99 protein-coding genes, 1 tRNA gene and 6 pseudogenes are annotated in these 102,140 nt (G+C 61.2%); 62 read left to right on the top strand and 44 right to left on the bottom strand.

The features are described from left to right. Positions 1-100 precede the first annotated feature (100 nt). Positions 101-298 (top strand): hypothetical protein, encoded by a 198-nt coding sequence (locus HMPREF2886_RS18480; protein ID WP_003090804.1) that lies wholly within the window; start codon positions 101-103, stop codon positions 296-298. Positions 299-362: 64 nt separating this feature from the next. On the opposite strand, the gene HMPREF2886_RS18485 is transcribed toward HMPREF2886_RS18480, so the two are convergent. Beyond that, a complete protein-coding gene (locus tag HMPREF2886_RS18485) occupies positions 363-692 on the bottom strand; it encodes an ElaB/YgaM/YqjD family protein (RefSeq protein WP_003090802.1) in 330 nt (109 codons plus the stop codon). A gap of 109 nt (positions 693-801) precedes the next feature. Beyond that, positions 802-1,176, bottom strand: coding sequence for a DUF5064 family protein (locus tag HMPREF2886_RS18490; protein WP_003090800.1), 375 nt, complete (start codon positions 1,174-1,176; stop codon positions 802-804). A gap of 135 nt (positions 1,177-1,311) precedes the next feature. On the opposite strand from HMPREF2886_RS18490, the gene HMPREF2886_RS18495 reads away from it, so the two are divergent. Together HMPREF2886_RS18495 and HMPREF2886_RS18500 are read left to right on the top strand one after the other, a co-directional pair. Further along, positions 1,312-1,755: a YqaA family protein gene (locus tag HMPREF2886_RS18495; protein WP_003114414.1), complete on the top strand. Its 444-nt coding sequence runs from the start codon at positions 1,312-1,314 to the stop codon at positions 1,753-1,755. Between the two features lie 155 nt (positions 1,756-1,910). Further along, positions 1,911-2,228, top strand: coding sequence for a hypothetical protein (locus HMPREF2886_RS18500; protein WP_042170241.1), 318 nt, complete (start codon positions 1,911-1,913; stop codon positions 2,226-2,228). Here the strand turns inward: HMPREF2886_RS18500 and HMPREF2886_RS18505 are convergent. Next, on the bottom strand, positions 2,218-3,117 hold the full coding sequence (locus HMPREF2886_RS18505; RefSeq protein WP_070748021.1) for a YihY/virulence factor BrkB family protein: 900 nt from the start codon (positions 3,115-3,117) through the stop codon (positions 2,218-2,220). The two genes, HMPREF2886_RS18500 and HMPREF2886_RS18505, sit on opposite strands and share 11 nt — an antisense overlap. Before the next feature lie 223 nt (positions 3,118-3,340). Here HMPREF2886_RS18505 and HMPREF2886_RS18510 point away from each other — a divergent pair, with 223 nt between their 5' ends. Further along, positions 3,341-3,574 carry a DUF3509 domain-containing protein gene (locus tag HMPREF2886_RS18510; RefSeq protein WP_033973319.1) on the top strand — a complete coding sequence of 78 codons (234 nt, stop codon included), beginning with the start codon at positions 3,341-3,343 and terminating at the stop codon, positions 3,572-3,574. Positions 3,575-3,639: 65 nt separating this feature from the next. Further along, positions 3,640-3,870, top strand: a complete 231-nt coding sequence (locus HMPREF2886_RS18515) for a hypothetical protein (RefSeq protein ID WP_003090795.1) — start codon at positions 3,640-3,642, stop codon at positions 3,868-3,870. Here HMPREF2886_RS18515 and HMPREF2886_RS18520 read toward each other — a convergent pair. Then, entirely contained in the window at positions 3,845-4,363 is a 519-nt protein-coding gene (locus tag HMPREF2886_RS18520; protein WP_033973318.1) for a thermonuclease family protein, read from the bottom strand. The two genes, HMPREF2886_RS18515 and HMPREF2886_RS18520, sit on opposite strands and share 26 nt — an antisense overlap. Positions 4,364-4,381: 18 nt before the next feature. After that, positions 4,382-4,864, bottom strand: a pseudogene (locus HMPREF2886_RS18525) (endonuclease); the annotation flags it as partial. A gap of 93 nt (positions 4,865-4,957) precedes the next feature. Here HMPREF2886_RS18525 and HMPREF2886_RS33485 point away from each other — a divergent pair. From HMPREF2886_RS33485 to HMPREF2886_RS18610, 20 genes are all read left to right on the top strand, one after another. Then, entirely contained in the window at positions 4,958-6,097 is a 1,140-nt protein-coding gene (locus HMPREF2886_RS33485; protein WP_023083406.1) for a tyrosine-type recombinase/integrase, read from the top strand. 2 nt (positions 6,098-6,099) lie between these two features. Then, positions 6,100-7,761 carry a hypothetical protein gene (locus tag HMPREF2886_RS34295; protein WP_071534604.1) on the top strand — a complete coding sequence of 554 codons (1,662 nt, stop codon included), beginning with the start codon at positions 6,100-6,102 and terminating at the stop codon, positions 7,759-7,761. Between the two features lie 251 nt (positions 7,762-8,012). Further along, positions 8,013-9,635, top strand: a complete 1,623-nt coding sequence (locus HMPREF2886_RS33490) for a tyrosine-type recombinase/integrase (RefSeq protein ID WP_177344457.1) — start codon at positions 8,013-8,015, stop codon at positions 9,633-9,635. Then, on the top strand, positions 9,628-10,035 hold the full coding sequence (locus HMPREF2886_RS34300) for a hypothetical protein (protein WP_034082648.1): 408 nt from the start codon (positions 9,628-9,630) through the stop codon (positions 10,033-10,035). The genes HMPREF2886_RS33490 and HMPREF2886_RS34300 overlap by 8 nt, the downstream gene beginning before the upstream one ends. Positions 10,036-10,421: 386 nt before the next feature. Then, a complete protein-coding gene (locus HMPREF2886_RS18535) occupies positions 10,422-11,528 on the top strand; it encodes an endonuclease/exonuclease/phosphatase family protein (protein WP_023083408.1) in 1,107 nt (368 codons plus the stop codon). A 477-nt stretch (positions 11,529-12,005) separates the two neighbouring features. Next, positions 12,006-13,004 carry an ATP-grasp domain-containing protein gene (locus HMPREF2886_RS18540; protein ID WP_031634352.1) on the top strand — a complete coding sequence of 333 codons (999 nt, stop codon included), beginning with the start codon at positions 12,006-12,008 and terminating at the stop codon, positions 13,002-13,004. Positions 13,005-13,079: 75 nt separating this feature from the next. Then, positions 13,080-14,219 (top strand): trypsin-like peptidase domain-containing protein, encoded by a 1,140-nt coding sequence (locus HMPREF2886_RS18545; protein WP_023083410.1) that lies wholly within the window; start codon positions 13,080-13,082, stop codon positions 14,217-14,219. Between the two features lie 68 nt (positions 14,220-14,287). Beyond that, a complete protein-coding gene (locus tag HMPREF2886_RS18550) occupies positions 14,288-15,415 on the top strand; it encodes a phosphoribosyltransferase domain-containing protein (RefSeq protein ID WP_023083411.1) in 1,128 nt (375 codons plus the stop codon). Next, the gene (locus tag HMPREF2886_RS18555) at positions 15,405-16,163 is read left to right on the top strand and encodes an HAD family hydrolase (protein ID WP_003090785.1); all 759 of its coding nucleotides are present in this window, start codon (positions 15,405-15,407) and stop codon (positions 16,161-16,163) included. Before HMPREF2886_RS18550 ends, HMPREF2886_RS18555 begins: the two co-directional genes overlap by 11 nt. Next, complete coding sequence (locus HMPREF2886_RS18560) at positions 16,156-17,250, top strand: cysteine protease StiP family protein (RefSeq protein ID WP_003090784.1); 1,095 nt, start codon at positions 16,156-16,158, stop codon at positions 17,248-17,250. Before HMPREF2886_RS18555 ends, HMPREF2886_RS18560 begins: the two co-directional genes overlap by 8 nt. Then, on the top strand, positions 17,250-18,197 hold the full coding sequence (locus HMPREF2886_RS18565) for an HpcH/HpaI aldolase/citrate lyase family protein (RefSeq protein WP_023083412.1): 948 nt from the start codon (positions 17,250-17,252) through the stop codon (positions 18,195-18,197). The genes HMPREF2886_RS18560 and HMPREF2886_RS18565 overlap by 1 nt, the downstream gene beginning before the upstream one ends. Continuing rightward, positions 18,197-18,925, top strand: coding sequence for an HAD family hydrolase (locus tag HMPREF2886_RS18570; protein ID WP_023083413.1), 729 nt, complete (start codon positions 18,197-18,199; stop codon positions 18,923-18,925). The genes HMPREF2886_RS18565 and HMPREF2886_RS18570 overlap by 1 nt, the downstream gene beginning before the upstream one ends. A gap of 2 nt (positions 18,926-18,927) precedes the next feature. Next, a complete protein-coding gene (locus HMPREF2886_RS18575; protein ID WP_023083414.1) occupies positions 18,928-19,521 on the top strand; it encodes a TerD family protein in 594 nt (197 codons plus the stop codon). Then, positions 19,518-20,708, top strand: a complete 1,191-nt coding sequence (locus HMPREF2886_RS18580; protein WP_023083415.1) for a TerD family protein — start codon at positions 19,518-19,520, stop codon at positions 20,706-20,708. The genes HMPREF2886_RS18575 and HMPREF2886_RS18580 overlap by 4 nt, the downstream gene beginning before the upstream one ends. Positions 20,709-20,755: 47 nt before the next feature. Continuing rightward, on the top strand, positions 20,756-21,205 hold the full coding sequence (locus HMPREF2886_RS18585; RefSeq protein ID WP_010792504.1) for a tellurite resistance TerB family protein: 450 nt from the start codon (positions 20,756-20,758) through the stop codon (positions 21,203-21,205). Between the two features lie 12 nt (positions 21,206-21,217). Continuing rightward, on the top strand, positions 21,218-22,252 hold the full coding sequence (locus HMPREF2886_RS18590; protein WP_003090778.1) for a TerC/Alx family metal homeostasis membrane protein: 1,035 nt from the start codon (positions 21,218-21,220) through the stop codon (positions 22,250-22,252). A 28-nt stretch (positions 22,253-22,280) separates the two neighbouring features. Beyond that, on the top strand, positions 22,281-22,859 hold the full coding sequence (locus tag HMPREF2886_RS18595) for a TerD family protein (protein WP_003090777.1): 579 nt from the start codon (positions 22,281-22,283) through the stop codon (positions 22,857-22,859). 35 nt (positions 22,860-22,894) lie between these two features. Next, positions 22,895-23,473, top strand: coding sequence for a TerD family protein (locus HMPREF2886_RS18600; protein WP_003090776.1), 579 nt, complete (start codon positions 22,895-22,897; stop codon positions 23,471-23,473). Positions 23,474-23,849: 376 nt separating this feature from the next. Further along, positions 23,850-25,181: a hypothetical protein gene (locus HMPREF2886_RS18605; protein WP_023083416.1), complete on the top strand. Its 1,332-nt coding sequence runs from the start codon at positions 23,850-23,852 to the stop codon at positions 25,179-25,181. Positions 25,182-25,293: 112 nt separating this feature from the next. Beyond that, complete coding sequence (locus HMPREF2886_RS18610; protein WP_023083417.1) at positions 25,294-26,487, top strand: DUF4236 domain-containing protein; 1,194 nt, start codon at positions 25,294-25,296, stop codon at positions 26,485-26,487. Positions 26,488-26,596: 109 nt separating this feature from the next. On the opposite strand, the gene HMPREF2886_RS18615 is transcribed toward HMPREF2886_RS18610, so the two are convergent. Next, a complete protein-coding gene (locus tag HMPREF2886_RS18615) occupies positions 26,597-27,856 on the bottom strand; it encodes a VWA domain-containing protein (protein ID WP_023083418.1) in 1,260 nt (419 codons plus the stop codon). 441 nt (positions 27,857-28,297) lie between these two features. Here HMPREF2886_RS18615 and HMPREF2886_RS18620 point away from each other — a divergent pair, with 441 nt between their 5' ends. The 4 genes from HMPREF2886_RS18620 (at position 28,298) to HMPREF2886_RS18635 (ending at position 33,681) form a co-directional block, all read left to right on the top strand. Further along, positions 28,298-29,383 carry a sugar diacid recognition domain-containing protein gene (locus HMPREF2886_RS18620; RefSeq protein WP_070748072.1) on the top strand — a complete coding sequence of 362 codons (1,086 nt, stop codon included), beginning with the start codon at positions 28,298-28,300 and terminating at the stop codon, positions 29,381-29,383. Between the two features lie 127 nt (positions 29,384-29,510). Next, positions 29,511-30,656 (top strand): glycerate kinase, encoded by a 1,146-nt coding sequence (locus HMPREF2886_RS18625; RefSeq protein WP_023083420.1) that lies wholly within the window; start codon positions 29,511-29,513, stop codon positions 30,654-30,656. 322 nt (positions 30,657-30,978) lie between these two features. Further along, complete coding sequence (locus tag HMPREF2886_RS18630) at positions 30,979-32,184, top strand: hypothetical protein (RefSeq protein ID WP_023083421.1); 1,206 nt, start codon at positions 30,979-30,981, stop codon at positions 32,182-32,184. A gap of 246 nt (positions 32,185-32,430) precedes the next feature. Further along, complete coding sequence (locus HMPREF2886_RS18635) at positions 32,431-33,681, top strand: TerD family protein (RefSeq protein WP_023083422.1); 1,251 nt, start codon at positions 32,431-32,433, stop codon at positions 33,679-33,681. 149 nt (positions 33,682-33,830) lie between these two features. On the opposite strand, the gene HMPREF2886_RS33495 is transcribed toward HMPREF2886_RS18635, so the two are convergent. From HMPREF2886_RS33495 to HMPREF2886_RS18650, 5 genes are all read right to left on the bottom strand, one after another. After that, on the bottom strand, positions 33,831-34,442 hold the full coding sequence (locus HMPREF2886_RS33495) for a DUF6088 family protein (protein ID WP_023083423.1): 612 nt from the start codon (positions 34,440-34,442) through the stop codon (positions 33,831-33,833). Between the two features lie 14 nt (positions 34,443-34,456). After that, positions 34,457-34,720 (bottom strand): BPSL0761 family protein, encoded by a 264-nt coding sequence (locus tag HMPREF2886_RS35200; protein WP_071535710.1) that lies wholly within the window; start codon positions 34,718-34,720, stop codon positions 34,457-34,459. Positions 34,721-34,840: 120 nt separating this feature from the next. Beyond that, positions 34,841-35,143 carry a hypothetical protein gene (locus tag HMPREF2886_RS18640; RefSeq protein WP_023083424.1) on the bottom strand — a complete coding sequence of 101 codons (303 nt, stop codon included), beginning with the start codon at positions 35,141-35,143 and terminating at the stop codon, positions 34,841-34,843. A gap of 90 nt (positions 35,144-35,233) precedes the next feature. Then, on the bottom strand, positions 35,234-36,634 hold the full coding sequence (locus HMPREF2886_RS18645; protein ID WP_031634356.1) for a DEAD/DEAH box helicase: 1,401 nt from the start codon (positions 36,632-36,634) through the stop codon (positions 35,234-35,236). Continuing rightward, complete coding sequence (locus tag HMPREF2886_RS18650; RefSeq protein ID WP_003090691.1) at positions 36,634-37,221, bottom strand: hypothetical protein; 588 nt, start codon at positions 37,219-37,221, stop codon at positions 36,634-36,636. The genes HMPREF2886_RS18645 and HMPREF2886_RS18650 overlap by 1 nt, the downstream gene beginning before the upstream one ends. A gap of 101 nt (positions 37,222-37,322) precedes the next feature. Here HMPREF2886_RS18650 and HMPREF2886_RS18655 point away from each other — a divergent pair, with 101 nt between their 5' ends. Together HMPREF2886_RS18655 and HMPREF2886_RS18660 are read left to right on the top strand one after the other, a co-directional pair. Continuing rightward, a complete protein-coding gene (locus tag HMPREF2886_RS18655) occupies positions 37,323-37,550 on the top strand; it encodes a helix-turn-helix domain-containing protein (RefSeq protein ID WP_003119937.1) in 228 nt (75 codons plus the stop codon). A gap of 47 nt (positions 37,551-37,597) precedes the next feature. Beyond that, positions 37,598-37,750: pseudogene (locus tag HMPREF2886_RS18660) on the top strand (IS5/IS1182 family transposase); the annotation flags it as partial. Positions 37,751-37,905: 155 nt separating this feature from the next. Here the strand turns inward: HMPREF2886_RS18660 and HMPREF2886_RS18665 are convergent. Further along, positions 37,906-38,142, bottom strand: a pseudogene (locus tag HMPREF2886_RS18665) (deoxyribonuclease); the annotation flags it as partial. A gap of 157 nt (positions 38,143-38,299) precedes the next feature. On the opposite strand from HMPREF2886_RS18665, the gene HMPREF2886_RS18670 reads away from it, so the two are divergent. From HMPREF2886_RS18670 to HMPREF2886_RS18685, 4 genes are all read left to right on the top strand, one after another. Further along, positions 38,300-38,521, top strand: a complete 222-nt coding sequence (locus tag HMPREF2886_RS18670; RefSeq protein WP_003114412.1) for a ParD-like family protein — start codon at positions 38,300-38,302, stop codon at positions 38,519-38,521. Further along, positions 38,518-39,300: a type I methionyl aminopeptidase gene (gene map / locus HMPREF2886_RS18675; protein ID WP_070748023.1), complete on the top strand. Its 783-nt coding sequence runs from the start codon at positions 38,518-38,520 to the stop codon at positions 39,298-39,300. Before HMPREF2886_RS18670 ends, map begins: the two co-directional genes overlap by 4 nt. A gap of 53 nt (positions 39,301-39,353) precedes the next feature. Then, on the top strand, positions 39,354-39,587 hold the full coding sequence (locus tag HMPREF2886_RS18680; RefSeq protein WP_003090686.1) for a hypothetical protein: 234 nt from the start codon (positions 39,354-39,356) through the stop codon (positions 39,585-39,587). Positions 39,588-39,785: 198 nt separating this feature from the next. Further along, a complete protein-coding gene (locus HMPREF2886_RS18685) occupies positions 39,786-40,073 on the top strand; it encodes a DUF3509 domain-containing protein (protein ID WP_003090684.1) in 288 nt (95 codons plus the stop codon). A gap of 326 nt (positions 40,074-40,399) precedes the next feature. On the opposite strand, the gene HMPREF2886_RS18690 is transcribed toward HMPREF2886_RS18685, so the two are convergent. Then, the gene (locus tag HMPREF2886_RS18690) at positions 40,400-40,576 is read right to left on the bottom strand and encodes a hypothetical protein (RefSeq protein WP_033973315.1); all 177 of its coding nucleotides are present in this window, start codon (positions 40,574-40,576) and stop codon (positions 40,400-40,402) included. A gap of 84 nt (positions 40,577-40,660) precedes the next feature. Next, positions 40,661-40,987, bottom strand: a complete 327-nt coding sequence (locus tag HMPREF2886_RS18695; RefSeq protein WP_070748025.1) for a hypothetical protein — start codon at positions 40,985-40,987, stop codon at positions 40,661-40,663. Positions 40,988-41,178: 191 nt separating this feature from the next. On the opposite strand from HMPREF2886_RS18695, the gene HMPREF2886_RS18700 reads away from it, so the two are divergent. From HMPREF2886_RS18700 to HMPREF2886_RS34305, 11 genes are all read left to right on the top strand, one after another. After that, a complete protein-coding gene (locus HMPREF2886_RS18700; RefSeq protein ID WP_070748027.1) occupies positions 41,179-42,042 on the top strand; it encodes an alpha/beta fold hydrolase in 864 nt (287 codons plus the stop codon). Between the two features lie 249 nt (positions 42,043-42,291). Then, the gene (gene thrS, locus HMPREF2886_RS18705) at positions 42,292-44,214 is read left to right on the top strand and encodes a threonine--tRNA ligase (protein WP_003090677.1); all 1,923 of its coding nucleotides are present in this window, start codon (positions 42,292-42,294) and stop codon (positions 44,212-44,214) included. Next, positions 44,214-44,765, top strand: coding sequence for a translation initiation factor IF-3 (gene infC, locus HMPREF2886_RS18710; RefSeq protein ID WP_003119938.1), 552 nt, complete (start codon positions 44,214-44,216; stop codon positions 44,763-44,765). The genes thrS and infC overlap by 1 nt, the downstream gene beginning before the upstream one ends. A 61-nt stretch (positions 44,766-44,826) precedes the next feature. Then, positions 44,827-45,021 carry a 50S ribosomal protein L35 gene (rpmI, locus tag HMPREF2886_RS18715; protein ID WP_003090673.1) on the top strand — a complete coding sequence of 65 codons (195 nt, stop codon included), beginning with the start codon at positions 44,827-44,829 and terminating at the stop codon, positions 45,019-45,021. Positions 45,022-45,044: 23 nt separating this feature from the next. Continuing rightward, positions 45,045-45,401 carry a 50S ribosomal protein L20 gene (gene rplT / locus HMPREF2886_RS18720; protein WP_003099086.1) on the top strand — a complete coding sequence of 119 codons (357 nt, stop codon included), beginning with the start codon at positions 45,045-45,047 and terminating at the stop codon, positions 45,399-45,401. Between the two features lie 97 nt (positions 45,402-45,498). Next, the gene (gene pheS / locus HMPREF2886_RS18725) at positions 45,499-46,515 is read left to right on the top strand and encodes a phenylalanine--tRNA ligase subunit alpha (RefSeq protein WP_003090666.1); all 1,017 of its coding nucleotides are present in this window, start codon (positions 45,499-45,501) and stop codon (positions 46,513-46,515) included. A gap of 34 nt (positions 46,516-46,549) precedes the next feature. Continuing rightward, positions 46,550-48,928 (top strand): phenylalanine--tRNA ligase subunit beta, encoded by a 2,379-nt coding sequence (pheT, locus tag HMPREF2886_RS18730; protein ID WP_070748029.1) that lies wholly within the window; start codon positions 46,550-46,552, stop codon positions 48,926-48,928. Between the two features lie 3 nt (positions 48,929-48,931). Beyond that, positions 48,932-49,234: an integration host factor subunit alpha gene (ihfA, locus tag HMPREF2886_RS18735; protein ID WP_003090661.1), complete on the top strand. Its 303-nt coding sequence runs from the start codon at positions 48,932-48,934 to the stop codon at positions 49,232-49,234. After that, positions 49,215-49,571 carry a MerR family transcriptional regulator gene (locus tag HMPREF2886_RS18740; protein ID WP_003090655.1) on the top strand — a complete coding sequence of 119 codons (357 nt, stop codon included), beginning with the start codon at positions 49,215-49,217 and terminating at the stop codon, positions 49,569-49,571. Before ihfA ends, HMPREF2886_RS18740 begins: the two co-directional genes overlap by 20 nt. An 88-nt stretch (positions 49,572-49,659) precedes the next feature. Beyond that, a tRNA-Pro gene (locus HMPREF2886_RS18745) sits at positions 49,660-49,736 on the top strand. Beyond that, positions 49,711-50,046 carry a hypothetical protein gene (locus tag HMPREF2886_RS34305; protein ID WP_128688712.1) on the top strand — a complete coding sequence of 112 codons (336 nt, stop codon included), beginning with the start codon at positions 49,711-49,713 and terminating at the stop codon, positions 50,044-50,046. The genes HMPREF2886_RS18745 and HMPREF2886_RS34305 overlap by 26 nt, the downstream gene beginning before the upstream one ends. A 64-nt stretch (positions 50,047-50,110) precedes the next feature. Here the strand turns inward: HMPREF2886_RS34305 and HMPREF2886_RS18750 are convergent. Beyond that, a pseudogene (locus tag HMPREF2886_RS18750) lies at positions 50,111-50,845 on the bottom strand (tyrosine-type recombinase/integrase); the annotation flags it as partial. Positions 50,846-50,899: 54 nt separating this feature from the next. Here HMPREF2886_RS18750 and HMPREF2886_RS18760 point away from each other — a divergent pair. Next, positions 50,900-52,022 (top strand): IS3 family transposase gene (locus HMPREF2886_RS18760; protein WP_218189073.1). Its coding sequence is split into 2 segments (ribosomal slippage): positions 50,900-51,141 and positions 51,140-52,022, totalling 1,125 coding nucleotides; the frame shifts between segments, so codons are not numbered across the junction. A gap of 35 nt (positions 52,023-52,057) precedes the next feature. On the opposite strand, the pseudogene HMPREF2886_RS35040 reads toward HMPREF2886_RS18760, so the two are convergent. The 13 genes and pseudogenes from HMPREF2886_RS35040 to HMPREF2886_RS18820 all read right to left on the bottom strand — a co-directional run. Further along, positions 52,058-52,195: pseudogene (locus HMPREF2886_RS35040) on the bottom strand (DNA-binding protein); the annotation flags it as partial. A 585-nt stretch (positions 52,196-52,780) separates the two neighbouring features. Beyond that, on the bottom strand, positions 52,781-53,794 hold the full coding sequence (locus tag HMPREF2886_RS33510) for a ComEC/Rec2 family competence protein (protein WP_168172025.1): 1,014 nt from the start codon (positions 53,792-53,794) through the stop codon (positions 52,781-52,783). Continuing rightward, a complete protein-coding gene (locus HMPREF2886_RS34320; protein WP_128688710.1) occupies positions 53,794-54,477 on the bottom strand; it encodes a hypothetical protein in 684 nt (227 codons plus the stop codon). The genes HMPREF2886_RS33510 and HMPREF2886_RS34320 overlap by 1 nt, the downstream gene beginning before the upstream one ends. Position 54,478: 1 nt before the next feature. Beyond that, positions 54,479-56,542, bottom strand: coding sequence for a sensor histidine kinase (locus HMPREF2886_RS18775; RefSeq protein ID WP_128688709.1), 2,064 nt, complete (start codon positions 56,540-56,542; stop codon positions 54,479-54,481). 12 nt (positions 56,543-56,554) lie between these two features. Beyond that, the gene (locus HMPREF2886_RS33515) at positions 56,555-57,865 is read right to left on the bottom strand and encodes an N-6 DNA methylase (protein WP_083318577.1); all 1,311 of its coding nucleotides are present in this window, start codon (positions 57,863-57,865) and stop codon (positions 56,555-56,557) included. Between the two features lie 1,549 nt (positions 57,866-59,414). Continuing rightward, the gene (locus HMPREF2886_RS18785) at positions 59,415-60,764 is read right to left on the bottom strand and encodes a coiled-coil domain-containing protein (protein WP_070748041.1); all 1,350 of its coding nucleotides are present in this window, start codon (positions 60,762-60,764) and stop codon (positions 59,415-59,417) included. Beyond that, positions 60,761-67,057, bottom strand: coding sequence for an AAA domain-containing protein (locus HMPREF2886_RS18790; protein ID WP_070748043.1), 6,297 nt, complete (start codon positions 67,055-67,057; stop codon positions 60,761-60,763). Before HMPREF2886_RS18790 ends, HMPREF2886_RS18785 begins: the two co-directional genes overlap by 4 nt. Positions 67,058-67,071: 14 nt before the next feature. Then, entirely contained in the window at positions 67,072-67,710 is a 639-nt protein-coding gene (locus tag HMPREF2886_RS18795; RefSeq protein ID WP_003090610.1) for a 4Fe-4S single cluster domain-containing protein, read from the bottom strand. A gap of 1 nt (position 67,711) precedes the next feature. Continuing rightward, a complete protein-coding gene (locus tag HMPREF2886_RS18800) occupies positions 67,712-69,595 on the bottom strand; it encodes an AAA family ATPase (RefSeq protein WP_083318578.1) in 1,884 nt (627 codons plus the stop codon). 76 nt (positions 69,596-69,671) lie between these two features. Next, positions 69,672-70,211, bottom strand: a complete 540-nt coding sequence (locus tag HMPREF2886_RS18805; protein ID WP_070748048.1) for a hypothetical protein — start codon at positions 70,209-70,211, stop codon at positions 69,672-69,674. Positions 70,212-70,285: 74 nt separating this feature from the next. Next, positions 70,286-70,564 carry a hypothetical protein gene (locus tag HMPREF2886_RS18810; protein WP_033968105.1) on the bottom strand — a complete coding sequence of 93 codons (279 nt, stop codon included), beginning with the start codon at positions 70,562-70,564 and terminating at the stop codon, positions 70,286-70,288. Between the two features lie 29 nt (positions 70,565-70,593). Further along, positions 70,594-70,986, bottom strand: a complete 393-nt coding sequence (locus HMPREF2886_RS18815; protein WP_003114392.1) for a GFA family protein — start codon at positions 70,984-70,986, stop codon at positions 70,594-70,596. Between the two features lie 31 nt (positions 70,987-71,017). Continuing rightward, a complete protein-coding gene (locus HMPREF2886_RS18820) occupies positions 71,018-71,497 on the bottom strand; it encodes a VOC family protein (protein ID WP_003114391.1) in 480 nt (159 codons plus the stop codon). A gap of 192 nt (positions 71,498-71,689) precedes the next feature. Here HMPREF2886_RS18820 and HMPREF2886_RS18825 point away from each other — a divergent pair, with 192 nt between their 5' ends. After that, positions 71,690-72,328: a DUF6348 family protein gene (locus HMPREF2886_RS18825; protein ID WP_070748050.1), complete on the top strand. Its 639-nt coding sequence runs from the start codon at positions 71,690-71,692 to the stop codon at positions 72,326-72,328. Between the two features lie 212 nt (positions 72,329-72,540). Here HMPREF2886_RS18825 and HMPREF2886_RS18830 read toward each other — a convergent pair whose 3' ends face one another. Further along, on the bottom strand, positions 72,541-73,227 hold the full coding sequence (locus HMPREF2886_RS18830) for a type 1 glutamine amidotransferase domain-containing protein (protein ID WP_070748053.1): 687 nt from the start codon (positions 73,225-73,227) through the stop codon (positions 72,541-72,543). A 100-nt stretch (positions 73,228-73,327) separates the two neighbouring features. Continuing rightward, positions 73,328-73,816: a MerR family transcriptional regulator gene (locus tag HMPREF2886_RS18835; RefSeq protein WP_057389181.1), complete on the bottom strand. Its 489-nt coding sequence runs from the start codon at positions 73,814-73,816 to the stop codon at positions 73,328-73,330. A 241-nt stretch (positions 73,817-74,057) separates the two neighbouring features. Between HMPREF2886_RS18835 and HMPREF2886_RS18840 the strand changes: the two genes are divergently transcribed. Beyond that, positions 74,058-74,888, top strand: a complete 831-nt coding sequence (locus HMPREF2886_RS18840) for an alpha/beta fold hydrolase (protein ID WP_070748064.1) — start codon at positions 74,058-74,060, stop codon at positions 74,886-74,888. A 127-nt stretch (positions 74,889-75,015) separates the two neighbouring features. Then, positions 75,016-76,251, top strand: a complete 1,236-nt coding sequence (locus HMPREF2886_RS18845) for an NADH:flavin oxidoreductase/NADH oxidase family protein (protein WP_033968031.1) — start codon at positions 75,016-75,018, stop codon at positions 76,249-76,251. Positions 76,252-76,265: 14 nt separating this feature from the next. Here the strand turns inward: HMPREF2886_RS18845 and fdxA are convergent, their stop codons facing one another. Next, entirely contained in the window at positions 76,266-76,604 is a 339-nt protein-coding gene (gene fdxA, locus HMPREF2886_RS18850; RefSeq protein WP_033968032.1) for a ferredoxin FdxA, read from the bottom strand. A gap of 16 nt (positions 76,605-76,620) precedes the next feature. After that, the gene (locus HMPREF2886_RS18855; RefSeq protein WP_057389182.1) at positions 76,621-78,930 is read right to left on the bottom strand and encodes a molybdopterin oxidoreductase family protein; all 2,310 of its coding nucleotides are present in this window, start codon (positions 78,928-78,930) and stop codon (positions 76,621-76,623) included. 353 nt (positions 78,931-79,283) lie between these two features. Between HMPREF2886_RS18855 and HMPREF2886_RS18860 the strand changes: the two genes are divergently transcribed. Then, positions 79,284-79,763 (top strand): winged helix-turn-helix transcriptional regulator, encoded by a 480-nt coding sequence (locus HMPREF2886_RS18860; RefSeq protein ID WP_070748066.1) that lies wholly within the window; start codon positions 79,284-79,286, stop codon positions 79,761-79,763. Positions 79,764-79,810: 47 nt separating this feature from the next. Here HMPREF2886_RS18860 and HMPREF2886_RS18865 read toward each other — a convergent pair whose 3' ends face one another. The 4 genes from HMPREF2886_RS18865 to cysK all read right to left on the bottom strand — a co-directional run bounded on the left by HMPREF2886_RS18865 (position 79,811) and on the right by cysK (position 84,032). Beyond that, positions 79,811-80,674: a DMT family transporter gene (locus tag HMPREF2886_RS18865; protein ID WP_003131044.1), complete on the bottom strand. Its 864-nt coding sequence runs from the start codon at positions 80,672-80,674 to the stop codon at positions 79,811-79,813. A gap of 420 nt (positions 80,675-81,094) precedes the next feature. Continuing rightward, complete coding sequence (locus HMPREF2886_RS18870) at positions 81,095-82,186, bottom strand: polyamine ABC transporter substrate-binding protein (protein WP_039026843.1); 1,092 nt, start codon at positions 82,184-82,186, stop codon at positions 81,095-81,097. Between the two features lie 198 nt (positions 82,187-82,384). Beyond that, complete coding sequence (locus HMPREF2886_RS18875) at positions 82,385-82,999, bottom strand: LysE family translocator (protein ID WP_033975391.1); 615 nt, start codon at positions 82,997-82,999, stop codon at positions 82,385-82,387. Between the two features lie 58 nt (positions 83,000-83,057). Beyond that, on the bottom strand, positions 83,058-84,032 hold the full coding sequence (gene cysK, locus HMPREF2886_RS18880) for a cysteine synthase A (protein WP_033975392.1): 975 nt from the start codon (positions 84,030-84,032) through the stop codon (positions 83,058-83,060). Positions 84,033-84,152: 120 nt separating this feature from the next. Between cysK and HMPREF2886_RS18885 the strand changes: the two genes are divergently transcribed. From HMPREF2886_RS18885 to HMPREF2886_RS18905, 5 genes are all read left to right on the top strand, one after another. After that, positions 84,153-85,238, top strand: a complete 1,086-nt coding sequence (locus HMPREF2886_RS18885) for a DUF748 domain-containing protein (protein WP_058017613.1) — start codon at positions 84,153-84,155, stop codon at positions 85,236-85,238. A 162-nt stretch (positions 85,239-85,400) separates the two neighbouring features. Beyond that, positions 85,401-86,246 (top strand): AAA family ATPase, encoded by an 846-nt coding sequence (locus HMPREF2886_RS18890; RefSeq protein ID WP_003090571.1) that lies wholly within the window; start codon positions 85,401-85,403, stop codon positions 86,244-86,246. A 64-nt stretch (positions 86,247-86,310) separates the two neighbouring features. Then, positions 86,311-86,706: a GFA family protein gene (locus tag HMPREF2886_RS18895; RefSeq protein ID WP_003101529.1), complete on the top strand. Its 396-nt coding sequence runs from the start codon at positions 86,311-86,313 to the stop codon at positions 86,704-86,706. Positions 86,707-86,754: 48 nt separating this feature from the next. Beyond that, positions 86,755-87,936, top strand: coding sequence for a vWA domain-containing protein (locus HMPREF2886_RS18900; RefSeq protein WP_033968041.1), 1,182 nt, complete (start codon positions 86,755-86,757; stop codon positions 87,934-87,936). A gap of 113 nt (positions 87,937-88,049) precedes the next feature. Beyond that, positions 88,050-89,069, top strand: a complete 1,020-nt coding sequence (locus HMPREF2886_RS18905) for an AraC family transcriptional regulator (RefSeq protein WP_003101519.1) — start codon at positions 88,050-88,052, stop codon at positions 89,067-89,069. A gap of 8 nt (positions 89,070-89,077) precedes the next feature. Here HMPREF2886_RS18905 and HMPREF2886_RS35045 read toward each other — a convergent pair. The 6 genes and pseudogenes from HMPREF2886_RS35045 to HMPREF2886_RS18930 all read right to left on the bottom strand — a co-directional run. Further along, a pseudogene (locus tag HMPREF2886_RS35045) lies at positions 89,078-89,230 on the bottom strand (DUF6434 domain-containing protein); the annotation flags it as partial. A gap of 131 nt (positions 89,231-89,361) precedes the next feature. Continuing rightward, on the bottom strand, positions 89,362-89,595 hold the full coding sequence (gene tsi2 / locus HMPREF2886_RS18910; RefSeq protein ID WP_033968044.1) for a type IV secretion system immunity protein Tsi2: 234 nt from the start codon (positions 89,593-89,595) through the stop codon (positions 89,362-89,364). A gap of 9 nt (positions 89,596-89,604) precedes the next feature. After that, positions 89,605-90,081 carry a type VI secretion system effector Tse2 gene (gene tse2, locus HMPREF2886_RS18915; RefSeq protein WP_033968046.1) on the bottom strand — a complete coding sequence of 159 codons (477 nt, stop codon included), beginning with the start codon at positions 90,079-90,081 and terminating at the stop codon, positions 89,605-89,607. Positions 90,082-90,227: 146 nt separating this feature from the next. Further along, on the bottom strand, positions 90,228-91,817 hold the full coding sequence (locus tag HMPREF2886_RS18920) for an MFS transporter (RefSeq protein ID WP_023081367.1): 1,590 nt from the start codon (positions 91,815-91,817) through the stop codon (positions 90,228-90,230). 2 nt (positions 91,818-91,819) lie between these two features. Then, a complete protein-coding gene (locus HMPREF2886_RS18925) occupies positions 91,820-93,127 on the bottom strand; it encodes an OprD family porin (protein WP_033968048.1) in 1,308 nt (435 codons plus the stop codon). A gap of 48 nt (positions 93,128-93,175) precedes the next feature. Then, positions 93,176-95,014, bottom strand: a complete 1,839-nt coding sequence (locus HMPREF2886_RS18930; RefSeq protein WP_003101513.1) for an amidohydrolase — start codon at positions 95,012-95,014, stop codon at positions 93,176-93,178. Positions 95,015-95,622: 608 nt separating this feature from the next. Here HMPREF2886_RS18930 and HMPREF2886_RS18935 point away from each other — a divergent pair. The 5 genes from HMPREF2886_RS18935 (at position 95,623) to HMPREF2886_RS18955 (ending at position 99,329) form a co-directional block, all read left to right on the top strand. Beyond that, positions 95,623-96,303 (top strand): hydrolase, encoded by a 681-nt coding sequence (locus HMPREF2886_RS18935; protein WP_003090561.1) that lies wholly within the window; start codon positions 95,623-95,625, stop codon positions 96,301-96,303. A 56-nt stretch (positions 96,304-96,359) separates the two neighbouring features. Next, entirely contained in the window at positions 96,360-96,641 is a 282-nt protein-coding gene (locus tag HMPREF2886_RS18940; RefSeq protein WP_003101509.1) for a XapX domain-containing protein, read from the top strand. A gap of 170 nt (positions 96,642-96,811) precedes the next feature. Further along, on the top strand, positions 96,812-97,705 hold the full coding sequence (locus tag HMPREF2886_RS18945) for a helix-turn-helix domain-containing protein (protein ID WP_023089235.1): 894 nt from the start codon (positions 96,812-96,814) through the stop codon (positions 97,703-97,705). A gap of 113 nt (positions 97,706-97,818) precedes the next feature. Continuing rightward, on the top strand, positions 97,819-98,922 hold the full coding sequence (locus HMPREF2886_RS18950) for a DUF1615 domain-containing protein (RefSeq protein WP_039026839.1): 1,104 nt from the start codon (positions 97,819-97,821) through the stop codon (positions 98,920-98,922). Positions 98,923-99,002: 80 nt separating this feature from the next. Continuing rightward, positions 99,003-99,329 carry a thioredoxin family protein gene (locus tag HMPREF2886_RS18955; RefSeq protein WP_009313971.1) on the top strand — a complete coding sequence of 109 codons (327 nt, stop codon included), beginning with the start codon at positions 99,003-99,005 and terminating at the stop codon, positions 99,327-99,329. Positions 99,330-99,356: 27 nt separating this feature from the next. On the opposite strand, the gene HMPREF2886_RS18960 is transcribed toward HMPREF2886_RS18955, so the two are convergent. Then, on the bottom strand, positions 99,357-99,857 hold the full coding sequence (locus HMPREF2886_RS18960; protein ID WP_033975397.1) for an acyl-CoA thioesterase: 501 nt from the start codon (positions 99,855-99,857) through the stop codon (positions 99,357-99,359). Between the two features lie 169 nt (positions 99,858-100,026). Next, entirely contained in the window at positions 100,027-100,551 is a 525-nt protein-coding gene (locus tag HMPREF2886_RS18965) for an RrF2 family transcriptional regulator (RefSeq protein ID WP_003090553.1), read from the bottom strand. Positions 100,552-100,809: 258 nt separating this feature from the next. Between HMPREF2886_RS18965 and HMPREF2886_RS18970 the strand changes: the two genes are divergently transcribed. Then, entirely contained in the window at positions 100,810-102,015 is a 1,206-nt protein-coding gene (locus HMPREF2886_RS18970) for an NAD(P)/FAD-dependent oxidoreductase (RefSeq protein WP_033968060.1), read from the top strand. Positions 102,016-102,140: the final 125 nt, after the last annotated feature.

Genomic DNA, 102,140 nt, shown 5'->3' on the forward strand with positions numbered 1-102,140 from the left:
AATTTTGTCGCAGATGAAAAAGACTGTTGTGCGCGGCGCGCTTCATGGCGAAGGGGCGGGCACTTATTATTAGCAAGCTAATGATAACCGGAGTCAGCCTATGTCCAGAATCGAAGTCGCCGTGCTGGTGGGGACGTCCGTTCCCGAATCGCTGCGCAGCAAGGGATTGCTGGCCTGTTGGATCCTGATGGTGGATGGCGCCATGTGGGCCGGCCCCTTCACCAGCCGTGACGAGGCGGAAGCCTTGAAGGGAACCTGGGAGCTGAGTTGGCCGCTGGAGGCGGCAATCTCCGCCTGAACCAAGACCCCTGCATTGCGAAAAGCCCGCCGAGAGCGGGCTTTCTGTCGTCTGCTGAAACGCCCTAGCGGCGGCCCACCAGCAAGCCGAGGAGGAAGCCGGCGCCGGCCGAGACGGCGATGGTCTGCCAGGGATGGTCCTCGACGTATTCCTCGGTCGCTTCGGCGGCCGCCTGGCTGCGTTGCACCACGCCGCGGCGGGTGCGCTCGATGGCGTCGCGACCACGATGCAGCACGGAATTGATCTGTTCGCGCAGGTTCGCCCCCTCCTTGCCGGCCAGGCTGCCGGTGCCGCTCATCAACTGGTCCACCTCGGCGATCAGGTCCTGCAGTTCGGCCATGGCCTGGTCCTGGATAGCCTGCTTGGCGCGAGCGGAGCGGGTTTTCAGAGTCATGTCGGTCTCCTTGACGAGGATGGTTACCTAGGTATGGAGTCGCCCGCTTCGCTGAAAGTTGCACGGCATGGCCTGCGTCGGGGCTTCCTTAGCGTGCGGGAGAGCCGTTTCAGGATGCCCCGGCCTCGCCGCGCAGGTAGCGGTCGAGGTCGATCGCTTCGCCGCTCTTGAGTTTCAGGCGTCGGCGCAGGTCGTCGAACATTGCGTCGTACTCGCGGCGCTGGCGCACGATCGGTCCCTGCCGCAAGCGCAGGCCGTGGCGCCGGGCCAGGCGACTGGCACGGCTGGCGAAGTGCACGGCGGCGTCGCGCGGCAGTTCGAAGCTTTCGCTGAAAGGCTGGCCGTCGATCCGGCCCTCCATGTCGAAGTGTACGGCCACGGGGCGGGCCTCGGCCTCCAGGACCCGGTAGCGTAGGTGGATGTCGAATGCCTGGCGGTCGACTTCGCTGGCCGAGGCGAGATGCAGATGGCCGGGAATGAACATGGCCTGCCTCCTTTTCGGATAACCGGGGAAATGCCCTTGCCTGCCAGGGTATGCTTCGCCGGCCTCGGGACGGCTGTCCCAGGTCAGTTTTTTCCGGATTGGAGTGGGGATGCGAATGGCGCTGGGAGCGTTCGGGTGTTGACTGACTGGGCCGCGTACGCCGGGCTGTTCCTCTCGGCGTTCGGTTCGGCGACCCTGCTGCCGTTGCAGTCGGAAACCGTGCTGGCCGCCTTGCTGCTGCGCGGCGGCCAGTCGGTCGCGTGGCTGCTGGCGCTGGCCATCGTCGGCAATGTGCTGGGTTCCTGGGTCAACTGGTGGCTGGGTCGCTACCTCGAGCATTTCCGCGGTCGCCGCTGGTTCCCCGTGGGCGAGGTGCAGTTGCTCAGGGCGCAGCGACACTATCGCCGCTACGGCCGCTGGACCCTGCTGCTCAGTTGGGTGCCGGTCATCGGCGATCCGCTGACGCTGGTGGCCGGCATCATGCGCGAGCCCTGCTGGAGTTTCCTGCTGATCGTCGGCCTGGCCAAGACGCTCCGCTACCTGGTCCTGGCTGCGCTGGTGCTGGGCTGGGCCGGCTGAGCGCTTCGTCGGCGAGCGCAGAACTATTTTTCGCGGGGCAATGTCCATTGCTGCGAGGTGTAACTGCCGCCTCATCGCCCCCGGGGCCTTTAGTTGCCGCTGTGGTCCCGGGGGCTTCTCTTTTCCTGCCTGTTTCCGGCGATGCGAGGTGCGCAATGACGAGGGTGGTTGCGGGATCGCTGGTCTGCCTGCTGCTCGGTTCGGCGCCGGCCTGGGCTTCCACGGCCGAGGCGTGGCAGGCGCACGACGCCATGGTGCGTGCCGCCTGCCTGAAAGCCAGCGGCTTGCGCCAGGTACGCGCGGTGGGGCAGGTACTGCCCTTCGACGATGAGGTGGGCTATTCGGCGCTGCTCCTGCAGGGCCGCTATCCGCAGCCGCACATGCAGGGTCGCCAGGGCCGCGAGCTGTGTCTGTACCGGCGCGCCACCGGCAAGGCCAGCGTCAGCGAGGCCGACGCCTTGCTCAGGCCTTGAGTTCGGGGTCGTCGTTGTCGGGAAGTTCGCGCTCGCCAGGATCCTTGCCGTCTTCCGAATGGTGTTCGATCACCGCGTTCAGCTCGGCGCCGAACAGCACCACTGCCGCCGACAGGTAGAAGTACAGCAGGAGGATGATGATCGCCCCGATGCTGCCGTACATGGCGTTGTAGTTGGCGAAGTTCTTCACGTAGAAGCCATAGGCGAGGGACGCGGCGATCCAGGCGATCACCGAGAGCACCGAGCCGGGAGTGATGAAGCGGAAACGCTGCTCGACATCCGGCACCAGGTAGTAGAACAGCGCCACCGCGAGCATCAGCAGGAACACCGCAAGAGGCCAGCGCAGCCAGGTCCAGATCGTCACCAGGTACTGTTCCAGGCCGACCAGGCTGGCGATCCAGGCGATCACCTGCGGCCCGGTGACCATCAGGCCGGCCGCCACCAGCAACAACAGGGCGATGCCGAGGGTGTAGAGGATCGACAGGGAGAAGCGCTTCCATACCGGGCGGCTCTCCTTCACGTCGTAGGCGGCGTTGAGCGCGATCATCATCGAGCGGATGCCCGCCGAGGAGGTCCACAGCGCCACCGCGATACCGATCGACAGCAGGCCGCCTTTCTGCTGCTGCAACTGGTCGATCACCGGGTTGACCTGGTCCATCGCCTCCGGCGGCAGCAGCAACGCCGCCTGCTCGCGCAGCCAGGCGAAGAACTCCGGCAGGTGCAGGTAGCCGACGAGGGTGATCAGCACCAGCAGGAACGGAAACAGCGAGAACAGCATCTGGTAGGCGAGGGCCGAGGCGTAGGTCGGCATGTCGTCCTCGAGGAACTCGTTCACGGTGCGCTTGACCAGGCCGAACAGGCCTATTTCCCGATAAGCCGTACGGAACATTCCATCTCCTTGCTGTGTGCGTGCCGATGACGATCGACCACCGATGGCCGCTTTGCCGCCAGGCATTTTCCGTTGGGTGAAACTCGTCGCGTCCTTTCTGGGACGCCACGGCGGGCGAATTGGTTCGTCTCCGGCGTCATCATTCGGTCGCATCCGTTAGCCAGACTGCGCCTGCCCGCCGCGCGGCGGGCCTCCGTCCAACTTCTCAGAAATGGAGCGCACCATGTCTGTCGACCTGAAGAAAATCGCCGCTGCCTTTCCCGAGTTCCAGTTGTCCAGCAAGAGCCGCCACGACGGCGCGCTGTTGTTGCAGTTGCAGGCCGCCGACGGCCGCTACGTGGCTCGCACCATACCCTCGCCGCAGCTCGGTGCGCCGCCGGAGACCGAATGGCTGATCCGCAGCATCCGCCGGGAACTGGCCGCGCCGGGCATGGAAATGGCGATGGCGGCACGCTGAGTTTTTTCGTCGCGGGAACCGATGATGCGATAATTCCGCCTTTCCACACAGTTGACGGTAAGGCAATGAAGCGCGAGAAGGTTCGGGACAGGCAGGCGGCAGGGAAGATCTCGGCGACCCATATCATCGCCAATCCCACCCTGGCCAGGGAATGGATCGTGTTCTTCAAGAAGGACGGCGGGCGCAGCTATTTCCTGGTCGACGAGAGCGACGAGGTGATGTCGTTCCGCCGGCTCGACGACGCGGTCAAGGAGCTGCGCGGGCTGGGCATCAAGTTCGCGGAGATCCATCTCTAGGAGCGGCGTCGCGCGGTCCCCACTGGCCAGCCTTGCGCGCCCGCGCTTCTTCCTCGGCGAATCGGTACTGGCCGCGCGCCTCGGCCGTCTGGCCGCTGTCCGGCGCGTCGCGCCAGCTGGCCAGGCCAATGGTCAGCAGGGCCAGCCCGGCATCCAGGGTATGCCCGCAGGTGGGGCAGTCGGCCGGGGTGACCCAGGCCGCGCCGAGGATGCGGAAGCGCGCGTCGCGGCCTTGCTCGCGGATGGTCGCCGGTTTGCCGAGCAGCATGTCTTCCAGGGCTTCCCGGGCGCGCCGACGCCAGGGCTCGGCGGCCGGTAGCTCGACGGCGTCGAGCTGGATGCGCAGCGCCTTGTTCGCGCCGGGCAGGCGGCAGCCCAGGCTGGCGTCGTCGTGTATCGCCACCACCGTGCAGTCGAAGCGGCGCTCCCCGGCGTCGGCGGCGAACGCCAGGGCGGCGCAGAGCGGCAGCAGGGCGAGGGTGCGGAAGATCATGGGCTACTCCGGCGGAGGTCAACGTCGACGCGAGGATAGGTTGCTGCAGGTCGCCAGGTCTACCGGGCCGACATAGGGATTGCCCCAGCCCATCACGCAACCGACCATGTGGTTGCGCTGGCGCTCCCAGGTCTGTGGCGGGTACTGCTTGTGCCAGGCGTTGTAGAGCTGGCGATCCTGCTTCGACAGGCGCAGGCCGTAGCGGTCGCTCATGTAGAAGTAGGTGCGGGCGATCATCCCGCGGATCTGCGGGCGCGGCATCGCCTTGCGCGCCTTGAAGTCCACCACCATCGGGCAGGCGCCGTATTGCTGGGGTTTCTGCGGCAGCCAGCCGAAGCCGAAGTTGCTGCGGTCGCCGTTGACCTCGCCGATGCTCGGCACCAGGTTGTGCAGGTCGGCCTCGGCGCGCTGGTAGGTGCTGTCGTGCCTCGCGCAGTTGCTTCGCCCGCCGTTCTGCCAGCAGCGCCGCTGGTGTCCGATCACCCAGGCCGGGACGATGTGAAATGTGCCCTTTAAATAGTTACACATTTCCTTGTCGTAGGAGTCTGGGGCGTCTACCGTGACTCATATTGCAAGCTTTATGGGGCGGGTGAGATGGAGTTGGTCTTCGCAGATGAGGGGTTCAAAATAAACGGGGTTAGCTACCCTGGATTTCCTATCATCCTAACAGCAGAACTACGGTCAATTCCCGAGGTAAGCGCCTTCTTGATTTACCGCTGCCTTCACAGGGGGCGAGTTGAAAGTAAACATACATGGGCCTCATACGGGCAAGCCCTTTACGACTATTTAGGTTTTCTAAATGCTGCCAATCGAGACTGGAGAGATGTTGGTTTTTTTGAGCTGGGCTCGAGCCCACTGGCTGCATACCGTGACTGGTCGATGCGTAGTTGCGGGCTTAGCGAAAACACCATAAATCTTAGACTGCGAGTTGTTTGCTCTTTCTATAACTATGCAAGGCGCCAAGGTTGGATAGAGAGGGTTCCATATGATGTTGAAACAGTAAGGGTCGCAGTCCATTCTGTATTTTTGGCTCATGTGGATGTAACTGGAGGGTATGTCGCTTCTCCCGATATACTAGTGAAGGGGAAGAGAACAGCAATAAAAGTTTTAACTAAAGAGCAGGTTAGAATTTTTTTAAATTCCGTAAGTTGTTCTACTCAAAAGCTTATTGCACGACTAGCCCTAAGCAGTGGGTTGAGGAAGGAAGAGCTCCTTACATTTCCAAGCTCCTATATATTTGATCCCGCTCAAATATCTAAAGGCAGTTCTCACTTTAGAGTTTTCTGTAGTCCAAAGGATATGGAGCTCAAGGGGAATAAGGCGCGGGAGATTGACATCCCTCGCTCGCTTATGGCCGCGCTCTGGCAGTACAAAATTCATGAGCGTAATCGGAGTATGCAGACCTCATGTGTAGAGTCAATTCCGTTGTTTCTATCTAGGTATGGTGTGCCTTACAGTCCTAAAGGCCAGAGTCTAAACCATATGTGGAAAGATCTGGGGCTTCCTTTCACAGTCACTCCTCATATGCTCCGCCATACCTATGCGACGCATACACTCCATGACATGCGCAGGCGTAAGAGTGTTATAGATCCGTTGCTATATGTGCGGGATAGGCTCGGCCACTCCAGTGTGGCTACTACGCAGAGGTACTTGCACTTAATTTCTATGATCGAAGATGATGTTATGGGAGAGTATCAAGAATTTATTGATTCTGTCTGCGTTGGAAGAATATGAATATGGCGCGCAAAGATTTTTCTTCTGCTGCTCTGGTGATAGATAAAGGCTCATCTAACCACATCATTGCGGATCATCTGTCAAAGACCATTAATTTTGTTCCGGAGAGTTATGTTATTAACTTTCCGGAAAGTCCGTTGACAGTGCGGAAATTGGATTTCGGGCGATATTATGGTGTAGGGTGTGATGAGGTTACCTATTATTGCCATAAAGTCATCGAAGTGTTGCTCGGGTCTGCTATAGCTTCGCAAGGTAAGACTAAGTCCGTGGCGAGTATTATTACTTATGCAAAGCGCGTTTCGAGAAGCTTTTTATGCTATTGCTCATTTATGTCAATGGCTATGAAGGGTGAGATAGGTTTGCGACATATTGATAGGGGGTTTGTTGCATCTTTTATTAGATATCTCGAGGCCTCTGGTGCTGGATATACAACTCAGAAAAATATTTACACCTGTTGTAAGTCAGTGCTTGGCGAGTTGGTAAGGTGTGGGTTACTTTCAAGTGATATATTTCCTCCTAATCCTTACCCGCACTCCAATAGGAGGAAAAGTAGTGAAAAAGCTTTTTCAAAGAAAGAGTTTACACAAGTTATTAATGCTTTGAAAAGAGAGGTGATTGCAGTAAAGGAGGCGTCTGGTCCTATTTTGGCGGAGGGCTTGGCCTTTTGTGCGGTTGCAATAGTAGCTCGTACTGGATTGAATCTTACGCCTTTAATCGAACTTTCCATGGGTTGTTTGCTTCCTCATCCGCTTAGGCGTGATCGTAGTATTTTGATTACTTATAAGCGCCGCGCTCATAAAGTGAACTATCAGTCAGTTAGTAGTGGCGCTGTGTCAACGCTGGATGATGAAGTAGATACCCTGAGTGTGGTGCTGCCCGATATTTCCGCTATTATAAAAATGGTCGCAGAAAGGAATGACTCTATAAGGAGTAGGGGGGAGTGGAAAGATAGGCTATTCGTTCGTGAGCGCCCCTTAAAGAATCCTGATGAAAGAACTCCTGCACCTATAACTATTAATACTATTAATCGAGCTTTGGAGGCGCTGGTAGTTCGTCATGAGTTGATTTCTGATAATGGTGATAGACTGGTTGTTAATGTGTCTAGATTAAGGAAGACCTTTGCCAATAAAATATGGGAGCTCTCAGGTAATGATCCTTTTTTAACTGCAATGTTGGCTGGAAATACTCCAAAAGTCCTCCTGGATAGTTATTTGGAAGCGCCGGCTGATGCTGAGAAAAATTGGGCGTTGATGGGGGAGGTTCGTAATAAAGAACTTCTCGAAAATGATCATGCCGATCTTGGTATTATTCCGGTAAAAGAGGTAAATACTGCTGTGGCCCGTTGCAAGGATACCGTTAACGGGCACAGGGCTCCCAAGAATGGGAGTCATTGTGTGGAGTTCTTAAACTGCTTTCGCTGCAGCTCTTTCGTAGTGACTGCGGATGACCTGCATAGATTATTAAGCTTCTATTGGTTGTTGGTTCGTGAGCGCGGGCGAATCGGTGCAAAAAATTGGGTGAGGTTATATAGGCATATAATTAAAATTATTGACGAAAAAATCTTGCCTAAATTTGATAAGTCCACTGTTGTGGCTGCTAGGGAAAAAGCTAGGCAGAATCCTCATCCATTTTGGAAAGATCCTGAAATTTTGGGGTTGGCATAATGATTTTGGCTAAGGGTGTTAGCTATTATCAACAAGAAGCACTGAGAAAGGCTCGTGAAGGTCACACGCACCTGCCTATAGCAGTCACCGCTACACGGCTAGGGGACGGGACATACAAAGTCTTAAGTTACCTCGCGGATGACGTTTGGCGATTCCCAAACGCGATTTTTCCACCTGGGACTGCTGACCACGATAAATGCATTCGGTTCGGTAAGATTCCAGAGCGTTGGCGCTCAGTTCTGAAAATAGTTATGCTTGAATACTATTTAAACGGCATAGAGGGCCGGGTGCGACCAGTCGGATCTTCGTTAATTTCTTTTTTCAAAAACGTATCATTATTTTTGAAGTTTGCTGGTGCTTATGTCGAGTGCTTGTCTGAAATTTCAGAATTTCTGTGTATGCAGTATGTTAATTATTTAAAAAATAGTAGCAGTAGATCTGGTGATAAGTTTTCTAAGTCCTATCTTTGTACGCGATTGAGCTCGGTGCACACACTGCATCTGCTCAGTAAAGTTACTACTACTCCCATGGTGCACCCTTGGCCTGAAAGTAGCGCGACTGAGTTGTCAGGCGCAAATCGTGCTCACTGGGCCCAATCAAAGACCTTGCCAATTCCAGATAACAAGCTCGCGGAAATTTTTCGTGCGGCTGTATCACGTCTAGAGCGCGCAGACGAGACATTAGCGCTTGCGGAAATGGTTTCCGAATGGCAAGCCCAATATTCCTATTCTGGCACTGTAAACGCAAAACTTGCGGCTACGGGATACCGGGGTGGCATTTTAGGGTTGAGACTTGAGAAAAATCTCCTGCTAGATGCCTGCAGTATCGTCATTCTTCTAACGAGCGGTATAAGAGTTTCAGAGCTCATGAGCTTAAAAATAGGCGCTCACTACGTACGTGATGGGGAAGATGGTACTAAGTTTTACTGGATGTCTGGAGTATCCACAAAGACCAAAGAGGGTAAGGTAGATTGGCTAGTCACAAAGCTTACCCATGAAGCGCTAGATGTTGCGGGGAAGGTCACCGCAGAGATTCGTGCCGAGCTAAATGATAGATACAGTTTGGCTAAGTCGGCAAGTAATCTGATAGAGATGCATGATTATGAAGCGCATCTCGATTCTTTGTTCCTTGGGTGGGGAGGGCATGCACATAAACTCCAAGTTTTTGCTGCACAAACCATTAGGGCAAGATTAAAGCGGTTTATGCTGGCTCATAATATTGACTGGGAGGTCGCACCACACCAATTTAGAAGGACGTTCGCTCGATATGTGGCTCGCAGTCAACTCGGTGATGTTCGTTATCTTCGTGATCATTTCAAACATTGGACGCTGGATATGACTGCGATATATGCAGAGGATCAAGTTAGAGATAAAGAGCTGTTTGATGAAATCTATGTTGCAATGCGTCACGAAAAGATGCTGGTGCTTGAAAGTGTTTTTGAAGAAGATGCATTGGTTTCTGGTGGTTTGGCAGAGACCATTCGTATTTTTCGATCCTCTGATGAGGCGATTCGGACGTACAAAAGCCGCCGTGAAATGGTTCAGTTTGTATCGGAGGTTGTGCATCTGAGAAGTACTGGTATTGCATGGTGTACTGCAGATAGTACGGGCTGCTCCGGTGGCAGTGTATTGGATAAAACTCGATGCGGTGATTGCTCGAAAAGTCTTATCGATGAATCGCGGCTGCCACATTGGGTAGGCATATATGGTCAAATGTTGGAGCTTAAAGCTATCGCTAATGACTGTGGTCCAGGTGCGGGTGCACGAATTGACAGCGATATTCGACGGTGTGAAGTCGTCCTTCAAGAGCTTGGAGCTGATATTGAGGAGCTTAAGCTCGGTGTTTTACTTGAAGGGGGGCTTCGTCATGCATAAAGAAGATCGAATATCGGGAACCGAAAAAAAGTTGCTAGATGCTTTAAAGCGAATCCAGCACGGACGTACGAGGATAGTAGAATCTAGTAGAAAGTTGTCTATTGCCTCGGTTGCCGAAGAGGCAGGTATGAGTCGTGCAACAATCCATAATCGCTATCCCCGTGTTGCCGAAGAAATTCGTACTGCTCTCGGTCAGGGGCATCGAGAAAAGATTGTCAAAGGACTGGAGGCTCAGCGAGAGATGCGCGATATAATCAAGGCGCTCCGTATAGAAATTAATGGATTGAAAGCTATGAAGGTTAAACTCGTGTCTATCAACGAAAGTCTCGAAGCAGAACTGAGGATGCTTCGAGCTATTGTCGACTCAAAAAATGTCAAAGCGTTGAAGTCCAGAGGTTGAGTGTGACTATTTCAGGGCGAGCTATGGCAGTGGCTTAGTCCGGTTATGCCAGAGTTCTAGCATCAAAATTCCCTAGTCAAAATCATAATGAAGTGCCCCTTCGTAAGCAGCTGTTAGAGATTTTGTTTGGCATGGATGCAGTTGTTTGCGAAGAACCTCTTCCGCCGATTCTGTTGGAAAAGTTGGTTTTTGAGATGGCAGCTTTGGACGGTTAAAAAATACATTAGATTTCGGTGCCTCTACGAAAAAATAAGTTTTGAGCGAACCAGATTTCAACGTCGCTCATGCTCTTTCATGGGGCAGAATCATGACGGTTTTTTTCAACAGAATCGGCCGGTAGCTGAAAATTCAGTTACGTTTGATGCCCAAACAAAAGGAGTAAACGGGTGAAAGGGTTTTTCAATGGCGCATTGCTTTTGGGCACTGTTCTGGTCAGTTCTCTGAGCTCGGCAGCGGATCTGACTCTGATGTCTTGGAACGCCATGAGGTTGGGACAGGGTGGGGAGAAGAGCTTTCCAGCACTCGCCGAGGTGGCAGGGAAAGCAGATCTGGTAGCCATTCAGGAAGTGATGAATGAGGAAGGACTGACAAAGTTGGAGGCGGAGCTTGAGAAACGGACCGGGGAGCAATGGTCGACGTTGGTCAGCCATGCGGTGGGCTCCCGCTCCTACAAAGAACTCTATGCTTTCCTCATGCGTGAGAGCGTTGTCGTATACGAAGACGGGGCAGTCGTGTACATGGATCGAGGCGATCGCTTTATTAGGGAGCCCTTATCGGCCCGATTTAAATCGAAACGAGATGGTACGTTATTTGCTGTGGCCAGCATTCACGTGTTGTACGGGAAAGGTCCCCAAGACCGTGAGCCGGAGGTCAGGGAATTGGAGAGCTACTGGGCGTGGCTGGAAAGCATCTACCCAGAAACCCCGGTCATGCTGGTAGGTGACTTCAATATGCCTCCCTCTCACCCCGCATTTTCCGGCCTCTCACAGCACGCAACGCCCCTCATTACAAAGGGCGCAACCACGCTTTCCGCACGCGAAGGGCTCTACGCCAATCTTTACGACAACATCTGGGTATCCAGGACGCATCGTCTGAAGCTGGATAACGCGGGCATCATGGACTACCCCCGGATGATCGGCTGGAGCCATGAGAAAAGCCGGAAGCACGTGAGTGATCACGCTCCCGTATTCGTCACCCTGGGAAATGCGAAGCTGCGCCAGGGGGTTGTAACGGTCCGACCGGAGGCAGAAAGGAGTCGAGTTGCGGGGGGCGGAATGAAGCAGATTTTCCCGTCTCAAGCTCAGAAGAGCACTGCAGCCATCGCCTCCAACATAGACGATGCCGACCATATCCGCGGAAATGCTAACTCCCGCATTTTCCACTGGCCGGGCTGCCCGAGCTACGACAAAGTATCACCAAAGAACCGAGTGGAGTTCAGCAGTGTCCAGGAGGCAGAAGCCGCAGGGTACCGGTTGGCCGGCAATTGTCGCTGATAGATCTAATGCACCGACCAAAGGTTGGTGTCACAGCCTCATCGCAGTGAGGCAGTCGCACGCATCAATGTGACCTAGGGCAGCTTCGGCTGCCCATTATCCGATTAGGAGTTGGGCCGTGCCTGTGCGAGCACCTTGTAGTGACCACCAGCAACCGGATGGGTGCATTCAAGTTCCCTTTAGTAACCAATACCGTTTCTCTTTCAACTGGGTCCAGGAACGAGTCCGTTGAGAGTTGCGATCAGGCTCTGTTTCTCCGATAACTTCAGCACTCTACTGAACACCAAACCTTGCGTGCACGAGGTTCTGAAAGACGCTCAAGATGCGGCCAGAGTGATATTTAGATCTTGGCGATACACTCCAGTAGAATGCTGGATGCCGGTTGATACACGCCGAGCCCCCGTTATCGCCCCTTCCACCATAAACATGGCTGATCGCCTTTTTTGCCCGGCCGCAGCCACCCTGAGGATGCATATCTTGATTTGGTTTCTTGAGGGACAGTCCAGCCAGCGGGACATCATTCTGGGAGCGCGTGAAGCCCTCCCGCCGGAAGTGAGGATTTTTGCTTCACATCGCCAAGACAGGCCCGAAATCACCGGAAGCGCCGATGTAAGCTTCCTTGAACCGAAGGACAACCAGGAACGAATCGACTGGGTGATCGAGACCGCCCTAAGGCATGGGATTAAAGTCATCCTAGCCGGCCGCGTGGGGAGTGTCTTTGAGGCTCAGCGCCATCGATTCGAGGTCGCTGGCCTGGTTTTGGTTACCGGCGGCTCGAGCATGGGTACGTTCGAGTTGGTAGATGACAAGAGCAAATTCACGGCGGAAGCAGAGCGTGCTGGCCTTGCGTGTGTCCCGGCGATCACGGCACGTAATGCGAAGGAACTCATCGATGCCTACGAGTCCCTTCGTGTTCACGGCGACGTCTGTGTCAAACCAGCGGTAGGTATATATGGTCAGGGGTTCTGGCGCTTCAAGTCTGAAGTGGATTCGTTTCGTTGCTTCGCCAACCCCGCTTCTCGGGAAGTCCAGTTCGAGACATACCTTAATGCCTACCGGGCTGGAGCGGATCGTTCCGCCATGCTGGTGATGCCGTACATGACAGGAAGCGAGTGCTCGATCGACATGGTTTGCGAATCCGGCCGCCCCGTGGCATTTGTTGGTCGCCGGAAAGAAGGGCTGCACCAGACCTTCGAGAATGCCTCGCCGGCGGTGGAGCTCGCTCTGAAGGCTGCCGCTCACTTCCAGTGCGATGGCCTGGTCAATGTCCAAACGCGGGATGATTTAGACGGTGTCCCACATCTGCTCGAGATCAATCCGCGGTACTCCGGTGGCATCGGCTACACCCGACATACGGGAGTGAACCTGCCAGGTATCTTCGCCACTAGAAGGCTTGGTCTGGCTGAGCCGGTGAGTGATTGGATACCGAACATCAGGGTGAAAGCCATAACCGTTGCGGTGCCAGTAGCAACTTGATATGTAGTCAGACTTCAAGTTTGATACCATTTCGTCGCATTTAGTAAGGTTCGGGACTCAAGGAGCAAAGCAGGGATGATGGTGATGGCGCCTGGCGCAAACACCGCTTTGGGAGCGGCGCAATGTTCCTGGACGCTGGAGTGCGGCAATCCCTCGGCATTCGGGGACTATGCCGCTGTCGCTCTGCTTCCGCTGGACGATAAGCGTCACCCAAAAGGGGAAGCAGCACTTTTCCAGGTTTCCCAGGCCTGGATGCAGTGGAGCGGTGGGCAAGAGAAAATCTGCTGCAACTTGAATCTCGGCCAACTCCCGACCGGTGCCGACAGGGTGCTCTTGGTCGTGTACACCTTCTCGGCAATGGGCCCAGTAAGCGACCTGCGATTACTCCGCTTGCAGATCGACTCTCAGATCGAGTTCAACTTGAACCTGTCCGACAATGGTGAATCAGCGATCATTGTCGGTGAGTTCTATTGCCGCAATCACCAGTGGAAATTCCGTGCTCTGGCCGAGGGGTCGGCCTATGGCCTAGCAGCTCTTGGACGTCGCATCGGCCTGAAGATCGACGATGCTCACCCGCACCGCCGCTCCAGTTCCTCAGAACAGAGCCGACCAGCATCCGGAGCGACAGGCACCGGCTTTGCTGTGACTTCCACCCATATTCTCACCTGCGCGCATGTCATTGAGGACATGAAAGAGATCCACATCGCTTCGTTCGAAGGACGCCATCGTGCCGAGGCAGTGGTTGTAGATCAACGCAATGATTTGGCACTCCTTAGAGTGCAGGGAGCGCCAGCCTTTAAGCCGGTGGCTTTCCGGGATGGAGTTGGGTGTGACCTTGGCGAGCCTGTGGTGGCCCTCGGGTTCCCACTTGCTGGTCTGGCCGGAGGGGGAGTGCACGTCACCCAAGGTGGCGTTTCAGCACTCTTTGGCCTGCACAATGACTCCAGCCTGCTCCAATTCACTGCACCAATTCAGCCGGGATCAAGTGGTAGCCCCCTCTTTGACGCAGCTGGATCAGTAGTAGGGATGGTGACTTCCACGATCCCTGACGCACAGAACATGAACTTCGCGGTCAAGGCCGGGCTTGCCCTGGCGTTTCTTGATGCCTGTGGTATCGAGCCAGCTCGTACACCAACAGGAAAGACTTTCTCGACATCTCAAATGGCCCGTGAAGCTCAGCAATCGCTATGGAAAATCGAGGCGCGTAATCCATAGGGAAACAATTGCTTGAATCTCGGGACTAGGCGTTAGGGTCAGCCCTCGTGCCAAACAAGGAAGCATTCATGGAAAATATCATAGTACCAACGTCCGTACGCGCCCAACTCAAGCGAGGGCTCCTCGAGGTCAAAGTCGAAGACACCGTTCTCCCTCCAGCTGACCTGTTCGGTTTCGCAGAGCGCCGGAATCCCAAGCGAGCATTCCTTTTCGTGTCGAAAGTGCTGGGCCGCCATATACCCGTGCGCCCCTCGGTTATGGCTGCCAGCTTCGAGAGCCTAGCCGCCGAAATCCCGCCTGATCTCCCCGGTCCGGTGCTGGTCATTGGCATGGCCGAAACGGCGGTTGGCCTCGGTGCCGGTGTGCACCGCGCCTTCAGTGCCACCCGCTCTGACAGTGTGTACCTCATCAGCACTCGCCACCCCCTTGGTACTGACCTCTTCGCTCGATTCGAGGAAGAGCATAGCCATGCGAGTGCACACCTGATCCACATGCCCGTCGATCCCGAAATCAGGGAAGCGATGCTTCAGGCGCGGTCGCTGGTGCTGGTGGACGATGAGGCTTCTACTGGGAAGACCTTCGTCAATCTGCACCGCGCCTTGGTAGAGGCCGGACTGAGCAAGATCGAACGTATCGTCACGTGCGTCCTCACGGACTGGTCTGCTGGCGCTGTGCGCAAAACCATCGGGGAATCAGCCACTGCAGTTTCGCTGATGCAGGGTTCCTACCAGTTCCATGAAAACCCAGCTGCCCCGCTACCCGAAATGCCCGACGTGGGAGCAGTTTCCATCGGCGAGTGGCCTCTTTCGGCTGACAAGGACTGGGGGCGTTTGGGCGTTCGTCGTGTGGACGACACGCTTGCCCCCGACATCCGGGTTCACCCTAACGAGAAAGTCATCGTGGTGGGTACAAGTGAGTTCGTTTGGCGTCCCTTCCTGCTGGCTGAGCGACTGGAACGTGCTGGTGTGGACGTGCACTTCAGTTCTACCACCCGCTCTCCAATCGCCCTGGGCCACGCCATCGAGCACGCCCTGTCGTTCTCAGATAACTACGGTCTTGGCATCCCGAACTTCCTCTACAACGTGAAGCCGGGGCAGTTTGACCGAGTCCTGATCTGCTCCGAGACTCCCGAGCAGGCTGCTCCTGCAGAGCTGGTTGCTGCCCTGAATGCCGAGGTGATTTTCGATGGGCACTAATCGTCCCCTGGTATTCGTCGACCTCGACGACACCCTGTTCCAGACCTCTCGCAAGATGGTCGAAGGTACGCCGCGTACTACCGCGACGCTGGACGTACACGGCCAACCCAATGGGTACATGAACCCGATCCAGCACTCCTTCATCAGTTGGCTGCTGGCTTCTGCCGATGTAGTGCCTGTCACTGCGCGTGACGTTGAGGCCTACAGCCGCGTCAAGCTCCCCTTCACCGAGGGGGCTATCTGCTCGCATGGTGGTGTGATGCTCCACTCTGACGGCTCACTGGATCAGGACTGGCATGGCCAGATGGCAGAATCCCTTTGGGCCTTCCAGGATCGACTGCCAGCGTTGAGCGAAGCAACCTTGCGGATCGGGAAGGACATGGGCTATTCGCTCCGCGGTTGGGTTGTGGAAGAAGAAGGTCTGCGCCACTACGTGGTGACCAAACAGAACGAATCTGATGACGCTGTCCTCTCCAAGGTTCTGGCCGAGGTTCAAGCCCGAGGCATGCTGGAAGGCATGCACATTCACGCCAACGGCAACAACCTCGCTTTCCTGCCCAAGGGGCTGGCCAAGCGATTGGCAGTTCAAGAATGGCTGCGCCGTGACGCCAAGATCAATGGAGATCGCCCAGTCCTTGGCTTCGGCGACAGCATTACTGACCTAGGATTCATGGGCCTTTGCCACATGTGGGCTACACCCGCTCGCAGCCAATTGGCCAAGGCCGTGGAGGAGATGATCATTGAGTAATCTCCTTGCCACCCTGAATACCGTCGGCAGCGGAAGCTACGCGCCGGAAGACGTCCATTTCCTTCTGCGGTCGGTGCAAATGAATGTCACCGATGTCGAGGAGAAGGAGCGCCTGATTCAGACCAATCAGAAGCACTATTCGGAGATGATCAGCCAAGAACACGCGCCTACCGACGTTCACAAGTCCTTGTACGCTCGCGCGCTAGTGCTGAACGGTGCTCGCATGGCTGAAGATGTTCAATCTCTGGCTTTGGCGTTGAGTGCCGTCTGCACCGGCTCCAGCATCGCACTGGTTTCCTTCGTGCGCGCCGGCCTTCCCCTTGGCGTCCTGCTCCGTCGGGCACTGGTCGAGATGGGCCGTGACGCCCACCACTATGGCGTAAGCATTATCCGTGATCGTGGGATCGATACAGTGGCCCTCGAAGCGATCATCCAGTTGCACGGTGCTGAGAACATTGTCTTCGTGGATGGCTGGACCGGCAAGGGAGCAATCTCTGGCGAGCTCAAGCGGACGCTAGGTGCCGACAAGCGTTTCCCGGAAGAGCCCCGACTCGTTGTGCTAGCCGACCCCTGCGGCCGCGCATGGCTCGCCGCCTCCGCAGAGGACTGGGTTATCCCGTCCGGAATCTTGGGCGCAACCGTTTCCGGCTTGGTGTCTCGCTCCATCTGGCCGACTCAAGGTGGGCTTCATGGTTGCGTGGTCTACGACCACTTGAGTGAACACGACGTTACTCGTGAATTCATCGACAAGATCGAGGCTGAGCGCCAAGCGCTGAGTAGCGTCCAAACCGCATCGCCCTGGACGCACGAGCAGAGCCTGAAGCTCCAGGCCGCGGCCGAAAACGTGGTTACCTCCCTGGCTACCCGCTTTGGCATCAGCAACCTGAATCGCGTGAAACCAGGTATTGCCGAGGCTACCCGAGCAGTCCTGCGCCGAGTGCCCGATCACGTGCTGGTGCGAGATCGTAATGACGGCGACGTGCAACTCCTACTGCATCTCACCGAGCGCGCAGGGGTAACGGTGGAGGAGACCGGCGAGGCTCTTGGACCTTATCGTGCGGTAACCATCATCCGGAGTACGAACTGATGAAGGCGATTTCTCCATTCGCCCTCGGGGCGACTCTGTACATGCCGGCAACCCGCGATGACATCCTGGATGTGGTGTTCGGGATGAAGATCCCTGAGCTTCGCTCACTCGTTGTGTGCCTGGAAGATGCAGTGGCGGCGATCGACGTCGAAAGTGCACTCGCAAATCTGCAGGCCCTACTCATGGGCATTCAGGCCCGTGGCGGCCGCCCGGAACAAGGGCCGTTGCTCTTCCTCCGTCCTCGCGATGCAGAGATGGCAGCAGTGCTGAACGGATGGCCGCTGATGAAGCACGTCAACGGGTTCGTCGTTCCCAAGCTGACGCTGAAGTCTCTTCCTTTTTGGGAAGCCGCTGTTAGCAACCCTGACCTCTATCTCATGCCAACCCTGGAAACGAGCGATGTTTACGACCCGGGTGCCATGGTGGAGCTCGGCCAGGCTCTGAAGGCCAACCTGAACCAACGCATCATCGCACTCCGGATTGGCGGGAACGACCTCATGGGTTGCCTCGGCCTGCGCCGCAACCCTGCCACCACGCTCTACAACACACCGATGAGCTACGTGATTCCCATGCTCGCCGGCGTGATGGGAGCACAGGGATTTGCCCTGACGGCCCCTGTATTCGAGCAGTTGGCCACGCCTCATCTTCTTCAGGAGGAGTTGAAGCTCGACATCGCACATGGCCTGGTAGGCAAGACGGCAATTCATCCAAGTCAGATCCGCATCATTCAGGACACTCTCCGCGTGAGCCTGGAGGACCTCAACTGTGCCAAGCTGATCGTCAACGATGTAGCCCCCGCCGTCTTCAAGCACAACGATGCAATGTGCGAACCGGCTACTCATTACAAGTGGGCAGTGAACATCCTTGAACGCGCCAAGTGGCATGGTGTGAAAACCGCCGACATGGGCAATGGCGAGCACAGTGTCCGCCTGGCCGAGGCTTACTAATGAGCATCGAAATGCTGGAGGCTGGGCCGAAAGGAGCGAAGGTGCTCTCGGTGTTTGACTTCGATGGCACTCTCACCCGGCACGACAGCTTCGTGCCGTTCCTTCGGTTTGCCTTCGGCACTCGCGAGTTCACCCAACGCATTCTCAGGTTGGCGCTGCCCACCCTGAGGTATCTCTCCAGGGGCATGTCCCGGGATGAGCTTAAGGCCCAGTTGATAGGCACATTTCTCGCTGGCGTGGAAGCCAAATGGGTATGTCAGAAAGCTGAAGATTTTTGCCAGTTGGTTTGGCCCAAGCTCATGCGCCCATCAGGGGTAAGATCAGTCGCGGCCGAAATTGCGTCCGGAGCGGAGGTTACACTCTGCTCGGCTTCTCCGGCGCTAGTTCTGCGGCCCTTCGCCGAACGTCTCGGCATCAAGCTCATCGGTACAGAACTGGAAGTGGTCGATGGTCACTTGACCGGCAGGATCAGCGGAAACAACTGTCGCTGCGAGAACAAGGTACGCCGATTGGAAGCCATATATGGCCCTCTGACACAGTATCGGTTGAGGGCCTGGGGGGATACCCATGGCGATCATGAATTATTGGATGCAGCGCAAGATGCGCATTGGCGTCATTTTCACCCCGCGTGGCGGCGTTCCCGCTCGCGGTATAGCAAGGCCGGGAGCTCGGTGAGTGTTTCTCCGCGTGACTCCCACTCGAACTCTGAAGATCAACAAGGAGCGTAAGCATGGCAATCACCCTGAGCAAAAATCAGAGCATTTCGCTGGAAAAAACTGCCGGCAGCGGCCTGACCTCGGTCAGCCTCGGACTGGGTTGGGATCCGGTAAAGTCTGGAGGTTTCCTCTCCAAGCTCCTCGGCAGTGGCAACGACGAGATCGACCTCGACGCCTCCTGCATTCTGCTGGACGGGAACATGAAGCCGGTGGATCTGGTTTGGTTCCGTCAGCTTAGCTCGAAGGACGGCTCCATCAAGCACTCCGGCGACAATCTCACCGGTGAAGGCGATGGCGACGATGAAACCATCAACGTCGACCTGCAGCGTCTGCCAGCCTCCGTCCAGCACCTGGTGTTCACCGTCAACAGCTTCCGCGGTCAGAAGTTCGACCAGGTGGAAAATGCTTATTGCCGAATCGTGAACAACTCGAAGAACCAGGAGCTGGCGCGCTTCAACCTCGCCGAGAAGGGCCAGCACACCGGCGTAGTAATGGCTAGCCTCAGCCGCAAGGGTAACGATTGGGACTTCAAGGCGATCGGCCAGTCCACTAACGGCCGCACTGCGGACGACCTCGTCAACCTGGCTATTCAGGCGGTACGCGCATGACAACCCTGGTACCTGGCGGTAATGCGCCGGTTGCCACCGGCCAACTGCGTGTGGACATCAGTTATACGCCGGCTCCAGGCGCAGACATCGATATCTCTGCATTCGCCCTAACCACCTCGGGGAAGGTTCGCGGCGATGGCGACATGTGCTTCTACGGTCAAACTAGTATTCTAGGTGGGGCTGTTCAGCTAACCGCCAATTCGGCCGGTCGTGCTGAGTTCACAGTCGACCTCAGCCGTGTTGATCCTGCCGTGGAGAAAGTTGCCCTCACCGCAACCATCTACGAGAACAAGGCAACCTTTGATCGCGTGTCGACGCTATCGCTAGCGCTCACTGGAGGGATCGAAGCTCAGATCCCAACACACGGGATGAATGAAACCGCCCTCATCCTCGGTGAGTTCTACCTTCGGCAGGGAGCGTGGAAGTTTCGTTGTGTCGCCCAGGGCTTCGCGGGAGGCTTGGGACCGCTGGCAAAGCACTTCGGCGTCGAAATCGCTGCACCGCCTTCCGCGCCGGCACCGACTCCCGCTGCGGCGCCTGCGCCGCCTCAAGTACCTCCAGCCCCGCCGAAGCCGACCATCAGCCTCAGCAAGGTAACGCTCGACAAGTCTCGCTCGAGCATCAGCCTGGACAAGCCTGCTGCAGGGTTTGGTGAGATCAAGGTGAACTTGAACTGGAACCAAGGTGGAAGTGGCGGTGTACTCGGCGGCATCTTTGGCAAGAGCAAGTCCGTCGACCTCGACGTTGGGTGTCTCTTCGAACTGCAAGATGGCTACAAGGGAGTTGTTCAGGCCCTGGGGGAGGCCTTCGGTGATCTGAACGATGAGCCCTACATTCAGTTGATGGGCGACGACCGAACTGGTTCTGTTGCTGGCGGCGAGTGGATGCACATCAACGGCCGGCAGTGGAGCGAGATCAAACGCATCCTGGTCTTCGCGTTCATCTACGAAGGTGCTCCGAACTGGAAAGCTACCGACGGCGTCGTGACGATCTTCATCCCGGGCCAGCCAGAAATCGAAGTTCGCCTGAACGAAGAAGGTGGACGCTATGGGATGTGCGCCATCGCCTTGCTTGAAAACGTAAACGGGGCCGTTAAGGTCTCCCGCAGAGTCGACTTCCACCGTGGGCACCAAGATATGGACAAAGCCTACGGCTGGGGGATGCGCTGGACGGCGGGCTCCAAGTAAACACTGATCCGGCGGGGCCGAAGGGCCCCGCTCACTGAGAGGAACACATGCTCGAATGGCTGAAAACCAACGCGACGAAAGCTCGCGAGACTCTGACGACTGAGGTCGCCAAGTTCAAAAATCGCACCTTCATGGAGGCAGTAGCAAATGCGTGCGCGCTGATCTCCGCGGCGGATGGTGAAATCAAATCCGAGGAGAAGATGAAGATGACCGGCTTCATCAATAACTCTCCGGAACTGAAGGTCTTCAACCTGAACGACGTGATCAAAGTCTTCAGCGACGCCTGCGGCAAGTTCGAGTTCGACTTCCAGATTGGTCAAGCTGAAGCCCTGAAGGCGATCAGCAAGGTCAAGGGCAAGGACGGCGAAGCACGGCTACTGGTGCGTGTGGCCTGCGCCATCGGCGCCTCCGACGGTGACTTCGATGATAAAGAGAAAGCGGCATGCCGCCTGATTTGCCTAGAGCTGGGTCTGAACCCGGCAGACTTCGAACTGTAAGGAAACTTAAACGTGGAAACGACTCACATTGGCTTCCCACCGCTGACCATGGCGGTATTCGTCGGCCTTGCACTTGCCGCGCTGTTGCTGGACATGGTTACCCATCGCGATGACAAGCCGATCACCCTGGCGCGCGCCTCTATCTGGTCCGTGTTCTGGGTGGCGATTTCTCTGGCGTTCGCAGGTTTCCTCTACGTGCAGCACGGCGCTGAAGTCGCCAGCCTGTTCGTCACCGGCTACGCCTTGGAGAAAGTGCTGTCGGTCGACAACCTGTTCGTCTTCATGGCCATCTTCGCCTGGTTCAAGGTGCCGGATGGCCTCCGTCACCGAGTTCTCTACTGGGGCATCATCGGCGCTATCGTCTTCCGTGGAGTATTCGTGGTCATCGGTACCGGCCTGCTGGCATTTGGCCCCTGGGTCGAGATCGTCTTCGCGCTGATCGTTGCCTGGACCGCTGTGATGATGCTCAAGGGCGGTGACGATGATGATGAAGAGGAGGACTACTCCCAACATCTTGCCTACCGCTTCGCGAAAAAGCTCTTCCCGGTATGGCCGAAGTTGTACGGTCATAACTTCTTTGTGAGCCGCAAGAAGCTAGAAGTCGAAGTGCAGAAACCCGAGAACAAAGACATAAGCCTGGCGGCGAAAGGTGGTCTTTTCGCCACTCCGCTTTTCTTGTGCTTGGTGGTAGTTGAGGTGTCCGATGTTCTGTTCGCCTTCGACTCGGTTCCGGCCGTAATCGCGGTGAGCCGTGAACCCCTGATCGTCTACTCGGCAATGTTGTTTGCCATCCTGGGTCTGCGCACCCTCTACTTCGTTCTCGAAGCACTGAAGCGCTATTTGGTGCACCTCGAGAAGGCGGTCATCGTGCTGCTGTTCTTCATCGCTGCCAAGCTCGGCCTGAACGCCACCAACCACCTGTTCCATCACGGCATCAGTATCGATCCGAATACCAGCCTGCTTATCGTCCTGGCAGTTCTGGCAGTCGGCATCCTCGCAAGCGTGATCTTCCCGGAAAAGGAAGAAGCGCAAGTCGAAAACCAGTAATCAGTAGCAACCACAAGGAGCTGTATACATGGCACTGTCTCTGCAAAAAGGTGGCAACCTCTCCCTGTCTAAAGAGGCGCCTGGCCTAACCAAAATTCTGGTAGGCCTGGGTTGGGACCCTCGCTCCACCGATGGCACCCAGTTCGACCTCGACGCCAGCGCTTTCCTGCTAAACGCCTCCGGTAAAGTCCGCGGCGATGCAGACTTCATCTTCTACAACCAACTCAAGAGTCCGGACGGTTCCGTTGAGCATACCGGCGACAACCGTGATGGCGCCGGCGACGGTGACGACGAGGCTATCAAGGTCGATCTGAGCCGCGTGCCGGTCGACGTCGACAAGATCGCCTTCACCGTGACGATCCATGACGCTGAAAATCGTCGCCAGAACTTCGGTCAGGTCGGCAACTCCTTCATCCGTATCGTTAACGAGACCAACGGCTCCGAGATTGTTCGTTACGATCTGGCCGAAGACGCCTCGACTGAAACCGCGATGATCTTCGCCGAGTTGTACCGCCACAACAGCGAATGGAAGTTCCGTGCTGTTGGTCAAGGCTACGCTGGTGGCCTGAAGGCCCTGGCCAACGGTTACGGTCTGACCGTCAACTGACCTCCATCTAATAAACTGAATCAAGGAATCACATTATGGCAGTTTCTCTCCAAAAGGGCGGCAACGTCAGTCTGTCCAAAGAAGCACCAGGTCTGACCGAGGTCATCGTGGGCCTGGGCTGGGATCCGCGCGTAACTGACGGCACCGAGTTCGATCTCGATGCCTCCGTTTTCGTCACTGGCGAAAACGGTAAAGTTCTCAACGACGCCAGCTTCATTTTCTACAACAACAAGACGAGCGCTGACGGCTCCATCGAGCATCTGGGTGACAACCGCTCCGGTCAGGGCGATGGCGACGACGAGCAAGTCAACGTCAAACTAAACGGCCTGGGCGCAGACGTGAAGAAGCTGGTCTTCGCCGTCACCATCCATGACGCCGAAGCTCGTAAGCAGTCCTTCGGCCAGGTGGGTAATGCCTACATCCGTGTCCTGAACAAAGCCGACGGCAAAGAGATTGCTCGCTTCGACCTGTCCGAAGACGCCTCCACCGAGACCGCCATGATCTTCGGCGAACTGTACCGTCACAACGACGAGTTCAAGTTCAAGGCGATCGGCCAAGGTTTTGCTGGCGGCTTGAAGCCTCTGGCTGAAGCTCACGGCGTGAGCATCGGCTAAGCCGAAAGGCGGAAAAAGCCCCGGAATTACCGGGGCTTTTTCATATCTGCAGGAAGAGAACGAGTGTCGTGGTCGGCAAGATAATGCGTTAGATAGCCGGATGATCGCAACTCGGTTGATCTCGTTAAGATCTATAACAGCAAAGACTGCAGCATGCGCGATTTAGACCGCCCAATGCATGTCATATTAAATTGAATCGCCCCTGGTTTCGTAGCTACATTGAGTTGAAACGGCCGATCAGTAGTGTATGTTCATTTGAGGCTTGAAGGGTTTTACGAAATCGTAGGCGATTCAGATAGCATGTAAGTGACCAGTTCCTGTCGGCTCTGGTTGGTTGGATTTTAAGACCTGTGAAATTACCGTGATGGGGAATGGAATGAAGTTAAAATCACTGGCAATGGCAGTACCTTTAGCACTGGCTGGCTGCGACTTCGTTAACGACCAGAAGCTCAATTTTGCTCATCAGGAGTATATGCAGGAGTGCTTTGCCACTTTTTCCAATAGTTGTAACGACAAAGCGATCGACTACAACATCATGCTTCTGGAAGTTATTAAGGGCAAAATGATTGCGGCAGGGCCTGAGCGTCTAGATCTCAAAGGGGAAAGTGCCGAGAGATTTGAAGAGCATGTAGAAAAATCCATCGGAAAAATGGTCGAGACTTTTGAAGTCATGAGGCCGGGCTTTTTTACTCGTGTATTTATGGGGGGGTTCGAGCCATTTGATGGGAAGTCTGTAAGAATTATTGAGGCATCAGATGCAGACGAACTTTTTAGTGCCATCCTTGAGGAGTATACGAAGCGGCTCCTAGAAAACAGAAAGAAGCTACAGGAAGTTTGGGAGCAAGCGCCGAATATGGTTTCCGAAGCGCCAAAGCCTGTCGAGTCTCTCAAAGAAGAGCCTGTTCAATCTGCTTCGCAGGATGTTGAGGCTAATGGGCTTAAGGTAGCGGTTGACGCGGCGATTATTGAGCACGCACAGCAGAATGCCGCCAGTGAATACGGCGAAGCCCGCCGTTACCTGCAGGTCGATTTCGACGGCAACGGCAGCACTGATGCAGTTGTGATGTACACTCTTGAGCCAATTAATGGCGGTAATTACAGCAACCAATATCTTGTTCCCCTCATCCATAACGGTGATGCGTGGGAAGCTAAGACACGCCTCGATATCATGAACTCCGCCTCTGATTTGGCTGACGAAGGCAATGGCGTTCTCAGCTATGTCGAGCTCTCGCACGGCCCAGATGATGCAGATTGCTGCCCATCCATGGAGACAAAGCGTCTGTATAAGTGGAATGGCTCTATTTTACAGGAGTACAAAAGTGATGGTGTAGTGCCGACACAGGCATCATCCAAACCTCTTGCTGAACCGCCTTTCTATTCAGTGCTTACGCTGAATGATTCATCGGACGAAAAAGAAGTGACGACCAAGCGAGTTTTGGAGTGCAGCATGGCCTCAAAACTTGTTGGGCAGTTAGCGTCGATAGACATCATCGCAGATAAGATTAATCAGACTGGGTTGGCCAATGCTATTAACCCTAATCCAGAAATTATGGCCGATTACCATCAGATGATTAAAAAGGATTGGTCGCTAAAAGATATGAATCGAGCAAGCCAAGATGAGTATTTAGTGGGGATCTATAATTCTGAATTCTGCCATAAGCTCCACGAACAGCCGGCAATTCAGGTTTCCGATGTCCCAGCCGATTAGTCTCAGTCTAGTATCCAGCTTCACTGAACTCGCACGTATAGCCCATAGATTGGCCAAGATCTCTGCCAGTCAGTGAGCAGCCCGGCATTTCCAGAGGACCTCGGAGGAAGAAATGGGATTTCGCTTCAGCAAACGAATTACGATCGTGCCTGGTGTTCGGCTCAACATCAGCGGGTCGGGCATCAGCACCTCTGTTGGGCCACGTGGACTAAGCTTAACGATGGGCAAGCGTGGTACCTACCTCAACGCTGGCCTGCCCGGGACCGGCCTCGCGTATCGTGAACGGCTGGACCGATCGGGGACAAGGAACGCGCCAAACCCTGCTGCAGACTCGGCAGGCTATTCCGGGCCGATCAAGGTCAAAGTCGACGATGATGGTTCGTTGATTATCACCGACTTGGAAGACGCTCCCCTTCCGCCGGCAATCGTGAAGAGGGTGAAGGTAGAGAAGAGTGACGAGATCCAGGCGCTTCTGGAAAAAGCTGCAGCCAAGATCAACCAGGCGCTCAATGAGTGCCTATCGGCTCATATGATGACCCCTCGGCCGGGTGCTCTGCCGGCGCTACCACAGGCATTCGATCTGGACGAACCGCGGCGACCTTCAACGGACGCTCCAGGGCTGCTCGACAAGATGCTCCTGCGGAGTTCTAAGATGGAAAAGGAGGCTCAGGAACTAGAAGCACAGTACCAGCAAGATCTTGTCGAGTGGAACGCTGCACGTGATGCTCACGAGAAGGCGCGATCCGACATTGATAAGGCCATTCGACTTGCCGCAAAGGGATACAGCGCTCAGATGGAGCGTGCCCTCGATTATGTCCTATCCGGCATTGCCTGGCCGAAAGAAACGCTCCTCGAGTACGAGTTCTCGCATGACGTTTCGGGCATTGCTCTGGACATAGATTTGCCTGGTGAAGGGGATGTGCCCAACCGAACTGCTGAAGCCAGGGGCAATGGCAAGCTCACCTTTAAAACCCGGTCCGAAGCTCAGACTCGTAAGGACTTCGTCTCACTTTGCTACGGCACCGTTTTCCGCGTGGTTGGGGAGGTTTTTGCCTTGCTCCCAGGCATCCAAAAGTGCCTTGCTTCCGGGTACATTCAGCGCACAGATTTGGCAACGGGGAGTATCGGGGATCAGTATGTAATCTCGGCGCTGATCTCTCGTGATCAATGGGAAACCTTGGACTTCAGCCGGCTGGAGGCGATAGATCCAGGTGCGACGTTGAAGGCATTCGGGGCCGTGGTGAGCGTCGACAGAACATCGCGGTTCCGAGAAATCACCCCAATGGACTTAGCCACCCTTGGCTGAACCAGGTAATCAAGGTCACGGCTCCTAAAAAAGAAAACCCGCCATCAAGGCGGGTTATCTGTTTTGAAGGACATTCTAGTAAAGACCTCCTTGGGTTTCTGGCGCTCCGCTAGCCGATGATCCCCTTCGCCGAAGCTTCCCTGATCCAGCTCGGGAATTCCTCCATGAGCTGGTCGTAGAGCCTTTCCTCAGTGACCTGGTGTAGGTCATCCAGCGCGAAGAAGCCACAGTTGTCCACTACTCGGCCTTTCATGTCGTCGAGCTTCTCCAGGATCCCGTAGCCTCTGCCCCCAAGGCCCACGAACTGCCAGTAGAGGGGCAGTTGCGCGGCATCGGTCATGAGCTTGGTGATCTTCCTGTTTTCATGGACGCCACCATCGCTGATGAAGAGCACATAGACTGGTGAGCGGTCGCCGTCGCTGAGGTAATGCTTGATCACCTGTTCCATTACCTTGGGTTCGTCGTTGATCCTGCTACCAACATTCCAGTCACGCCAACCATAGTTGTCGGTATTGATGAAGTTCTGGAAGTTACTCAGGGTAATCTCGGAGAGCTTCTGCGGTTGTGCTGCGAAAGCCCAGCAGTCGATCGAGCCGTCGTCATCAAAGTGGACAGCCAGGGGAAGCAGCCTGTTGACCACTTCTTGCACGCGGCCCTTGGCATACTGAGAATTCATGGAGCCCGAGGCATCAAGTACCAACGCTACGCGTGCCTTCACATGCGTCAGCTTCGCTTTTTCGAGACTTACCTGGGCTTTCTTGGCCAGGCTGATCAACTGCGGAGCGGCGGCCGCCACCTTCTTCTCCAACGAGATAGTGGCTTGAACGGGTGCCGATTCAGGTGGATCGGCGGGAGGTGCGTCATCTGCAACCTCGCCACCGAAATGCTTCACCAGGGCGCTGAGCCCTTCGTTGAAACCTTGGAGATTCGACGCCAGGCGCCATTGGCCATCTTTACGGTAGACGTCCGCCACCATGATGGCTTTTTCAGTGGCAAAGGTGTTGCCAGCGAAGGGGCAGGTAGCAACGATCATTCCGGTCGCATCCTTGATGGTGAAGGATGAAGACTGGATGTCGCACATGGCTCCTACGCCGTCGATTGCAGCGGTGAACACCAGGCGATCAATAGAAGAGGGGAGCCCTGCGAGGTTCAGACTGAACTCCGCGCCAGCTTGCTTCAAGCTGCCGCAAGGGGAGTTTGGCTGGTTGAAGAAGATCATGTAACGATCATCCGACAGCTTCCCTGCAACATCCAGACCGAAACAGGCGAGATCGACCGTGTAAGGGGAGTTGATCTGGATAGCGAGGGACAGGAACTGACCCTGCATAAGATTCGATAACGGGATACGTTGCCCCTGGCTGATCTGCATTTAGTGCTTCCTTGAGAGTTCTATCATGCACCAGGTGCAGCACAGGATAGTACCGTGCCTTGGGGGCTCCGGTGGCAGGAATGTGCAGCCTAGAGGAACTAACGCGCCAGCTTGACCATAACGGCGCAGATTGATCAACCAAGCCAGCACATAAACGTGTCATCGTTGACGATCAGCTCTCTGCTTCTTTGGCTTTGCCTTTGTGGCTGCTAGCTGTTTCTCGGTCATGTATACCGGACGCCAAATCCTGAAGCGTACCGGCTGAGTGTTCAGGCGTTACTGCTGTACCCTGATCCCAAGACTCTCAGCGGCAGAGGTTACCTGAGTATTGTGGACTTACACCGCTTGCTGTCCCTCCTGCCTGCTAAATGATTGTTCGAAAGGCTGGTGGCAAGCACCGACCTCGGTACACTGGCCTGAAACAAAATGAAGGCCGCCGACATGTTCGATCTTGACCACTCCCTCGCTCAGGAAATCGTCGACCGAGCGATGGCCATCCTTCCGCGAAACGTGAACGTGATGGATAGCCAGGGCTTGATCATTGGGACGGGCGAGGCTGAGCGCCTCTATACCCGCCACGAAGGGGCCCAGCTGGTACTCGCCAACAGCAGGGCTGTTGAGATCGACAACGCAGCCGCTGGCGCTCTCAGGGGCGTGCAAGAAGGGGTGAACTTCCCGCTTTGCCTGGATGGCCAGGTGATCGGCGTTATTGGCGTATCTGGTGCGCCTGATGAGGTACGCACGTTCGCTGAGATGGTTCGAATGACCGCTGAGATGCTGGTCGCCCAACGAAATGATCAGCAGCACCGGATTTGGCTCCAGAAGCGGATCGAAGACGTTCTGACAGCCATCCTCCTGTCTGGCCAATCTGCTCAACGGGCCATCGTTGAGGCCCAACGATTGGGGCTGAGACCTGACCTTCGCCGCACGGCAGTCCTTCTCGAGATGGCAACCCCAGAAGACCTTGACCTGGCGGCCGAATGGATTCGGCACCAGGCCGCAGACGCCTGGTGTGTTCCTCTACATGCCTTGGGCCTAGTCTGGTGTCCGCCCCGGTCAGCACCACCGGATTTTCGTGAGCGGGTAGCCCGCGCTGGAATTCCGTTTACCCGGGTAGCGATCGGAACTCCTAACACCGAAACGAAGGCTCTACATTCTGAAGTTGAGCAGCTATCGGACTTGATGGCCTATGCCCAAGCCAAAATGCCAGATGCACAATGGCTGGACCTGTCTGCTCACAGAATTCCGGTGGCGGTGTGGCGCTTTCGTTCTGAGAACGGCTTTCTGCAACTGGCACTCCCCTACGTCGCTCTGCAGCAAGAGGACAGCAATGGGCAGCTTCGCAGGACATTGAAATGCTGGTTCGAGCATGGAAGTGACGGCCAGGCCTGCGCCGAGGCCTTGAATATCCACCGGAATAGCCTTCGCTACAGACTTGAGCGAATTGCCGATATTTCCGGGGTCGACCTCGCATCACCGAAAGGTACGACTGAACTCTACCTGGCGATGATCCTGGCGGCAGAGTAAGACATTCGTCGTCCTTATGAATTTGCACAAAAGGACAACGAAAAATCTGTGATTCCAACCTATCCGCACCAGAGCTCGTGCAGAAACAATCCCTCTCAACAACATCGCGAAGCCTGAGGGGAAATGCATGAAAGTCGTGATCGCGCCGGACTCGTTCAAAGAAAGCCTACCTGCAGAGCTCGTTGCAGAAGCCATTGCTCAAGGAGTGCGGGATTCGGCTCCAGACGCTCAAATCGTGTGCATGCCCATGGCAGACGGCGGTGAGGGCACCGTCGACGCCGTCCTGGCTGCCACCGGTGGAGAGCGGCGGGTCAGTACCGTCCAAGGACCACTTGGGGCGGAAGTCCAAGCAGCTTGGGGCTGGCTTAACGAGTCTCGCACCGCTGTGATTGAAATGGCGGCAGCCAGTGGCATTCACTTGGTTCTGGCCGCGGAACGCGACGCTACGCGCGCTTCCACCTTCGGAACCGGTCAACTGGTCCAGCAAGCCCTGAGTGCTGGCGCGCAACGAATCATCATGGGGTTTGGGGGGAGCGCGACCAATGATGGCGGTACCGGAATGCTGCGAGCGCTTGGTGCCAGGTTTCTCGACTCTGCCGGCGATGAGATCGAGGAGGGTGGCCTGGCGCTCAAAGCTCTTCGCCAGATCGACTTGAACAGACTCGATGAGAGGCTACATAAAGTCCGGATTGAAGTTGCATGTGATGTCAACAATCCATTGACCGGGCTGCACGGAGCCTCACACGTTTTCGGCCCGCAGAAAGGTGCAACGCCTGATCAGGTCTTGGCTTTGGATGAGGCTCTGAATACGTATGCCGATATTGTGGCCGCGCTTCTTCAGAAAGACGTACGTGACTTTCCTGGGGCTGGCGCGGCGGGGGGAATCGGGTTCGCCGCCAAAGCATTTCTACATGCGGAATTCCGGCCTGGTGTTCAACTGATCGCGGATTTGTCTGGACTGAGTCAGGCTGTTCAAGGAGCAGACCTTGTGATCACCGGCGAAGGGAGGTTGGATGAACAGACGCTGTACGGAAAGACCCCTGCCGGGGTGGCTGTCATCGCTTCTGCTGCGGGAGTGCCTGTCGTGGCAATCGCTGGCACGCTGGGAGTCGGATATCAGCGGCTGCGCGACATTGGAATCGTTGCAGCCTTCTCCATCACCTCTGGGCCCATGACGCTCGAATCAGCGTGCTCCGACGCCGCAACTCTTCTCCGGGATAGGGCATCGGATTTAGTGCAACTGTGGAAGGTTGCCAGAGTAGGGGGTTCCTGAGGATATCCTCCAGCCGCTAGGAGCTAATGAGGGCCGCGGGTGGTGTTGTGCAAAGCAACCACGTATGCGGCCAGTGCAGCATCACCCCCCGGAAGTAGCCAATGTGCAGTTGCTTACGTGGTTGCGGGGCTAGAGAATTCGGTTGACATCGGAGATTATCCTTCGCGACTTGAGCCTTCACTGTAACGGCACAAGGGGAGACTGTGCCAGATGCCGGCTAACTGGCATCATTCGGCTCGGGCGTTATGGTTAACGGGGTGCATAAACCACCCTGGGCCGCCAATAACGCAGATAGGCGATCAACAAGTAAAGGATGATCTCGATGCAACTTCGTGCAGCAGTCTCCGGTCTGCTTCTGGCCCTCCTGGCCGGCCAAACTGTGGCAGCAAGCTTTGACTGCTCCAAGGCCAGCAGCTTCCCCGAAACAGAAATCTGCCGTGATGGCTACCTGTCCGGGTTGGACGAGTGGTTAGCTAGATCCTATAAGGCCGCCCTGGAGGTAAATCCTGGCCAGTCTGATGCGGTCCGTCAGTCGCAACGTGAATGGCTCGCGACAAGGAATGCGTGTACTGACCAGCAGTGCCTCGACAGCACTATCGGCGCCCGCATCCAGGCGCTTGATCAATATGTGACGGCGGAGAAGGGTAAGGCTGCATCGGCTTTAGCCCATGCCCAGCTGAACAAGCACCAGGAAGCGGAGGCCATCAGGCAGCGGCAAACTGCGGAGCGTCTAGCGACTGAAGAAGCAGCTCGACAGGCGCAGATCGAGAATCAGCGCCAGTTGGCAATCATCGAACTCCAGCAGCGTGCTCAGGCCGCCCAAGCGCTCGAAACTCAACGTGCTGGAGAGCACCAGCAGGTACCAGCCCAGATGCCGCAGTACCAACCCCCTCAAAAGGTTGCGCCAGCTTCGAGTGCAACCTCGTCCTCGCCGTCATACCGCTCGCCGGAGAAAAGTCTGTGGCAGCAGTTCAAATCTAGCCCGGCCTGGAAGTACTTGCTGCTGGCGGGGGCACTTCTGACAGCTTGGGCGATGTGGAGACACCATCAGGGGCAAACAACCATCTACAACGACTACACGGATGCCGCGATTACGAACCTCTTGCCGGCTGCAGGCGTGGTACTGGCCTTCTTGATGAACTGGCTCGAGCTGCCTCGTCAACTCGCAATGGTGGCAGGCCTCACGGGTTTCATGTTTGCATTGATGTTCGCGGTGTATGCGTCTGTGCGAACCAATCAGGGATGGATGAGCATCAGCTTGTCGCTCATCGCCAAGATGACTCTGGTGTCAGTATTCTATGCAGTAATAGGCGCACTGGTGGCATCGCTATTCTTAAGCACCAAGTACAAAGGGGAGTCCCAGGCGAGAGCGAATGCAAGGAACCGACGGGAGAAGAAAGAAACGATGGCCATGATCTCCGTGCTCACTACTGCCTACACCTTCCTTTCGGCTTGGCTGTGCCGACGGCAAGAGTTCATCTCTGTTTCTGAATGCCTAGCTTTTGACTCGACCGCAAGCGTTGCTTAAGTCAACTCATGAGACGCGGTCATCGCGCCTCATGCTGATTCAGCCTCGGCGGCATCAATGTCTTCCGCATCCCACAAATCAGTTTTATTGCTCAGTATCCTGCAGCCCGGATTGGCTTCAACCTTTCCCTTCTCTAGTTACACTTCACTTTGGAGATTCGGCCCTGAATGGACGAGTGTGGGACCTCGCTTCATGCAATCCAGGCTTACTTTGCCTGCACATAAACCAAGGAATAGGCGACCAGAATTGAATCAATCCCTCAAGCCCGGCGAGAACACCACCATCAACCAGTCGAAAGGTCAGGTGCTGGTAACGCATTCTGCCGGCGCAAACCTCGACGTGAACCTGACGGCCTTCCTCATCACTGACTCCGGAAAAGTGGTCGATGACAGTGGGATGGTCTTCTTCAATGCGCCGGAGCATGCGTCCGGCGCGGCCGCATTCTCGCCTCCCATCATCCAGGCCGGCTCGATCAGTCACAGCATCAGCTTTGATCTGAGTCGCCTGCCAGCCTCTATCTCGAAGATCGCCATCACCTTGACCCAAGATGGCACCGGAGGAGGTTTCGCAGGAGTACCAAACCTCAGCGCACGTGTTCTTGCCGGCGACCAGGTGCTGGATCTTGCGCCTGGGGCATTTGAGCGGGAGACGGGCATCATCGTACTCGAGCTCTACGTCCGAAACGGTCAAGCGAAGGCGCGCTCTGTCTGGCAGGGTTTCGCCTCGGGCCTGGTCGGGCTCTGTGGCATGTATGGAGTCGAGGTCGACGATGAGCCGGCAACTGCCCTGATCCCAGCCGCGCCCCCTGCGAAACCGGTCAGCATCACCAAGACGGTGATCACCTTGGACAAACCCGGGAGCACGCACAAGGTCTCTCTGGAGAAAGGCGCGGCCGCGCCGAAGGTCATCAAGGTCAGCGCCAGGTGGGTGGACAACGGAGACGGTCGAGACAACGACGACCTTGACCTGCGAATCGGTATCCTTCGCCCAGACGGTCGGATGTCCATCATTCAGGCGCCTGACAAGCGCGGTTCCTTCGAGGCTGACCCCTTCGTGTTACATACCGGCGATGTGGTAAGCGCGAGCACCTCTGCCCCAGGGATCGAAACCGTCGAGATCAATGCAGCCATCTCTCATCTTATGGGCGGCAAAGTCGCGCTGGTCTGCAGCGTCTATTCCGCCGTCGACAACGGAGCAGTGTCGGTTGCCTCCCTCAAGCCGAAAATGCGGATGGAGTACGGGGACGAGGTCGTAGAGTGTGCCTTCGAATTCAAAGGAGGATTTTTCAGTAGCCTGGTTTACACCTACGTCTTGGGGATGATCGAGATCGATGGCGACGAAATTCGCATCAGCCCCAGTGGCGTTACCTCCAAAACTGGATCGGAAGCCACGCCTTGGCTAACCCGCAAAGGGGACAGGGTCGAGTTGACGATGGACGGCCCGCATGTATTTAAAGGCCGTCCGCTTGAGCGCAAAGGGAACAAGCATTACGTGTGATGGCGATAGCCCGGTGCCCAGGCGTTCGCCTTGCACCGGGCTCGTGCTACTTGACCCTCCAAGGGGACTGGTAGGTAGGGAGATCGCCGCGGGATCGTTGACGACAATGCCCCCATGCGCGGGCAGCTCATCGTAAGGTAGCGATTCCGCTATTTCACACTTTCAACCTTCAACACCGTGCTCATCCATTTTGGTAGTTTGCAGGCCAGCAACTTGACAAAGTCTTCAGGTCTGAGTCCTTTCTTGATCGCTGCTATGCATTCCGGAGTGGAGCCTTCTTTGCCGAGATAATACAGTGCGCTGATAGCCACCCCTACCTCAGTTCCTGCATGCTGCATGACCATCGTTGTCGCATGTATTAGCCTGATTTCAGCGTTTCCTATGAATACTGAGCGGCTGGCGCCGTTAGTGTAAAAGATTGGAATAAGCGGCATCTGGGTACTGAGCCCAAACCTCCTGACGGCATTGGCACCATGGATTTGTAAAGACAAGTGCTTCTGCCTGGCAATTACGCTGATCAATTGCCAGTGGTTGGGACGAGCCCTGGCAACGTAAAGTCCGGGTTTCGGGCGCATATAAATCCCACGATACACCCGTTCGAGTTCGCCTCGTTTGACCAGTCGAGCTATTGCCTTGGATACGGCATTTTTCGTTCCAAACCCTGTGAAACGGCTAATGCTGAACGGCTGCCCTTTAGGTAGTCGCTTGACTCGTTGCGTAATCCGGGCGTATACCGACTGGGCTTGATCAGTGCTGAGCATCGTGGCATTTACGCCTATAGCGTGAAGTCTAACGACGAACTGAAAAGTGGCTGATGGAACGCAATCACCCTTCGCCGATATTCATCATCTTGAGCGTCATTTACTAGGCACTCTTCGAGGCGCCCCAGCGAGAAAACTTGATCGGCGGAGGGGGAGTGTCTAAGCAGGCTTTTCGCATAGCTGCGAATGTCATCAGGTAGCTCGGTGTTACGAGAGAGGTCGCGGAGAAAAGCTTCGGTCTTGACGACACTCCGGGTTCTTTCATGCGGAAGGGTCAAAGCGGCTACCTCCTTATTCGGTTATTCCAATCTACGAGACCAGAACGGGCAAGTCGCGCGCTTACCCCTAATTTGTCCGCGATTCGACGTGGTGCGGCTGATGGATTTTCAGCCCTACAATCAGTTTTTTTCCCAGTAGTTATCTTTGCTGACCAGACCAAAATCTTCAGAAGCAAATGGCTGATCATCATCGAACATACCATTGACCATGCGCTCCCGACGCAACCCACTCAGCACCCTGAAAAAGCAGGGCTCACAGAGATGCACCCGGTAGTGCTGCCCATCATGCGGGGAGCCATATCCCCATTGGGCTTCAAGCTTGCCGTATTGGGGACCGTAGCCGGGAATACCCGTGCCAGAGCGGCACACGTCGCAGATCACATCCTCAACGACATCGACCAATGCCTGCGACTTAATCTCCATGTACACCTCACGATTACGTTCCAAACGACGCCGGCCGGGTATGGAATCATGAACACCAACATCATTGGATCTGCCTCGACTGGCTGAGCATCAAAAACAAGCCAGTAGCTGCTGCCGATAATGCTGGGAAAAGCTGACCTGGTAAGCGGGCTCAATTGCAAAGCCATCCAGCGAAATGATGTCCGTAGGCTGCGATCCAATACCCGGTTCTGCACTACCTAACCCCGCACCGCCGAAACCTTCGACATGACCCAAAGTGCCCATCGGCTCAGGTTTGGACACTGGAGTAAAACCAGGCATCTGCACATCGCTCAAAACTGCCAGGTCATCAGGCAAGTCATTCGATATTCGCTCCGCAAAGCCCTGAAGCGTTGACTCCGCTAACATGAATAGCCACGCTTGGTCGTCGGACTCACCTGTGCGCCGCAGCACTCGTCCCAGCACTTGCCGGTAATGCAGTTCGGTGCGGATACGGCTGAGATAGCAGCACACTTGCAGGCGGGGAATGTCGGTACCTTCGCTGATCATTCCGACGGCCACAATCCAGCGGCAGGCGCTGCTCCGGAATGCATTGATCACCTGTTGCGCATCCGGGGTTTTGTTGGTCACGATGCGGCACTCTTCACCCATTGCTTCTAGAGCCAGTGCAACTTGTTGGGCGTGTTCGATGTCTGTGGCCACCACCAAACCAGCAGCATCAGGTTTGATCTGGCGTAGCTCGTTCAGCTTGCTGCAGCCAAGATCGAGGATTGGATTGATCACCTCGTCATGACGCAGAAGTTCCTCATAGGTGACAGGTGAGTCCCCTAAAAGCTTGGCGATGCTGGGAAACAGCCTCACGGAGCTATCTGCGCCAAGCTCTTCCGTAAGTTTCACCTTCTGATTGTCGAGCAACACTATGCGAGGTGATCGGCACACGTCGTCGGCAATGGCATCTTTCAAGCCATAACGGTAATCACAGATCAAATGCCCCTCGGGCGAAGAGTAACGAGCCAATGCGATGGCCTTATCGTCCGAACGCCAGGGCGTGCCAGACAGGGCCAACGTGAAGGCAGCCCGATCCTGTATCCGATGCAGTATCTGCTGCCCCCAAGCATTGCTGAACAGCGGATCGTGGCCGGCGCAATGGTGGATCTCATCGAAGACCACGAACACCCGGTAGTCATCGAGAAGCTGCCAGAATCCCTCATCACGGTATTCCATGGCCTGATAGGTATAAGCCGCGCCCACGGCACCTATCTGGCCGTCGAGACGCCTGCCTAGCACAGCCGCAAAGGTCGAACGAAAACCCTCCACGACCTGGCAGGACGGCGCAAAGCACAGCACCAAATCGATTCTGTCCTGCTCAAGCAGTCGGCTGGCCAGTTCTGCAGCCATGCGTGTCTTTCCGGCTCCCGGCGTAGCCTGGCAGAAGAAGTGCGGCGTGACGGTAAAGTGCTCCAACGCCCGAGTGATGCAGCTGTCCTGCCAGCTCCGTAGCGAACTGCTCATCATGGTGCAGCGAGCGTTTTGAGGGCCTTTTCGATGGCGCGCAGATGCCCCAAGAGGCGAGAACTGCGATCCCTGGCTTCCAGGTAATCGCCTTCAAGCTTGTCCCGGAAATGCGGCATTTCGTCCAGAAGCAGTTTGAATCGCTCTGCCTCGCCCATTGAGGTGAGAAAGTCCAAGCGGATTTCCTTGTGGAGCGCTTCCAACTGCAAATCCGTATTGGCTGACGACTTAAGTGGCAAAGCTTCCACGTCGGGTACTGCCGTGTCTGGTTCGGGCACTCCGGCAACCATAAGGCTGTTCTCAAAACCGTTGTCGATCAGTTCCAGTTGCAGATGTACTGGAATCGGCTGCAGGTGGTAGACCTGTCCTCGAACACGACGATCCTTATCCAGCACAACCCAGCCTGCGCGCACTAATCGGCGGATCTGCTCATACACATAGCGGCGCACATCGGCGATACGGAAATGTGTGCCACTCAAGCGAGCGGCATAAGCATCGCGCAGTTCACGGGTCGTAAACGTTGTACGCCCTGGCTCCTGAAGCAGCTCATACAGACGCCTGTCGAAGATAAGCGAGGCCGATTTCATTGAGGCACCAGAAGAATTAGCGCGAAAATGCGGATTATAATCCGTGGCCTCTGCGTCCGCAAACGCACGATAGTGCCGCCTCAAGTTGAATTGAGACGGTCATGGATAAGTTGGCGAAAGCGTTAGGGGAACGCATCCGAATGCAGAGGAAGGTCTGCCGGATTTCCCAAGACGCATTGGCGCTGGCGTGCAGTCTCGACCGCAGCTATGTAGGTCGCATCGAGCGTGGCGAGGTCAACATTACCGTCGAGAAGCTCTACCGCATCGCAGGCGAACTCGCCTGCGATCCTTCAAGCCTTCTGCCACCGCCATCTGAGATTCTGAGCTGATCAAGTAATACTGGCGCTAAGCCGAGTACGTCGGCAAGCGCAAGCAGATCCGCAGGGAGCTGTTTCTGATTGAGATGGGCCTGGTGGTATCGTGGAAGAATCTAATTGCCCTGATCGATTCGCACTACCCAAAGGGGAAGGGCATTCGCCCGGCGTACCCGTTGATGGCAATGCTGAGCGTGCATCTGATTCAGAACTGGGCTAGGTGTCTCTACTGTCGGCAAGATCTTCTGAAAGAGTCGAGCGACTGGAGTTCTGTGTAAGCGAATAGCTGGAAGGTGGTAAAAGCGTTACAGAATAAAAAATGATTAGAATCATGCACTTATATTTGTAACATGTTACAACCGGCATATTTCACATGTTCCCACTCGATGCGCCGCGCGCGGTTGGCGTTCTTCCTCGGCTTGTAGCCGCAACTGGCGAGGTCGACACGATTTCCCGAGTAGCGACAGCCGCAGTAGAACTCCACGGATTGCCGGGCGTAGAGCTTCCAGCCGATCTTCTTCGCTTCGGAGAAGGTGCGCGGGGCGTTGGCCTGGCCGGCGCTGGCGAGGAGGAGGGCGAAAAGGCCTACAAACAAACGGGAAAGCATGCGGCAACTTCCAAAAAAATCCGCATGTTACTGATTTTGCAGGAGATGCCAATCGTGGCCAGTCCATGGCCAGGCGAGGGACGGACCTTCCCGTTTGCGCCGCGTCCATGCGGTGGTTAGTATGCGTTCCGTATATGTTTTGTAGTCGAGGTGTAGTGTGGGGCTGGTGAAGATTTCCGAGCAATTGCACGAAGAGGCGCGCATTGCCTGCAAGGCCATGTCGCGCTCGATCAATGCCCAGGCCGAGCACTGGATGCGCATCGGCATGCTGATCGAAGCCAATCCCGGCCTGACCTATGCGCAGGTGCTACGCCAATTGATGGACGAGGCGCGCGAAAGCGACCGCCGCGAGCAGGGCGCGGCGAGGATCTCGGGATGATCAAGAGCGCGGAGGAAGTCCAGCGCATGAGCGTGGCCGGCGCGCTCACCGCGAAAGTCCTCGAAGCCCTCGACGAGGTGGTGCGGCCGGGCATCAGCACGGCAGAGATCGACCGCTTCTGCGAGCGCTACATCGTCGACACCCTCGCGGCGATTCCCGGTAGCAAGGGGCAGTACGGCTATCCGTTCACGGTGAACACCTCGGTCAACGAGGTGGTCTGCCATGGCTGGCCGTCGGCGCAGCAGATCCTCCGCGACGGCGATATCGTCAACGTCGACGTCACGGTGATCAAGGACGGCTATTTCGGCGACAGCAGCAAGATGTACCGGGTCGGCGCCATCGACCGCAAGGCGCAGAAGCTGCTCGACGTCACCCGCGAATGCCTGTACCGGGCGATCCGCGTGGTGCGCCCGGACGCCACCCTCGGCGATATCGGGCATGCCATCCAGAGTCACGCGGAAGCCAACGGTTATTCGGTGGTCCGCGAATACTGCGGGCATGGCATCGGCCGCAAGATGCACGAGGCGCCGCAGGTCCTGCACTTCGGTCGCGCTGGCGCGGGTGCGCGGCTGAAGGCCGGGATGACCTTCACCATCGAACCGATGATCAACCAGGGCGGCCACGCGGTGAAGCTGCACAAGGACGGCTGGACCGTGACCACTCGCGACCGCCGCCTGTCGGCCCAGTACGAGCACACCGTGCTGGTCACCGAGCGGGGTTGCCGGGTCCTGACCCTGCGCGAAGAGGAGCGCGAGGCGCTGGCCGACCTGGCTGGCTGATCGACGCCCGGCCTGGTTACACTGCGACGACTTTTCCGAAGGGAGGCTGGCGGGTGTCCGGCAGGCGTTTTGGCGAGTTCGAACTGCGCGCCACCTGGTTGCGCGAGGACAGCGGCTATCTGGCCGAGATCGAGATAACCAGCATCGACGACGGACGCACCGAATGGCTGGTGCTGCCGGGCCAGCCGCCGTGCGAGAGTCCGGCGGCCGCGCTGTCGCTGGCGGAAGCGGCGCTGTACCGGGTGCGCGGCTTCGATGCGCGGGGCCGGCCACTGTTTTCCGACTGAGTCTGCTGGCAAATCGCATGATGCATTTCGCACGATCTTGCAGTTTGCACGGGCCGCTTCGCTGAGTATTTCCATAAGCTATTGATTTTAAATGGTTTTAATTTTCCATGTGGCTGGCACGAAAGCTGCCACCTTTCCCCGTGTTGCGGCTGCGCTGAAGTTCGCGGTCGGTTTTCTTGCAAGAGGGGATAAACGATCATGGAAAAGTCCATCAAGATGCTGTTCGATGCCTTCCAGGCCACCTTTGCCGTATCCACCCAGATGCGTCCGGACGGCGGCGCCCTGCTGACCCTGCGCAACGGCGAAGAGATCGTGACCCGTCGCGTGGTGTCTGCCGCCCAGTTGGCCGACGAGAAGCGCATGTACTGGTTCATCAACGCCGTGCGCCGCGACCTGGCCCTGGAAGCGGGGAGCCTGCCGGTGGATGTGGTCGGCACCCTGCGTCGTCTGCAGGAGCGCGGCTTGCCGAGCTACATGGCGGGCTGAACGGTTCGTCCGGAATCCTGGCGGAGACCTCCGGCAGGGCGGGCGAGAGTGCTAGAGTGAAGCTTCGAGGGGGCTGGGCGAGGATCGACTGGCCCCTGCGCGTGTCGGAAGGGAAGGCCAGGGCTGGCCTGCCCGTTCGGCGCTTCGGCAGGCTGGCGCAGAACGATGCAAGGTCGTTCGGGTCAGCATCAGGGATGAAATGACTGACAGGAGTCGGGATGCTGCGTTACGTCGTGGGTTTTCTCGCGTTCACCGTGCTGGCGGCCTATCTGCTGCTGGGGATTTCCCAGCACGCCTTCCTGCCGTGACAGGTCGGCGTGGCGGCTTCAGCTGCGTTGCGCAAGAGGCTGTGGCGGCCGCGCGGGATGCCGGTCTTCGGCTTGCCGTGCCTTGCGTTGCAGGCGTGCGCGCCGCCGCGGCACGCGCAGGAAGGCCCACAGGGTGACGCCGGCGAGGCCCAGCCAGGCGACGATCAGCAATGTGACGAAGGATTCGGGAGTCATGGTTCGTCCTCCTCTTACCCAAGGATAGACCCTGCGGGAAGGGGAATTACTGCAATCGGTCTTCGACCAAGGTCTGAAACGCGGTCACTCGGGGCCGGCGCCGACCAGGGCCAGGCAGCCGGTCAGGCTGGTCAGCAGGGGCAGGGCGAGCAGGAAAGCCAGCCAGATGGCCTCCATGCGCAACAGCGTGGCGCCGAGGAACAGTGCGACCAGGAGGATGGTCATGAGCAGGGCGGTCCAGCCGAAGTACATGGCGAAGTTGTCGATGCCCAGGCCGATGCCCCAGCCCAGCAGCAGGGCCCATACCCCGGCCAACGCCAGGCTGAGGGCCAGCATGCTCGCCAGTGTCCGGGCGGACGGGGCATGCAGCGGGTGGTTGCGGAATAGCTCGTAGAAGATCGGCGTATTCATCGGCGTCACCTCCGCAGGGGAACTTCCAGCCTAGTCCAGCGGGCGAGACGGCCCTAGACCTATTTGTCATTACGGGACGTGACCTCAGGCCGTTAACATCCATCTTTTCCAGGCGATGCCGTGCATCGGGCTGCGGGCCCGATCACCGTTCGTCGCGCTGAGTCGAAAAAGAAACCGAAAGGGTTGCGTGCATGAGTGGCGAACTCGCCTCGTTCGAGGTGGATGGGTATCAACTGGTCTATCAGGACCTGGGCGAGGGCACCCCGGTGCTACTGGTCCACGGTTCGCTATGCGACTACCGCTACTGGCAATGGCAGTTGCGCAGCCTCGGCGAACGCCACCGGCTGATCGTGCCGAGCCTGCGTCACTACTACCCCGAGCGCTGGGACGGGCAGGGTGCGGACTTCACCAGCGCCCGCCACGTCGCCGACCTGCTGGCGCTGGTCGAGCGGCTCGGCGAGCCGGTACACCTGCTCGGCCATTCCCGTGGCGGCAACCTGGCGTTGCGCCTCGCGCTGGCCGCTCCGGACGCCCTGCGTTCGCTGAGCCTGGCCGATCCCGGCGGCGACTATGCCGCCGAGGTCTACGCCCACGCCGGCCTGCCTGCGCCCGAGGAGCCATTGGAACGCAACCGGTTCCGGCGCCAGGCGCTCGAATTGATCCGTGGCGGCGAGGCGGAACGAGGACTGGAACTGTTCGTCGATACGGTGAGCGGCGCCGGGGTATGGAAACGCTCGTCGGCGACGTTCCGCCGAATGACCCTGGACAACGCCATGACCTTGGTCGGGCAGGTGGCCGACCAGCCACCGGCACTGGCGCTGTCGGAACTGCGCTCGATCGACCTGCCGAGCCTGATCCTCAATGGCGAACGCAGTCCTCTGCCATTCCCGGCCACCGCCGAGGCGCTGGCGGCGGCCCTGCCGCGCGCCGAGCTGCAACGCATCCAGGGCGCGTCCCATGGCCTCAATGCCACCCGTCCGGCGGCTTTCAACCGGTCGGTACTGGAGTTCCTGGCGCGCGTCGATGGCGTTGCGCCGGACGTGGAAACGTCCTGAAGCGAGGCCGGGCGAACTGACCGCTCGTCAGCTCGCCGCGGATGCTTTACCATGGGCGCTTCGCGCCGGATCAGCTCCGGCGTTTTTCGTCAGTATCCATTCCCAGTGATCTCCGTCCGCGCGCTTCGGCGCAGGGGTGCCGCAAGGCGCCTGCCACTGTGAGGCAGGCCGGCCCGGCGGGCGACGCTTACTGGCACATCCCAACCCACGTGGCCTTTGGTAGGGGTCACCACTAGGAGAGGAGGCGCCATGCCCATCATTACTCTTCCCGACGGCAGTCAACGTTCCTTCGATCACCCGGTCTCCGTGGCCGAGGTGGCCCAATCCATCGGCGCGGGCCTGGCCAAGGCGACCCTCGCCGGCAAGGTCGACGGCCGCCTGGTCGACGCCTGCGACACCATCGATCGCGATGCGACCCTGCAGATCATCACGCCCAAGGACGAGGAAGGACTGGAGATCATCCGCCACTCCTGCGCCCACCTGGTCGGCCATGCGGTCAAGCAGCTCTATCCGACCGCGAAGATGGTCATCGGCCCGGTGATCGAGGAAGGCTTCTACTACGACATCTTCTTCGAGCGCCCCTTCACCCCCGAGGACATGGCCGCGATCCAGCAGCGCATGCGCGAGCTGATCGACAAGGACTACGACGTGATCAAGAAGATGACCCCGCGCGCCGAGGTCATCGAGCTGTTCAAGTCCCGTGGCGAAGACTACAAGCTGCGCCTGATCGACGACATGCCGGACGAGAAGGCCATGGGCCTGTACTTCCATGAGGAATACGTGGACATGTGCCGCGGCCCGCACGTGCCGAACACCCGCTTCCTCAAGGCGTTCCAACTGACCAAGATTTCCGGCGCCTACTGGCGCGGCGACTCGAAGAACGAGCAGCTGCAACGTATCTACGGCACCGCCTGGGCCGACAAGAAGCAACTGGCGGCCTACATCCAGCGCATCGAAGAGGCCGAGAAGCGCGACCATCGCCGCATCGGTAAGCAGCTCGACCTGTTCCACCTGCAGGAAGAAGCGCCGGGCATGGTGTTCTGGCACCCGAATGGCTGGAGCGTCTACCAGGTGCTCGAGCAGTACATGCGCAAGGTCCAGCGCGACCATGGCTATGTCGAAGTGCGTACCCCGCAGGTGGTCGACCGTATCCTCTGGGAGCGTTCGGGCCACTGGTCGAACTACGCCGAGAACATGTTCACCACCTCCTCGGAAAGCCGCGACTACGCGGTCAAGCCGATGAACTGCCCGTGCCACGTGCAGATCTTCAACCAGGGCCTGAAGTCCTACCGCGACCTGCCGTTGCGCCTCGCCGAGTTCGGCGCCTGCCACCGCAACGAGCCGTCCGGCGCGCTGCACGGGATCATGCGCGTACGCGGCTTCACCCAGGACGACGCGCATATCTTCTGCACCGAAGAGCAGGTGAAGAAGGAAGCGGCCGATTTCATCAAGCTGACCTTGCAGGTCTATCGCGACTTCGGTTTCACCGACATCGCCATGAAGCTGTCGACCCGTCCGGCCAAGCGCGTCGGTTCCGACGAGCTGTGGGATCGCGCCGAAGGCGCGCTGGCCGATGCGCTGAACGAATCCGGCCTGGCCTGGGAGTACCAGCCGGGCGAGGGCGCGTTCTACGGGCCGAAGATCGAGTTCACCCTGAAGGACTGCCTCGGCCGTAACTGGCAGTGCGGCACCCTGCAGTACGACCCGAACCTGCCGGAGCGCCTGGACGCCAGCTACATCGCCGAGGACAACAACCGCAAGCGCCCGGTGATGCTGCACCGCGCGATCCTCGGGTCCTTCGAGCGCTTCATCGGCATGCTCATCGAACACTACGCCGGAGCCTTCCCGGCCTGGCTGGCGCCGACCCAGGCAGTGGTGATGAATATCACCGACAAGCAGGCCGATTTCGCCGCCGAGGTGGTGCGGATCCTCGGGGAAAGCGGATTCCGTGCCAAGTCCGACTTGAGAAACGAGAAGATCGGCTTTAAAATCCGCGAGCATACTTTGCTCAAGGTTCCCTATCTCTTGGTTATTGGAGATCGGGAAGTTGAATCGAAGGCCGTCGCGGTGCGTACGCGCGAAGGGGAAGACCTGGGCTCCATGCCCGTCACCCAGTTCGCTGAGCTGTTGGCACAGGCGGTTTCCCGGCGTGGTCGCCAAGACTCGGAGTAATCATTATTAAGCGTGAAATGAGACAGGATAAGCGAGCTCAACCGAAACCCCCGATCAACGAGAACATCTCGGCTCGTGAGGTACGGTTGATTGGAGCTGATGGCCAGCAGGTTGGTGTTGTTTCGATCGATGAGGCGATCCGCCTAGCCGAAGAGGCGAAGCTGGACCTGGTTGAGATTTCGGCCGACGCGGTGCCTCCTGTCTGCCGCATCATGGACTACGGCAAGCACCTGTTCGAGAAGAAGAAACAGGCTGCGGTCGCCAAGAAGAACCAGAAGCAGGCGCAGGTCAAAGAAATCAAGTTTCGTCCAGGGACGGAAGAAGGGGATTACCAGGTAAAACTACGCAACCTGGTACGTTTCCTTAGTGAAGGGGACAAGGCCAAGGTATCCCTGCGATTCCGCGGCCGTGAGATGGCTCACCAGGAGCTGGGGATGGAGCTGTTGAAGCGGGTCGAAGCCGACCTCGTGGAGTACGGCACCGTCGAGCAGCATCCTAAGCTGGAAGGACGCCAGCTGATGATGGTCATCGCTCCCAAGAAGAAAAAGTAACCACCAGGGCACTGGCAGGCCTTGCGGTTATGCGTAATCACTCAATGCGGAGTATCCGAACATGCCAAAGATGAAGACCAAAAGTGGCGCGGCCAAGCGCTTCAAGAAGACTGCTGGTGGCCTCAAGCACAAGCACGCCTTCAAGAGCCACATCCTGACCAAGATGACCACCAAGCGTAAGCGTCAACTGCGCGGCACCTCGATGCTGAACAAGTCTGACGTTGCGCGCGTAGAACGCTCCCTGCGTCTGCGCTGATTATTAAGGTAGAGGATTAATTCATGGCTCGTGTTAAGCGTGGCGTTATCGCCCGTCGTCGTCACAAGAAAATTCTGAAGCTCGCCAAGGGCTACTACGGTGCACGCTCGCGCGTGTTCCGCGTTGCCAAGCAGGCGGTGATCAAGGCTGGCCAATACGCCTACCGTGACCGTCGTCAGCGCAAGCGTCAGTTCCGCGCACTGTGGATCGCCCGTATCAACGCTGGTGCTCGTCAGAACGGTCTGTCCTACAGCCGCCTGATCGCCGGCCTGAAAAAGGCGGCCATCGAGATCGACCGTAAAGTCCTGGCCGATCTGGCAGTGAACGAAAAAGCGGCGTTTACCGCGATTGTCGAGAAAGCGAAGGCAAGCTTGGCTTAAGCCCTACGACAATCACCGGACCTCGGTCCGGACGTAACGTCACCGATAGGGGAAGAGCCTTACCGCTCTTCCCCTATTTTGTATCTGGAGTCCATACATGGAAAACCTGGATGCGCTGGTCTCTCAAGCATTGGAGGCTGTGCGACACACCGAAGACGTCAATGCCCTGGAGCAGATCCGGGTTCACTACCTCGGCAAGAAAGGCGAACTGACCCAGGTGATGAAGACCCTGGGCGACCTGCCGGCCGAAGAGCGGCCGAAGGTCGGTGCGCTGATCAACGTGGCCAAGGAAAAGGTCCAGGATGCGCTGAACGCGCGTAAGACCGAGCTGGAAGGGGCCGCGCTGGCCGCCCGGCTGGCCGCGGAGCGCATCGATGTCACCCTGCCTGGTCGTGGCCAACTGAGCGGCGGCCTGCATCCGGTCACTCGCACGCTGGAGCGCATCGAGCAGTGCTTCAGCCGCATCGGCTACGAAGTCGCCGAAGGCCCGGAAGTCGAAGACGACTACCACAACTTCGAAGCGCTCAACATTCCGGGCCACCACCCGGCGCGTGCCATGCACGACACTTTCTATTTCAATGCGAACATGCTGCTGCGTACCCACACTTCACCGGTGCAGGTGCGGACCATGGAGTCCCAGCAGCCGCCGATCCGCATTGTCTGCCCGGGGCGCGTCTACCGCTGCGACTCCGACCTGACCCACTCGCCGATGTTCCACCAGGTGGAAGGCCTGCTGGTGGACGAGGGCGTCAGCTTCGCCGACCTCAAGGGCACCATCGAGGAATTCCTCCGCGCCTTCTTCGAGAAGCAGCTCGAAGTGCGCTTCCGTCCGTCCTTCTTCCCCTTCACCGAGCCCTCGGCCGAAGTGGACATCCAGTGCGTGATCTGCAGCGGCAACGGCTGCCGCGTATGCAAGCAGACCGGCTGGCTGGAAGTCATGGGTTGCGGCATGGTGCACCCGAACGTGCTGCGCATGTCCAACATCGATCCCGAGAAATTCCAGGGCTTCGCCTTCGGCATGGGCGCCGAGCGCCTGGCCATGCTGCGCTACGGGGTGAACGACCTGCGTCTGTTCTTCGATAACGATCTGCGCTTCCTCGGACAATTCCGCTAGGCCAGAACGCAACCGGATTCCTTAGGAGAACAGGATGAAATTCAGTGAAAAGTGGCTGCGGAGCTGGGCAAATCCGCAGGTTTCCCATGACGAGCTGGTCGCTCGCCTGTCCATGGTCGGCCTCGAGGTCGACGCCGACCTGCCGGTCGCCGGCGCCTTCAGCGGCGTGGTGGTCGGCGAGGTGCTCTCGACCGAACAGCATCCGGACGCCGACAAGCTGCGCGTCTGCCAGGTCAGCAACGGCAGCGAGACCTTCCAGGTCGTCTGCGGTGCGCCCAACGTGCGCGCGGGCCTGAAGATTCCCTTCGCCATGATCGGCGCCGAACTGCCGGGCGACTTCAAGATCAAGAAAGCCAAGCTGCGTGGCGTCGAGTCCTTCGGCATGCTCTGCTCGGCCAAGGAATTGCAGATCAGCGAAGAGAACGCCGGTCTGCTCGAGCTGCCGGCCGACGCGCCGGTCGGCCAGGACGTCCGCACCTACCTGGAGCTGGACGACTACACCATCGAGGTCGGCCTGACCCCGAACCGCGGTGACTGCCTGTCGCTCGCCGGCCTGGCCCGCGAAGTCAGCGCCATCTACGACGTCCCGCTGGCGCCGGTGGCGGTGGATGCGGTCGCCGCGCAGCACGACGAGATCCGTCCGGTCGAGCTCGCCGCGCCGGCTGCCTGCCCACGCTACCTCGGTCGGGTGATCCGCAACGTCGACCTGAGCCGGCCGACCCCGTTGTGGATGGTCGAGCGCCTGCGCCGTTCCGACATCCGCAGCATCGACCCGGTGGTCGACGTCACCAACTACGTGATGATCGAACTGGGTCAGCCGATGCACGCCTTCGACCTTGCCGAGATCAACGGCGGCGTGCGCGTGCGCATGGCCGAGGACGGCGAGAAGCTGGTCCTGCTCGACGGCCAGGAAATCACCCTGCGCGCCGACACCCTGGTGATCGCCGACCACCAGCGCGCCCTGGCCATCGCCGGGGTGATGGGTGGCGAGCACAGCGGCGTCAGCGACAGCACCCGCGACCTGTTCCTCGAAGCTGCGTTCTTCGACACCATCGCCCTGGCCGGCAAGGCCCGCTCCTATGGCCTGCACACCGACTCCTCGCACCGCTTCGAGCGCGGCGTCGACAGCCAGCTGGCGCGCAAGGCCATGGAGCGCGCGACGCGCCTGATCCTCGACATCGTCGGCGGCGAGCCGGGGCCGGTCGTCGAGCGGGTCAGCGAAGCGCACCTGCCGAAGGTCGCGCCGATCACCCTGCGCGCCGAGCGTGTGACCCAGATGCTCGGCATGCCGCTGGACGCCACCGAGATCGTGCGCCTGCTGCAAGCCCTGGAACTGACTGTGGTGGCCGATGGGGAAGGGCAGTGGTCGGTCGGCGTTCCGAGCCATCGCTTCGACATTTCCCTGGAAGTCGACCTGATCGAGGAACTGGCCCGTCTCTACGGCTACAACCGCCTGCCGGTGCGCTACCCGCAGGCGCGCCTGGCGCCGAACAACAAGCCGGAAGCGCGCGCCGCGCTGCCGCTGCTGCGGCGCCTGCTGGTCGCTCGTGGCTACCAGGAAGCGATCACCTTCAGCTTCATCGATCCGGCCCTGTTCGAACTGTTCGATCCGGGTACCCAGCCGCTGACCCTGGCCAACCCGATCTCCGCCGACATGGCGGCGATGCGTTCCAGCCTCTGGCCGGGCCTGGTCAAGGCGCTGCAGCACAATCTCAACCGCCAGCAGTCGCGGGTCCGCCTGTTCGAAAGCGGCCTGCGCTTCGTCGGTCAACTGGAAGGCCTGAAGCAGGAAGCCATGCTCGCCGGCGCCATCTGCGGCAAGCGCCTGCCGGAAGGCTGGGCCAACGGCCGTGACGGCGTGGACTTCTTCGACGCCAAGGCCGATGTCGAGGCAGTGCTGGCCAGTGCCGGTGCCCTCGGCGACTTCAGCTTCGTGCCCGGCGAGCACCCGGCGCTACACCCGGGGCAGACCGCGCGCATCGAGCGGGAAGGGCGGCTGGTCGGCTACCTGGGCGCGCTGCATCCGGAACTGGCGAAGAAACTCGACCTCGAGCAGCCGGTGTTCCTCTTCGAGCTGCTGCTGGCCGAAGTGGTCGACGGCCACCTGCCGAAGTTCCGCGAGCTGTCGCGCTTCCCCGAAGTGCGCCGCGACCTGGCGCTGCTGGTCGACCAGGACGTGCCGGCACAAGACATCCTGACACAAATCCGTGCGGCGGCCGGCGAATGGCTGACGGACCTCAGGCTGTTTGATGTGTATCACGGTAAAGGCATTGATCCGCATAGAAAAAGCCTGGCCGTCGGCTTGACCTGGCAGCATCCATCGCGCACTCTTAATGACGATGAAGTCAATAGCACGACGCAGAACATCGTCACGTCGTTGGAAGAAAGGTTCAATGCCACGTTAAGGAAATAGCGTATGGGGGCTCTGACGAAAGCTGAAATTGCGGAACGTCTGTACGAAGAGCTGGGCCTGAACAAACGGGAAGCCAAGGAGTTGGTGGAGCTGTTCTTCGAAGAGATCCGCCAGGCGCTGGAGCACAACGAGCAGGTCAAGTTGTCCGGTTTCGGCAACTTCGACCTGCGCGACAAGCGCCAGCGCCCCGGTCGCAACCCGAAGACCGGCGAAGAAATCCCGATCACGGCCCGCCGCGTTGTCACCTTTCGTCCAGGGCAGAAACTGAAGGCCAGGGTTGAGGCATATGCTGGAACCAAGTCATAACGACGAGCTGCCACCGATTCCCGGCAAGCGCTACTTCACCATCGGCGAAGTCAGCGACTTGTGCGCGGTCAAGCCCCACGTGCTGCGCTACTGGGAGCAGGAGTTCCCGCAGCTCAACCCGGTGAAGCGCCGCGGAAACCGCCGCTATTATCAGCGCCAGGACGTGCTGATGATCCGCCAGATCCGCGCGCTCCTCTACGACCAGGGCTTCACCATCGGCGGGGCGCGCCAGCGCCTCTCCGGCGACGAGGCCAAGGACGACGTCACCCAGTACAAGCAGCTCATTCGCCAGATGATCGCCGAGCTGGAAGAAGTCCTGCTGGTCCTGAAGAAGTGACGGAAGCAAAAAAACTTCCACTTATCAGAAGCTTAGTATATAGTGCGGCTCACTTCGGAAGCACAGCCACTGAGCTCGGAAGTACAGTCGGGGCGTAGCGCAGCCTGGTAGCGCACTTGCATGGGGTGCAAGGGGTCGAGTGTTCGAATCACTCCGTCCCGACCAAATTCTTGAAGCGGCTCAAATACTTACAGTGTTTGGGCCGTTTCGTTTAGTGGTTGTGCAAAACAGGCGCAAAATACGCGCAAAACTATTTCACACCGGCTTGGCAATAAAGGTGTGGCTGGCGTTCTCTTTGACCATCTCGCTCGGGGTATCCGTCAAGGTCTTCGGTTGGTTTGTTGTTCAACTTCAATTCCATCTGGAGGTATTTGTCATGGTAAAACTGAGCAATGCAATTAAAAGCGTTCTGGTGTGTGTAGTGTCCCTGCGGAGACCTGACGGTGAACATGCCCCCGATCGAGAGTTGGCTTAGAGAAAGAGCTGTCATGCCTACCCAAGAGGTACACTGCAGGGTTTGATTCCCTGCCTCCGCACCATTAGCTACTGATCTGGCTGATATCCAGATCAGGAATCGCATCTGACCAGACCACATCCGTGTGGTCTCGCAGATAGTTCTTCGTCATCTCCGCGCTGGCATGCCCAGCGATCTTTTGGCCATCTTTCCCGGCCTTCTTATACAGATGCAGCGAGAGGGCTCTGATCTCATGGAAGCCCGGCATCTCTTCGTCTTTCCATCCTGAATAGCAGGCTGCAGCCTCCCGCGCTTCCTTGAATGCTCTGGACAGATAACGCTCATCGATCTTCGTCCAATGCTCCTTTCGGTCAGCAAGCCCCAGTTTCCGATCCGGTCGCCGATGGATCAGGAAGGGGGAGGGGATGCCATCGTTACACCGATCCAGTACATCCTGAAGCTCAGGGGTAACTTGGAAACGGATCCAGGCCGCATCCGATACTTTGGCTGTCTTCTGCTGGATGAGGTAGAGAAACCCGTCCCGGATATCGTCGAATTTCATCGACAAGATGTCTGATCGCCTCTGGCCAGTGATCAGCGCAAGATCAATCGCATTCTGCAGCCAGGTTGGGGACTTCTCTCTGATCGCCTTGAGTCCTTCCCCGGTGTGGCGCTTGCGCTGCTTCTTTTCGATCCTGGGAATAATCCCAGCTGCAGGGTTATCCGGACATAGCCCTTTGGCGGCGGCATAGTTGAAGATATCGATAAGCAGAGTGGTCTGTCCTGGGCTGAGTGGACACTGACTTAAGGTGGATGGACTACCCCCGGTACGATAGACATTCCCGGCCTATGCTTTGAGCATAGGAGGAAGTCCATGTTCACACCGGAATTCAAGGCCGAAGCCGTCAGGCAGGTCATCAAGCGCGGATACACAGTCGCGGAAATCGCCGCGCGCCTCGTCGTCTCTACTCACAGCCTCTACAAATGGGTAAAAGCCGTCACCCCCAATAAGTCGGAGAAACAGGCCAGCGAATTACTCGAAGCCAAGAGTGAAATCTTGCGGCTGCGAGCCCAGGTGCGGCGTCTGGAAGAAGAGCGGGACATCCTAAAAAAGCCGCGCGGTACTTTGCCAGGGAGCCCGAGTGAAGTACCGATTCGTGAACGAGCATCGCCACCAGCACGCAATTACCAAGATGTGTCAGGTGCTGCGAATTGCTCGTGCCGGGTTCTATCAGTGGCTGCACAAGCCCGTTTCTGATCGCGAGCGGGAAAATAACCGGTTGCTGCAACTGATCCGCGACTCCTACGCGGCCAGTCGTGGTGTTTATGGTGCGCGCCGAGTCTTTGGCGACCTGCGGGAGGCTGGTGAGAGCTGTGGCAAAAATCGTGTTGCCCGTTTGATGCGGGCCCACAAGATCAAGGCATTGCGGGGTTACAAGGCACCCCGCCCAATTGCCGGTCGGCCTTCGATTATTGCCCCCAATCATCTCAATCGAGAGTTCACCGTCGATGCTCCCAACAAAGCTTGGGTGACCGACATTACCTACATTCGCACCTGGCAGGGCTGGCTGTATCTGGCGGTGGTGGTAGACCTGTACGCACGCAAGGTGGTTGGCTGGTCGATGAAACCAACGTTGGCCCGTGAGCTGGCTCTGGATGCCCTGCTTATGGCGCTCTGGCGGCGCAAACCAAAGGCACGCGTCATCGTGCATTCCGATCAGGGCAGTCAATACGGTAGTGACGACTGGAAGCGCTTCTGTGCTGCCAACAACCTAGAGCCCAGCATGAGCCGGCGCGGCAATTGTTGGGATAATGCCGTGGTGGAATCCTTCTTCAGTAGTTTGAAGAAAGAACGTATCCGCAAACGCATCTACAAAACCCGAGACATGGCCCGGGCCGATATTTTTGACTACATCGAGGTCTTCTACAACCGAACCCGGCGCCACAGTCATCTGGGTGGCGTCAGTCCCGAGGCCTTTGAAAGCGCCTCGTTATGAGGCTGGGAAATGTCTACCGGAGCGGGGGTAGTCCACACCACGTCTTCCGTGATGTCCTCCAGGCCCAGCATCTGAGCGAAGATTGCCTGAGAGCAGAACGGAGCGGTGCGGAAGTCCGTGACCTTTTCCATCGCACCCGTGACGGTGAACCCCACTATTCCAGAATCTTCCATGCGAACCCCCTATAATCAAAGCCGGCTACGTACTTCAATGTGGAATATTTCAACATAGAGCTATTTAGATTAATATGAAATTAACGCAGGATAGATTTAGATTGTTTATGTCTAAGATGGGGCGCCGTGAGGTGGGCCTTGTCACAGACATAAAGGAAGAGAGATGTAAGACCACCCGTTACGATAAGAGGGCAAATCTTCGTACGAATGAGTTGGATTTAATTGCGGAGCACTACCCTCAATACTCCCTCTGGTTACGTACGGGAAGAATCGATCCGGCTAATGGAGAGATCAGCCCTGAGTATGAAGAGGCAGATAGAAAATTGGTCGATCAATACGCGGGATAGAAGTAACTAAAAAAGTATCTAGGCGTTGGTTTGCCCGAAAGTTGACCAATTGAGGGATTTAAGCTTTATTCGTTGCCGGGAAGAGGTATAGCCAAAAAATTTTTGAATTGACTCAGAATTTTTCCTTGGTAAAAATCTTTTAGCCGCTGCTACTGGTAGGGTATCGACTGCCCGAGTGATTGAAGTAATTTTGACGTTTATTAACGACCCAAGGTCAGGAACCTCGGGTCGAATTCTATTAATTACTACTCTTCGCGATAATGCCCTCAATGTTTTGGCACATTGCCTCAGGTAGCCCATTTACAAAATTCCTATGGGCACTGATCTGCTCCTCCTGTGCCAAGCAGCTTTCTAAATCGATATCGAAGCTCCCTGCGCAATATCCATCTATCTCGACCCCAGCTGAATAAGATTTTGGGGTGTATCCACGACTTGCAACCGCAGAGGAACAACAGGCTTTTGAAAGTTGGGTGCAGGCGATATACGTGCTGGGACGCCCTTTCTTAATTGCGTCTATAATTTCTTTTCTTGGATTACTATGTCGCATTCGGCCATTGGAGAAAACAACGATGTCAGGATTGACTAATTTCAATATGTCCTGTGTGAATTTTTCGGGGTCACATTGCCCGGGAAGACCACCGTGGTGAGGAAAGACTAGACACCTTGCATCCATTTCTATTCCAATTCGCACAATGTCGGAAAGTGCAATTTCATCCATATCCCCAGTGAAAAGCGCTACAGCGCGACCATCGAAAACTACTTTAATAACGATACTCGCGGTATTCGAAGTAACAGTCTTGCTTCCGCCTGGTAACGGAGCCCCGGGCCCACCTAATCCCATAGAAAGTGTCGGAGATAAGATCTGTAGAGCTAGGCGATCAGTGACGTTGGTCCAAGCTTGATTTTGACCGCCAGCATATACCCCAGTCCAAACTGTGAGCTTTCCCTGATAGAGCTGGCCGTCAACTAGTGCTCGGACATCGGCCCAAAGCGCCGACCCCTTCGTCGAGTCTTGATTAATTACAAGCTGCTTTACCTTTATTCCAGGATTACTAAGAAGGTTGATTAGACCTCCAATGTGGTCTTCGTCGGAGTGAGATATTACTACTACATCTATCTCAGTTACTCCGTTTGTTTCAAGGTAGCGCAGAAGATGTGTTCGAGCAGCGGCATCAATGACGACATTTTTACCGTCTGAAGTGATAAAAGCACAGTTTCCGTGGCCGACATCTACAATAGAAAGATTGTGCATTAAGCTCTCACCCATTCCTTGACGTATAAGTCGCCTAAATCCTTGGCGTCTAGGTTAACTTTTGCTCTACAACGATATGGGTCCTTATTGCATAGTGCAGATATCAACTCGTCGTAAAAGTCCATATCAGGACGAGCAATTTCTATCTCTAATGTCTGCTGAGGATCCCAGCCTGGCACAGTTATTAATGCCCTGGCGATATCTCCTTCATACTGGGTTAGTTCTTCAAATCTAACTAAGGTGTCCCAGGGTCTTCTGTCTTTTGAATAGTTTCCGGCGAACTCTTTAATGCATTCGCTAAAAGCTTCAACAACGGAATCGGCGTTAAGGTCTCGCGCAGTCAAAATTCTCGGAATTGCGTGTCTGAAGCGACGGACTGAGTGAGCAGTTTCCGCATCACGAGAGCAGAGAACTGCTGGGACACCCCGCTGATATAGTCCGGATACAATAACATCGCCATTTACAGTCGAATATTTCGATGTGGTTAAATGGAAGTCGCATATAAAGCCATCGCTTGTACCAACGTTGTTGAAAAGATCAATAATGTTGGAAACTGACTTGACTTCCTCAGTCTTAACGCCTAAGTCATAAATGGCGTCATCATAACTTTCTCGGATGCTGGGGTTGTCATCTACCAGGAAAATTCTAGAGACGCTTCTATCATGAATATTTAAGGCATGCATACTAGCAACCCAGTATTGGAAACTTCACTGTAAATTCAGCTCCGCCGAGTTCTCCATGACTTTCTGCTGATGCGGAGCCGCCCAAATCCTTTGCCGTATCTCTGACAATAGTCAAACCTAACCCTGTCCCATCAAGGTTCGATGTAACCCCTGGAAGCCAGATCTCATTAATATTTTGATGAGTGATCCCGGGGCCAGAGTCAGATACTACGATAAAACAAAATCCTGATTCAACTCGGGTGGATATTTCAATGACCCTATTAATGGTTCCATCTCTTCTAAATGCAGCTAGTGAATTGTTTAGAAGGTTAGTTACGATGGACTCAATTGCAGCCTCGGAACAACGTAGATATGGTTTTTCTGAACATAGTTTTAGATCTAGCGTTGTGTCGCGAGCAGCAAGAAATGGCATCATTAATTGATTGACTTGGTTTATTACGTAGTTGACTTCGACTCGACCAACTCTTCTTTTGTTGGCGCGCACTAGGCTCAGTGTTGCTACTCCAAGTATAGAGAGCGCATCTAGTGCAGTGCGGATTCTTGATGTAACTCTTCGGATGAATAACCGATCCGTTTCAGCTTCTATTCTGTTTGCCCGAGAGTCAATAGTATTGATCGAAAGCTCTATTACTTTAAGAGGGTTTCCGTGCGAATCATGTGCGAAGGTCGCAGCGGTTATACCTGCTGTGCTCAGTGTGCGATAGAGCTGAACTTCCTTTCTTAAGGTGTCAGCCTCTTTATCTCTGGATTTCTCATATTTATTAAAGGCTATAGTTAGGCGCTGCCTTAGCTGAGCGGGAGCTTCAGCAAGAGCTTCCTGGAATTTTTTCTTCTCTTCCTTGGCAGCTTTCGGGGCTTCTTGTCTTTCACTTCCCCTACGCTTCTCAGCCTGTTCTAATCGCCAGCGGGCCATCCAGCTTAACGCCTCAGTCGCAAACTCCTTTAGCTGAAGAAATACATCATCCTCAATAAATCCGGAGCGGTCAGTCTTTTGCGTTAGTTGGTGTTTTCCTTTGTTGCTTAATGTTAATCTTCCTATGGAGTTGTTGGTGCTTGGCCGCTCCTCTGGATTTTGGGTGCGCACCAAGTTAATGCCTAGCCAATCATCTCCGGGACTACCATAAGGCGATACTCTTACACCATCTTGGTAAACGTGAACTCCGCCAAAGTGCCTGAGCCAATCTTTAACATCATTTAAGTTAACGCCTTGGCCTGAAGTAAAGCTTTCTCGTTTTAATAAGAATGCCCAGAAATCGAAGGAGCTACTTGGGGCTTTATATTTTGGGGAATTCTTTTTGTTTCGAATGCTGTCATGTTCCCCGGAGTGGAGTTCTTGACCTTGCCAATCAACGATTTTTGCCGATGCATATCCGTCGTCAGATAGCTTGGCAATAAGGTGGTATTCACAAGAGTCGAAGTATTTTCGACCCATAAGCTTTTCGAACTGTTGGAATTCAGGGGCCTTAACGTCAACCTTAAATCCAGACTCTTTGTCATCGAAGGGGTCTGTCAGAAGCAAAACAGCTCTAGCTAGTTTCCCGAGCTCGTCAGGCCTTATTGCAGAGCGTAGGTTGCTCAAATGCGTTAGGGTACCTTGCTTTCGAGCGGTGTCCTGTGGCGTGATGGTCAGCTTAACGTCTTCTACAGTCGTCGCTTGATCGAATTTATCCCACTCGACGGATAATACATTGCTCTGCGGCTCGTCTTTCAGTTTTGACTCCAATCTTACAGATCGACCCATCCGGAGAGCAGCTAGCCTTCCTAGACCTTTACTGCCAGATGGGGTTCTACCAAGACCTGTAAGTTGGTGATGGTTCTTTGAGGACTTTCCTAATACCAGCCAGGAATCACGTATATTGTCAGCGGACATACCATTTCCATTGTCCGTTACAATAATATCTCCGCCGGGAGATGCTGTGTTTCGTAGTTCTACCGTGCACAGTTTTGCGTCAGCATCGTAAGAGTTTTTAATTAACTCGAGTATGCTTTGATCCATGCCTTGGTTTAATTCCTCGCCAAGGCGAACCAATATATTAGGCGAAAATCTAAAGTGAACTTCGCTCAAAGTCTTCTCCTATCAAAACTCCATTTCCTTGATAGATCTTACGGTCAAATGCCGGCAGCGTATTTTTTCGTTCATCTGTGCTGTAGCGTCAGGCTGTGCTAGTAGATCTATTAGCCTTTTGCAGCTTTCGATTCGACCGTCTTTGGGGCGCATAACAATTAAATGATTTTCCACTGCGACGGGCTCGGTGCAGTTTATAAGTGTTGTGATTAAGCGATTTTTGTCAGAAGGGTTAGATGTCCGTCGAATAACAACAAATGGTGGTTCTATTTTTCGCCCATCGAAACGAATTTTAGCTGACTTGGAGACTTCCCCAAATTGCGGGCAATTTTTTGCGGTTATATAGGGGGAGAAATTCCCGCGTCCAGATAATCTAAAAGGAACGACTGGGCCTACACACACGTCGTAAAGATCACCTAGCTTGACATGCTCTCCTGTATGGGGTCTTTGAGGGATCCAATTGATTTTTTCAGGCGAGCCAGACTGGTTAGTTTTAATGAAATCCAAAATAAATACGTCAACATCTACATCAGCTGCGAAGCGGCCGAGGAGGTACGATGCTCCTTGTTTCGAATTTTCTTCTATAAATGTCCGCCACTTATCGTACCGACTGCCACTTCGCAATACATCAGGCAAAACGGCAACTACCCGTTGGCCCGGTCGCGAAATTTGGATAATTTTTGCGATAAATATTGCCGCGAGTTGAGTCCGGCCAGAGCTCCAATTGCACTCTTTTTCCACCTGTACATGGGAAAAGGGAGGGTTGGCTATTATGCAATCAAAGTTTCCGCCATGCGCTCCTTTCAGATAATCTCCAACATGGAAATTTGAAAATCTATTTAGGAGGCTGGTTAAATGACCCTCTGAGAGCTCAGGAAGACCATGCTTGTAAGCGGCGAGAAAAATCAATCTGAGTTTGGCGGCTTCTACAAAGGATGAACTTAAGTCGCAACCGCCAAATCTCTGGCTCCATAAACTTATCGTTTCGTCGAGGTCAGATCCAATTGGAGTTTCTCTCGCAATTCCCAGTAGCAGGTTGCCTGCTCCACATGCTGGGTCAAAGAATTTTTTCCCTGCGCTAATTTCGGGCTGGAGGGAATTTACCAAGTTTTCTACGATTTTATCGGGAGTGAAGAATATCCCATGTTTTGACCGCTCTGCCTGTGGTATTAGTCTTTCAGCTGCGAGACTGGCTTCGCTTATAAGATGCCTTTGTATAACTTTCTCGCATCGCAAAGAGTTTAGAAGTAGATTGGCGAGCTCGTTGGTATATAGGTAATACTCAGGGCGGTCCGCAAGTTCAGGCTTTATCAAAGTGTTCATATTCAAACTCTTGCTCTGAGTCTATTTTCCAATGTTGATCCTGGTTGCCACTTCAAAGCATTTCTCGCGGTATTTGAGGTAAATATATAGTTTAATTCTGTTGTTGCGTGTTCTTTAGAGGGCTCTCAAAGTTATGGGGCATCTGATCTTGTCGGCATTTCTTCTCATCAGCCCCTCATTGATTTCGATAGATTTCTGGTATCGTGCCCTCACAGCCAGCCTTGCGTTGTCGCTCTGCTTCTGTGCATCACTATATGAGCTGCGCGTTTCGACTGCGAGCCCTTCGGCCAAATTTTGGGCCAGCCAGCCTCTAGGGCGGATGTTCTGCGCCAGCGCTTCGCACGATTCACTTCAGATTCGACGACTAAGCGACGGGTGGGTAGCCGAGTAAGCATGGTGGAATAGCCGGCATAGGTCAGCATAGCGTTCGTGCGATCCAATACTGAGTGCGAAGCATGCAAGGCGCCGTGCCAAAGGACCGTCCGGGCTCTGCGCGGACTGCTACCGTCGTATGTCTTGAGCGCAGAAGTAGATGTGAAAACGCTCCAAAAGCGATTGCTTGTTGAGCGCTCAGAAACCTAGCTAGCAAAGAGGGACGCGAAGCTCAGCAGCAGATCCTTCGAGGGTATATCGGCTAAGAGACGTGGCCCTGGTGATGGAGAAGAACGCCCGGTCCTGCAGCCAGCAGAAGTCACAGCCTGGACCGCGCTTTTCCAAGCCCAGATCGGTTACTTTGGTGACTAGCTCGTGCCAGGAGATGTGGGAGAGGTCCCAATCACGGCGCCTTTCTTGCTGGCACGGCGCACCTGGACTTCGCAGGCCGGCAGCTGTCACGTTTGGTCCGGTTCAGGATGACGGTGCGGTTGGGGCCTGGATCGACAACCTTCCAGCGGAACTCACCAGCGCCGTCGACGCGCTCAATGCAGCATGCGCGATTCATATCAAGAGGGCGGTTTGGCTTGCCCCTATACACTTTCCTGTCGAGCCGTGATTCCTAAAAGTCTTAGGACAGATTCGTACTCCTTCTGGCTCCGTGCGACCCAAGTCGAAATCGCGGACCTGGGCGCGACAATGCCAGCAGGGCGCGCAGGAGCGTGTCCAATCCGTATGCATGTTCCGCGGGGCGTAGGACGCTGCATGGCGTAATGGTGGCACAGATGTCAGGGTTCGTGTATATTAGTATTGCACTCATCATGTAAAAGTGATATATGCAAAGTGAAAAGAGCAGTTCAGGCGAAGATTCCTCCTCCTCCAAGTGGGCTCTTCCGTTGGTCCTTCTGGCAATTATCTGCCTGGTAGCGTTGATCGGGGGGATTGGCTATATCATTGGATCTGAGGAGCTGAAGAAGCCTGGAGAGCTCATGGAAACGGCGGAGAGGAAAATCAGTGATCTGTTTCGGTAGGCTTCGGGGCTTTGCTCTTGCGCAAAACCTCCTCTGAAATCCGCATGGCTACGTTTGCGAAACGATGGATTGTGGTGTCATTTGCGGGCCTGAAATGGTGATTTTTTTCATTAGAGTCAGTGGTTTAAATGCGCCAGCCGGCCCCTTCACAACCCCCTCTGCCGCGCCACCCCCATCTCCCGCTGCTGCTCCTCGCCAATCTCCTTCAACGCCACTTCCCCCACCCCCAGCGCGCGTTCCACGCTGAGTTCGCCGCCCTGGGCGGCGAGCAGGGCCTGGAGGCGTTGGAATTCGCCGCACCAGAGGGTTTCGATGTCGCGGTCGCGCTGGCTGTCGCGGTTGGCGTTGAGGGCGACGGCGCGCAGTTGCAGGCGGCCGTTGTCGGCCTTGCCGCCGACTTCCAGGCCGTAGCCGGGGGTAGCGGGTTTGCGCAGGACGACCCTGCCGGTCTGCGCCCAGGCGGTGGCCATGCCTTCGCGGACTTCGTAGCCGAGGCTGGCGAGGCCCTGGAGCACGGCCTGGCGGCGGGCGAGGGCGGCCTGTTGCTGGAGGTGGGCGGTGAGGATGGCGTTGCATCGCTCGGTGAGTTCGGCGAGGTGCTGCGGATCGCTGTCGGGCTGGCAGGCGGCGGCGCGCCGGAGCAGTTCGGCGTGTTCGGCGGCGCCCAGGGCGGCGACTTCGCTGGCAAGGTCTTGCAGGTGTTCCAGGCGCTGGCGTTGCTGCCGGTGTTCGCGGGCGGCCTGGGCGAGGTCGAGGACCAGGCTGTCGAGCAGCAGGTTGCGGCGCTCCGGGTGCTGTTCGGCTTCGGCGCGTGCCAGTTGCTCGAGGAACGCTTGGGCGCTGGCCTCGCCTTGCAGCAGTTGCAGCTCGGCGATGTGCCGGTCGATGCGCGCCAGGCGCTGTTCGCGCGGGGTGTCCGGTTGCTGGCGGGCGCGCCACTGTTCCAGGGTGATGGGTGTTTCGTCGGTCTTCAGGCGCTGGGCGAGTTCGTGCTGGGCTTCGCTGAGGCGCTCTTCGGCAGGGGCGCTGGCGAGGGCGGCGAAGCCCTGGGCGAGCAGGGCTTCCGCGTCGTCGCGGAGGGCGCCGTCGGCCAGCGCTTGCAGGGTTTGCCGGAGTGCCGCGCCGGCGGCATCGGGCCTGGCATCGAGGGCCTGGAGCAGGGCGCTGGCGTTTTCCTGGAGGCGGCGGCGTTGCTGGCGGGTTTCCGCGGCCTGGCGGATGGCGCGCTCTTCGCGTTCGGCGAGGTCGCGCTTGAGGAATTCGCTTTCGATCTTCACCTGCAATTGCACGTCCAGCCAGCGCTCCTGTTCGAGCAGGGCATGCAGGCTGGCGCGGCGGGCGTGGGCCGCGGCGCGCTCGGCGTCGCTGAGCTGGGCGAGCCGGCGGGCCTGGTTTTCCCAGCGCGCGAGGGCCTTGTCCAGGCGTTGCAGGTCGCGCTCGCAGGTGGCGATGGCTTCTTCCCGGGTGACGATTCGTACGACTTTCGGTCCGCTCATTGGGAGGCCTCCGCTGCTGCCGTGGGATGGGTTTCCGCGCTGGGCGCCAGGGCCTTCTCGATGGCGGCGCGCAGCCGTGCGCGTTCGTTGTCGCCGTCGTGGTACCAGCCCTGGGAGGAAACCCGGTGGAGGTGCGGTATCGCCCGCCGCAGCACCGAGGGTCGCCAGATTTCCCGGGCGCGGGCGCGTTCCAGCAGCGGGTGGCAGGGGGCGTCGCATTCGATGCCGATGGCATAGAGGCCGGTGGCCGGGTTCTCGATGGCGAAGTCGAGGCCGAAGGCGTCGCCTTCGCTGGCGGGCGCGGCGGACCAGCCCAGCGAGCGGATGTACTCGCCGACGATCTCGCTGAAGCCGTCGTGCCGCTGGTAGTGCTGGCGGCGCTGGTCGCTGCGGTCGGTGTGCAGGCGCTCGAGCAGTTGGCCGGTGCCGGCGAACTCGCCGGCGGACAGTGCGCGGGCGTATTCCAGGTAGCCTTGCAGGTAGTCGCGCGGGCTGCTCGGCGAACGCTGGGTGCCGAGCATGTCGGAGATGTCGCCGATCGGCATCGAGGTGATCATCACCACCTTGCGCCGCGCGCGGGTCACCGCCACGTTGAGACGGCGCTCGCCGCCGGTCTGCCCGAGCACGCCGAAGTTGCGCCGGAAGCTGCCCTGGCCGTTGCGGCCGAAGGTGGAGGAGAAGACGATCACGTCGCGCTCGTCGCCCTGCACGTTCTCCACGTTCTTCACGAACACGCCCATGTCCTCGCCGTCTTCGCTGCGCTCGCGCTCCTCGCTGTAGGCGGCGCGGAACGTCTCGTCCTGCTCGGCGCGCAGTTCCAGGCGCTCCTCGATGAGGTCGGCCTGCTTGCGGTTGAAGGTGACCACGCCCACCGACGGCCGCGCCGCGTAGGGTTGGCGCCAGAGTTCGGCGAGGTAGTCGACGACTCGCTCGGCCTCGCGCTCGTTGCTCTGGTTCTGGTACAGGCCGTTCACCTGGATCAGTTCCAGCGGCTTGATGCGCAGGATGTTGGCCTGCGGATGGCGTACCGGCACGCTCAGGCGGTTGCCGTAGAACGAGGCGTTGGAGAAGCCGATCAGCTCGCGGTAGGCCGAGCGGTAGTGGATCTGCAGGGTGGTGCTGGGCAGGGCGTTGCGCGCCAGTTGCAGGAGGTCCGGGCAGTCCTTGATCTCGCGGCGGTTCCAGGTGTCCTCGTAGGCTTCGCGCTGCTCTTCGTCGGCGTCCTCGTCGGGCGCTTCGCCGTCGAACAGTTCGGCCTCGTCGCTTTCCACGCGGCTGGAGAAGAACGCGGTCGGCGGCATCTGCTTCTCGTCGCCGCTGACCACCGTGACCCGCCCGCGATAGAGGGTCGGCAGGGCGAACTCCACCGGCATCTGCGAGGCTTCGTCGTAGATCACCATGTCGAACAGCCCGGCCTTGAGCGGCAGCACGCGGCTGGCCAGGTCGGGGTTCATCAGCCAGACCGGGCGCAGGCTCATCAGACCGAGTTCGGCGCCCAGCTCGATGAACTCGCGCAGGCGCCGCGAGCGCTTGCCGGTCAGGCGGGTGACGTCTTCCCACTGCTTGCGGCTGCCCAGGCGCGCGACGTCGATGCCCTTGCCGAGCAGCTCGCGGTTCAGCGCGCGCATCTGCACGTCGGCTTCGGCGAGGCTGGCGACCCTGGCCCTGGCTTCGTCCTGGCTGAACAGCAGTTCCGGATTGTCTTGTTCCAGGCGCTGCTTCCAGCCCAGCCGCGCTTCGCGGTTGAGCATGCGGCGCACCGTGGCTTCGAGTGCTTCGGCGGGAATCGCGTCGAGTCGTTCCTGGCGCTGGCGCAGCAGGGCCAGGAATTCCAGGTCGGTGGCTTCGAGCTGGCCGGCGCGGCCACGGAAGCGCTGGTAGGCGACCAGTTGCGGCAGCGCCTCGCGCAGGCGGCCGAGGGCCGGCAGGTTGCTCTGGTTGCCGGCGATGGCGCGGTGCAGTTGTTCCAGCAGTTCGTCGCCGAGCCAGTCGGCGAGCACCTTCAGTTTGTCCAGGCTGAGCTGGCGTGCGGCCTGGCGGATCAGCGCGGCGTCGAGGTCGCCGAGCAGCGCTTCGAAGCGCTGTTTCTCGCCGGTGAGGATCACCGCGTCGAGCTGCTCGGAGCGCGGCGCCTGGGCCAGGCCACGAGCCAGGACCTGGATTTCGCGCAACTGCTGGCTGGCGTGACCGGCCAGGCTGGCCAGTTCGGGGCCGGCGTCAGCGGCGAGTGCCGCCAGCCCCAGGCTCTGTTGTAGCGCCGCCAGTTGCCGGCGCAGCGGCCGCCACTGGCGCTCCAGACCGCAGGCGCCGAGGAGGGCGGCCAGGCGGCTGTCGTCGTCGGCCTCGCCGTGCTCGCGCAGGAAGCGCCGCAGGCGGCCGCGCCGCAGCAGGCGCAGCGGGTTGAGCCGGGCCAGCCAGGTGCGTGCCTCGAGCACCTGCTGGGCGTGGGCCTGGAGGCGTTCGAGGTTGTTCTCTTCGAGCGTGGCGAGGGCCGGCGACAGCAGCGGCGCGTGCCGTTCGAGGTCGAGCTGGCGCAGTTGCCGTTCGATCTGCTCGGCCTCCGCCAACAGGCCGTCGCCACGGCTCGGCTGTCCCGGCGCGGCGCCGCGGAACAGCGGCAGCCAGTGGGCCAGGCGCTGGCGCTGCTCCTCGCGCAAATTCAGCAGGGTACCGACCTGGCTTGCCAGCCAGGTACGGTAGGGCGTCGGGTCGTCGACCTCGAAGCTCGCCGGGTGTTCGTCGAGGGCTTTCTGCCGGGCGTTCTCCGCTTCGCCGAAGGCGCGCAGGCTATCGGCGAAGGCTTGCAGGGTGGCCTGGTCGGTGGCGAAGGCGCGCAGTTGCGCCAGCGGGCTGCCTTCGTAGCGGGCCGGCAGCCAGAGGCGGACCAGCGGCGCGCAGTTTTCCTCCAGGCGCGCCAGGCTGCCGATGTCCAGCGCCGCCAGGCGCTGGCGCAGGGCCGGGAAGTCCAGCGGCGGCGAGCCTTTCTCCAGCTCGATCAGTTCGCCGAGCAGGCGCCGGTAGCTCAGTCCGGTGGTCTCGTCCACGCGGTGCAGGCTCTGGTGGTAGCGGTCCAGTTCGCCTTCCAGCGCCTCGATACGCGCCGCCAGGCGCTCGCGCTGGCGCTCCCAGCCCTGGGCGCCGCCGGCGTCGGCGAACAGCGCTTCGAGCTGCTCGCGGATGTTGCGGATCACCGGCTCGCGGTCGCGGTTGACGTCGTTGAGCATGACGATGCGCTGGCCCAGGCCCTCGGCCACCAGGCGCTTGTGCACCACTTCCAGGGCGGCGTGCTTCTGGCAGACGATCAGCAGGCTGCGCTGGCGGCCGATGGCGTCGGCGACCATGTTGACGATGGTCTGGCTCTTGCCGGTGCCGGGCGGGCCCTCCACCAGCAGCCCCGGGCTCTGCCGGGCCCGCAGCACGGCGGCTTCCTGGGACGGGTCGCTGGCCACGGTGAAGTAGCGCTGCAACTCCGGCGGGCTCTCGCGGGCTTCCGGCTCGCCGTTCTCGCGCAGGCGCAGCGCGGTCTCCAGGCCGGTGCCGGAGGGCGGCAGGCTCTTCAGCTGGCGCAGGTCCTCGCCGATCGCCTGGCCCATGAAGGTGACGTGAAACAGCACCGCGGCGCAGGCCAGTTGGTCCTGGTAGGGCGTGACCTCGGTGGAACTCGGTGGCAATCCTTCCAGCAGCCGCGCGCGCGGCGTGGCGAGCAGGCCGAAGGCATCCATCACGTCGGCGGCGCGCAGTGCGGAGCGGCCGAGCAATTCGTCGGCGACCTTGCGCCAGCGCTTGCACGGCTCGGGGCCGAGCAGGCTTTCCAGGGCCGGGTTGAGGCGCACTTCCTCGCGCTCGCCGTCGAAGGCCAGCGCCACCTGGCCGCGGCTGCCGACTTCCAGCAGCAGCTTCAGCGGCCACAGCAGCAGCGGCACGATGCGCGTGCGGGTGGTGCCGCGCGGGTCGCGGTTGAGCAGGAAGGGGAAGCCCAGGTAGAGCCCGTCGATGCCGGTGTCGCGCTTGTACAGCGAGCTTTGCCGGGACAGCGCGTTGAGCCGCACTTCCAGTTGCGGGTTGGCGAGGAAGCTGTCCGGGTCGAGGCTTACCGCGCGGGCGTTGCGTTGCAGCAGATGGTCGAGCAGGGCGGCGGCGGGGCGTCGCGCGCTATCCAGTTCGTTGAGGTCGATGCGTGGAGTGCTCTTGCCGATGCTCATGCGCACCAGCGGCCCGCGCATCACCGCGGCGACCACTTTCTTCTCGAAGAAATCGAGGATCTGCGACACGTACTGCTGCTTCTGCGGTTCCAGCCACTGTTCCGGCGGGATCGCCAGCAGCACCAGGACCCTCGCCAACGGCATGCGCCGCTCCAGGCGGAACTGCTCGGCCCATTCGTCGACCCTGGGCACGCCGCTGCGGGCGAAGCCGCTGATGCGTTCGTCGACGCGGCGGTACAGCTCCTGCCGCGAGTGCTGCAACAGGCCGCGCGCGGTCTCCGTGTCGAACAGGTGCACATCGGCGTCGCGGGCCAGGCCGGCGGCTTCCTCGACGATCGCCTCGGCGGCACGGAACTGGCCGATGTTGGCGCTGAGCAGGACGATCAGGTCTTCCTCGGCGATCACCCGGCGCTCGGCCAGGGCCAGCAGGCCGGGGTGCTCGGTGTCCGGCAGGAGGCGCTGGCGCTCCTGCCACTGCGCGGCGAGGCGCGCCCGCGAGGTCGACAGCAGGTAGATGCGCAACTGCTCTTCGGCGAGTTCGATGTGCTGGTGCAGGGCGCGCTGGCGGACGTTCTCGGCGCGGGTCTTGAGCCGCGACAGCCAGCTTTCGGTGTGCAACTGTTCGAGCAGGTCGGGCACCGAGCCGCTGATCAGCCGGTAGCCCTCCAGCGGATGCTCCAGCAGCCAGCCGGGGGTGACGATCTCGCCGCGCTGGATCAGCGGGATTTCCGGGTTCAGCAGCTTGAGCGCCAGCATCAGCCGGAAATCGTCCTCCAGCCCCTCGTGCTGGGCCACCTGGCGCAGGCCGGCGAGCAGCCTGGGCGACAGGCCGATGTGCTCGGCCCAGGTGACGATCGCCCCGCGCAGCAGGTGGTCGAGGGCCTCCGCCCAGTGCTCGGCCTGGGCCGCGGCCAGGGCGAAGACCGTCGGCTTGCGGAAGCGCCGGGCGCCGAGGGCGATGCTGGCGCCTTCGGCGTCGTCCTTTTCGCTGTCCGCCGAGGCCGGCGCGTCCACCGCCTCGCCGTTCAGCCAAGCCTGTACCTGCGGCCACTGCCAGCGCTGGTGGCGGTCGCGCGCGAGCAGGCCGCGCAGCAGCAGGTGCAACTGCGGGTCGAGGTCGTCGGGCAGCGCCACGCCGTTGGCCAGCACGTGGATCAGGAAGGCGTTGGCGTTGATTCCTTCGAAGCAGGCGCCATGGGTCAACTGCTCCAGCAGGATCATGCCCAGGCTCCACCAGTCGGAAGCCGCCGCCACGCCGCCGGCGATCGCCTCGGGGGCCATGTAGCGGCTGGTCTCCAGCGGCGAGACGATATCCAGGTCGAACTCCGACAGGCGCGCCGAGCCGAAGCCGCTGATCACCAGGTCCAGCGGCTGGTGGCTGCGCACCAGCAGGCTGGCCGGGCGCAGGTCGCGGTGGCGCAGGCCGGCTTCGTTGAACACGTGCAGGGCGTGGCCCAGCTCGCGGACCACATGGCGCACCGCCTCGTGGTCCGCCAGCACGGTGCCGAGGTCGGCGAGGCTGCCGCCGGTGAGTTCCTCGACCACTTCGTAGGCGCGCTCGTCCCAGCGGCCGGTGGCGAGGATTTCCGGCACGTGTTCGCGCGGCAGGCGGCGGATCACGTCGTAGATCGCCGGGTCCGGCTCGGCGCCCGGGCGATACAGGGTGAGCACCGCCTGGCGGGCGCTTTCCGCGTGTTCGGCCAGGTAGCGCTCGCGCACGCCGTCGCTGCTGGCGATCTGCCGCAGCAGACGCCAGCCGTCGATCAGGGTCTCCGTGACGGCGGGCTGCGGCGTGGCCTCGGCCTGCATCGGCAGCGGGTCTTCGGCCGGCGCGGCGCCGCACTCCAGGCACATCAGGTCGCCGGGTTGCAGCGGGTGGCCGTTGGCGCAGAGCGGGGCGGACCCCGCTGGCGGCTCGCTGGCGGGCGGCGCGATGGCTTCCTGGGTCAGCACCGGCTGTGGTCGCCAGCCGGTGGGATGGATGGTTTCGGCGGAAAGGTCCCAGCCGCAGGGCTGGCCCTGGATCGAGCCTTCGCAGAAGATTTCCGAAAGCGAGCGTTCGCTCTGGCAGTTGGGGCAGAAACGTATCATCGGTATCGATCCATTCAGCGCGGCCGATGGGCGCTGACGCTAAGTTGGTGGCCCTGTTCGCGCAGCAGGTCCTGTAGCCGCAGCAGGTCGTCGCGGCGCGGGATGCCGGCCATCCACACGCTGCCGTCGTGGTCGAACATCAGGTCGAGGGCCTTGTCGTCTTCGCGCAGCGGCCGCTGGTAGCCGCCGAGGCGCGCGCGGCCGAGTTCGGTGAGCAGGCTCAGGCGCTGGTTGTCGCTGCCGCGCAGGGCCAGGCTCTGTTCGGCGTGCTGTTGGTAGGGGTCGCTGATCAGCGCGTCGATCAGCCCGGCGGCCTGTTCCAGTTGCGCGTGCAGATGCTCCAGCGGGTAGCCGCTGTAGACCAGGATGTCGGCGCGGCTGCGCTGGCGCAGTTCGCCGAGCAGGGCGAGGAGGGCAGCGAATTGCTCGAAGGGTTCGCCGCCGGAGACGGTGATGCCCTCGGCCTGCTCCAGCCATGGCTGGATGTCGGCGAGCAGGCGTGCCAGGGCGATGCGCCGCCTGCCCGGCCCCCAGGTATCGGCGGAGATGCAGCCGGGGCAGCGGATGCTACAGCCCTGGAACCAGATGCCCAGGCGCCGTCCCGGGCCCAGGGTGGTCACCGGGAAGTGCACCCGCGACAGGCTCAGTTCCATCTCAGCGGCGTTCCAGGGTCAGGCCGTCGGCGTCCAGGGCGCTGATCAGGAATCTCTCGCCCGGCTGCGCGTCCTGGTCGAACAGTGCCCGCGACAATGGGTTGAGCAGGCGTGCTTCGAGCTGGTTGCGGATGCCGCGGCCGCCGTTGGACAGGTCGCCCAGGCAGAGATCGTGCAGCGCCTGTCGCGGCGCCTCGGCCAGTTCGATGACGAGGCGCTGCTCGCGGAGGTCGGCGAAGGTGCCGTCGACCATCTGGGTGAAGATCTGCTCGGCGACGTCGGTGCGGATGAAGTCGAAGACGATGATGTTCTCGCCGATCCGGTTGAGGATTTCCGGGCGGTTGAGAACCAGCTTGAAGTAGCGCTCGATCTCGCCGTGGACCTTGCCCTGCACCGCCTCGAAGGGCTCGCCGGGGAGCACGTTGGCGACCCGTTCGCCGTTCTCCCCCTGGCGGTAGATGCCCAGGTTCGAGGTGAACACGATCAGCGCCTCGGAGAAGTACACGCGATCGCCGCGCCCGGAGGTGAGCACGCCGTCGTCGAGGATCTGCAGGAACTTGTCGAGGATCCGGGGGTGGGCTTTCTCGATCTCGTCGAAGAGCACCACGCTGAAGGGTTTTTCGCGGATCGCGTTGGTCAGTTCGCCGCCGACGTCGTAGCCGACGTAGCCGGGCGGCGCGCCGATCAGGCGCTGGTCGGCATGCTCGGCGCTGAACTCGGACATGTCGAAGCGGATGTAGGCGCTCTCGTCGCCGAACAGCAGGCTGGTGACGGTCTTCGCCAGCTCGGTCTTGCCGACCCCGGTGGGCCCGGCGAGGAAGGCCACGCCGCGCGGGCGGTTGCCCTTGCGGCTGGCGCCGACCCCGGTCATCGCGCGCTTGACGATGTCCAGCATGTGGGTCACCGCGTGCTGCTGGCCCTTGACCCGGCGGCGGACGATCTCGTCGGCCTGGCGGATGCGCTGGCGGTCGATCTTCAGCCAGGGGTCTTCGGTGACGCCGACCTTGTAGCGCCGCACGGCGTCGGCGATGCGTTCCATGGCCAGGCCTTCCACGCGCGCCAACTGGACGATGGCGTTGAGATCGAGGAGCAGCAGGCCTTCGGTGTTCTCGACGAAGGTTGCGGCGGCCTGTTGCAGGGCCTCCTCGGCGACGCCCGCTCCGCCGAGCCCGCGGAGCAGCGCCGGGGCCAGGGCCCGGCGCGCCGGCTGGTCGGGCTTCGACACCGGGATATGGCGCAGGCGCGGGTTGTCCACCAGCAGCCAGTCGGGCAGATCGCCTTCCTTTTCCACCACCCATAGCACGCTGTTGAAGAACGGTTTGCGCTGTTCCCCGGCGGGACGGCTGCGCGCCTGGTGGGAGAGCACCAGGGCCTGGGTGAACAACTGATGCTCGGCGGCGCTCAGGGCGTCGTTGCGCACCGCCAGGCGCGAGGCGAAGTCGACGATCAGGGCGATCGGCTCGCCGCTACGGTTGACCAGGCGTTGCAGGGTCGCGCCGAGCAGGTCGATGCCGGCCGGCGCGGCGCCGTCCACCGGGGTCAGGCCGAGGTCGAGAAGCACCTGCGGAGTGGCGCCCGCCTCGCTGCCCGGCCGGCCGAGCACGCGGAACCCGGCCAGCGGGTCCCAGGCCAGAACCTGGGCGTAGCCGGCGTCCAGCAGGGCGTCGCAGAGGGTCTGGTTGAAGCTCTGCGCGGTGACCGTACCCGGCACCACTTCGCAGGCTTGCAGGTCGCGGATGTTCCCGGAGAGGACGAATTGGCTCTTGAGGGGCAGGAAGCGCAGGAGATCGCGCAACCAGCGTGGCTTTTCGAACAGTGCAGTCCCTGGCATCGGTAGTCGCTCACAGCGTGTGTCGTGGCCACAGCATATTGCCCCGAAGGCCATGTCTCCAACCCTGACCTCGCCGGAGGCGACGAAAACCGCTACGAGTTCCGGGCGCCAGGCTCGGCGGAGCGCCCGTTCAACCGTCGTAGCTCCGGCAGCCCCAGCGGAACGCCCGCGCCGCCGCTTCGATCCCGCGGCCGATCACCAGGCGCGGCGGGCTTTCGTCGAGGCCGGGACGCGGCGGCAACGGACGGCTGTAGAGCACCTCCAGCTCGCCGAAACCATCCAGCGCGACGCGTTCCGCCGGGTGCCGCGTCGCGCCCTGGCGCCGGGCGAAGTCTTCGAGGTCGCCCTCGGCGTAGGCCATCACCAGCACGCCGCTGTCGCCGCGCACCCGCACCGCGTTCACCAGGCTGCCGTCGATGCGCAGCGGCGTGGCGAAGCGGTAGAGCAGGTCGAGGGACTCGCCGGGGGCGCGATCCAGCACTTCGACGCCCTCGGTGCGCAGGCGCTCGGCGGTTGCGCGGTCGCGGGCGTCGGGGAAGTCGCCGCGGCAGTGCAGGGCGTCGGCGAACAGCGCGGTCAGGTCCGGTGCTGGCGGGGCTGGGGGCGTGCAGGCGGCTGGCAGGAGCAGTGCCAGGCAGGCGGCGAAACGAAGCAGGTAGGGGCGGGTCATGTAGCCTTCCGTTGGCGGGCAGTGCGGTGGGAGAAATTGCCAGCAGACGCTTCCGCGATACTGGCGGCCTGCGCTCAGATCAGTACGGGCAGCGCCTCCTCGTCCAGCCCCGCTTCCCTCAATCGAGCCCTGGCCCTGGCGGTCGCGCGCACGGCGTCGAGGTCGCAGCCGCGAGGAATATAGACCGGATCGAAGCCTTCGAGCACCAGGTAGGTGGAGGCCTGGCCGCGGGCATTCAGGTAGGCGTTGAAAGCCTGGTCGGCCGGGCGCAGGAAGACATCGCACCAGTACGGCAAGCGCTGCGCGAACAGGGCCTTGGCGATCTCCAGGTGCTCTTCGAACAGTTCGTCCATGCTGCCTCCCTTCTCCTGCTGGAACAACGTCACTCTTCGCTGCGTCCGTCGCCTTCGCGATCCCTTTCATAGTGCCGTGCCAGCGGAAACGCCGGCAACCAGCCCTCGCGGCGGACGGTCCAGAGTTCGTAGGTGGGCTGGAACCGGTCGGGAGCGTCGAGGGCGCCGAGGCTGACCTCGATCTCGTCGGCGCTGCGCGAGAATACCGAGGAGCCGCACTGCGGACAGAAGAAACGCCCGGCATAGTCGCGGGTCTCGCCTTCTATGCTCACCGCCTCCTCGGGAAAGATCGCCGAAGCGTGGAATAGCGCGCCGTGGTGCTTGCGGCAGTCGAGGCAGTGGCAGAGCCCGACCCGGTAGGGGCGGCCGCTCGCCACCAGGCGGACCTTGCCGCAGAGGCAGCCGCCGGTGAATCGATCCATTTCGTGACTCCTTTGCAAGGCGTTGGGGCGTTCAGCCCTTGAAGGCCTTCTCTATGGTGGCGATATCGATCCTGCCCATCGTCATCATCGCCTCGAAGGCGCGCCTGGCCGCCGCGCGGTCGGGGCTGGCGATGGCTTCGCTGAGTACGCGCGGGGTGATCTGCCAGGAGATGCCCCATTTGTCGCGGCACCAGCCGCAGGCGCTTTCCTCGCCGCCATTGTCGACGATAGCGTTCCACAGGCGGTCGGTCTCGGCCTGGTCGTCGGTGGCGACCTGGAAGGAGAACGCTTCGCTGTGGCGGAAGGCCGGGCCGCCGTTGAGCCCGAGGCAGGGAATGCCCATCACCCGGAACTCCACCGTCAGTACGTCGCCCTCCTTGCCGGAAGGGTAGTCGCCGGGCGCGCGATGGACAGCCAGCACGGCGCTGTCGGGAAACGTCTCGGCGTAGAAGGTCGCGGCCTCCAGGGCGGCGCTGTCGTACCAGAGGCAGATGGTGTTCTTGCTGTTCATGGCGAGGTCTCCACGGGCGGGGTCGACCCAGCCAGTCTAGTCGGCTGGCGTGCGGCGGCCTGGGCAGGCGCCGAACGGGAGGTCGCGCCGCGAGTGCCGATCTGCGCTACCCTATGCCGCGTTTCGCCCGGCCTCGCCGGGTTTTCCGGGTGGCGCCCCGGCGGCGCGCCCTCGATCATGCAAGGACAACCCATGGAAGCGGTCTCCGTCTCGCAGCACCTGGCTGCTCTGTTCGAATCCCACCGGATCGACTGCGTCGTGCACGGCGAATGGGTGGCGCCAGCCGGGCGGCTACCGGCGATCCGCGCCACCTGGTATGCGGGGGAGAAGACCGGGCGGCTGGATGTCGACGTGCTGCTGGAGTACGAGCGCCAGTTGCAGGAAGCCTTCGCCGGCATCGGCGGCGGCGAGGACGGCTTGCAGGACGCGTTGCGTAACTTCGCCTCCAACTCTTTCCACGTGCTGCTGTCCGCGCTCTGGGGCCAGGCCGAGGAGGACCAGGTGATGGTGGAGACCTGGGAGATCGGCGAGCGGCGTTTCGAGGTGCATATCGGTAACCTCGGCCTGCGCGGCGCCGAGGGCAAGGCGCCGCCGCTGCCGGCCGGGCTGTTCCCGAGCATCGAGCGGGCGATCCGCGCCGAGCCGCTGGACGCGCGCCTGCACTGGTTCCGCCATTTCTTCTGTGCCTTCGGCAACCAGCGCACGGTGGAGGCGCTGTTCGACAACCAGCCGTGGGAGGCCGGCATGCAGAACCTGGCCGCTCTCGACTGGCAGGATTCGCAGGGTTACTACAGCGTGCGCAACTTCCTCATGCTCAAGCCGCTGGCGTAGGCCGCCGCGTCGCGCAGCCCGCAAGGCGGAACCGGACGATGGCGGCTCCATCCATGTCAGGTCGCCCTTCGACGTTCGACCCCTACCACACGACCAGCACTGCGACGATCCTGCGGCCCCTGGCCGACGGGACGATGCCGATGTCGTTGTTCATCGGCAAGCGGCGCCATTACTTCCAGATGAGGCGCGCGCAGGACTGACGCGCCGCGCGTTCAGCCGAGCAGGGCGGCCACCCGCTCGGCCGTGGCCTTGGCCGACTGCGGGTTCTGCCCGGTGACCAGGCGGCCGTCGACCACCACCTTGCTGGTGAACGGCAGCAGGCTTCTTTCGTAGAGCGCGCCGCGTCGTTTCATTTCTTCCTCGACGTTGTACGGCACCTTGCGGGCGACCCCGGCGAGCACTTCCTCGATCCAGGAATAGCCGGTCAGGCGGCGCCCGGCGACCAGCAGGCGACCGTCGTCCAGGCGTGTGTTGAGCAGGCCGCAATAGCCATGGCAGACCGACGAGACGATGCCGCCGCGCTGGTAGATCTCGCGGGTCAGGCGCTGCATCCCGGCGTCGTCGGGGAAGTCCCACATCACGCCGTGGCCGCCGGTGAAATAGATGGCGTCGAACGCCTCCGCGTCGACCTGCTCGGGAGCGGCAGTGTCGGCCAGCAGCGCCAGGCGCGCCTCGTCGGCCAGCCAGGCCTTGGCGCTGGCGTCGGCGTGGGGCCAGCCGAGGGCGCGCGGCTCCAGCGGCGACTCGCCGCCGCGGGGGCTGACCAGGCGTTGCTGGTAGCCCCGGGCGGCGAAGATCTCGTAGGCATGGGTCAACTCCGACAGCCACAGCCCGGTGGGCTGGGTCGGATCGGCATAGTGGGCGACGTTGGTGACGACGTGCAGGATGCGCTTGGTCATTGCGTTGACCTTCCTCGGTGAGTGATCCCGCCGGCAGCCGGTTTCGGCAGGCCGTCCGGGCGGGGTTGGCGTCACTCTAAGATTCAAGTCGACTTCAAGGTCAAGCGTCGGAAAGCCGCTGTTCCACCGGCGCGGGAGAGGACGCCCGCGAGCGGGTTTGCCGTGGACGGCCGACCCTCTGTGGTGGGCCTTCCTCGCGCAGGCGCTCCAGCACGCGCTGGGTGTTTTCCGTGCACTGCAGGCCGTCCGGCTTGTTCTCGATGCTCTCGATGGCCACCAGCAATTGCGCCTTGTTCTGTTCCAGGCGTCGTTGCAGGGCCTCGATCTCGGCCACCTTGCGGCGCAAGCCTTCGAGCAGCTCGCCGTGCTGCCAGGCGCCGTCGCCGCTCGGCAGCAGGCGAGCGATCTCCTCCAGGGAGAAGCCGGCGCCCTGGGCGCCGGTGACCAGCTCCAGGATCCACACGGTGTCTGCCGCATAGTCGCGGTAGCCGTTGGCCTTGCGCTGCGAGCGGATCAGGCCGCTGGACTCGTAGAAGCGGATGCGCGATGTCGCCAGGCCGGTGAGCTTGGCCAGTTCGCCGATTTTCATGTCGCACCTCGAAACGCGTTGACCTTGAAGCCTACTTCAAGCCTAGGGTGGTTTCACGGCCAGGCGACGAACTCGCCTCAGCGACGGGTTCGCCAGGCCGCATGGACGCGACCGGCACTACCGCCGGTCGCGTTTTCCTCATCCAGGCAGCGCAACGCAGGCGGCTTTCTACTCTACACAGGGGTACGGCAGCCGCAGGGTGGCGCCGTTGCCTGCATCCACACCGATCGGGAGAAGCGACATGGGTTACGTGACAACGAAGGATGGCGTCGAACTCTTCTACAAGGACTGGGGGCCGCGCGACGCCCAGGTGATCTACTTCCATCATGGCTGGCCATTGAGTTCCGACGACTGGGATGCGCAGATGCTGTTCTTCCTCGCCGAGGGCTTTCGCGTAGTGGCCCACGACCGCCGTGGCCACGGTCGTTCCAGCCAGGTCTGGGACGGCCATGACATGGACCACTACGCCGACGACGTGGCGGCGGTGGTCGAGTACCTCGGGGTGCGTGGGGCGATCCATGTCGGTCATTCCACCGGCGGCGGCGAGGTCGTCCACTACATCGCCCGTTATCCCGACGACCCGGTGCCGAAGGCGGCGATCATCAGCGCGGTACCGCCGCTGATGGTGAAGACCGAGGGCAATCCGGGCGGCCTGCCGAAGAGCGTCTTCGACGATCTCCAGGCGCAGCTCGCGGCCAATCGCGCGCAGTTCTACCAGGACATTCCCGCCGGCCCGTTCTATGGCTACAACCGTCCCGGGGCGCAGCCTTCGGAAGGGATCGTCCGCAACTGGTGGCGGCAGGGCATGATGGGCGGCGCCAAGGCCCACTACGACGGGATCGTGGCCTTTTCCCAGACCGACTTCAGCGATGACCTGAAGCGCATCGACATCCCGGTGCTGGTGATGCACGGCGACGACGACCAGATCGTGCCCTACGAGAATTCCGGCGTACTCTCGGCGAAGCTGCTGCGCAACGGCACGCTGAAGATCTATCCGGGGTACCCGCACGGCATGCCGACCACCCAGGCCGAAGTGATCAACGCCGACCTGCTGGCCTTCATCCGCAGCTGAGCGCACCGGGTGCCGGGGGCGTGCTCCCGGCACCCGGTCGGGGCCCGGGCGGCGTGGCAAAAAAAGCGTTGACCTTGAAGTCGACTTCAATCTTATCGTCGGGCCACTGTCCTCATGAGGTAGGCTCATGAACCTGTTCGACACGCTGACGCTTCCCAACGGCTCGACCATTCCCAATCGCCTCGCCAAGGCCGCCATGGAGGAGAACATGGCCGATGCCGCGCAGGCCCCCTCCGAACGCCTGATGCGCCTCTACCAGGCCTGGGCCGACGGCGGCGCCGGGCTGCTGATCAGCGGTAACGTGATGGTCGACAGCCGTGCCATGACCGGCCCCGGCGGGGTGGTCCTGGAAGACGACGCGCAACTGGAGAAATTCCGCCGCTGGGCGCGCATCGGGCGTTCCGCCGGCGCGCAGTTCTGGTTGCAGATCAACCATCCCGGCCGGCAGATGCAGGCCAGTCTCGGCCAGCAGGCCTGGGCACCCTCAGCGGTGCCGCTGGAGCTGGGCGGGATGTCCAGGCACTTCGCTACGCCGAAGGCGATGGACGAGGCGATGATCGCCGAGGTGATCCAGCGGTTCGCCCGCAGCGCCGGCCTGGCCGAGCGGGCCGGCTTCAGCGGGGTGGAGATCCATGCCGCCCACGGTTACCTGCTCAGCCAGTTCCTCTCGCCGCTGAGCAACCGCCGCAGCGACGCCTGGGGCGGCTCCCTGGAGAATCGTGCGCGCCTGCTGCTGGAGATCGTCCGGGCGGTGCGCGCCGAGGTTGCCCCTGGCTTCGCGGTGGCGGTGAAGCTGAATTCCGCCGATTTCCAGCGCGGTGGCTTCAGCGCCGACGATGCCCGCGAGGTGGTACGGATGCTCGATGGCCTGGGCGTCGACCTGGTCGAGCTGTCGGGCGGCAGCTACGAGGCGCCGGCCATGCAGGGCGAAGCACGCGACGGGCGGACCTTGGCCCGCGAGGCCTACTTCGTCGAGTTCGCCCGCGACATCCGCGCGGCGGCGCGGATGCCGGTAATGGTCACGGGAGGCATCCGCCGGCGGCCGGTGGCCGAGCAGGTGCTGGCCAGCGGGGTGGACATGGTCGGCATCGGTACGGCGCTGGCCATCGAGCCGAACCTGCCGCGCGACTGGCGCGCCGGCAAGGACCCGTCGCCGCAACTGCGGCCGATAACCTGGAAGAACAAACCCCTGGCCTCGCTGGCGAACATGGCCGCGGTGAAGTTCCAGCTGCGCAAGCTGAGCCGGGGCAGGGCGACCAACCCACGGGTGTCGCCGCTGTGCGCGCTGCTCGCGCAGCAGGCCGGCGCGCTCCTGCAGACCCGCCGTTACCGGCGGCTCATGCGTTCGCGCGCCGAAGCCTGAGCTCCATCCGCGCCTCAGGCGCCGTTGCGGTCGAGTTCGGCCAGCTTGCCCGGCAGGCCGAACCAGGCGTCGTGGTCGTCGGGCGCCGGCTTCTTGCGGGTGATCCGTGTCCAGTTGGGGTGCGCGGCGAGTTCGCCGTTGAGGGCGATGAACTGCCGTTGCCCGAGCGGCACCTCGTCCTCGGCGCGAATCGCGGCGACCGGGCATTCCGGCTCGCAGAGCGCGCAGTCGATGCATTCATCGGGGTGGATGACGAGGAAGTTGGGGCCTTCGTAGAAACAGTCCACGGGACAGACTTCCACGCAGTCGGTGTGTTTGCAGCGGATGCATTCTTCCAGCACGACGAAGCTCATGATCGTCCTCCCTGGCTCAGGCGTTCGTAGCGGCGGGCGTCGCCAGCCGTTCCAGGCGCGCCGGCACGTACTTGTGCCAGGGCGTGCCGGCGAGGAAGTCGCGCTGGGTGCAGTCGGTCACCTCGTTGGGCGCCACGCCCCGGCGCACCACCTCGCCCTCGGCGTTGCGGTAGTCCAGGCCCTGGCCGTTGGGCAGGGAGATATTGCCCGGCTGCATCATGTCGCTGATCTCCACTTCCGCCTCGACGCCGCCGCGGCGGGTCACCACGCGCAGCACCTCGCCGTCGGCGCAGCCCAGCGCCTCGGCGTCCTGCGGGCTGATGCGCAGGGTGCCGTAGCGCCCGCGGCGGTGCCAGCCGGTGTCGCGCACGGCGGTATTGCTGGTGTCGCTGCGCCGCTCGCCGGCGGCGAGGATGAACGGGTAGGCCGGATCGTGGGGTGGCGCGCTGTGGGCGAGCCTGGCCAGTTCCGGCAACAGTTCGGGGATGTGCAGGTTGATCCGCTGTTCGGGACGGGCGACGGCCTGCCAGCTTTCGGCGTAGGTGGTTTCGGCGAAGACCACCCCGGACGGGTTGTCGAGCATGGCCTGGAACAGGCGGTCGGCGGCCAGCGGCGGCAACCCGTCGAAGCCGGCGCGGGCAGCGGTCTTGCGGTTGTTCAGCACGTGCAGTTGGCAGATGCCCCAGATCGCCGCGGCCGCTTCCATGCCGGCGGGCAGGGTCGGGCCGAGGGTACGGTAGAGCAGGACCGGCGCGTATTTCATGACCTTGGGGCGGGTCGCCGCGGCGGCGAGGAAGGCCGCCGAGAACGCCTTGCGCCCGAGCTTCAGGGCCAGGCGCAACGGCCGGTAGTCTTTCTCGCCGAGCACGCCCATGGCTTCCAGCAGGCGGGCGTGGATCTCCGCTTCCGGCAGGGTGCCGGGGCGCGCCGGGAACAGCGGCGCGCGCAGATGGAAGGCGTTGCGCGGGAATTCCAGGTTGAAGAAGGTCGCCTCGGCCTTTTCGAACTGGCTCGCCGCTGGCAACACATAGTCGGCGTGGCGCGCGGTCTCGGTCATGGCCACGTCGATCACCACCGACAACTCCAGGGCGCGCATGGCTTCGCGCATGCGCTGGCTATCGGCCAGCGAATGCAGCGGGTTGCCGGTCTCCACCAGCATGGCGCGATAGCGCTTGGGATGGTCGGTGAGGATTTCCTCGGGAATCACGTTGCAGGGAATCAGGCCGATGATGATCTTGGCGTTGGCCACCGGGCTGCGCTTCTCGACGCGTGGCGCGCCCTTCTTGCCCATCGAGGTATCGCCCTTGCTCGCCTTGGACAGCGAGAGGAAGGGCACGAAGGCGTTGCTGGTGCCGGGGCGCCCGTAATGGCCGGTGAGCAACCAGACCAGGCGTTGCAGGTAGCTGCCGAGGGTCGAGTGCAGGTTCATCTGCATGCCCAGGTCTTCCAGCGCCGATACGCTGCTGGCGCTGGCGATCCGCCGGGCGGCGGCGCGCAGCTTGTCTTCCGCCACCCCGCAGGTCTCGGCGCAGTAGGCCACCGGGATGGCATTCAGTTCGTCGACGATGTGCTCGTAGCCGCTGGTGTGCTCGGCCAGCCAGTCGCGCGCCAGCAGCCCGTCCTGGACGATGATCCCGACCAGCGCCGCCAGGCACCAGGCGTCGGTGCCCGGGCGGATCTGCAGGTGGAAGTCGGCCAGGGCGGCGGTTTCGCTCAGGCGCGGGTCGATCACGATGATCGAGCGTGCGGGGTCCTTGGCCATGGCGTTGAGCAGCACGCGGGCGCGGGCGAAACCATGGGATTGCCAGGGGTTCTTGCCGATCAGGATGGCCACCTCGCAATGCTCGAAGTCGCCATGCACGCCGGTACCGAACATCTTGCCCTGGACCCAGAACTCGCCGGTCTTTTCCTGGGCCAGGGCGTTGGAGCGGTACTTCACCCCGAGGGCCTTCAGCGTGCTGTCGCCGTAGGCGCCGCCGAGGTGGTTGCCCTGCGCGCCGCCGCCGTAGTAGAGGATGCTTTCGCCGCCATGCCTGCGCTTGATGGCGAGTAATTTCTCCGCCACCTCGCGGATCGCCGTGTCCCAGTCGATGGCTTCGTAGCTGCCGTCGGGGCGCCGGCGCATCGGCGTTTCCAGGCGGTCCGCGCCGTTCTGGTAGTAGTCCATGCGCTGCGATTTCTCGCAGACGTAGCCCTGCGAGGCGGGGTGGTCGTCATCGCCGCGGATCTTGCTGATGCGGCCATTCTCGGTCTGCACTTCCAGCCCGCAGTTGAGGCTGCAGAGGATACAGGCGGTCTTCTTCCATTGCGGGGACGGCGTAGTCACGGTGTGTTCCTCGTTGTTGTCGTTGCCGGCGCAACCTGGGGCGCACCCCAGCCGTGCGGGCTTCGTTCTTTCGGGACTGCCTGACGCTGTGCTGCAAGGACGACGCACGGGCGGCACACGGAGCCCTGTCGTATCGGCCTTTGCCTCTCATACCCGACGCTTCTACAGTTCCGAATCGGAACTTACTACATGGGCGCTGACATGGGACCCGTCCGTAGTGCTGGTTCGTCCGATCCTGCCAGGAGTGCGTCGGGTCCATGACCTTTTCGGCCGGATACTAAGTTCCAATTTGGAACTGGTCAAGCTCCGAAGCGGCCCCCTAGAATGGACGGAGGTTTTTCCGGGAGAACCCCATGAAATGGCAAGAAGTCGGCGAAACGCCCTGTTCGATGGCGCGCAGCCTGGCGATCCTCGGCGATCGCTGGACGCTGCTGATCCTGCGCAACTGCTTTCTCGGCATGCGCCGCTTCGATGAGTTCCAGGCCAGCCTCGGGGTCACCCGCCAGGTACTGGCCGACCGCCTGAGCCGGCTGGTGGAGGCGGGTGCGCTGAAGAAGGTGCCTTACCAGGAGCGACCGCCGCGCTACGAGTACCGCCTCACCGAGATGGGCCACGACCTGCATCCGGTGCTGCTGGCCCTGGCCAACTGGGGCGACCGCTGGCTCGACGAGGGCCGCGGTGCTCCGGTGGAGTACGTGCACAAGGCCTGTGGCCACAAGTTCCGGCCGACCATGGTCTGCCCGGAGTGCGGCGAGCCGGTGGGGGCGCGCGATGTGACGGCGGTGCCGGGACCGGCGTTCGCGGCAATGGCTGGCAAGCTCGCGCAGAACTGAATCCGCGCGCGCTCTGCCAAGGGCGGGCCGCGACCCGCTCGGTTCGCTCAGCCGGCCTTGCGGAAGACGAACATCAGACCCACCACGATCAGCCCCATGCCCAGCAGGCTGAGCCAGCCGAGGCGGTTGCCGAAGACCATGAAGTCCATGATCGCGGTCACCGCCGGCACCAGGTAGAACAGGCTGGTGACGTTGACCAGGTTGCCCTGGGCGATCAGCCGGTAGAGCAGCAGGGTCGCGCCCACCGAGACCACTACGCCCATCCACAGCGCGGGGACCAGGAAGCCGGCGTTCCATTCGAACTCGAACGGCTGGAAGGGCACGAACGCCAGGCACAGGCCGAGGCCGGCGAGGTACTGCAGGGGCAGGGTGCCCAGTGGGTTCTCGCGGATGCCCTTCTGCATGATCGAGCCGCCGGTGACGCCGGCCAGCGCCAGCAGTGCGCAGAGGATGCCGGCCGTGGACATCCCGGCCAGGCCGATGCCCTGGTAGACCACCAGCACCAGGCCGGCCAGGCCCAGCAGCAGGCCGAACAGGCGCGCCGGCGACTGCCGGCGTTCGAGGATGACGGCGGTGAGGATCGGTTGCACGCCGAGGATGGTCGCCATCATGCCGGGAGTGACCTGCAGCTTCAGCGAGAAGATATAGAAGATCGGATAGACCCCCAGCATCACCAGGCCGGTGAGCAGGGCCTTGCCGCGCTCACGCGCGCTGCGCGGCGCGCGCAGCCTGAGCAGCGGGGCGAGCGGCAGCAGGCAGGCGAGGGCGATGCCGAAGCGGAACACCAGGAAGGCGAACGGCGAGGAGTGCGCCAGGCCCCATTTCGAGGCGATGGCGCCGCTGCTCCAGAGCAGGACGAAGAGGCTGGTGCTGGCCAGGCCGGCCAGCGCGGATTTGTTCAGTGCAAACATGGATCTGCCACCTTGTAGTCGGGCATGCCGCGGGCTCGGGCCGGCGGCGGACGGCACGCCTCGGCAGCGGATGGCGCTGCTTTGCGGCGGGCTGTGGAAGAGGGTTGGGGCGCTACCGCGCTCGTCAGGGGCTGACGCCCGGCGGCGGGCAGGCGGCCGAACCGGGAGGGGGAGGCGGAGGCGAGGCGACTACAGGAGGGGAAACGCAGCCCAGGCTGGCGCACGGCTGGAGCGCGCCGACCTCGCCGGTGGCTACCGGAAGGGCGGGGAGCGAGCTGTGCGAGCGCTGGTTCATGGAGGCTATCCGGTCGATGAAGACAACGAGAGGGACTATAGCGGGCCGTCCGGGGTTTGACGAGCCTGTGGGCGAGCCTTGCGCTAAAACGCCAGCCCGGCGACAAACCGGGCCGGCGCCGGGCTTCACTTGCCGGTCTTCACCGTGTTCCAGGTGCGCGTGCGCACGCGGTCGATCTTCTGCGGCATGGACTCGAGGGCGAACAGCTTGGCCATCTTCTCCTGCGGCGGGTAGATCGCCGGGTCGGCCTTGATCTCGGTGTCCACCAGCGGGTCGGCGGCCAGGTTGCCGTTGGCGTAGTGCACATGGTTGCTGATCGCCGCCATCACCTCGGGACGCAGCAGGTAGTTCATGAAGGCGTAGCCGGCCTTCTCGTCGGGCGCGTCGACCGGCATCGAGACCATGTCGAACCACAGCGGCGAGCCTTCCTTCGGCGTCGAGTAGCGCACTTCCACGCCGTTGTTGGCCTCCTTGGCGCGGGTCGCGGCCTGCAGGATGTCGCCGGAGAAACCGACCACCATGCAGATCTCGCCGTTGGCCAGGTCGCTGACGTATTTCGAGGAGTGGAAGTAGCGGATGTACGGGCGCACCTTCAGCAGCGCCGCCTGGGCCTGCTTGTAGTCGTCGGCCTTCTGGCTGTGGTGTGGCAGGCCGAGGTAGTTGAGGGTGATGGGCAGCAGCTCGGGGCCGTTGTCCAGCACCGCCACCCCGCACTTGCTCAGTTTCTGCATGTATTCGGGCTTGAAGAAGATATCCCAGGAGTCCAGCGGCGCGTCGTCGCCGAGCACCGCCTTGATCTTCGCCGGGTTGTAGCCGATGCCGGTGGTGCCCCAGAGGTAGGGGAAGCCGTACTGGTTGCCCGGATCGTTGACTTCCAGGGCCTTGAGCAGCACCGGGTTGAGGTTCTTCCAGTTGGGCAGCTGGGACTTGTCCAGCTTCTTCAGGGCGCCGGCCTGGATCTGCTTGGCCATGAAGTGGTTCGACGGGAATACCACGTCGTAGCCGGACTGGCCGGTCATCAGCTTGCCGTCGAGGGTCTCGTTGCTGTCGTAGACGTCGTAGGTGGCCCGGACGCCGGTTTCCTTGGCGAAGTTCGCCACGGTTTCGGGAGCGATGTATTCGGACCAGTTGTAGATCTTCAGGTTGTCCGCGGCGAGGGTTGCGCCGCTGCCGCAAGCGAGGGCGAGGAGGGTGAGGGAAGCGATGCGGGTCTTCATTGTTGTAGGTGTCCTGTCGGCTGACGACAGCGTCGGCGACGGACTGGTTCGCCGCCGGCGCTCAGGGGGCGCCGGCAACGCTGGCCGGCACCCGGGTTTTATCCCGCGTTGCCGGAGGCGAGGAAAGGGGCGGTTTTTACCTGCGGGCCCGCAGACAGGAGGCGGCACCGCAACGGGGCGTCGCTCCGCCCGCCTGCTTCAACTCAGGGCGACCTTGACCCCGAGGGCGATCAGCAGGCCGCCGAGCAGCTTGTCCACCACCCCCTGGGCCCTGGCCAGGCCGCGGCGCACCACCGCGCTCTGGATCAGCACCACCAGCAGCGGCCACCAGAGCGCGGCGAGGCCGACGATGATGCCGGCGTACCAGAGCTTCTCGGCGAAGCTGGAATCCAGGCTCAGCACCTGGGTGAACACGGCGAGGAAGAACAGCGTGGCCTTGGGGTTGAGCAGGTTGCACAGGTAGCCCTGGAGGAACGCACTCCAGTGGCCGCCGCGCTGCACGCCGCCGACCGCCAGGTCGAGCGTGCCGCCACCGCGCGAGCGCAGGGCCTGGATGCCGATCCAGATCAGGTAGACCGCGCCGGTGTACTTCAGCGCGTTGAACAGCCACGGCGTGGTGGTGATCAGCACCGCCAGGCCGGCGACGCAGTAGGCCATGTGGGTGGCCACGCCGAGGATCACCCCCAGCGAGGTCATCATCGCCGCCGAGCGCTGGTAGCGCGCCGCGTTGCGGACGATCAGGAAGAAGTCCGGGCCGGGCGAGAGCATGCCCAGGGTGGCAAGGGTGGCTACGAAGAGCGAGGTTTCCAGCATGATTCGATACGCCTGGCGCAAGGCGGCGCCGGTTCGCTGCGGCGCCGCGGGTCGGTGGTTACTGGGTCAGTTCCTGTTCGCTGAACAGGCCGTCGAAGAGCATGCTCGAAAGATAGCGCTCACCGGAATCGGGGAGGATCACCACGATGGTCTTGCCCTGCATGTTCGGCTCCTCGGCCAGGCGCACCGCGGCGGCCATCGCCGCGCCGGAGGAGATGCCGCAGAGGATGCCTTCTTCCTGCATCAGGCGCAGCGCCATGTTCTTCGCTTCGTCGTCGCCGATCTTCTCGACCCGGTCGACCAGCGACAGGTCGAGGTTCTTCGGCACGAAGCCGGCGCCGATGCCCTGGATCTTGTGCGGGGCGGGCTTGACCTCCTCGCCGGCGAGGGTCTGGCTGATCACCGGCGAGGTCACCGGCTCCACCGCCACGGCGAGGATCGGCTTGCCCCGGGTGTTCTTGATGTAGCGCGAGACGCCGGTGAGGGTGCCGCCGGTGCCGACCCCGGAGACCAGCACGTCCACCGCGCCCTCGGTATCGTTCCAGATCTCCGGGCCGGTGGTCTTCTCATGGATCGCCGGGTTGGCCGGGTTGTCGAACTGCTGCGGCATGAAGTACTTCGCGGGATCGCCGGCGACCAGTTCCTCGGCCTTCTGGATCGCACCCTTCATGCCCTTCGCCGGTTCGGTCAGGACCAGCTCCGCGCCCAGCGCCTTGAGCACCTTGCGCCGTTCCAGGCTCATCGATGCCGGCATGGTCAGGATCAGTTTGTAGCCGCGTGCGGCGGCGACGAAGGCGAGGCCGATGCCGGTATTGCCGGAGGTCGGCTCGACCAGGGTCATGCCGGACTTCAATCTGCCGCTGGCTTCGGCATCCCAGATCATGTTCGCGCCGATCCGGCACTTCACCGAATAGCCGGGGTTGCGCCCTTCGATCTTGGCCAGGATGGTGACGCCGCGCGGGGCGATGCGGTTGATCTGGACCAGCGGCGTGTTGCCGATGGACTGCGCGTTGTCTGCGAAGATGCGGCTCATGATGGTGTCCTTGTCGCATGGAGAAAGATCAATCAGCCTATTCCGCCCCCGCCCGCGCGTCCAGACGCGTTCGAACCAGCGGCGCGCCGCGCGTGTCCACTGTCCAGGAGGGCCGTACCGATGAAGAAACGCTATGCCATTCCCCTGGGCAGCCTGGCGGCGCTGCTTCTGTTGTTGCTGGCGCTGCACCTGGCGCTGCCGTACCTGGTGCGCGACTACCTGAACGGCAAGCTGGCCGACATGGGCGACTACCGCGGGCACATCGCCGACGTCGACCTGGCGCTCTGGCGCGGCGCGTATCGGATCGACGGGCTGAGCATCGTCAAGGACAACGGCAAGGTGCCGGTGCCGTTCCTCGACGCGCCGAGCATCGACCTGTCGGTGAGCTGGCAGGCGCTCTGGGATGACCACGCGGTGGTGGCGCGGGTGGTCTTCGAACGTCCGCAGCTCAACTTCGTCGACGCCGGCGGCGACCGCGACGCCTCGCAGACCGGTGCCGGCACCGACTGGCGCGAGCAACTGGACAAGCTGCTGCCGATCACCCTAAACGAGGTGCGGGTGGTGGACGGCACCCTGCGTTTCCGCAACTTCACTTCGAAGCCGCCGGTGAACCTGCACGCCTCGGCGCTCAACGCCAGCATCTATAACCTGACCAACGTGGCCGACGCCCGGGGCGAGCGGCCGGCGCGTCTCGAAGGCACGGCGCGGATACTCGGCCAGGCGCCGCTGGAAGTGGCCGCGCATTTCGACCCGCTGAGCGACTTCGAGGACTTCGACCTGCGCCTGCGGGTCACCCGCGTCGAGCTGAAGCGGCTCAACGACTTCGCCAGCGCCTATGGCAAGTTCGACTTCAATGCCGGCACCGGCGACCTTGTGCTGGAGGCCCAGGCTAAGCGCGGCCAACTGGACGGCTACATCAAGCCGCTGCTGCGCGACGTGGACGTGTTCAATTGGCGGCAGGATGTGGAGGATGGCGACAAGAACCTGTTCCGCTCGGTGTGGGAGGCGCTGGTCGGCGGTGGCGAGACGGTGCTGAAGAACCAGCGCAAAGACCAGTTCGCAACCCGTGTGAGCCTGAGCGGTAATGTCCACCAGCGGGACGTCAGCGCGTTCCAGGCGTTCCTCGGGATTCTCCGCAACGCGTTCGTCGAGGCGTTCAACGCTCGTTTCGAGCGTTCCCCGGCGAGGCGCGACGACGACGGCTGAAGACGCGGGCGGAACGGCGGGTCGCGAGGTGGCCGGGCATTCAGTGACTGAATGACCCGTCTGCGTTCACAGTGCGCTTGTCCCCGCGTTATAGTCGGGTTTTCAAACAATACTGAACTGCCCGGTTTTCCAGCCAGGGCGTTACCGTTCGAGGATTTCCTGATGAAGTTCGAAGGCACCCAGTCCTACGTCGCCACCGACGACCTCAAGCTCGCGGTCAACGCCGCCATCACCCTGCAGCGGCCGCTGCTGGTGAAGGGCGAACCGGGCACCGGCAAGACCATGCTCGCCGAGCAGTTGGCCGAGTCCTTCGGCGCCAAGCTGATCACCTGGCACATCAAGTCCACCACCAAGGCCCACCAGGGCCTCTACGAGTACGATGCGGTGAGCCGCCTGCGCGATTCGCAACTGGGCGTGGACAAGGTTCACGACGTGCGCAACTACATCAAGAAGGGCAAGCTCTGGGAGGCCTTCGAGGCCGAGGAGCGGGTGATCCTGCTGATCGACGAGATCGACAAGGCCGACATCGAGTTCCCCAACGACCTGTTGCAGGAACTCGACAAGATGGAGTTCTACGTCTACGAGACCAACGAAACCATCAAGGCGAAGCAGCGCCCGATCATCATCATCACCTCGAACAACGAGAAGGAACTGCCCGACGCCTTCCTGCGTCGCTGCTTCTTCCACTACATCGCCTTCCCCGACCGCGAGACGTTGCAGAAGATCGTCGACGTGCACTACCCGAACATCAAGCAGTCGTTGGTCAGCGAGGCGCTGGACATCTTCTTCGACGTGCGCAAGGTGCCCGGACTGAAAAAGAAACCTTCGACTTCCGAGCTGGTCGACTGGCTGAAGCTGCTGATGGCCGACGAGATCGGCGAAGCGGTGCTGCGCGAGCGCGATCCGACCAAGGCGATCCCGCCGCTGGCCGGCGCCCTGGTGAAGAACGAGCAGGACGTGCAGCTTCTCGAGCGCCTGGCGTTCATGAGCCGCCGCGCCAGCCGCTGAGTGCGTCGGCCCTTTCCGGGGAAAGGGCTGCGGGGCGGCACGCCAGACAGCGGAGGAACATCCCATGCTCAGCGGAAGTTGCCTGTGCGGCGCGGTAAGCTATGAAATCGACGCGCCCATCGAATCGGCCAGTCATTGTCATTGCAGCCAGTGCCGCAAGGCCCACGGCGCGGCGTTCGCCACCTACGGCAAGGTACGCCGCGAGGCGTTCCGCTATGTCGCCGGGGCGGACGCGGTGGCCGAATACCACTCGTCGCCAGGCGTTACCCGTACCTTCTGCCGCCACTGCGGATCGAACCTGCAGTGGCTTGGCGGCAACGAGGACCCGACGTACACCTCTATCGCCCTCGGCACCCTCGACTCGCCGCTGCCATCGGTAGCGCAGCGGCACATCTACGTGGGTTCGAAAGCCGACTGGTACGTCATCGCCGACGACCTGCCGCAGGAACACCAATACTGACCGGCGCCCGCGCGCCGGGATCAACGGACAACAGACGAGGTCGCAGCCATGCTGCTCAACCTGTTCAACGAAATGCGCGCAGCCAAGGTGCCGGTGTCGGTGCGCGAGCTGCTCGACCTGATCGATGCCCTGAAGCACCGCGTGGTGTTCGCCGACATGGACGAGTTCTACTACCTGGCGCGCACCATCATGGTCAAGGACGAGCGCCACTTCGACAAGTTCGACCGGGCCTTCGGCGCCTACTTCAAGGGCCTGGAGAAGCTCGACGAGCACCTCAAGGCGCTGATCCCCGAAGAATGGCTGCGCAAGGAATTCGAACGCCTGCTGACCGACGAGGAAAAGGCGCAGATCCAGTCCCTCGGTGGCCTGGACAAGCTGATCGAAGAGTTCAAGAAACGCCTCGAGGAACAGAAGGAGCGCCATGCCGGCGGTAACAAGTGGATCGGTACCGGCGGTACCAGTCCGTTCGGCTCCGGCGGCTTCAACCCGGAGGGCGTCCGCGTCGGCGACGCCGGCAAGCGCCAGGGCAAGGCGGCCAAGGTCTGGGACCAGCGCGAATACAAGAACCTCGACGACCAGGTCGAACTGGGCACGCGCAACATCAAGATCGCCCTGCGTCGCCTGCGCAAGTTCGCCCGCGAGGGCGCGGCGGAGGAACTGGACATCGACGGCACCATCGACCACACCGCGAAGGACGCCGGGCTGCTTAACATCCAGATGCGCCCGGAGCGGCGCAACACGGTGAAGCTGTTGCTGCTGCTGGACATCGGCGGCTCGATGGACGCCCACGTCAAGGTCTGCGAGGAGCTGTTCTCGGCCTGCAAGACCGAGTTCAAGCACCTGGAGTATTTCTACTTCCACAACTTCATCTACGAGTCGGTGTGGAAGAACAACCTGCGCCGCAGCAGCGAACGCACCGCCACCTTCGACCTGCTGCACAAGTACGGTCCGGACTACAAGGTGGTGTTCGTCGGCGACGCGGCGATGGCGCCCTACGAGATCACCCAGGCCGGCGGCAGCGTCGAGCACTGGAACGAGGAAGCCGGTTACGTGTGGATGCAGCGGTTCATGGAGAAGTACAAGAAGCTCATCTGGATCAACCCCTATCCGAAGGACACCTGGAACTACACGGCGTCCACCGGCCTGGTCCGCGAACTGGTCAAGGAACAGATGTATCCGTTGACCCTGAGCGGCCTGGAGGAGGGCATGCGCTTCCTCTCGCGCGGCTGAGCCAACTGCCTGCGGGACCGGCGACAGGCGCGGCGGCACGCAACTTGCCTACCCTGTGTATCCCGTCCGCGCGGTAACAGCGCGGCGCGGCCACCGGTAACGATGGGCACGCCATGATCGACTCGACCTTCTCCCGCGCCACCTGGCTCAACTCGCTGCACATGTCGACCCTCACTCTCTCGCTGCTGGAGAAGGAAGGGTTCGCCCGCGAGCAACTGCTCGAAGGCAGTGGCATCACCCCCGCCGACCTGCTCGACCTGCGGCGCCTGATCAGCCCCTGGCAGGAGCAGCAGGTGTTCGCCAACGCCTGCCGGCTCAGCGACGAGCCTGCCCTCGGCCTGCGCCTGGGGCTGCGCACGCGGATTTCCGCCTACGGCCTGCTCGGCTACGCGCTGCTCTCCGCGCCGACCCTCGGCGAGGCGCTGCGCATCGGCCTCAGCTATCCGGTCTTGCTCGGCACCTACTTCCACCTGTCGCTGGAGGTCGCCGACGGCCGCGCCTGGCTGGTGGCCACCGGCTACGGCGAGGACGAGGCGCTGCGGCCATTCAACACCGAGCTTTGCCTGGGCTCGCTGAAGGTCACCTGCGCCGACCTGCTCGGCCAGCCGCTGCCCTTGCTGGAAGCGGCCTTCGACTATGCCGGCGACGAGGCGATGGCGCGCGCCTACGCCGAGGGTTTCGCCTGCGAGTTGCACTTCGAACGCGAGCGCAGCGCCATCGGCTTCGCCGCCGAATGGCTGGAGCGCCCGTTGCCGCTGGCCGACCCGGTGACCCACCGGGAGATGCTCGAACAGTGCCGGCGGCAGAACATCGACCTGGCCGCGCGTCGTGCCTGGCTGGACAAGGTCCGGGCGATCCTCGCCGAGCGCTTGCAGGACCCGCCCGGCCTGGAGGAACTGGCCAGGCGCCTGAACTGTTCGTCGCGCAGCCTGCGCCGGCACTTGCAGCAGCAGCGCACCAGCTACCAGCAACTGCTCGACGAGCTGCGCTTCGCCCGCGCCAAGGAGCTGTTGCAGAGCGGCGACATGCCGATCTACCGGATCGCCGAGGAGCTCGGCTTCAGCGAGACCGCCAGCCTGCGCCATGCCTTCCAGCGCTGGAGCGGCCAGCCGCCGAGCCATTTCCGCGCCTGAGCGCTCGCTCAGGCGGAGGGGCTGGTGTCGGCGTGGCGCCGTCGCCGTTCGTCCGCCACCTCGCCCAGGGGCTTTGCCGCGCCGTCGCCAATCCAGGCCATGAAGGCACGATCGAAGCGGAAGTCGGCGCCGCACAGCCCGACGAGAAAGCGCCGTAGGTCCTGGGTGTTGCGCTAGTCGCGGCACACTGCGGTGTCGCGGGTGATGGTGTCGTCGTGCCAGCCGAAGACCATCTGTCGTTTCTCTGCGCGCGCTGGAGCGGGCAGGCCAACGATGGCCTGCCCACGGGCCGTCAGGACGCCGGAACTTCGATCAGCCGGTCATAGGGCGGCAGGCCGCTGTATTGGCCCAGGGCTTGCTCGTAGGCGTTCTTCAGGTCGTCGGCGGCGAGGTCGTAGCCGACCAGCAGCTGTTCGAGTTCAGCGGCGTTCTGCGGGTCGTCGTTCTGCAACTGCGCGTCGAGTTCGCGGGTGCGCGCGGCGACGCACTGGATCGCCACCATCAGGGTCTGGGGTTTCAGGTTCATGGTTCACTCCTAGAGCCCGCGGGCTTTTTCCCATTGGCGGCGGATGGCGTTGCGCACGAAGTTGTCCAGCTGGCCCATGAGGACCTCCCGGTACATCGGCTTGGCCGGCATGATGGTGTAGTGGGTGGCTTGCAGGCGCTTGTTGTAGCTGTCCTGCTTCACCTTCAGGTCCGGCGGGATGTCGGTGCCGTCGGGGATCACGAAGTCGCCGTCGGCGCGGCGCAGCACGCCGGCGCGGTCGAACACCGAGGTGCCGCCGGTGTCCGGGGCGTAGAGGCCGTCGCGGCCGGCGACGATGTCCGGCGCGCGGGCGGGGACGCCTGGGGTGTTGGGGCTGTCGAAGGTCGGATGCAGCAGCGGGGCGACTTCCGCAGCCTCGGCGAGTTCCCTGTCGGGGCGCAGGTAGCGACCGACGTCGCCGTCGTAGTTGGCCTTGAATACCGCCCGGTAGAGGGTGAGGCTGGTTTTCTCGTAGTCGTAGGACATGCGTGGACTTCCCTGTGGGTTGCGTTCGCGGCGCCGAGGGTGCGCGGCATCGCTACCGGCCACCGTCCTTGTGGCGCCATCGGCGAGCAGGATAACAGCCGTGGGCGGATCCGCCAGGGGCAGGCGACGACCGTCGCCCGGGAGGCTCAAGGCCTGGCCGCGCCGTGCAGGTAATGGCGGATGCGCACCTCCACGCCGGCGCTCTGGAAGCGCCGGGCGGCGGCTTCGACACGCAACTCGCCGCGGGTCACCCGCTGGTGGTGGCGCAGGTGCTCCAGCCAGGATTCGTCGATGAAGAACTCCAGCCACAGGCGACGGTTGCCGCTGTCCTGGACCAGCCCCCAGGACACCGCGCCGTTGCGCCGACGCATGGCGCGCACCTCGACCATCGCCGCCTGGAATGCCGCGGCGTCCTGCGGGTCGATGTCGTACTCGAGGGTGACCATCACCGGGCCGCGTTCCTGGTCCACCTCTTCGTCGACCAGCGGTGCCGGCCAGTGCAGCGACGGCGCGAGGTCCTCGGCCTCGGTGACCGGCAGCCGGCAGCGTAGCGACGCGAACAGGCCGAGCAGCAGCGCGGCGCTGGCGCAGAGCAGGGCGAAGGTGATCGACAGGTGGCTGGCGACCAGACCCCACAGAGCGCCGCCGGCGGCCATGCTGCCGAAGAACACCAGGATGTAGACCGCCAGCGCGCGGGCGCGGACCCAGGCTGGCACGGAGGTCTGCGCGGCGACCTGCAGGCTGGAGAGCACGGCGATCCATGCCGCGCCGCTGAGCAGCATCACCGGCACCAGCAAATAGAGGTTGCGCAGCAGCGCCAGGGCCGCCAGCACCAGCGCGTAGAGCACGCTGGAGAGCAGCACCAGGCGGTCGCTGCCGAGGCGTTCGCGCAGGCGCGGCAGGAACGCGGCGCCGAGTACCGCGCCGACGCCGACGCTGCCCAGCAGCAGGCCGAAGTCCATGGCGTTGCCATGCAGTTCGCCGCGCACGATCAAGGGCAGCAGCGACATGCCGGCGCTGGCGCCGAGGAAGAACGCCACCGCGCGCACCAACACCGATTGCAGCGGCCTCGAGCTGCGGCTGTAGCGCCAGCCGGCGCGCAGGGCGCCGAACAGGCGTTCCGCCGGCAGCACCGAGGGCACGGCCTCGCGTTTCCAGGCCAGCAGCACGGCGATCACCGCGAAGAAGGAGAGGGCGTTGAGGGCGAAGGTCAGCCAGGGGCCGACCAGGCTCACCAGCACCCCGGCGATGGCCGGTCCGACCGCCCGCGCCAGGTTGACCCCGACACTGGACAGCGCCACCGCCGCCGGCAGTTCGTCCTTGCCCACCAGTTCCGGAGTGGTGGCGCTCCAGGCCGGCATCATCAGCGCGGTGCCGATGCCCATGCACAGGGTCAGGCCGAGCAGCAGCCAGACGCTGGTCAACTGGAGCAGGGTGAGGCTGGCCAGCAGGGTGGCCACCAAGGCCATCCACAATTGCACGCCGAGCAGGTAGCGGCGCTTGTCGACGATATCGGCGAGGGCGCCGGCCGGCAGGGCCAGGAAGAACATCGGCAGCGATCCGGCGACCTGCACCAGGGCTACGTTCAGCGGGCTGGCGGAGAGCGAGGTCATCAGCCAGCCGGCGCCCACCTCGTGCATCCAGGTGCCGATGTTCGAGGCGATGCTGGCCAGCCATAGCCAGCGGAAGGTGGCTTGGCGCAGGGGACTCCAGGGTGAGGCGGCGGGTGCGGTCATGGTCAGAGCGAGCCTTTGAGTGGGTATTCGACGATCAGGTAGAGGCGGTCGATGTCGTCGCCGGCCTGGGCCGCGTTGGCCCGGTGGCTGAGGTGCGAGACGTTCAGCGAGAGGTCCTTGAGCGGGCCCGAGGCGAACACGTAGCGCAGGTCGAGGTCGCGCTCCCAGTGCTTGCCGCCGCTGCCCTGCAAGGGCCGGTAGCGGCCATCGGCGCCCGGCGGGTTGTAGGCGCCGCCGGCCGGCGCATGGCTGCCGTCGATGGCGCGGCCGCTGACGTAACGCGCCATGAAGCTCAGCCCCGGCAGGCCGAACGGGGCCAGGTCGAGGTCGTAGCGAGCCTGCCAGGAGCGTTCGCCGGGACCGTTGAAATCGGCGTACTTGATCGAGTTGGCGAGGTAGATGGAGTCACCTCCGACGAAGTCGAACGGCGTGTCCCCATGGACACGCTGGTAGGCCAGGGAGAAACCCTGCGCGCCGACGCGATACTTCAGTTGCAGGCTGTAGGCCAGGGTGTCGATCGCGCCGGCCCGGCTGCGGCCCTGGTCGCGCGTGCGATAGAGGTTGCCATCCAGGCTGAACGCGGCACGTTGCAGGTTCATGTTGAGATAGACCTGGCGCCAGACGTTGTCCAGTTGCGCGGCGAACAGCGAGCCGCTCAGGTTGTCGCTTGCCGCCAGGCTGGCGCCGGCGAAGCCGATGGCGCTGCCGGCGGTGCTCGCGCCGTAGCCGTCGAAGTCGCCATGGCCGGAGCTGGAGGCCTGTTCCTTGAAGGCGGTGAAGCGCCCGGCCTGGATCCGCACGCGGTCGAGGTCGTCGCTCTGCAGGAAGAAGCCCCTGGCGTACTGGGGCTGCAGGCGCTTGTCGCTGGTATCGAAGACCGGGGTCTCGACGGTCATCTCGCCGACCTTGAGCAGGCTCTCGCCGAGCCGCAGCTTGAGTGCGGCGCCGGCGTCGGAATACTCGCTGGCGTTATCGCCGGATGAGTCCAGCGGCAACAGGCCGGTGCCGGCATGGCCACGTCCGCCGTCGAGCTTGAAGCCGGCGAAGCCGTGGAGATCGAGGCCGAAGCCGACGCGGCCGGGGGTATAGGCCGATTCCAGGTCGGCGATCAGGCCGTGTGCCCATTCCTTGCGGTAGCCGCGCCCGGCGTCCGCGCGGCGATAGTCGTTGTAGAGGAAGTAGTTGCGGTTGAGCAGGCGCCACTCCAGGTAGTCGGGTGCCTTGGCTTCCTCTGTCGCGGCGTGGCACGGCGAGGTGCCGCCCAGCGCCAGGAAAAGGGCCAGGCGGCCGACCGGTCGAACGCGGATCATCGGGAAAACTCCGGGCGAGGCGGGCCGCGAAGGGCCCGCCCGGGTACGTCAGAAAGCGAAGCAGGAACAGCCGAATGCGCCCCAGAAGCCCTGGAAATCGCTCACCGGTACGTTGGAGTGGCGCGCGCGGTTGTGCTCGTGGGCATGTACCGCGCAGGCACCGACGCACTGGTGGACCTGGGCGGTCAGCGGCGCGCCTTGCCGCCAGTGGCCGGGTACCTTGGCCACCGGCGACCAGTCCGGCAGCACCGGCGGCGCCGGCGGACCGAGCTTGTCGAACTCGGCGGCGGCATAGACGACCTTGCCGTCGACCACCGTGAGCACCGACTCGATCCACTTGATGGCCTCTTCCTCGACGCCGAAGAAGTCCGCCGACAGCGCCGCCAGGTCGGCGAGCTGGCCAACCTTGATCTGTCCTTTCTTGCCCTGCTCGCTGGAGAACCAGGCGCTGCCGTGGGTGAACAGCTGCAACGCGGTTTCCCTCGGCAGGCCCTGCGGATACAGGGCCATGCCACCGACGGTGCGGCCACTGACCAGCCAGTACAGCGAGGTCCAGGGGTTGTAGCTGGAGACCCGGGTGGCGTCGGTGCCGGCACCCACCGGCACGCCCTCGGCGAGCATGCGCTGGATCGGCGGCGTGGCCTCGGCGGCCTTGGCACCGTAGCGGTCGACGAAGTACTCGCCCTGGAAGGCCATGCGGTCCTGGATCGCGATGCCGCCGCCGAGCGCCCGCACCCGCTCGATGTTGCGCGGGGTGATGGTCTCGGCGTGGTCGAAGAACCAGGGCAGGCCGTTGAACGGAATGTCGCGGTCGACTTTCTCGAACACGTCGAGCATCCGCGAGATCGATTCGTCATAGGTGGCGTGCAGGCGGAACGGCCAGCGCTGCTCCACCAGGTGGCGGACCACAGGCTCCAGCTCCTGCTCCATGGTCTGCGGCAGGTCCGGGCGCGGTTCGAGGAAGTCCTCGAAGTCGGCGGCGGAGAACACCAGCATCTCGCCGGCGCCGTTGTGGCGGAAGAAATCGCTGCCCTGGCCGTACTTGACGCTGCCGGTCCAGTTCTTGAAGTCGGCGAGTTCTTCCTTGGGTTTCTGGGTGAACAGGTTGTAGGCGATGCGCACGGTGAGCTGGCCCTGGTCGGCCAGTTCGCGAATCACCTGGTAGTCGTCCGGGTAGTTCTGGAAGCCGCCGCCGGCGTCGATCGCGCTGGTCAGGCCGAGGCGGTTGAGTTCGCGCATGAACTGGCGGGTGGAGTTGACCTGGTATTCCAGCGGCAGCTTCGGTCCCTTGGCCAGGGTGGCGTAGAGAATCATCGCGTTGGGCCGGGCGATCAGCATGCCGGTGGGTTCGCCGCTGCTGTCGCGGACGATCTCGCCGCCGGGCGGGTTGGGCGTGTCCTTGGTGTAGCCGACCACGCGCAGGGCGGCGCGGTTGAGCAGGGCGCGATCGTACAGGTGGAGGACGAACACCGGGGTGTCCGGCGCGGCCTTGTTCAATTCCTCCAGGGTCGGCATGCGCTTCTCGGCGAACTGGAACTCGTTCCAGCCGCCGACCACCCGCACCCACTGAGGGCTGGGCGTGCGTTCGGCCTGGTTCTTGAGCATGCGCAAGGCGTCGGCCAGGGAGGGCACGCCTTCCCAGCGCAGCTCCAGGTTGTAGTTGAGGCCACCGCGGATCAGGTGCAGGTGCGAGTCGTTGAGACCGGGGATCACGGTGCGCTTCTGCAGGTCGATCACCTGGGTGGCGCTGCCGCGATGGAGCATCGCCTCGGCGTCGTTGCCGACGGCAAGGAACTTGCCGTCCTTGATCGCCACGGCGGTGGCGGTGGGGTTGTCGCGGTCCACGGTGTGGAAGCGGCCGTTGTGCAGGATCAGGTCGGCGGTCATGGAACCTCCTGGGTTGCTTGCGGGAGAAAGGCTGGCGGCGTTGGCGAAGGGCAGGGCGGACCACAGGACTCCGGCGGCGCCCAGCACCGAACTGGTAGTGAGGAACTGGCGGCGGTCCTTGCTCGGCGGATCGTGGCTCATGGCGTGCTCCTGGCAGCGGGGCGGAATCGGTCAGCGAGGGCGGCGGCGAGAGAGGCCACCGGACAGGATAGGTGCGGCGGCGGGAAACGTACGGGACGAAAGAGCGGTTTTCCCGAATGACGCATCCTCCTGCAAGCGCAACTTGCTGGTAATCGATAGCAAGTAAGGCGCGTGACATATCCTGAAATTCATGGGGTATTTCTTATAGGGCGGACTGTCGATTCTGCTAGCTGGTAATCCTTTTTTTATTGTCTCTGTGTGCGCTTTTTGTATGGATGTGTCGAATGTTTTGAATATCGCCGTTCAACTTTATCCAGGGCCGCAGTTCAGTTATTTATTTTCTCGAAAAGTTTGTTTTTTCCAACATTCATGATTCATAGTCTGGCCGGCCACGGGAAATTATCTGTTGGCCCGCGTGCTGTTGTGCGCAACAGCTGGAATTCATCGTTCGTTGTCAGGAAACAATCATGAGCCACTATCTCGAAGTTCTAACTCCGCAGAACAGCCAGATCATCTTCATCGACCAGCAGCCACAGATGGCATTCGGCGTACAGTCCATCGATCGCCAGACGCTGAAGAACAACGTAGTGGGCCTGGCCAAGGCGGCGAAGGTATTCGACATCCCGGTCACCATCACCACGGTGGAAACCGACAGCTTCTCCGGCCCGACCTATCCTGAGCTGCTGGCGGTGTTCCCCGAGCAGAAGATCCTCGAACGCACCTCGATGAACTCCTGGGACGACCAGAACGTGCGCGACTCGCTGGCCGCCGCGGGCCGCAAGAAGGTCGTGGTCGCCGGGCTGTGGACCGAGGTCTGCAACACCACCTTCGCCCTCTGCGCCATGCTCGAGGGCGGCTACGAGATCTACATGGTGGCCGATGCCTCGGGCGGCACCTCCAGCGACGCCCACAAGTACGCCATGGACCGCATGGTCCAGGCCGGCGTGGTACCGGTGACCTGGCAGCAGGTCCTGCTGGAATGGCAGCGCGACTGGGCCCGCCGGGATACCTACGACGCCGTGATGGCCATCGCCAAGGAGCATTCCGGGGCCTACGGCATGGGCGTGGACTACGCCTACACCATGGTGCACAAGGCGCCCGAGCGGGTGACCCACGGCGAACGCATCGGCCCGAATCCGGCCAAGTGAATGCCGGCCGTGCCGCTCCGGCCCGCCGGGCGGCACGGCCGCGAAGGAGAACGAAGATGAAGCTCTACGTATTGTCGCTGGGCGCCGGACTGTTGGTGGGGATCGTCTACAGCCTGCTGCAGGTGCGTTCGCCGGCTCCGCCGCTGGTGGCGCTGGTGGGGTTGCTCGGCATCCTGCTCGGCGAGCAGGTCATCCCGGTCGGCAAGCAATTGCTCGGCGGTTGCGCGTTCGCCTCGGCCTGCGACAAGGCGGGTTCGGTCGGCCATGTGCTGGGACAACTACCGGGTCGGCATCGCCTCGACCAGGCCGCTGGCCCGTCGGAAAAGGAAAAGGGTTGAGCGTTATATCATCGAGTAACAGCGCAGTAATCTGGTAGTTATCTTCGTCGGTTAGATTTCCCCGGAACGGCTCCCTCGGATTAATCTCTGGGGGAGCTTTCGTGCGTCGTTTTTCGCGTCGAGAGAAAAGTGTCACGAGATCATCAGGCGCATGGAATCAGGGGGGAGTCATGACTGTTGCCATAGACAGAACAAAGGGCGACCAATCCACGCCAGGGAACATCATAAGGGGAGAAGGGTACGCCTTGATTCGCAACAGTGAGGCGACTCCCGATCCGGACAAGGTGATCCATATTCCTTGTGCCGATTCGTTTTCCGTCATCGTTCAGTTGCGCGATTTCAATTCCCATCGTCTCTGGAATGGAAACAAACTGGTTTTCGATGGCGGTCATCCGCGGAAAAGTATCTCCATCGCCTATCTTGGCGATGAAATAAAGTGCCAGCACCGGACAACTTACGACAATGTCCGCTTCATGTTGCCGCGCGCTTCGATAAAGGAGTTTCTCTACGAAGAAGGGCAACGCGCGTCCGCCGAGCCGGAGCGGATCATCGGTGTCGACGATCCGGTGGTCTATCACCTGGCGCTGGCGTTGCTGCCCAGTTTCGCCAGGGCGGGGGAGCGCAACGAGCTGTTCATCGAACAGGTCATGCTGGCGCTGTTGACCCACGTTCAGGGTCGCTTCGCTTCGACCCAGGTCCCGGCCTGCACCGGCAAGGGCCTGGCGCCCTGGCAATTGCGCAGGGCCAAGGAGCTGATCGCCGGGCATCTGGCCGAGGGCGTGTCGGTGGCGCGCCTGGCCGAGGAGTGCGGGCTCTCGCGCAGCTATTTCACCAAGGCCTTCAAGTGCAGCACCGGTGTTTCGCCCCACGAATGGCTGATGCGCATGCGCGTCGACCGGGCCAAGGAGCTGATGCTGGGCAGCGACGAACCGCTGTCGCAGATCGGCGTCGCCTGCGGCTTTTCCGACCAGCCGCATTTCTCGCGGATCTTTCTCCGGCTGGCCGGCGCCTCGCCCTCGACCTGGCGTCGGGTCAAGCGGCAGCGCACCGACGCAGCGCTCTGAACCGCGACCGTGCGTGACGGACGGTACGGAAGCCGCCGGATGCTCGGCTAGAATGCCCTGGCTTCGGCGGTCGCCACCGGCCGCCCACTTCGCAACGGAACAGGGAATCGCAGATGAAAGCAGTACGCCAGGGTCGCGGCGTAACGGGGTTGCTCATGCTCCTGGCGCTGGCCGGGTGCAGTTCGCGGTCGGCGGAGCCGCCGCCGCCCAACCCCGACGAAGTACGGGCGAAGATCGTCCGCCTGATGCCGGCCACGGTGCGCGATCGCCAGGGTTGGGCCCGCGATATCTACGCGGCCTTTTCCGCCCAGCAGATCTACCCCAGCGATGAGAATCTCTGTGCGGTGCTGGCGGTGACCGAGCAGGAGTCCACCTACCAGGTCGACCCGCCGGTGGCCGGCCTGGGCAGGATCGCCACCCGCGAGGTCGAGCGCCGCGCCGGCAAGCTGCACGTGCCGGCGTTCCTGGTCAGCTCGGCGCTGAGTATCAAGTCGCCCGATGGCCGCACCTACAGCCAGCGCCTGGCCGCGGCGCGCACGGAGAAGGAACTGAGCGAGACATTCGACGATTTCATCGCCATCGTGCCCATGGGCGGCAAGCTGTTTGGCGGCTTCAATCCGGTACACACCGGCGGGCCGATGCAGGTCAGCATCGCTTTCGCCGAGCAGCACGCGGACGGCTATCCCTATCCGCTGGACGGCAGCATCCGCCGCGAGGTGTTCAGCCGGCGCGGCGGCATGTATTTCGGCATCGCCCACCTGCTTGGCTATCCGGCGGACTACCCGGCGCCGCTGTACCGCTTCGCCGACTTCAACGCCGGCTGGTATGCCAGTCGCAACGCCGCGTTCCAGAGTGCGGTGAGTCGCATCTCGGGGATTCCGCTGGCGCTGGATGGCGATCTGATCCGCTACGGCACGCGCACGCCGGGCTCCACCGAGCTGGCCGTGCGCAGCCTCGGCAAGCGCCTGGACATGAGCGACGCGGCGATCCGCCGGGCGCTGGAGCAGGGCGACAGCCCGGAGTTCGCCGACAGCGCGCTGTACCGCAAGGTCTTCGCCCTGGCTGAAAGCGCCACCGGCAAGACATTGCCCCGCGCCGTGCTGCCGGGGATCACCCTGGAGAGCCCGAAGATCACCCGCAAACTGACCACCGCCTGGTTCGCCAAGCGCGTCGACGAACGCTACCAGCGCTGCATGGCGCGTGTGGGGAAGCGCTGAGACCATCGTCGCTCGGGCCGAACCTGGCGCCGCCGCGGTAGTCTGCCGTCCTGCCAGTCAAATACATGGAGACGCAGCATATGAAGACCCGATACAGCGCCGAGGCACCGGCGCGCGACGAACTGGACCGGCTCGCCGGTCCGACGCTGGTGGAGTTCGGTACCGACTGGTGCGGCCATTGCCAGGCCGCCCAGCCGCTGCTGGCGGAAGTATTCGACGACTATCCGGAGGTCGGCCACCTGAAGGTCGAGGACGGTCCCGGGCGCCGCCTGGGGCGCTCGTTCCAGGTCAAGCTGTGGCCGACCTTCGTCTTTCTTCGCGACGGCCGGGAGGTGGCGCGGGTGGTCCGCCCCGGCAGCGCCAGCGTGCTGGAAGAAGCGTTCGAGAGCCTGGTCGGCGAGGGCTGAGGATCCGGCCCGCGGGCCGGGCGGTGTTCAGGCCGACATCGCGTGATCCACCTGTTCGCGGATCTCCTGGTAGCGCAGTTCCATCAGCTTGCGCTGCTCGCGCCGGGCCAGTGCCTGGGCGTAGCGGCGTTTCTCGATCGCGGTCTCCGGTTCCAGCGGACGCACCGCCACCGGCCGGCGCTGGTCGTCCATCGCCACCATGGTGAAGAAGCAACTGTTGGTGTGGCGCACGGTGCGCTCGTGGATGTTCTCGGTCATTACCTTCACCCCGACCTCCATCGAAGTGCGCCCGGTGTAGTTCACCGAGGCGAGGAAGGTCACCAGTTCGCCGACATGGATCGGCTCGCGGAAGATCACCTGATCCACCGACAGGGTCACCACGTAGCGTCCGGCGTAGCGCTTGGCGCAGGCAAAGGCCACTTCGTCGAGGAGCTTGAGCAGCGCGCCGCCGTGGACGTTGCCGGAGAAGTTCGCCTTGTCGGGGGTCATGAGCACGCTCATGGTCAGTTGGTAGCTGCCAGGTTCCATCGTTCACCTATCACGCAAGTTGTTCACGGGCCATTGCAGTGGGCCGGCGGCCGCTCTGCGGCGGCATCTGGCGATAGGGTAGGGAGAAACGCCGGCGCGATTAGCACCGCAGTCGACAATGGTGTTTTCCGCGAAACGGGCTTGCGGTGCCGCTCCGTATGCGCCAAGGCTAGTCGCGGGAGCCGCCGCGTCCTTCCCGGCTGGCATCCATCCAGCGCAGCACTTCTTCGCCGAACTCCGGCGGCGCGATACGCCCCACCCGGCGTACCAGGTCGAGGATGGTCTGCTGGGCCAGCGCTTCTTCCATGCGCTTCTGCGCGGTGAGCATCACCGCGTGGATCGAGCAGGTGTTGCGGGTCGCCCAGGAAGGCGGGTTGCCTTCGAAGATCGCGCAGCGCTCGCGGACCTCCCGGCATTCGAAGATCGATTTGTCGCCGTCGATGGCGCGGACCACGTCGAGCACGCTGATTTCGTTGGCCGGCCGCGCCAGGCGGAAGCCGCCGCGCACGCCTTCGGTGGCAGCCACCAGGCCGGCCTTGGCCAGGCGGGTGAAGACCTTGGCCAGCAGTTCCGGCGGCACGCCCTGCAACTCGGCGAGGGTGCGCACGCTGGACTCGCGGCTGTCGCCTTTCTCGTCGGCGAGGAACAACAGGCAGTGGATGCCGTATTCGACGCCGGCGCTATAGAGAGCCATCACTAACTCCGACAGAAATATTCGCAATATTCTGCGCGGTTTTCAGGTCGCTCACAAGAACAGGCCTTCCGCCTCGAAGCGCTCTATCTCCGATCCTTTCCGTATGTTTTCGCCGTCTTTTCCTCTCTTTCATGGCGAGGGGAGGTTGCCTGCCGGAGCGCTTTTCGGGGATTGATCTCCGTAACTACGACAAATATAGTCGTAGTTACGGAGAAGCCTTTCTCCGGATATCCCGTCCTTTCCCTCCAGGAGCCCCCAATGAAACAACGTATCCTGATCGTCGGTGCCGGATTCGCCGGCATGTGGAGCGCGCTGAGCGCAGTGCGCCAGCTCGACCGCCAGGGCCGCGACGACGTCGAGGTCGCGGTGCTCGCGCCGCAGCCCGAGCTGCGCATCCGCCCGCGTTTCTACGAGCCTGACGTGCAGCGCATGGCGGCGCCGCTGGGCGAATTGTTCGCCGCGGTCGGCGTGCGTTTCGTGCAGGGCAGCGCGCAGCGCATCGACGTGGCCGGCAAGCGAGTGGAATACCGCGATGCCGAGGGCACGCCGGCGCAGCTGGACTACGACCGCCTGGTGCTGGCGGCCGGCAGCGGCGTGTGGCGTCCGGCGAGTGTCGCCGGCATCGACGCGGCCTTCGATGTCGATCAGTTGGAAGATGCCCTGCGCCTGGAGGCACACCTGCATGCCCTGCGCGACTTGCCGGATTCGCCGGCACGCAACACCGTGGTGGTCGCCGGCGGCGGCTTCACCGGCATCGAGACCGCCACCGAGATGCCGGCGCGCCTGCGGGCGATCCTCGGCGAGAAAGCGGCGCTGCGAGTGATCGTGGTCGACCGTGGCGCCGCCATCGGCGCATCGCTGGGCGCGGACCTGAGCGGCTTGATCGCCGAGGCCTCGGCGGAACTGGGCGTGGAGTGGTGCCTGGGGCGTTCGGTGGCGGCGGTGGATGCCGAGGGCGTGACGCTCGACGACGGCCAGCGGATCGAGGCGAAGACCGTGGTCTGGACCGTGGGCGTGCGGGCCAGCACGCTGACCGGGCAGATTCCGGGCGAGCGCGATGCCCAGGGTCGCCTGCATGTCGACCGCAACCTCAAGGTGCTCGGTCTCGACGATGTCTACGCCACCGGCGACGTGGCCCGCGCGGCTACCGACGACCTCGGCAACCATGCCCTGATGACCTGCCAGCACGCCATCGCCCTGGGTCGCTCGGCCGGCAACAACGTGGCCGCCGACCTGCTCGGCGTCGAGCCGATTCCCTACAGCCAGGTGAAATACGTGACCTGTCTCGATCTCGGCGGCTGGGGCGCGGTGTTCACCGAGGGTTGGGACCGCCAGGTGCGGTTCGTGCGAGAGGAGGGCAAGAAGATCAAGAGCGAGATCAATGGCGTGTGGATCTACCCGCCGGCGGCGGACCGCGCCGTGGCGCTGGCGGCGGCCGACCCGCTGATTCCGGTGGTGGCGTAGGGCGATTTTCCCTCACTCCAACCCTCTCCCGCAGGCGGAGAGGGTGCCGTGCGGCGTAGAGGGATGTCGCGGCGCGCGGATGCCTGGCCTCCGGTAGGGCGAATAACCGCGAAGCGGTTATCCGC

Origin of the sequence: Pseudomonas sp. HMSC066A08, from assembly GCF_001813025.1 — a bacterium.
In the GTDB taxonomy this organism is placed as follows: domain Bacteria; phylum Pseudomonadota; class Gammaproteobacteria; order Pseudomonadales; family Pseudomonadaceae; genus Pseudomonas; species Pseudomonas aeruginosa.

Excerpts from the sequence above, each read along its gene's own strand:
- HMPREF2886_RS18785 (WP_070748041.1), bottom strand. The coding sequence starts at position 60,764 with ATGAGCGGACCGAAAGTCGTACGAATCGTCACCCGGGAAGAAGCCATC.
- tsi2 (WP_033968044.1), bottom strand. The coding sequence starts at position 89,595 with ATGAACCTGAAACCCCAGACCCTGATGGTGGCGATCCAGTGCGTCGCC.
- HMPREF2886_RS18520 (WP_033973318.1), bottom strand. The coding sequence starts at position 4,363 with ATGATCTTCCGCACCCTCGCCCTGCTGCCGCTCTGCGCCGCCCTGGCG.
- HMPREF2886_RS18835 (WP_057389181.1), bottom strand. The coding sequence starts at position 73,816 with ATGAAAATCGGCGAACTGGCCAAGCTCACCGGCCTGGCGACATCGCGC.
- pheT (WP_070748029.1), top strand. The coding sequence starts at position 46,550 with ATGAAATTCAGTGAAAAGTGGCTGCGGAGCTGGGCAAATCCGCAGGTT.
- HMPREF2886_RS18800 (WP_083318578.1), bottom strand. The coding sequence starts at position 69,595 with ATGGCCTTCGGGGCAATATGCTGTGGCCACGACACACGCTGTGAGCGA.
- HMPREF2886_RS18875 (WP_033975391.1), bottom strand. The coding sequence starts at position 82,999 with ATGCTGGAAACCTCGCTCTTCGTAGCCACCCTTGCCACCCTGGGCATG.
- HMPREF2886_RS18655 (WP_003119937.1), top strand. The coding sequence starts at position 37,323 with ATGGATAAGTTGGCGAAAGCGTTAGGGGAACGCATCCGAATGCAGAGG.
- HMPREF2886_RS18865 (WP_003131044.1), bottom strand. The coding sequence starts at position 80,674 with ATGTTTGCACTGAACAAATCCGCGCTGGCCGGCCTGGCCAGCACCAGC.
- HMPREF2886_RS18840 (WP_070748064.1), top strand. The coding sequence starts at position 74,058 with ATGGGTTACGTGACAACGAAGGATGGCGTCGAACTCTTCTACAAGGAC.
- HMPREF2886_RS18650 (WP_003090691.1), bottom strand. The coding sequence starts at position 37,221 with ATGAAATCGGCCTCGCTTATCTTCGACAGGCGTCTGTATGAGCTGCTT.
- cysK (WP_033975392.1), bottom strand. The coding sequence starts at position 84,032 with ATGAGCCGCATCTTCGCAGACAACGCGCAGTCCATCGGCAACACGCCG.
- HMPREF2886_RS18510 (WP_033973319.1), top strand. The coding sequence starts at position 3,341 with ATGTCTGTCGACCTGAAGAAAATCGCCGCTGCCTTTCCCGAGTTCCAG.
- HMPREF2886_RS18965 (WP_003090553.1), bottom strand. The coding sequence starts at position 100,551 with ATGGCTCTCTATAGCGCCGGCGTCGAATACGGCATCCACTGCCTGTTG.
- map (WP_070748023.1), top strand. The coding sequence starts at position 38,518 with ATGATCAAGAGCGCGGAGGAAGTCCAGCGCATGAGCGTGGCCGGCGCG.
- HMPREF2886_RS18870 (WP_039026843.1), bottom strand. The coding sequence starts at position 82,186 with ATGAAGACCCGCATCGCTTCCCTCACCCTCCTCGCCCTCGCTTGCGGC.
- HMPREF2886_RS18810 (WP_033968105.1), bottom strand. The coding sequence starts at position 70,564 with ATGGACGAACTGTTCGAAGAGCACCTGGAGATCGCCAAGGCCCTGTTC.
- HMPREF2886_RS18700 (WP_070748027.1), top strand. The coding sequence starts at position 41,179 with ATGAGTGGCGAACTCGCCTCGTTCGAGGTGGATGGGTATCAACTGGTC.
- HMPREF2886_RS18920 (WP_023081367.1), bottom strand. The coding sequence starts at position 91,817 with ATGACCGCACCCGCCGCCTCACCCTGGAGTCCCCTGCGCCAAGCCACC.
- HMPREF2886_RS33490 (WP_177344457.1), top strand. The coding sequence starts at position 8,013 with ATGCTTGAATACTATTTAAACGGCATAGAGGGCCGGGTGCGACCAGTC.
- HMPREF2886_RS18625 (WP_023083420.1), top strand. The coding sequence starts at position 29,511 with ATGAAAGTCGTGATCGCGCCGGACTCGTTCAAAGAAAGCCTACCTGCA.
- HMPREF2886_RS18900 (WP_033968041.1), top strand. The coding sequence starts at position 86,755 with ATGCTGCTCAACCTGTTCAACGAAATGCGCGCAGCCAAGGTGCCGGTG.
- HMPREF2886_RS33515 (WP_083318577.1), bottom strand. The coding sequence starts at position 57,865 with ATGAACACTTTGATAAAGCCTGAACTTGCGGACCGCCCTGAGTATTAC.
- HMPREF2886_RS33510 (WP_168172025.1), bottom strand. The coding sequence starts at position 53,794 with ATGCACAATCTTTCTATTGTAGATGTCGGCCACGGAAACTGTGCTTTT.
- HMPREF2886_RS18935 (WP_003090561.1), top strand. The coding sequence starts at position 95,623 with ATGAGCCACTATCTCGAAGTTCTAACTCCGCAGAACAGCCAGATCATC.
- HMPREF2886_RS18930 (WP_003101513.1), bottom strand. The coding sequence starts at position 95,014 with ATGACCGCCGACCTGATCCTGCACAACGGCCGCTTCCACACCGTGGAC.
- HMPREF2886_RS18620 (WP_070748072.1), top strand. The coding sequence starts at position 28,298 with ATGTTCGATCTTGACCACTCCCTCGCTCAGGAAATCGTCGACCGAGCG.
- HMPREF2886_RS18925 (WP_033968048.1), bottom strand. The coding sequence starts at position 93,127 with ATGATCCGCGTTCGACCGGTCGGCCGCCTGGCCCTTTTCCTGGCGCTG.
- HMPREF2886_RS18895 (WP_003101529.1), top strand. The coding sequence starts at position 86,311 with ATGCTCAGCGGAAGTTGCCTGTGCGGCGCGGTAAGCTATGAAATCGAC.
- HMPREF2886_RS18945 (WP_023089235.1), top strand. The coding sequence starts at position 96,812 with ATGACTGTTGCCATAGACAGAACAAAGGGCGACCAATCCACGCCAGGG.
- HMPREF2886_RS18740 (WP_003090655.1), top strand. The coding sequence starts at position 49,215 with ATGCTGGAACCAAGTCATAACGACGAGCTGCCACCGATTCCCGGCAAG.
- HMPREF2886_RS18515 (WP_003090795.1), top strand. The coding sequence starts at position 3,640 with ATGAAGCGCGAGAAGGTTCGGGACAGGCAGGCGGCAGGGAAGATCTCG.
- HMPREF2886_RS18815 (WP_003114392.1), bottom strand. The coding sequence starts at position 70,986 with ATGGATCGATTCACCGGCGGCTGCCTCTGCGGCAAGGTCCGCCTGGTG.
- tse2 (WP_033968046.1), bottom strand. The coding sequence starts at position 90,081 with ATGTCCTACGACTACGAGAAAACCAGCCTCACCCTCTACCGGGCGGTA.
- HMPREF2886_RS18955 (WP_009313971.1), top strand. The coding sequence starts at position 99,003 with ATGAAGACCCGATACAGCGCCGAGGCACCGGCGCGCGACGAACTGGAC.
- HMPREF2886_RS18885 (WP_058017613.1), top strand. The coding sequence starts at position 84,153 with ATGAAGAAACGCTATGCCATTCCCCTGGGCAGCCTGGCGGCGCTGCTT.
- HMPREF2886_RS18610 (WP_023083417.1), top strand. The coding sequence starts at position 25,294 with ATGGGATTTCGCTTCAGCAAACGAATTACGATCGTGCCTGGTGTTCGG.
- HMPREF2886_RS18950 (WP_039026839.1), top strand. The coding sequence starts at position 97,819 with ATGAAAGCAGTACGCCAGGGTCGCGGCGTAACGGGGTTGCTCATGCTC.
- HMPREF2886_RS18605 (WP_023083416.1), top strand. The coding sequence starts at position 23,850 with ATGAAGTTAAAATCACTGGCAATGGCAGTACCTTTAGCACTGGCTGGC.
- HMPREF2886_RS18585 (WP_010792504.1), top strand. The coding sequence starts at position 20,756 with ATGCTCGAATGGCTGAAAACCAACGCGACGAAAGCTCGCGAGACTCTG.
- HMPREF2886_RS18825 (WP_070748050.1), top strand. The coding sequence starts at position 71,690 with ATGGAAGCGGTCTCCGTCTCGCAGCACCTGGCTGCTCTGTTCGAATCC.
- HMPREF2886_RS18485 (WP_003090802.1), bottom strand. The coding sequence starts at position 692 with ATGACTCTGAAAACCCGCTCCGCTCGCGCCAAGCAGGCTATCCAGGAC.
- HMPREF2886_RS33495 (WP_023083423.1), bottom strand. The coding sequence starts at position 34,442 with ATGCTCAGCACTGATCAAGCCCAGTCGGTATACGCCCGGATTACGCAA.
- HMPREF2886_RS18940 (WP_003101509.1), top strand. The coding sequence starts at position 96,360 with ATGAAGCTCTACGTATTGTCGCTGGGCGCCGGACTGTTGGTGGGGATC.
- HMPREF2886_RS18545 (WP_023083410.1), top strand. The coding sequence starts at position 13,080 with ATGATGGTGATGGCGCCTGGCGCAAACACCGCTTTGGGAGCGGCGCAA.
- HMPREF2886_RS33485 (WP_023083406.1), top strand. The coding sequence starts at position 4,958 with ATGGAGTTGGTCTTCGCAGATGAGGGGTTCAAAATAAACGGGGTTAGC.
- HMPREF2886_RS18790 (WP_070748043.1), bottom strand. The coding sequence starts at position 67,057 with ATGATACGTTTCTGCCCCAACTGCCAGAGCGAACGCTCGCTTTCGGAA.
- HMPREF2886_RS18600 (WP_003090776.1), top strand. The coding sequence starts at position 22,895 with ATGGCAGTTTCTCTCCAAAAGGGCGGCAACGTCAGTCTGTCCAAAGAA.
- HMPREF2886_RS18845 (WP_033968031.1), top strand. The coding sequence starts at position 75,016 with ATGAACCTGTTCGACACGCTGACGCTTCCCAACGGCTCGACCATTCCC.
- HMPREF2886_RS18575 (WP_023083414.1), top strand. The coding sequence starts at position 18,928 with ATGGCAATCACCCTGAGCAAAAATCAGAGCATTTCGCTGGAAAAAACT.
- HMPREF2886_RS18580 (WP_023083415.1), top strand. The coding sequence starts at position 19,518 with ATGACAACCCTGGTACCTGGCGGTAATGCGCCGGTTGCCACCGGCCAA.
- HMPREF2886_RS34320 (WP_128688710.1), bottom strand. The coding sequence starts at position 54,477 with ATGCATGCCTTAAATATTCATGATAGAAGCGTCTCTAGAATTTTCCTG.
- HMPREF2886_RS18550 (WP_023083411.1), top strand. The coding sequence starts at position 14,288 with ATGGAAAATATCATAGTACCAACGTCCGTACGCGCCCAACTCAAGCGA.
- HMPREF2886_RS18805 (WP_070748048.1), bottom strand. The coding sequence starts at position 70,211 with ATGACCCGCCCCTACCTGCTTCGTTTCGCCGCCTGCCTGGCACTGCTC.
- HMPREF2886_RS18500 (WP_042170241.1), top strand. The coding sequence starts at position 1,911 with ATGACGAGGGTGGTTGCGGGATCGCTGGTCTGCCTGCTGCTCGGTTCG.
- HMPREF2886_RS18555 (WP_003090785.1), top strand. The coding sequence starts at position 15,405 with ATGGGCACTAATCGTCCCCTGGTATTCGTCGACCTCGACGACACCCTG.
- fdxA (WP_033968032.1), bottom strand. The coding sequence starts at position 76,604 with ATGAGCTTCGTCGTGCTGGAAGAATGCATCCGCTGCAAACACACCGAC.
- HMPREF2886_RS34295 (WP_071534604.1), top strand. The coding sequence starts at position 6,100 with ATGGCGCGCAAAGATTTTTCTTCTGCTGCTCTGGTGATAGATAAAGGC.
- pheS (WP_003090666.1), top strand. The coding sequence starts at position 45,499 with ATGGAAAACCTGGATGCGCTGGTCTCTCAAGCATTGGAGGCTGTGCGA.
- HMPREF2886_RS18820 (WP_003114391.1), bottom strand. The coding sequence starts at position 71,497 with ATGAACAGCAAGAACACCATCTGCCTCTGGTACGACAGCGCCGCCCTG.
- rplT (WP_003099086.1), top strand. The coding sequence starts at position 45,045 with ATGGCTCGTGTTAAGCGTGGCGTTATCGCCCGTCGTCGTCACAAGAAA.
- HMPREF2886_RS18685 (WP_003090684.1), top strand. The coding sequence starts at position 39,786 with ATGGAAAAGTCCATCAAGATGCTGTTCGATGCCTTCCAGGCCACCTTT.
- HMPREF2886_RS18630 (WP_023083421.1), top strand. The coding sequence starts at position 30,979 with ATGCAACTTCGTGCAGCAGTCTCCGGTCTGCTTCTGGCCCTCCTGGCC.
- HMPREF2886_RS18970 (WP_033968060.1), top strand. The coding sequence starts at position 100,810 with ATGAAACAACGTATCCTGATCGTCGGTGCCGGATTCGCCGGCATGTGG.
- HMPREF2886_RS18690 (WP_033973315.1), bottom strand. The coding sequence starts at position 40,576 with ATGACTCCCGAATCCTTCGTCACATTGCTGATCGTCGCCTGGCTGGGC.
- HMPREF2886_RS18890 (WP_003090571.1), top strand. The coding sequence starts at position 85,401 with ATGAAGTTCGAAGGCACCCAGTCCTACGTCGCCACCGACGACCTCAAG.
- HMPREF2886_RS18795 (WP_003090610.1), bottom strand. The coding sequence starts at position 67,710 with ATGGAACTGAGCCTGTCGCGGGTGCACTTCCCGGTGACCACCCTGGGC.
- HMPREF2886_RS18645 (WP_031634356.1), bottom strand. The coding sequence starts at position 36,634 with ATGAGCAGTTCGCTACGGAGCTGGCAGGACAGCTGCATCACTCGGGCG.
- HMPREF2886_RS18505 (WP_070748021.1), bottom strand. The coding sequence starts at position 3,117 with ATGTTCCGTACGGCTTATCGGGAAATAGGCCTGTTCGGCCTGGTCAAG.
- HMPREF2886_RS18595 (WP_003090777.1), top strand. The coding sequence starts at position 22,281 with ATGGCACTGTCTCTGCAAAAAGGTGGCAACCTCTCCCTGTCTAAAGAG.
- HMPREF2886_RS18830 (WP_070748053.1), bottom strand. The coding sequence starts at position 73,227 with ATGACCAAGCGCATCCTGCACGTCGTCACCAACGTCGCCCACTATGCC.
- HMPREF2886_RS18615 (WP_023083418.1), bottom strand. The coding sequence starts at position 27,856 with ATGCAGATCAGCCAGGGGCAACGTATCCCGTTATCGAATCTTATGCAG.
- HMPREF2886_RS18570 (WP_023083413.1), top strand. The coding sequence starts at position 18,197 with ATGAGCATCGAAATGCTGGAGGCTGGGCCGAAAGGAGCGAAGGTGCTC.
- HMPREF2886_RS18695 (WP_070748025.1), bottom strand. The coding sequence starts at position 40,987 with ATGAATACGCCGATCTTCTACGAGCTATTCCGCAACCACCCGCTGCAT.
- HMPREF2886_RS34300 (WP_034082648.1), top strand. The coding sequence starts at position 9,628 with ATGCATAAAGAAGATCGAATATCGGGAACCGAAAAAAAGTTGCTAGAT.
- HMPREF2886_RS18490 (WP_003090800.1), bottom strand. The coding sequence starts at position 1,176 with ATGTTCATTCCCGGCCATCTGCATCTCGCCTCGGCCAGCGAAGTCGAC.
- thrS (WP_003090677.1), top strand. The coding sequence starts at position 42,292 with ATGCCCATCATTACTCTTCCCGACGGCAGTCAACGTTCCTTCGATCAC.
- HMPREF2886_RS18905 (WP_003101519.1), top strand. The coding sequence starts at position 88,050 with ATGATCGACTCGACCTTCTCCCGCGCCACCTGGCTCAACTCGCTGCAC.
- HMPREF2886_RS18960 (WP_033975397.1), bottom strand. The coding sequence starts at position 99,857 with ATGGAACCTGGCAGCTACCAACTGACCATGAGCGTGCTCATGACCCCC.
- HMPREF2886_RS18480 (WP_003090804.1), top strand. The coding sequence starts at position 101 with ATGTCCAGAATCGAAGTCGCCGTGCTGGTGGGGACGTCCGTTCCCGAA.
- ihfA (WP_003090661.1), top strand. The coding sequence starts at position 48,932 with ATGGGGGCTCTGACGAAAGCTGAAATTGCGGAACGTCTGTACGAAGAG.
- rpmI (WP_003090673.1), top strand. The coding sequence starts at position 44,827 with ATGCCAAAGATGAAGACCAAAAGTGGCGCGGCCAAGCGCTTCAAGAAG.
- HMPREF2886_RS18860 (WP_070748066.1), top strand. The coding sequence starts at position 79,284 with ATGAAATGGCAAGAAGTCGGCGAAACGCCCTGTTCGATGGCGCGCAGC.
- HMPREF2886_RS18640 (WP_023083424.1), bottom strand. The coding sequence starts at position 35,143 with ATGGAGATTAAGTCGCAGGCATTGGTCGATGTCGTTGAGGATGTGATC.
- HMPREF2886_RS18565 (WP_023083412.1), top strand. The coding sequence starts at position 17,250 with ATGAAGGCGATTTCTCCATTCGCCCTCGGGGCGACTCTGTACATGCCG.